The organism is Flavobacterium seoulense, from assembly GCF_000695795.1.
GTDB lineage: Bacteria > Bacteroidota > Bacteroidia > Flavobacteriales > Flavobacteriaceae > Flavobacterium > Flavobacterium seoulense.
In genome coordinates, this window is record NZ_JNCA01000022.1 from 1 (window position 1) to 108,431 (window position 108,431).

Here is a 108,431-nt window from a genome sequence, read left to right on the forward strand (position 1 = left end):
TTTATACATTAGTTAAAGAATGTCTATTTATCCAGATATATGTATTAATTATTTTTTTATTTGTCATTCAAATATATTCATTTTTTCTTACAAAATTTTCCAGCTGATTTCAAATCTGATAATTAATATTAATTTTTACTTTCAATATATTGAACTCCTTGAAATTCAATAAATAAAAAAGCTTGCTGAACTTGTAAAAAATTTATAATTTTGCCAGCCAATTTTATTATGTAAATTAAAGAACAAGATGGATATTAAAAGAGTAGCAATAGACGCTGTAAACGAGACAATTGTAATGACAGTTGTTCACATGGATTACAAAGGTCAGGTAGCAAAAAGAATCAACGAAAAAATGCCTTTGGCACAAGTAAAAGGATTTAGAAAAGGGGCTGTGCCTAAAGATCTTGTTGAAAAACAATATGGAAGAGCAATTAAGCAAGAAGAGATTAAGAAAGTAGTTGACTTAGCTTTAGAGCGTTACATTCAGTCTGAAAGATTAAATTTACTTGGAACTCCGCTTCCTAAAGTAAATGAAGATTTAGATTGGTCTGCTGAAGAATTAGTATTCGAATTTGAAATTGGTTTAGTGCCAAGTTTTGAATTAGATTTAGATGCTAAAAACGAAATCGTAAAATATGTAGTTACTGCTGATGATAAATTAATCGAAGGACAGGTAGCTCGTATCCAAAAACAATTTGGTAACGCAATTCCTCAGGAAGTTGTTGAAGCTACTTCTGATATTAAAGGAGTTTTTACAAACGAAGCGGAAGGAATTGGAAATACTACAACAATTTCTTTGGATGTTTTCAAAGACAAAGCTACTGCTGATAAATTCATTGGTAAAAAAGTAGGAGATGTTGTGACTGTAAACACTAAAGGTTTATTTGAAGATGATCACCAATTAATGGATTACTTAAAAGTAGGGCATGATAATGTTCATGATTTAGCAATTGATGTAGATTTCGTTATTGAAGAAATCACTGTTTCTGAGCCAGCTGAATTGAATCAGGAATTATTCGATAAATTATTCGGAGAAGGAAAAGTAGCTTCTTTAGAAGAATTGAAAGGAAAAATTAAAGAAGATGCTGAATCTCAATTTGCTCAACAAGCGGACCAAAAATTATTAGGAGATGTTACTGAGTTTTTAATCGAAAACACAAAATTCGATTTACCAGCTGAATTCCTTAAAAAATGGTTACAAACTGTAGGAGAGAAAAAATTAACTCCGGAAGAAGCTGAAGTAGAATATGCTCGTTCTGAGAAAGGATTACGTTTCCAGTTAATCGAAGGAAAAGCATTATCTCAAAACGATATCAAAATTACTTTTGAAGATTTAAAAGAATTTACAGCTAGAAACATCAGAGTTCAAATGGCTCAATTTGGTCAAACAAACCCAACTGACGAAGAAGTTCAGGGAATTGTTGCCAGAGTTTTATCTAACCAGGATGAAGTAAAAAGACTTTCTGATCAGGTAGTTGCTGAAAAATTATTGGAATTGTTTAAAGAAAAAGCAAATCCAACAACTAAAGAGGTGACTTACGAAGAATTTATCGCTGCTTCTTACGGCGAATAAATAATTTCGTGAATAAGCTGAGGCATTAGCCAAAAGTTAAAAAAATAGTTATATTTGAGCGTCAGAAGTTTTTTTTGACGCTCTTTTGTTTTTGAATAAAATAAGACAGAATGGCATTGTTTACAAAGAGGTATAACCTTTGTGTAAGTAATAAAGAACAAGATATAACGTAAAACTTAGAACCAATAAATATGAACTACGGTAAAGAATTTAAAAAGTTTGCTACAAAGCACCAAGGGGTAAATGCTATGTATTATGATAAAATCGTAGCGGCAATGAATCCTACTAATATGACGCCTTACATCATTGAAGAACGCCAATTAAATATTTCACAATTAGACGTTTTTTCAAGATTAATGATGGACAGAATCATTTTCTTAGGAACAGGAATTGATGACCAAATTGCAAACATCGTTCAGGCACAATTGCTTTTCTTAGAAAGTGCAGATGCTTCTAAGGATATTCAAATTTACTTGAACTCTCCGGGAGGAAGTGTTTATGCAGGATTAGGAATTTATGACACTATGCAATACATCAAGCCAGATGTAGCAACAATTTGTACAGGAATGGCAGCTTCTATGGGAGCAGTATTGTTATGTGCAGGAGCAGCAGGAAAACGTTCGGCTTTACCGCATTCAAGAGTTATGATTCACCAACCATCAGGAGGAGCACAAGGAGTTGCAACTGATATGGAAATCAACTTACGCGAAATGTTGAAACTAAAAGATGAATTGTATCATATTATTTCTCAACATTCAGGACAATCTTTTGAAAGAGTACATAAAGACAGTGAGCGTGATTACTGGATGAAAGCTGATGAGGCTAAGGAATACGGAATGATTGATGAGGTTTTAATAAGAGGATAAAAAAAAAGTTAGAGGTTAGAAGTTAGAGGTACGAATAGAAACTTCTAACTTCTAACCTCTGACTTCTAACTTAAAAAGATGGCAAAAGAAGTATTAGAGTGTTCGTTTTGTGGAAGGAAAAAACCGGAAACCAATTTATTGATTGCTGGTATTAATGCGCACATTTGCGACAGATGTATCGAACAGGCTCACGGAATTGTTCTTGAAGAATTGAAATCAAGCGGAAGTTCAAATTTAATTGGTGATTTGATTTTGCAAAAACCAAAAGAAATCAGAGCTTTCCTTGATCAATATGTTATTGGGCAGGACCAGACTAAAAAAGTAATGTCGGTAGCGGTTTACAATCACTACAAACGTTTGATGCAACAGCAACTGGACGATGAGGTAGAGATTGAAAAAAGTAACATCATTATGGTGGGACAAACGGGAACGGGAAAAACATTGGTAGCAAAAACGATTGCTAAAATGTTAGACGTTCCTTTAGCTATTGTAGATGCTACGGTTTTAACTGAAGCGGGTTATGTAGGAGAAGATGTGGAAACTATTTTGACTCGTCTTTTGCAAGCTGCGGATTATGATGTGGCTAAAGCCGAACGTGGCATTGTATTTATTGACGAAATAGATAAAATTGCCCGTAAAAGCGATAATCCATCGATAACTCGTGATGTTTCTGGTGAAGGTGTTCAGCAAGCTTTATTGAAACTATTAGAAGGAACTGTGGTTAACGTACCGCCAAAAGGAGGACGTAAACATCCGGATCAAAAATTTGTTGAGGTAAATACCCAAAACATTTTGTTTATTGCAGGTGGTGCTTTTGATGGTGTAGAAAGAATTATTTCTAAACGATTGAATCGACAGGCTGTGGGGTATTCGACTTCAAAAAATGAAGATAATATCGATAAGGAGAATCTTTTACAATACATTATTCCAAAAGACATTAAGGATTTTGGATTAATTCCTGAAATTATTGGTCGTTTGCCGGTATTGACACATATGGATCCTTTGGATAGAGAAACATTGCGTTCTATTTTAACCCAGCCTAAAAATGCTTTAATTAAACAATACCAAAAATTGTTTTTAATGGATGATGTGGAATTTTCTATCACCAATGAAGCTTTGGATTTTATTGTAGATAAAGCATTAGAATACAAATTAGGAGCCCGTGGATTGCGCTCTCTTTGTGAAGCTATCTTAACCGATGCAATGTATGAATTGCCAAGTTCTGATGATAAAATATTAGAAATTGATGTTGATTATGCAAAGGAAACCTTAAATAAAAATTTATTAAAGCGTCTAGAAATTGCATCTTAAAAAGAGTCTATTTTTATTACAATACTTAAAGCCTGTTCATTAGTTTGAGCAGGTTTTTTTTATATGTATGATTTGTTTAAAATTATCTCTTTGTAAAAAATGTTAAAACTGCTTTTTTATAAGCAATAGATTGTCGATTTTTGTCGCTTCTAAAATCAATATAGATTAAAAATGGCAATTGAGGATAAAGAGATTATTTTATTAAAAGTTTCTGGTCAGGATAAACCAGGAGTAACTGCTGGTTTAACATCAGTGTTGGCAACCTATAATGCCATTGTTTTAGACATTGGTCAGGCCGATATTCACGACACACTTTCGTTAGGAATTTTGTTCGAAATTGAAGCAGGTTCTTCTTCAGCGCCCGTTTTAAAAGACTTGTTGTTTAAAGCTTATGAATTAGGAATTAAAGTAAAATTTACTCCAATTACCATTGAAGATTATGAAAAATGGGTAAAAGCACAGTCAAAGCAACGTTATATTATTAATATTTTAGGCGAAACATTAGCAGCATCACAACTTGCTGCGGTAGCTCAAATAATGTCAGATCAAAATCTAAATATTGATTCGATAAAAAGATTAACAGGAAGAACTTCTATTGTAGAAACCGAAGTTTATCCTCGTTCTTGCGTGCAATTGTCAGTTTCCGGAGAAATTGTAGATAAAACAGTCATGACAGCAAGTTTTATGCTTATTTCCAGAACTTTAGATGTGGATATTTCATTTCAGGAAGATACTATCTACAGAAGAAATCGTCGTTTAGTATGTTTCGATATGGATTCTACCTTGATTCAAACTGAAGTAATTGATGAGTTGGCGGAGTTAGCTGGAGTTGGTGAGCAGGTAAAAGCAATTACTGAATCGGCAATGAACGGTGAGATTGATTTTAGCGAAAGCTTTAAAAAACGAATGGCTTTGTTAGAAGGCTTAAGCGAAGATGTGTTGCACAATGTAGCAATCAATTTACCTATAACAAAAGGAGCCCACCGATTGATGAAAGCCCTGAAATATTATGGTTATAAAACAGCTATTTTGTCAGGGGGATTTACCTATTTTGGAAAATATTTGCAAAAAGAATTAGGTATTGATTATGTTCATGCCAATGAATTAGAAATTAAAGACGGTAAGTTAACAGGAAACTATATTGGAGATATTGTTGATGGTCAAAAGAAAGCCGAATTTTTACAAGCAATTGCTGAAAAAGAAGGAATTCATATCAATCAAACAATTGCTGTAGGTGATGGTGCTAATGATTTACCAATGATTAATCTGGCAGGATTAGGAATTGCTTTTCATGCCAAGCCTACTGTTAAAGAAAGTGCTGCTACTTCTATTTCGAGCTTAGGATTAGATGGGGTATTGTACTTATTAGGTTATCATGACCGACACATCGATATGATGGAATAGTCAAAAGAAAATAATAACATTTAAGAAACCTTAGCTCTCTTTTGAGTTAAGGTTTTTTATTGTGAGTTAATTTTAAATTGTATTTTTATAGTATAAATGTTTTAAATCAGGACTTTGCGTTTTTTTTAAGAACAGCAAATGACCATAAATAGATACAATATGAAAACATTAAAATTTACAATAGAAATTAATGCTCCTAAAGAAAAAGTCTGGACTGTTTTATGGGCGGATGCAACTTATAGAAAATGGGCAACTGCTTTTTGCGAAGGCACTTATGCAGTAAGCAATTGGGAAGAAGGAAGTACAATACAGTTTCTTACGCCCGAAGGCGAAGGAATGCATAGTCTTATTGATGAGAAAGTAGAAAATGAATATATTGCTTTCAAGCATTTGAACATGATCAAAGATTCTAAAATTGTTCCCGTTGACGCTGCAACTGAAGAATGGGCAGGCGCGATGGAAACGTATCGATTGAAAGAAAGTAACGGAAAAACTACTCTAGAAGCTACAACTGATACAGTAGAGGAATATGCTGATTACCTTAATGCAGCATTTTTAAAAGCTTTACACACAATAAAAAAACTTTCAGAAGAATAACCAACTTATATATAACTTAAATCAAAAATTATGATTACAATCAATCCGTATTTAATTTTTAATGGTACTTGCGAAGCTGCTTTTACGTTTTATAAATCCGTATTTGGAGGAGAATTTCCATACCTTGGAAAATTTAAAGACATGCCTAAAGAGGAAAATACACCTGAATTATCCGAAGAAGATGGTAATAGAGTGATGCATGTTTGCTTGCCTATTGGCAAAATGGTTTTAATGGGCAGCGATAGTAATTCGGTTAGCGGAGATGTCGCTTTTGGAAGCAATGTTTCCATTTCGATTAATGTCGAAAGTAAGGAAGAAGCTGATAGAATTTTTAACGGATTGTCAGCTGGAGGAAATATTCACATGCCAATGAGTGACATGTTTTGGGGAGCTTATTATGGGATGTTTGTAGATAAATTTGGAATCAACTGGATGGTAAATTTTGATCAAAACGAAAAACAATAAATTATGAAAATTGTAAAAAGAATAATCATCGGATTTTTGGCTTTTATAGCCTTACTTTTAGTGGTGGCTTTGTTTATACCTAATGATTATACCGTTTCAGTTTCGACAACTATAAACCAGCCAAAAACTGTCGTTTTCGACTATGTGAAATTGATAAAAAATCAGGAAAAATATAGTGTTTGGGTAATGCAGGATCCTAATATTGTCATGAATTACACAGGAGTTGATGGAACAGTAGGTTTTAAAGCTGCATGGAATAGTAAAGATGATAATGTGGGCGAAGGTTCGCAACAAATTATAGCTATATCTGATGACAGAATTGATCTTGATTTACACTTTGAACGCCCTATGAAAGGCGATGATAAAGCGGCAACAATTGTAGAAAGTATTTCAGCCAATCAAACCAAAGTTACTAATGAGTTTTATGGTCATTCTAGTTATCCTCTGAATCTCATGTCTGTTATTGGGAAGAAATTTATAACTGATGCTCAGACTCAAAACTTAGCGAATTTGAAAAAGATATTGGAGGAATAAAAAAACTAAGAAACCTTAACTCGCTGAGTTGAGGTTTTTTTTATAAAATTACTTTTTCCTGCATATTCTTCAACTGTTCCAGATAATCTCTTTCATTAGATAATCTTGGAATTTTATGTTGTCCACCAAGTTTATTGTTGTCTTTTAACCAATCATAAAATAAATTTTCTCTTGCAACATTAATTACCAAAGGGTTTAAGGTCATGTTGTTGTAGCGTTTTGCTTCGTAATCGGAATTTAAGGATTGTAAACTTTCGTCAAGCGCTTTTTGAAAAACAGTTGTGTCAGTTGGTTTTTTCTTGAATTCAATCATCCATTCGTGCGCTCCTTTTTCTTTTCCTTCCATAAAAATGGGTGCAACAGTATAATCGACTATTTCGGCTTGAGTAAGTTGGCATGCTTTGGCAAGAGCCTGATCGGTGTTTTCAACCATTAATTCTTCGCCAAAAACATTAATATGATGTTTTGTTCTTCCACTAACTCTAATTCGATATGGATTTAAAGAAGTAAAACGAACAGTATCTCCCACCAGATAACGGAATAATCCCGAATTAGTAGTAATTACAACAGCATAGTTTTTATTTAATTCTACATCAGCTAAGCGAATTGTTTTTTGGTTCAGAGTGCCAAAAGTATCCATTGGAATAAATTCATAGAAAATACCATAATCCAACATCAGTAATAAATCGCTGGAATTGTTTAAATCCTGAATGGCAAAAAAACCTTCGGAAGCATTGTAGATTTCATAATATTTAAACTCTTTTTTAGGTAGTAAATTTTGGTATTGATCACGATACGGATTGAAACTCACACCGCCGTGGAAATAGACTTCGAGATTAGGCCAAATTTCGAATAAATTACCTTTGCCGGTTTCTTCCAGCATTCGATTCATTAAAACCAACATCCAGGAAGGAACTCCGGCAAAACTGGTTACATTTTCTTTTTTGGTTTCTTGGATAATAGCAGCCATTTTAGATTCCCATTCACTCATTAATGAGGTTTTATTGGAAGGCGTACTGCTAAATTCAGCCCAAATAGGCATGTTTTCGATTAATATAGCCGACAAATCACCAAAGAAACTGTTGTTGTCTTCATAAATCTGGGAACTTCCTCCCAAGCGTAAACTCTTGCCTGTAAAAAGTTCGGAGTTTTCATTGTTGTTCAAATACAAACACAGTAAATCTTTACTGCCTTTGTAATGACAATCTTCAAGTGCTTCATTGCTTACAGGGATAAATTTGCTCTTAGCATTAGTTGTTCCGCTTGATTTTGCAAACCACTTAATTGGTGTTTCCCAAAATACATTTTGTTCCCCTTGACGTGTTCTTTCGATTAAAGGTTGTAATTCTTCGTAAGTAGAAATAGGAATTCTTTCGGCAAAAGTAGCGTAAGAATGAATCGAAGCATAATCGTATTGTTTGCCTAATGCTGTGTTTTTTGCAGCAGCAATTAAATTCATAAGTAATTCTTCCTGAACCTCGTTTGGGTATTTTAAGAAAAGTTCAATCTGATGGATTCGTTGTTTTAAAACCCATGACGCAAATGAATTGATAAGCTGTATTGGCATTTTTTAAAAAATAGGGTTATGAAATTTACCTTAGGAATAATAACTTTACCAAAAATAACAAAATTTACGAAATAGCAAACTTTTAAAATCCAAACTTAATGCAATACGAAGGAGTACTTACTAAAATGGAAACCGAATACGGAACACCAATTCAATATTATTTGGTTTTTGAAAGTGATTTTTTAAATGTAAATCAGTTAATTGGGAAAGATATTGCTATTGATTTTGTAGGTTACCAATGTTTGAATTGTGGTAAAAAGAAAAAAATATTCCGTCAGGGATTTTGTTACGATTGTTTTTATTCCAGTGCAGCTGTGGGCGATTGGATTATGAAACCTGAATTGAGTACAGCGCATTTAGGAATTGCCGATCGGGATTTAGCTTATGAAGAAAAAGTACAGTTGCAGCCTCATATTGTCTATTTGGCTTTGTCAAGCGAAGTAAAAGTAGGCGTAACCAGAAAAACACAGGTTCCAACCCGATGGATTGATCAGGGAGCAAATCAGGCTATTGCCATTGTAGAGGTGCCAAATCGTTATTTGGCTGGAATTACTGAGGTGGCTTTGAAAAATCATTATGCTGATAAAACTAATTGGCGTAAAATGTTGACCAATGATATTGAAGCCATAGATTTAATGGCAGAGAAACTAAAAATACAGGATTTGATTCCTGCTGAAGTTCAGCAATATTTTCATTTAGAGAAAAACGATTTGTATCAAATGGAATATCCGGTTTTACAATTTCCTGCCAAAGTGAAAAGTTTGAGTTTAGATAAAACGCCTAGTTTTCAAGGAAAATTAATTGGTGTAAAAGGACAGTATCTTTTGTTTGAAGACAGAACTGTTTTTAATGTTCGCGGTTCAGAAGGTTATGTGGTACGAATTGAGGTTTAAAGATTTAAAATTACATTACAATCATGTTAAACGATAAACCAAATTATATTTACAAATTTGTTCCTTTTAATCTTAATACTTTAAAAAGTTTGATTAAAAATGAGTTATGGTTTGGTAAGCCAATAAATCTAAATGATCCTTTTGAATGTGATTTCAAATTAAAATTTAGCGGAGTGCTTCCAAATGATAATTTTTTGAAAAAATATTATATTGAGAAATTAGAAATTCGTGATGCTATAATTGAAAGAATTGCTAGAAACAAAGTTAATATTGATTTTTTTCTTGAAGATATTAGATCTGCAATATTGAAAAGTGCTATTGATAATGTTGGAATTTGTTCTTTTTCTAAAAATTATAATGATATAAAAATGTGGGCACATTATGCAGATTCTCACAAAGGAATATGCATGGTTTTTGACAAAGATTTACTAATTGGTAGTCTTCAAAATGTAAAGTTGGAAGAAGTTAAATATTTAAATAATTTGATTGAGATTGAGATTGTAGGATTCGAAAATGATATACAATTGTCAGTGCCAAAAATTGATGATATTGTAAATCTTAAAAATTCGTGTTGGGAAATTGAAGATGAACTTCGATTATTTATAAATTTTTTTAATAAGAATTCAAGAAGACTTTTTCCATATAACCCAAAATCATTGAAAGGAATTATTATTGGTCAAAAGATGGAATCTGATGATGTTGCAACTTTATATCATTTGTTAAAAGATAATAAAGACATGTTTTGGGCAAAATCAGTTAAAAAGTTGAATTCGTTTAATTTAGATTTTGTTTATACTTATCCTTCAATTCACTCTACCTACAATTATGTTACATATTGAAATTTGCACTTTTGTAAAACCAAAAATAAAACAAAAAAAGGACGATTTTTAATTGAAAATCGTCCTTTTTTTCGTTTGTATAGCCAATGCTAATTCGTTTTTGTAGTATCAGCTGGTTTTTTCTTTTTGTTGAATAAACCATTTAATAAATCAGTCGCTTTTGCTTTGACCTGTTCTTTTGCTTTTTGCTCTGCTTCGGCTTTAGTGGCAGGAATTGCCGTTTTAGTAGTGTCGCCTGCTTTTTTATTTTTATTGATGATGTCTGTTAAGGCAGAAGTTCCTTTACTTACTAATTTTTCCTTTTGCTGTTTAACCAATTGGTTTGTTAAATTAGTCGCTGCTGCTTTTAAATCGGTTGTGATTTTAGGTTTCGAAAAACTACCAGTCAAAATAGCATTAATAGGAATGCTTTCTAGTTGTTGTACATCAGATGCTGATAATTTCGAAATTAAATTATTAATATCTGTTCCTAAATACTTTGCAGGAACATCAAACTTAATATTATAATTCATGCTTTGGTCAAAACCATGTGTTCCGCCAATGTTAGCCTGAATATCTTTATATTTAATATTGAAAGGTTTTACATTTACTTTTCCGTCTTTAAAAGTAATTGCTGCTTTTATATCATTCAAATTAATTTTATTAAGGGCTAAGAATTTAATATTTGAAGTTAAAGCAGTCAATAAAGTTGAATTACTCGAATTAATTGTTGTAGATAAAAATTGACCTAATAAATCGCCCGAAATTGTTTTTAAATCAGGAGTTAGTTCATTAGAATCTAAATTACCATTCAACTTGATGGTAGAATTTAGTTTTCCGTTTACAATTCCGGCAATAGGAGCTAATTTTTTCAGCATATCCAGTTGAGTAAAAGATTGTGCAATATCTACCTGACTCAATCCTAAGTCCATGTCAAAAGTAGGTGTTTTTCCTTTTGTAGAAACACTGCCGCTCAATCCGATGGCGCCGCCAAAAATGTCTGTTTTGACATTTTCCATAGTCAATTTTTCGTCTTTGATGGTGAGTTTTCCCGTCACATTTTTCAATGTCAGATTATCATACAAAACAGTATTTGCTTTGGCAGTAAGCGTACAATCTAAGAAAGCCGGGATTTTCATCGCTTCTGTTTTCTTAGTAGCTGCTTTTTGAGTTGTTGTACTTTCTGTTTGCACTTTAGGAGTTTCTTTTTCGGTAGTAACAAAATCATCAACTGAAATTTGATTAGAGCTCAAATTGAAATTTCCTTGTAAATTTTGATTTTTAAAGATAAAACCATAAAAGTTTTCTAAAACTCCGGTTACACTCAAATCGCTTTTTCCTGTCGAAGCATTAAATTGTTTTAAGCTTACTCTTGAAGGATTAAATGCAATTTCGGCTTTACTAATATTCAATGCTTTTCCGTTTTCATCGGTATATTTAAAGCCAGACAAACTCATTGTTCCGGTATTATTGATATTTTGATATTGACTTTTTTCTACAGATTGCATATCAAATTTAGTTTCTACATCGGCTTTTAGAATTCCGCTTAGAGGTTTGTCTAATTTAATTGGATACGCTTTTGATAAGTTTCCTAAGTTGATAGTTCCTTTTAGCATAGCATCAACCAAAGCATTTTGCGTAACGTTTTTAATATTAGCTTTTGCATTAAAAACATCCTGATCAATACGGAACGAAAGTTTGTCTAAGTTGATGTAAGTATCATTTAGAATTCCGGTTTGATTGATGATTTTAGTGTCGATAACAATATTTTGTACTGATTTTGGTAAATCAGGATATTGGAATGAAGCGTTATTGGATGCAATTTCGACATTAAATTTAGGAACAGTTGTGTCCGAATACAATCCTTTAGCAAAACCTACTATAGAGAAATCACCTGTAGTTTTTACGTTATCTAAACTGGCAGCATAAGCAGCAGGAATCACGCCCAAGAAGTTTTTGAATGAAGAAGTTGGAGTTTTAAATTTTAAATCATATTCCTGACCAGCATCGACTAATTGTATAAAACCATCAAATTCTAATGGTAATTGATTGATTAAAGCCTTGTTTTCTTTAAAAGTATATTTACTGTTTTCTAAATCAATTCCTAAAACGGCATCAAGTGTTAAAGCCACTTTGTTCATGTAGTTGACTTTGTCCATGTCCAGACTAATTTTGGCAGTTGATTTGGTGTCTAAATCTAATTTAGATGCTGCAAAATCTCCGGTTCCTTCATGATTCAGGCTGTCAATAAGCATTTTGATTTTTGATCTTTCGTCAAAATAGCGAAACTGGAAATTTTCGATTTTATAGTTTTGAACCGTAAGTGACAGTGGTTTACTTTTTGAATCATTAGTTGATGGTTTGTCGTCTTTTATCGCAATGTCATAATTCCCAATTCCGTCTTTATTGAAAATAATATTAATTAAACCATCTTTAGAGCTAATTCCATCAATATTTATGGGTTCGTTATCGCCTTTAAAAAGTTCTTTTACAGACATTTTTAAATTCAGTTCGCCAAGTGAAACCAATGTGTCGCCCTCAAAAGGAGCTTTGTTAATGATGGCTAATTTTTCGATAGTAACATTAGCATTTGGAAAGTTTTTAAACAAACTTAAATCAGCATCTGCAAAACTAACTTTGGCATCTACTTTTTGATTAATTGCATTAACAATCTTAGCTTTTATCTGGTCCTTGAAAAAAATAGGAATGGCAAATAATGAAGCTATTAAGAGGAGGATTATAATTCCTGCAATTTTTAATGTTTTCTTTAACATGGCAGTGGAATTTTTCGTGATTATAAATAGTGTCTATTACAAAAATAATGGAATAAGCTGTAAGAGCTTTATAATATTTTCAAAATATATTATAATTTCTCAGGCTTGGTAAAATTAAAAGTCCGTTCAAGAATTTCTTAAACGGACTTTTAAAATGTTTATTTTGCGAATTTTAATAAATCGAAATTTCGAAAGGCATTATCGCCTGAATGCCTTTACGAGACTGGAATTTTTTTATTTGTTGTAATAACTCATAATTTTCGATACCAATTTCTTCTTTAATGATGTCTTGTTTTGTACTTGCAAAAGGTAATTTTGAAATTACATCATTAAAATCCTTTTCGTATTCAGGATAGTTTTTTGTGGTGTAATTTTGCGTTTTCGATAAACGTGCAGCTTCTCTAATGGCAGCATGCAATCCGCCAATTTTGTCTACAAGACCAATTTTTACAGCTTCTGAACCTGACCAAACTCTTCCTTGTGCGATAGAATCGACAGCAGCAAAATTCATTTTTCGGCCTTGAGCAACATGACTCACAAATGTTTTGTAAACGTGTTCAATGCTTTCAAGTGTTACAGCTTTAAAAGTATCATCTAATGGAACAAACGGACTGTATTCAGCCGCATTTTGATGTGTGCTTACTTGTTCAACATTAATTCCAACTTTCTTTGTCAATTGACTAAAATTTGGTAGAATTCCAAAAACACCAATCGAACCTGTAATAGTATTTTTTTGAGCAAAAATAGTATTGGCATTACAAGCAATATAATAACCTCCGGAAGCAGCATAATTTCCCATAGAAACCACTACTGGTTTCACTTTTTTAGTTAATTCAACTTCTCTCCAGATTAAATCAGAAGTCAGAGCATTTCCTCCCGGACTGTCAATTCGCAATACAATAGCCTTTACTTTTTTATCTTTTCTGGCTTCCTGTAATGAGCGACGCATCGAACCTTCGCCAATGGTATTGACATCGCCTTCGCCACTTTGAATTTCGCCCTGAGCATAAATAATTGCTATTTTATCATCACTTTCAGAAACAATAGCCGTTGTAGTCATTTTATTAGTATAATCACTAATCGATATTTTATTATAGTCTTTGTCAGGGCTTACTTTTAGTGCTTTTTTAATATCGTTATGATAAACATCTTCATAAGCAATTTGGTCAATCAATTTTTGTTGTTTTGCCATTTCAGGAGTTCGGGCAAGCAAACCATTAGCTATTTCGTTTAGTTTTGAAGTCGAAATTTTTCTGCTCTTTGCAATGTCAGTGCATACTGAATTCCAAACCGATTGTAATAATGCTGTGGTTTGTTCTCTATTAGCATCACTCATTTTATCTTCCAGAAAAGGTTCGACAGCACTTTTATACTTTCCGTGTCGAATGACTTCCATTTTTACACCTGTTTTTTCTTGTAAATCTTTGAAAAACATAATTTCAGAAGACAATCCTTTAAAATCCAATTCGCCTACAGGATTCAGATAAATGCTATTGGCTACTGAATTCAAATAATATTCTTTTTGCGAATAACTATTGGCGTAAGCCATCACAAATTTTCCTGATTTTTTAAAGTTCTCTAAGGCATTTCGTAAATCTTTACTTTGTGCCATTCCTAAACGGGAATTGTTGTTTAAAATAGAAATTCCTTTAATATTATCGTCTATAGAAGCGACTTCGATAGCATCAATTACATCACTTAAACCAATGTTTTTTTCTTCCGAAAAAAAACTCATCCATGGATCTTTGTACTTTCCGGCATAATCATAATTTACATCTTTTAGGTTCAATTCGATTACAGAATTGCTTTTAAGAGAAGCTGTTTCTGATTCGCCACCAAAAAGCGCTGCCATAAAAATAATTCCGAAAAAAAATAACATGATAAAAACAAACAGACCTACAACCGTAGCGATTACATTGCTTAAAAATTTCATAGTACTATACTTTGATTTTGAGGATAAAAACAGCCGAATTCTTTGATTTTATTGGATTCAAGTACGGCTACTTTATGCAAATATATTGTTATTTCTAAAATTCTTTAGTTAATTTGTGCTTAATATGAAAGCACAACATCAGGTTATTTTATCCATTGGCAGTAATCAAGGTAATCGTCTTGAAATAATAAAAGAATGCATTACACTAATCCATCAGGAAATAGGAACGGTAATTCAGGTTTCCAGGGTTTATGAAACTGCTGCCTGGGGATTTAGCAGTGATGCTTTTTATAATTGTGCATTGGTTTTGCATACTCATTTTTCACCAGAAGAAGTGCTTTCGAAAGCTTTAGCAATCGAAAAAAAGTTAGGTCGTATTCGAAAAGAAGAAGGCGGTTATCAATCCCGAATTATCGATATTGATATGATTGCTTTTGACGAAGCGACTATTGAAACTGAAACACTCACTGTTCCACATCCATTAATGCAGGATCGAAAGTTTGTCCTGCTGCCTTTTCAGGATTTAAAAATCAATTGGAGGCATCCCATTTTAAATAAAACCATTTCAGAATTAGTCGAAAATTGTTCCGATACAGGAGAATGTGTTGCGGTTGCCGATACAGAAAATCCTTTGCCAGAACTTTTTTCTAATAAAGGATTTTATATTGCTTTTGAAGGGAATATTGGGGCAGGAAAAACCACTTTGGCTACAAAAATCGCATCAGATTTTAATACCAAAACACTCTTTGAACGCTTTGCTGAAAATTCGTTTTTGGCTAAATTTTACAAAAATCAGGAGCGTTATGCTTTTCCGTTAGAGCTATCTTTTTTAGTTGATCGTTACCAGCAGCTTTCAGCAACTTTAGCTGAGTATGATTTGCAAAATGATGTTTTAGTTTCTGATTATCATGTTTTTAAGTCGCTTATTTTTGCAAAAGCGACTTTGGATAACGAAGAATATGAATTGTATAAAAATCTTTATGAGATTGTTTACAAAGAAATTCCCAAGCCAGATTTGTATGTTTACTTATTGCAAAATCCGGAAGAATTATTAAAAAATATTCAAAAAAGAGGACGTGATTACGAACAGGAAATTACGGTTGAATATTTAGAAAAAATCAATAAGGCCTATTTGGATTATTTGAATTCCCAAACAGATTTGAATATTCTGATACTTGATGTTGCTAATCGGGATTTTGTAAATAATCAATCAGATTATCTTTTTATTCTGGATGAAATTCAAAGGAGAATCAATCATTGATTTTACCGCAAATTCGCAAATTTTTTAGTTATACTTTTTTGGAATAATTTGCGAATTTATGGTTTTTAGTGCTGCCAATTTATTTTCTGGAATAAATCCCAAACAACAATTCCGGCACTAACTGAAATATTCAACGAATGTTTAGTTCCTAATTGCGGAATTTCGATGCAGCCGTCACATAAAGCTACTGCTTCCTGCGCCACGCCGTGTACTTCGTTTCCAAAAACCAAAGCGTATTTTTGATTTTTTTCAACTTTAAAATCCTGTAAAAAAACAGCACTTTCCACTTGTTCGATGGCTAGTGTAATAATGCCTTCTTGTTTTAAGTTGGTAATAGTATCAAGTACATTTTCATTATGTTCCCAGGTTACAGTTTCGGTTGCGCCTAAAGCTGTTTTATGAATTTCTTTGTTAGGTGGCGTTGCAGTGATGCCACATAAATATATTTTTTCAATCAGGAAAGCATCGGCAGTTCTAAAAACCGATCCAATATTGTGTAAGCTGCGTACGTCGTCTAAAACTAAAATTAAAGGTGTCTTCTCCGATTTTTTAAAATCTTCAATAGATTTTCGTTCGAGTTCGTTATTTTCTAGTTTTCTCATTTTTAAGGATGAAATTTATTCTAATAAAAAAGCTTCCGATTTTTAGGAAAAGGAAGCTTTTAATATGATATGTAATTTAAAAATTAGCTCTTTTTGTCTTCTGCAAGAACTGTTCCTTTGATAGTCAAAGTTTTTGTAGGCTGACCAGCTGCGTTAGATGTTACAGTTACTGTTTTTGTAAAAGCACCTACTCTGTCAGTTGCATATTTTACACCAATTACTCCTTTAGCTCCCGGAGCGATAGGCTCTTTTGGTGTAGAAGGAACTGTACATCCGCAAGATCCTACAGCATTTGTAATGATTAATGGTTTGTTTCCGTTATTTGTAAAAACAAATTCACGTTTTCCGTCTGCATTTTGTTGAATTGTACCGTAATCGATAGTTTCATTTTCAAAAACTAATCCGGCTCCGTTAACTTTCACAGCTTTAGAAACTGTAGCTTTTGCTTTTTTAGATGTTTCCTGTGCCTGAGAAGTAGTCACTCCAAAAACAACTAGTGCTGCAAGTAAAATTATCTTTTTCATCTTAAAATTAAATTTAGTATTTAGTAGAACAAAACTAAAGAAAAAATCATGCCATTGACTTAATTTTTCCTTAAAAATACTTTTAATTTTTGAAGTGATAGTTATTCGTTATAAAATTTTTAAATTCGCCTCTCATTTTCTAATAAATTAAACACAAAATAAATTGGCATCTAAAGAGAAAGTAGTTAAGGAAACACCATTAATGAAGCAGTATAATGAGATAAAAAGAAAGTATCCTGATGCTTGTTTATTGTTTAGAGTGGGTGATTTTTATGAAACATTTGGTGAAGATGCCATTCGTTCGGCAAAAATATTAGGAATTACATTAACAAAAAGGGGTGCGGGCTCAGAAACCGAAACGGCTTTAGCGGGATTTCCACATCATTCTATTAATACTTATTTGCCAAAATTAGTCAAGGCCGGTCTTCGCGTTGCTATTTGCGATCAGCTTGAAGATCCTAAAATGACTAAAACTATTGTGAAACGTGGTGTGACCGAATTAGTAACTCCGGGAGTTTCTATGAATGATGAGGTTTTACATTCTAAAACAAATAACTTTTTAGCATCCGTTTATTTTTCGAATAAAGCGATAGGGATTTCTTTTCTCGATGTTTCTACAGGTGAGTTTTTGACAGCTCAGGGAAATGCTGAATACATTGACAAATTATTGCAGAATTTCAATCCATCAGAAGTTTTGATCCAAAAAAATAATAAGAATGATTTCAAAACTAACTTTGGTGAAGATTATCATTGTTTTTATTTAGAAGACTGGGTTTATAAAGAAGATTATGCTTTTGAAACTTTGACAAAACATTTTCAAACCATTTCTTTAAAAGGTTTTGGAGTCGAAGATTTGAAAGAAGGAATTATAGCTTCGGGTGCTGTTTTGTATTATTTGTCCGAAACACAACACAACAAAGTACAACATATTACAGCAATTCAGCGTATTGCCGAAGATGCTTATGTGTGGATGGACCGATTTACGATTCGAAATCTAGAATTGTATCATAGTTATAATCCAAATGCAGTTACGCTTTTGGATGTAATTGATAAAACGCTTTCGCCAATGGGTGGGCGTTTGCTTAAACGTTGGTTGGCTTTACCGTTAAAAGATGCTAATAAAGTGCAAAGCCGTCATCAGGTAGTGGCGTATTTGAAAGAAAATCAGGAAGTGTTGCAAAAAATGCAATACCAAATCAAGCAAGTTTCCGATTTAGAACGATTGATTTCTAAAATTGCAGCAGGCAAAGTATCGCCTCGGGAAGTAGTTTATTTAAAAGAATCATTAGATGCTATTATTCCAATAAAAAGCCTGGCTTTAGAAAGTAAACAGGAAGCAGTAAAGGTAATTGGTGATAGTTTACATAGCTGTGATTTATTACGCGAAAAAATAAAAACCACTTTAAATCAGGATGCGCCGGTGGCTATTGCCAAAGGAAATGCAATTGCTAAAGGAGTAAATGAGGAATTAGACGAATTGCGTGCGATTTCGACTTCGGGAAAAGAGTTCTTGGAAGGAATTGAAGCAAGAGAATCAGAACGTACTGGAATTTCTTCATTGAAGATTTCGTTTAATAATGTTTTTGGTTATTATATTGAAGTTAGAAATACACATAAAGATAAAGTTCCGTCAGAATGGATAAGAAAACAAACGCTTGTAAATGCGGAACGTTATATTACCGAAGAATTAAAAGAATACGAAGCAAAAATTCTGGGTGCCGAAGAAAAAATTCACAAAATTGAATCGGAATTATTCGAGCAATTAGTAGCTTGGATTTCGACATATATCAAACCTGTTCAGTTGAATGCTAATTTGGTGGCGCAACTGGATTGTTTGTGTTCGTTTACACAATTGGCTATCGAGAATAATTATGTTTGTCCAGAATTGGATGAAACTTTTGATCTGGATATCAAAAACGGAAGACATCCGGTTATTGAAAAACAATTGCCGGTAGGTGTGCCGTATATTGCTAATGATGTTTTCTTAGATAGAGAAACCCAGCAGTTAATTATGATTACCGGTCCTAACATGTCGGGTAAGTCGGCTATTTTGCGTCAAACAGCTTTGATTGTGCTTTTGGCTCAAATGGGAAGTTTTGTTCCTGCTGATAGCGTTAAAATGGGACTTGTCGATAAAATATTCACCAGAGTAGGAGCGAGTGATAATATTTCGATGGGAGAATCTACTTTCATGGTCGAAATGAATGAAACGGCTTCGATTTTGAATAATATCTCCGATAGAAGTTTGGTTTTATTGGACGAAATTGGAAGAGGAACCAGTACCTATGACGGAATTTCGATTGCCTGGGCGATTGCCGAATATTTGCACGAACATCCTTCGAAACCAAAAACATTATTTGCTACGCATTATCATGAGTTAAATGAGATGAGCGAATCTTTGTCCCGAATTCAGAATTATAATGTCTCGGTAAAAGAATTAAAAGATAATGTGCTTTTTATTCGAAAGTTAGTCAAAGGCGGAAGTGCGCATAGTTTTGGTATTCATGTGGCAAAAATGGCAGGAATGCCTCAAATTGTGATTTCGAAAGCGCAGAAGATTTTGAAAAAACTAGAGAAAGATCATTCTGGTGATGCTTTGAACGGAATCAAATCGGAGAAAGAAGAAATGCAGATGAGTTTCTTTAATCTTGATGATCCATTATTAGAAGAAATTAAAGAAGAGATTTTAAATATCGATATTAATACGGTTACTCCTGTTGAGGCTTTGATGAAGTTAAACGAAATTAAAAGAATGCTTACCAGAAAATAATTTTTTTACTTTTTTAAAGTGAAGTAAATCAAAAGCTTAAAAAAAAGATTGATTATTTTTTGAAAAAACGCTTGTGTAATCGAAAAAAGCTCTTAAATTTGCATCCGCAATACAGAACAAGTATCGCGGTTCTTTTTTAGAATTGATAAGTGCGAAAATAGCTCAGTTGGTAGAGCGCGACCTTGCCAAGGTCGAGGTCGCGGGTTCGAGCCCCGTTTTTCGCTCGATTAACATCACGCTCGGATGGTGAAATTGGTAGACACGCTGGACTTAAAATCCAGTGAACAGCAATGTTCGTGCGGGTTCAAGTCCCGCTCTGAGTACAAAGAAAGCTTCAAACAAATGTTTGGAGCTTTTTTTATTTGTATTAAATTCGTTTGTAATTTGTTTTTTGAATCCTGGATAATTGGAATTTAGAATAAAAAAATATGGGAACTTTTGTTATTAGTAAAAGATTTAGCGGTGATTATAAGTTTGAATTTACTTCTAGAAAAGGAAAGACTATTTTTACAAGTAATGCTTATGAGTTGCGAATGGATTGTGAGGCTGATGCTGAGTATTTACGAACTGTTTTTGAAAGCTGTTCTTTTGTTAAGTTTAAAACGTCTAAAGGGAAGTTTTTCTTTAGGGTGGTAATTGAGGGTAGAGTTGTGGCTGTGAGTCGAAAATACAGTACAGAATTGATGGTTCAGAAAGGAATTGATGAGATTGTTAAGTATGGGGCAAAAGCTGAGATATTAGATTTTGCTAATAATGATTTTGAATTTATCGATTAGCTAAATTTTAATTGCTTTTTTTAAATCTCGTTTTTGGGTATAAAAAAAGCCGTCACAATGTGAACGGCTTATTTTTTACTGTAATTTAAAATTACTTAGCAGCTTCTTCTGTAGCTGGAGCAGCAACAGTATCAGTAGTTGTAGAAGTTGAGTCAACAACAACAGCAGTAGTATCAACAACAACAGCAGTAGTATCAACAGCTACTTCTTCAGCAGGAGCCTCAGCTTTTTTACAAGATACAACAGTTAAAACAGCAACAACAGCTAAACTTAAAAATACTTTTTTCATCTTACTTTATTATAAAAGGTTAATTATTAATTCGAGGCAAAGATATAAAATTTTTGATATGTAAAATATTTTTTCATTTTTTTTTTAAAATATTATTCGATTATATTTTCTTGCCAAAAAGTTCGCTTTAACAATCAAAATAGTATTTATTTAAAATAGTTTATCAAAACATTTGTTTTTTTTGAATTCGTATTTTAAATCATTTGATTTTTAAAGGTTTATCTTGAAAGACAAAATCAGAAAATTTTTTTTAAAACTGTAGATTTTATTTTTGTTTGATGTTTTCTAAAATCATCTTCGTCGCTCCTTTGTTTGTGTTTACAAATTCACTTGCTGTTTGACCTTTTTCCTGACGGATATTTTGGTTTGTAATTAATGTGTCAAAAGCATTTGAAAGTTCTTTTTCATCAGTTATGCTCATGCAGGCTTTTAGATTCACTAAATCGATAGCTTCGGCAAAATGAGAAAAGTTAGGTCCAATAACAATTGGAACGCCAAAAGTAGCGGGTTCTAAAAGATTATGTACGCCGGGATTTCCGAAACCACCACCCACATAAGCAATATCAGCATAACTGTATATTTTTGTCAAAATGCCGATAGTATCAATGATAAACACATTAAAATCGGCAAGGTTTTTATGTTCTTTTTCCGAAAAAAGAACTGTTTTTTTAGTAATACTGTTTTGTAATTGCTGTATTTGTTCCGCTTTGATATTGTGAGGGGCAATGATAAATTTTACATTTAGGGAAGTTGAATTGATGTAGTCAACTAATAGATTTTCGTCTTTTGGCCAGGAACTTCCAATAACAATAGTTAGCGTGTTATTTTTAAATTCTGAAATAAAATCCAGTGAATTGTCTTTTTCTAAAATGGCGGCAACGCGATCAAAGCGGGTGTCGCCTGAAATGATAACATTCGTTTTGCCTAATTGTAGTAATAATTGTTTTGAAGCTTCATTTTGTACAAAAAAACGAGTAAAAGTGTTTAATGCATTTCTATAAAACTGACCATACCATTTAAAAAAGAGCTGATTTTCTCTGAAAATTCCCGAAATTAGATAAGTTGGTGTGTTGTATTTTTTTAATTCGTTTAGATAATTAGGCCAATATTCGTATTTGATAAAAAACGCTATTTCCGGATGAACCAATTTTATGAATTTTTGAGCATTGCTTTTGATGTCCAAAGGTAGATAAATGGTAACATCTGCAACGTTATTGTTTTTTCGAACTTCATAACCAGACGGAGAAAAGAAAGTTACAACAATTTTATGTGAAGGATATTTTTCTTTGATTTTTTCGATAACAGGAAGTCCTTGTTCATATTCGCCAAGTGAAGCCGCATGAAACCAAATGGTTTTGTCCTGAGGATTTATTTTTTGCGAAAGTATTTCAAAAACTGTTTTTCTTCCGTCAACAAAAAGTTTCATTTTTGGGTTAAACAATGCGATAATTTTCAATAAAAAATCGGCTAATGTTATGATGATATTGTATAGAAAAAGCATTCGGATAATTTTTGGCGCTAAAATACATTTTCTTTGGCTTAAAATCATTGGTTTGAAATCAATAATACCTATTTTTGTTTCCGTTTTATGAAAGTTTTGTCGTTGCCGAAGAAGTGTAAAAACAACAGCTTTCTAACTATTAATAAAGTTGAAATGAAGAAAATTCAAATGGTTGACTTAAAAAGTCAATACGATAAAATTGCTGCTACAGTAAATACTTCTATTCAGGAAGTTTTGGATACCAATACTTATATCAATGGACCTCAGGTGCATCAATTTCAAAAAGCTCTCGAAGATTATTTGGGCGTAAAACACGTAATTCCATGTGCGAATGGAACTGATGCTTTGCAAATTGCGATGATGGGATTAGATTTAAAACCAGGTGATGAGGTTATTACTGCCGATTTTACTTTTGCAGCTACTGTTGAAGTTATTGCTTTGTTACAACTGACTCCGGTGTTAGTCGATGTTGATTTGGATAATATGAATATCTCATTAGAAAGAATCAAAGCGGCGATTACTCCAAAAACTAAGGCGATAGTTCCGGTACATTTGTTTGGTCGTGCGGCTAATATGGACGAAATTATGGCTTTGGCCAATGAACATAATTTGTATGTTATCGAAGATAATGCACAGGCTATTGGTGCTGATTTTATTTCAGCTTCAGGAACAAAAACTAAGGTAGGAACGATTGGTCATGTAGGAGCAACTTCGTTTTTTCCTTCTAAAAATCTAGGTTGTTATGGTGATGGTGGAGCTATTTTTACCAATGATGATGCCTTGGCGCACATCATTCGCGGAATTGTAAATCACGGAATGTACGAGCGTTACCATCATGATGTAGTAGGGGTAAATTCACGTTTAGATAGTATTCAGGCAGCTGTTTTAAATGCAAAATTGCCGTTCTTGAATGATTATAATACCGCTCGTCGTAATGCTGCTGCAAAATACAATGCTGCTTTATCTGCTCATGCAAATATTATAACGCCTTCATTTGATGCAAATGAAAACGACCATGTTTTTCATCAATATACATTGCGAATCATTAATGCTGACAGAAACGGATTGATGCAACATTTGTTAGACAAAGGAATTCCTTGTGCTATTTATTATCCAATTCCATTGCATTCGCAAAAAGCATATTTGGATGCAAGGTATAAAGAAGAAGATTTTCCAGTAACTAATCAATTGGTCAAAGAAGTGATTTCGTTACCAATGCACACCGAATTAGATGATGAGCAAATACAATTTATTACTGATAGTGTTTTAGAATTTTTAAATAAATAAAATATGAAAAAGTATTTTTTATGTTTAACCTTAGTTTTGATTTCATTTTCAAACTGGGCACAAACTAAATCAGAAAATGCTGTTGCAAACAGTGTTGAAGCTTTTCGAAAAGCATTAATTGATCCAACAGAAAGTAATTTGAAGGCTTTGACTTCAAAAGATTTAAGTTACGGACATTCAAGTGGCGTACTTGAAGATCAAAAAATTTTTATTAAAAAATTACTTAGTGGAGAATCTGATTTTGTGACCATCGAATTTCAAAATCAAAGTATTCAGCTTGTTGAAGATGTTGCAATTGTAAGACATAATTTGGCAGCACATACTAAAGATAGTGGTGTTGAAAAAGATATTAAAATTGGAAACGTACTTGTTTGGCAAAAACAAGAAAACAAATGGTTGTTAATAGCAAGACAAGCTTTTAAGTTACCTCAATAAGAAAAACTACAAATAGTAAAAATCCCAAATTGTCAAAATTGATGGTTTGGGATTTTTTGTTTTAAAGTATTAGTTGTAAATTCGTTAGAAGAAAAAGAAAGGTCATGAATGCAAAAGGGAAAAAATCTAAAATAGATAAAGTAGAAGAAGCTGCAGCTGCTTACGAGTTCTCTAAACAGAAGCAACAAGGAATTGATCACGCGACATTTGACTTTGATGCTGAATTCGAAAAAGGATTGACAGTAGAAGAAGCCAAAGCTGAATCTATTAGAAGAATTAGAGAATGGTGGGGAAAATAAAAATTATTTTTACTCCACAGGTAATCGATTTTCTAGATAATTTAGTCCAGATTTTGTATAAAGAAGAATATTTTGGATTTATTGAATCAGCTGAAGATTATGTAATAAAGATTTATTATGTAATTCCAGATATTATAAAATTAGGGATTCATAAGAAAACCCTACAATCATTAAAATATCTAGGTTCAAACTACATTTTTTATAAATCCAATAAAAGAACCATCTGGTATATTTTCTTCGAAAAAAAGAATCATAATTATTTGATTACTTCTATTTTAAATAATCATTGTGAAGAAGCAAAAGATTTATAAAAAAATCCCAAAGTGTCGAAATGATAGTTTGGGATTTTTTATTGAATTACTTTTTAGCAGCTTCTTTTAATTCGTTAGCCGCTTTATCTAACTTTTTTGCTCCTTTTTCAAGTAACTGACCTGTTTTAGACTGAGTCGAATCAATTGCTTTTTCTACTTTTTGAGATACAGTGTCTAATTTTTGATCTACTTCGGCGCCAACAGCTTCTTTAGCATCTTCAAGTTTGTCTTTAGTTTTATCTTGGCAGGAAACCATTGCAACAGCCATAAAAACTATTGCTAAAATTGTTTTTTTCATTTGTACTGTTTTATAATTAATGTTTGAATCTTGTTTTAAATATAAAAAAAAATCTTCCTGGATTTTAATTTACGAGAACTTAATTTATAAAACTAATTCAGAATATAATTTTTCGAAAGTCTTATCTAAATCGCTGCTGAATCCTGAATGCGGTCTTGAAGTTTGAATACTCGAACTTTTAATTGCAGTTAGCCATCTAAAACGCTCGTCTTTTTCAAATTGAGCAATAGGTCCTGCATTTTTTTTGCCTTCGCAAATGGCTACAAAAGATTCTAAATTGATTTTGAGTTGGGCGAGATCAAATTCGCTGCAAAAACAACTAATTTTAGCCTCAGGAATCTGATATTGAATTCGTAAATATTTTTGACGTTTGCAATAGAGCATCAAACCTACATTTATAAATTCTTCGCGTTCTACTCTTGGCACAACACGAATTACGGCGTAATCATATAAGTGTTGTTCTTGCATCTTGAGCTTGTTTTAAAAATAATTCTGCATTTTTCAGGCGTAAGCTTAAAAACTGGAAATAGACGTTTTTAATTTCTAACGGAGTTATGGTTTGATCTTCCCATTGCAACCAGTCTTCGGGGATTTGGTTTACAATTTCTTTTAAGATATTATCATTTAAGATTGCAATACATTCCTGATTTGCCTGTTCAAGTTTTGATGCTTTTGGTAATAAAACATGATCTTTAATGAATGCAAATGGCGTAAGAGCAGTTTTCTCCCAGTTAGTCCAGGAATGATGAAAATAAAACGATGCACCGTGATCGATTAACCAAAGTTCTTTTTTCCAGATTAAAAGATTGGTGTTTTTAAATGTTCGGTCAACATTAGTAATAAATGCATCAAGCCAAACAATTTTTGACGCTAATAAAGCTTCACAATCATTGGCAGCGGCATCATAGGTAATAGATCCTGATAAGTAATGTAATCCTAGATTTAGGCCTTGACTAAATTTTAATAAATCCTGAATTTCTTCATCGGCTTCTGTTCTTCCAAAGGCTTCATCTAAGTTTGCAAAAACTAATTCGGGAACGGGTAAACCCAATTGTTTGGCTATTTGACCGCCTAAAAATTCAGCAATTAAGGCTTTTACTCCGTGACCAGCTCCTCTAAATTTTAATACATATTTAAAATCATCATCAGCTTCAGCCAGAGCAGGTAAGGAGCCACCTTCCCGAAGCGGCGTAATATATCGGGTAACGTTTACTGTTCGTAAATCTAAATTCATAAATCTTGGAATTCTTTTAACAAAGATAGCCAATACCAATTGTATATTCAATATAGTTCAATTGCATTGTACTATTTTCATATTACATCGGCATTATACCAGAATCAATTGGTTTAATATATAAATTTGTTTGGGATAAATTACAGGATGACATTTGTTGTGCTAAATTCACTTTTTCTAAAAATAAAAAATCCTCAAAAACCTAAGTTGATGAGGATTCATAATTTATTGACTGATGACTAAAGACTGATCACTTGATCACTGAATACTATTTAAGCATTTGCAGTAGCAGCTTCTTTATTGATTTTTCCAATTAATCCGGTTAATACTTTTCCAGGACCAACTTCGGTAAACAAAGTCGCACCGTCAGCAATCATTTGTTGAACAGATTGCGTCCATTTTACAGGAGCAGTTAATTGAATAATTAAGTTTTTCTTGATTTCGTCAGCATCCGAAACTGCGCTTGCCGTTACGTTTTGGTAAACAGGGCAAATAGGAGTAGAGAAAGTAGTTGCTTCAATAGCAGCTGCCAGTTCTTCTCTTGCCGGTTCCATCATTGGTGAGTGGAAAGCGCCACCAACAGGTAATAATAAAGCACGTTTAGCACCTGCTTCTTTCATTTTTTCGCAGGCTAATTCTACAGCTTTAAATTCTCCAGAAATTACTAATTGTCCAGGGCAGTTGTAGTTTGCAGCAACGACAACTCCGTCGATAGCAGCACAAACTTCTTCTACAACATTATCTGCTAATCCTAAAACGGCAGCCATTGTTGAAGGAGTGATTTCGCAGGCTTTTTGCATAGCTAAAGCTCTTTGAGAAACTAATTTTAATCCGTCTTCAAAAGACAAAGCACCATTAGCCACTAAAGCTGAAAATTCTCCAAGTGAATGTCCTGCTACCATTTCCGGTTTGAAATCTTCTAAGGTTTTTGCTAAAATTACCGAGTGTAAAAATACAGCAGGCTGCGTAACTTTAGTTTCTTTTAATTCTTCGGCAGTTCCTTCAAACATAATATCTGTAATACGGAAACCTAATATTTCGTTTGCTTTTTCGAATAATTCTTTGGCTAATGGAGAGTTTTCATATAAATCTTTACCCATTCCTGTAAATTGTGCTCCCTGACCCGGAAATACGTATGCTTTCATCTGTAGTAGTTTTATTGTTTTTTATTTGTCAGATGTAATGCCTTAAGGCATTTCATATTTTTAATTTAATGATTAGCCCTTCGATTGCGTTCAGGGTGACGTTTGTTTGAACGATTGAAAGTTTACTCAATCGGGATGCAAAAATAGTATTTTTTTAGGATTTATCAGGAAAGATAAAAGCGGCTAAATTTCTTCATGAAATTTAGCCGCTTTTATGAGTATGAAAATCAGTTGTTGAAATTCTTTATGCTTGTATTAATTGTAATTCAATATTCAATTTTACCTCTTCACCTACTAAAACGCCACCTGTTTCAAGTGCCGAATTCCAGTTTAATCCCCAGTCTTTACGGTTAATTTTTCCTGAAATGTTCAGTCCGGCTTTAGTATTTCCCCAAGGATCTTTCATTAATCCGCTAAATTCAGTATCCAGCTTTACTGATTTTGTTACTCCTCTCAAGCTTAAATCACCTACCAATTCGAAATCATCGCCTCTTTTAGTAAAAGAAGTAGCTTTGAAAGTTAATTTAGGATGATTTTCTGCGTCAAAAAAGTCACCGCTTTTTAAATGATCGTCTCTGTCTGCGTTATTGGTATTGATTGAATTGATGTCGGCAGAAAATTCAATACTTGCATTTTCAAAATTATCGTCTTCGGTAGTAATTGTTGCTTCGTAAGAATCAAATTTTCCGGAAACATTAGTAAACATCATGTGTTTTACTTTAAAACCAATTTCTGAATGTGTCGAGTCAATAGTCCATTTTGTAGTTGCCATAATAGTATTTTTTAAATTGTTATTTCATTTTGATAAGACAAATTTACTGCAACAGTAAAAATGTATCGCTTAACCTAGATTAAGAAATTAAAACCTCAATAATAAACTTTTTATTGTCTGATTTTGAATAAGTTTTGCCTTTGAATAAAATAATCAATTTTTCAATATTGTATTATTGCTTTTTTTCGAAAGTAATATTCACGACAGTTCCTTTTCCTGTTTCTGACTGAATTTGGAGTTCACCATTGTGCATTCTGATGATTTTCATAGCTAATGGCAAGCCCAAACCATAGCCATTATATTTAGAAGCAATTTTTCCTCTAAAGAAAGGTTCGTATAAAAAAGGAATATCTTCAGGTGGAATTCCGATTCCGATATCCGTAATATCAACTTTAATTTTCGATTGATCTACTGATAGAGTTACAAAAACTTCGTCGTTATTAGAATATTTTACAGCATTCGAAATAATATTATTCAACGCTAATTCTAACAACGGACGATTGCATGGAATAGTCAACAACGATTCGTCTTCAGGAATAGATTTGAATTTAATATTAACGCGGTTGTCAGGAAATAAGGTGTCAATTGTAGCTTTTGCTTCTAATAACATTTCGTCCATTCGGGCAAAATCTAATACTTGCTTTCTGCCATCGTAGCCGGTTTGTGTCAGTTTTAAAAGACTTTCGGTAAGATTTCCCAGTTTGGAAGCCTGATTATTTATGTTCTCTAATGAATGAATATATTCTGATTTTTCCCTATCCTTGAGAAGCATAATTTCGGTTTCTGCAATGATAGTTGTAATGGGAGTTTTGAGCTCGTGCGAAGCATTATTAGTAAAATTTGCCTGAATTTCAAACGAAGTTTCTAATCGATCCAGCATGTCGTTAAAAGTCTTGGTAAGATCTGAAATCTCGTCTTTACCATCAGTGTCAGCCAGACGATTGTGTAAGTTGGAAGCGCTAATTCTATGTACTTCTTTTGTAATTAATGCAATTGGGTCTATGATTCTTCGGGCTAGAAACTGACCAAAAAAGTAAGCTACAATAATAAAACCAATACCTCCAAAGATTAAAATTTGCAAAATATAAATCATACTGGTGCTGCCCCGAAGATCTTTGGCTGTAACAATTACAATATATTTTTCTCCTGTTTCGTTAAAAATTTGACCATAATGATAACGGTAATCTTCTTCTATCCAGCCCGATCCTTTTTTTAATACATTAGAATAAAATGTTGGAGGAAGTTGTAATTCTTTATTTTGTTCAAAAGTATTTTGGTCATTTACTTTTAGAATAAAATCTTTTTCTTCAAATAATTCTTCTAGTCCGCCCTGTTTTAATTTTTTATAATAATCTTTTTTCTCGTTGTTTTTATGAGAATAGGCAGAAGAAGCCACTTTAGCTCTGTCCTGAAGTCTTTTTATAAAGTAATATTCGTTGTTTTGTTTAAACAAAGAAAAAATAACAATACATAAAAGCGAAGTACTAAAGCAGGAAAGCGCAATATAAGTAATGGTTATTTTTTTTCTAATTTGCATAGATTATGATTTTATAATATAGCCCAAACCTTTGATAGTGTGGATTAATTTATTTTGATAAGGTTTGTCTATTTTATTTCTTAGATAGTTAATGTAAACATCGACAACATTAGTATTCATGTCAAAATTGATGTCCCAGACGTTTTCTAATATTTTTTCTCTCGACAAAATAGTTTCGGCATTGTTGGCCAAATAATATAATAATTTGAATTCCTTAGCAGTTAACTGAATGGTTTCGCCGTTTCTTTTCACTGATTTTGCTCTGGTGTCAATTTCTAAATCGTCAATTTGAATGAGATTATTCGGTTTGTGTTCCTGACTTGATCTTCGGGCTAAAGCCGAAATTCGGGCTTCCAGTTCTGAGAATTTGAATGGTTTTACTAAATAATCATCGGCACCCGAATTTAATCCGGTAACAATGTTTTCGGTAGTTCCTAAAGCAGTTAAAAGTAAAATGGGAACAAAATTTTTAGCGGCTCTCAGTCGTCTGCAAATTTCGATTCCGTTAATATCCGGAAGCATGATGTCTAAAATGACAACATCAAAGTTGTAATTTGTAAGCATTTCGAGCGCTGTTGTTCCATCAAGAGCAACGCTTACTTCATTGTTTTTTTCCGAAAGTCCTTTTCGGATAATCGATAAAAGATTAGGTTCGTCTTCAACAATGAGTAAGTTCATAAAGCAGATTTTATATTTTACCAAAAATATATATTGTCTTCTTAAAATTATACAAAAAAAATGTTTAATATTTTTATTTTCTCGAATGCTGCGTTTTTATGATATTTATTGGTTTTTTTCGAATAAAAAAAGCGTTACAATTGTAACGCTTTTAGATGATTTTATAGAGAATTAAAGTTCTATTGATTGTATGATTTCGAGTAATTCGTCTTTCTTTTCTTTATTCGTAATTCCTTCGTTGCTGTTAAAATTGTCATTGAAATTAGGTAAAGAGAAACTTCCTTTTACATCAGCTCCCTGAAAAGGAAAGCGGTTTTTTGCAATTTCCAGAACAGTACTTCCGCCTCTTGGTCCTGGTGAAGTTGCTAAAATCAGGGTTTGTTTTTGCTGGAAAAACTTAGGATTAATACGCGAAGTCCAGTCAAAAATATTTTTGAAAGCCGTAGAATACGCACCATTGTGTTCAGCAAGTGAAACCACAACTAAATCAGCAGTTCCCAGTTTTTCAAAAAAATGATTTGCTAACTCAGGAATACCATTTTTAGCTTCTTTATCAAGAGAAAAAATAGGCATTTCGTAATCGTTTAAATCCAAAACTTCAACATCAGTATTTTTAAATTGTGAGGCAGCGTATTGAGCCAGTTGTTTGTTAATCGAATTTGTGCTCGATGAAGCACCAAAAGCAATAATTTTTTTTGCCATTTTTTATTAGTTTAAATGTAAGTTAATGTATTTATGAGATGAACAATTCTTTTGTTGTCGTTTTTTTTAAATGATAATTACAATTGTGTTTTCATTACTATTTTTCCTTTCAATATTTTTGAAACAGGACATTTATTAGCAATCAATAATAATCGTTCTTTTTGTTCTACGGTAATTTCATTAGAAAAAGTAATGTGTCTTGAAAAAATAGTTTCTAGTTCACCATCTGATTCCTGCTCGGCATTTACAGCAACATTGATTTCAGGAATGTCCCAGCCTTTACGGTCAATATACATTCGCAATGTGGCTAATGTACATCCCGCTAAAGAGGCCAATAGTGCCGAATAAGGATCTGGTCCAAGATCTTTTCCTCCGTTGATTTCAGGTTCGTCCATAATCAACTGGCCATTACGCCAGGAAATAGTGCATAAATATTTTTGAGAACCAATTGTTCCTACAATGTCTTTTTCTAATAATTTTTCCATATTATTTTTATAATTTTCAATTGCTTAGATCAATAACTTTTTCACCACTAATTCACGAATAATTAAATTTTTTATTACACAAATGATCAATTTTTTTTGATTGTAATTGGTGAGATTCAAGACATTGAATTTAAAAAATAATTCGTGAATTCGTGGTGAAAAAATTACAATACGTCGCTAAATTCAGGAGTTTTGTCAAAAACTTTTTTGGCAAATGGACATAGAGGAAGAATTTTGATTTCTTTTTCTCTCGCAAATGAAACGGCTTTTTCTACCATTTTTTGTCCAAAGCCTTTACCATTATGTCCCGGATTTACTTCAGTATGATCAATAATTATTTTATGTGGTCCAGCGAAAACAAAGGTCATTTTTGCTTCGGTTTTGCCGTCTATTTCTACGTAAAAATAACCTTTTCTTTCGTTGAATTCTAAACCTATAACTTCATTCATAATGTTATGTTTTTAGTAAGTCATTGGAACTTCCATTAATAAAAATTTAGCATCGCTTGTTGCTTTGATATCCAAAGTTTTAAAATCAGTAATTCCTAAACCATCGCGAGTTGCTAATTCTTGTCCGTCAACGGTAATTGTTCCTGAAATTACAAAAATATAGATTCCGTTACCTTCTTTTTTGATTTCGTAGCTTTTTGAAAAATCTTTGTCAAAATCAGCCAAATGAAACCAGGCATCCTGATGAATCCAAACTCCGGCATCATCTGGATTAGGAGATAAAACCTGAGCAAAATTATTTTTTTGTTCAGTTGTATCTAAAGTAATTTGTTGGTAACGAGGTGTTACATTTCTTGTTTTAGGAAACAACCAAATTTGGAATAACTTAGTACGTTGATCTGCATTTGGGTTAAATTCACTATGTTGAATTCCGGTTCCGGCACTCATAACCTGTACATCACCGGTTTTGATAGTTGCCGCATTTCCCATGCTGTCTTTGTGCGCTAAATCACCTTCAAGCGGAATAGTGATGATTTCCATATTATCGTGCGGATGTGTACCAAAACCCATTCCGGCTGCAATAGTATCATCGTTTAAAACGCGAAGTGAACCAAATTGTACTCTATCAGGATTGTACCAGCTTGCAAAACTAAAGCTGTGGTAAGCGTTTAACCATCCGTGATCTGCGTGTCCTCTTGTATCTGCTTTGTGAAAAATTGTAGTTGCCATGATATATTTTTTTATTTGTTAATTATTACATTACAAAGGTAGAACCATCGCAAGCGTTTTGCACTTAACCTAGATTAAGAAGTTATTTTTAAGTAAAAAGTGATAGTAATTGGTGATTATAAATCGCAAAGTCAAAGACTTTTTCGCCTAATTACTTTTTACTAATTACTAGTCACTAAGTACGTTTCAGCATTTTAGCCTTCATCTTACTAAAAAATTCAGGTGTTACCCCCAGATAAGAAGCGATTTGTTTTTGAGGAACCTTATGAATTAGGTCTTTGTGTTTTTTACAAAACTTCTCAAAACGTTCTTCGGCTGATAAGCTCAAACCATCCATCAGTCTTTCCTGATTAGCTACTAATGAGTTTTCGGTAAGGATTCTGAAGAAACGTTCCAGCTTTGGAATTTCGAGATACAATTCTTCCTGATTTTTTTTCGAAAGCAAAACAATTTCGGCATCTTCTAACACCTGAATAAATAAATTGCCCGGCTTTTGCGAAAGCAAACTGTACATATCTCCAATCCACCAGCCTTCGCAGGCAAAGTTCAAAACGTGTTCTACAATATTGTCATTAATGTTGAAACTTCTTAAAATACCTGAGTTTACAAAATAAGAATATTTACAAATTTCGCCTGAACTCAGCAAAATGCTTTTGGCTTTATAATGATGAATTTCGGTTTTACTTAAAAAAAGTTCTTTTTCTTCGGCAGTAAGCTGAACGTGCTTTTCAATATTTTGTATTATTAGAGACATTGTTCTTTTTTAAAATTTGCTTTGCAATATAGCCATTTTGCCTGGTTTGTTCTTTTTCTAATTTGAATTATTATTTTGGTTTTAGTTTCAAATAAAAATTTTAGACTAGTCTTTGAATTTGGTGTTTTTTATACATTTAATTTAGTTATTATTGTAATCCAAATTACTACTTTAGTGTGGAGCAACTTTTAAAACAAGAATTTCGAAAGTAAACACAGAAAATTATAATAGATTAATAATCCACATCTTTTAGAAGCGATTCATAATGTCTGAAACAAAAGCAATAAATAATAAAGTATTGGTTACAGCACTTATGGAAGGCAATGAGAAAGCCTTCGGTATGCTTTTTACTATGTACTGTAATGATGTGTATGCCTACAGTTTAAGTATGCTTAAAAATCAAATTCTTGCCGAAGAAATTGTTCAGGATGTATTTTTAAATATCTGGCTGCATAGAGAAAGGCTTAATGTTGATTTATCTTTCAAATCGTATGTGTTTACTATTACGCGTAATTTAACATTCAATCTTATTAGTAAAGTTGCCAATAGTCATAAGCTAAAAGACGAAGTTTTTTATGTAAGCCAAAAGTCATACAGTCCTATTGAAGATATTCTCGCTGATGCCGATTATGATGCTATCAAGCAAAAAGCTATTGAACAATTGCCTCCTAAACGCCGGATTATTTTCGAAATGTCGCGTAATAAAGAAATGAGTTACGAAGAAATAAGCAAAGAATTGAATATTTCGGTAAGTACTGTAAAAGGTCAAATGAGTAAAGCTTTGGCTGAAATCAGGACTTTTTTAGAGACTCATGGCGATGTTACACTTCTTATAATACTGTTATCTTCTCGTTGGTTAGAATAATTATTAGTTACTAATTATTGTTTTTTCTTCTCTTTTTTATTTTTTAATTCCTTTTGTTTGTTTCTGTTTTATTGTTATTTTTCTATTTTTCGAAAAAAATAATAATATAGAGTAGTACTTTTTATTTTCTCATCTGTATTATATATAAGAAAGTATATTATGCAACACGATACTCATATTCAAAATTTATTAAAAAAGTTCATCCTGAATCAATGTTCTAAGGAAGAAGTCGATCAGGTGGTACAGTATATTCAGGAATTAACAGACTCTAGCGGAATTCCATCTGTAGAAGAAGTCTTGGTAATTCTGGATAAAAAACCGGTGCTGAATGAACTTGATGTTATTCGTATTCAAAACAAAATATTAGCAACCTCTCAAGAATCAAAATCAACATTCAGAATCAAATCTTATTTTATAAAATATGCCGCCGCCGCAGTTCTTGTGGGAGCTTTAACCACAGCTTATTTCTTAAAAGATGTAAATTCTGATAAGCCAATTCCAACTGCTCCTGTAGTTGTTAAGGAAAATGTTCTTGAGCCAGGTTCTAACAAAGCGACACTTACGCTGGCAAATGGTTCGCAAGTAGCTTTAGTAAACGGTGCTTCGTTGCAAACGCAAAATGCAAAAAGCAATGGTGAAGAAATTGTTTATAATGCTAAAGAAGCAAATCCAGCTGAAATAACATACAACTACTTGACAATTCCAAGAGGAGGGAAATTTGTTATTAAATTATCTGATGGAACTCAGGTTTGGTTGAATTCAGAAACTAAATTAAAATTCCCGGTCGCTTTTATTGAAGGACAAACCAGAAAAGTAGAATTAGTATATGGAGAAGCTTATTTTGAGGTTTCGCCTAGTACCAAACATAAGGGAGCCCATTTTAAAGTACTTACTAATAAACAAGAAGTTGATGTTATAGGTACTGAATTTAATATCAAAGCTTACAAAGATGAAACTACTATTTACACCACCTTAGTCGAAGGAAAAGTAGATGTCAACATTGGAAAAGTAAAACAAAGATTAGTGCCAAATCAACAACTAAGTTTAAATAGTCTTACAAACAATTCGGTTTTGAAAAATGTAGATGTTTATAATGAAATATCTTGGAAAGAAGGTGTTTTTAGTTTCGAAAAAATTACACTTAAAGACATGACAAAAGTACTTTCCCGCTGGTATGATTTTGATTTTGTATTTAAAAATAAAGCAATTGAAAACGAAGTTTTTGATGGTGTTTTAAGAAAAAACCAAACCCTGGATGAAATTTTAAAGAGTATTAAATATTTTAAAATTATAAAAAACTATGAAATAAAAGACAAGCAAGTAATTCTGGAGTAAAAAGGAAAAAGTCTAGCATTGTTATGGAAAGCTAACTTTTTTATCTATTGTGTAACCAAACCAAACCAACCAAAAATTATGGAAATTAAAGCGCCTAATGTCTCTGTTTCTGCTAGAGAGAGACTATTTAAAACTTTTATGCGAGTATTTATCTTTTTATGGTGTACCAATGTTTTTTGCCTCACCATAGACAAAACATTTGCACAAGTAAACGTAGTTATTGAAAAAGATCAATCGGCAACAGTGTATGAGGTATTTAAAATTATAAAAGAACAAACCGATTATAATTTTGTTTATCCCCGAAAAGTTTTCAAAGACATTCCCGAAGTAAAATTAAAAAAAGGAACTATCGCTGTAACTAAATTATTAGGACAATGTTTGTCCAGTAATAATCTCAGTTTTGAGTTAACAGCTGATAATACCATTTTTATTAAAGAAAAAAGTGTAATTGTTAACGAGAAAACACAACAGAAAACAGTAACCGGAAAAATTACTGATGATTTCGGACAGCCTATTCCTGGAGTAAATGTTGTAGAAAAAGGAACTACAAACGGGGTTCAGACTGATTTTGATGGTAAATTTTCATTAAAAGTAAATAATGAAAGAGGAACTTTAGTGGTTTCTTACATTGGTTTTAAAACCAAAGAAATTGCATTAAACGGACAGGATAATCTTTCGATAAAACTAGAAGAAGACTCTGCTAAACTAGAGGAAGTAGTGGTAGTAGGGTATGGAGCTGTTAAGAAAAAAGATTTAACAGGATCTATCGTTTCTATAGGTTCAGAAAAAATAGAAGGCAGGTCAAATTCTAACGTACTTCAGTCGCTGGCAGGACAAGCAACAGGTGTTCAAATTACACAATCTCAGGGAGCTCCGGGTCTTGCGCCTACAATTAAAGTGCGTGGAGCATCTTCGATTAATGCAGGAACAACACCTTTGTATGTTATTGATGGTATTCCGTTAGAAGATAGTTCTACAAATTCAACAGATACTGGAATTACCACAGGAAGTAATTTAAGTTTTAATCGAAATCCATTGAATTTCATTAATCCTAATGATATTGAATCGATTGATATTTTAAAAGATGCTTCATCAGCAGCAATCTATGGTTCGAGAGGAGCAAATGGAGTTGTAATTATTACCACTAAGCAAGGAAAAGCAGGAAAAACGAAAATTGATGCCACTATCGAAACTGGTTTTTCTCATGTAAACCGTAAAACGGATGTGATGAATGCTTCCGAATTTATTGCATACAACACTGCTGCCAGAAATAATTCATGGGCAACTATTGTAGCTGCAAATCCATCGGCTACAAGAGGAATTAATGTAACTGTTCCTGTGGAATATTCTGATCCAGCTTGGTTAGCACGTATAGGAAATGGAACGGACTGGCAGGATGTAGCTTTTAGAACAGCACAAAACAGAAACTTTCAATTATCAGCTTCTGGTGGTAACGAAAAAACACAATTCATGGTATCATTAGGTTATCTGGATTCTGAAGGTGTTGTTGACAGAAATACTTATGACCGAATTAACATAAGATCCAATATTAAGCACAAATTTAATGACAATGTTCGTATGGCTATGAACATAGGACTTAGCCGTGCACAGGAAGCTCCTTATGGAACGGGTGGAAAAAGTGATGTAGTAAGTTTGGCTTTGCAAAGTGCGCCTATTTTTCCGTTGTATGTTGAAACCGGAAGTTTAGGTTTTAAAGATCCGGCATCTATCTGGAATACATTTGCTAAATATGGTTTGCAATTCTGGCATCCTTACTCATTAACAAGAGAAGCTTCGACTAAGAAAATAATGAATGTATCTACTATTACTTCTTATTTAGAGTGGGATATTATAAAAGATTTGACATTTAAAACATCAGCGAGTTCTAATATTGATAATACTTCTCATAATTTCTATTGGAATGCAGGACAAAACTGGGGTTACTCAGGTTGGGTTCCGGCACAGGCTGATTTTAAAACATTACAATCGAATAACTGGATTTTAGAAAATACGCTTACTTACAATAAAACATTTAATGAAGCGCATACATTAAATTTATTGGGAGGTTATTCAGCTCAGGGACAACGTACAGATACAAGTACTATGACGGCAGGTAATTTTCCGAATGATTTAGTACATACTTTGAATGCAGGTGTTGTGAATTCAGGAAATACTTTTGCAGAAGAATGGTCGTTAGTTTCTTATTTGGCCAGAGCCAATTATTCTTATAAAGGAAAGTATTTGGCAACAGCTGCAATTCGTGCCGACGGTTCTTCTCGTTTTGGAGCGAATAATAAATGGGGTTATTTCCCATCGGGATCACTTGCATGGCGTATTTCTGAGGAATCTTTCTTAAAAGATGTTTCTTGGGTTAGTAATTTAAAATTGAGATTGAGTTATGGAGCAACGGGTAATAATCAAATTCCAAATTACGGTTCCATCGGAGTATTAGGTTACAGCCCTTATGTTAGTTCAGGAACTGTACAACAAGGAATCAATACATCAAATTTTGCTGATAAGAATTTGAAATGGGAAAAAACAGGTCAGACTAACTTTGGTGTTGATTTTGGCATGTTTAACGGTCGTGTGAAATTTACAGGTGATATCTATTATTCAAGAACTAAAGATTTATTGTTGAATGTGCCTATTCCAATTCTTTCCGGTTTTTCTTCTACTTTGACAAATATTGGAGAACTTGAAAACAGAGGAGCAGAACTTAATATTAACACACAAAATTTCGATGGTAAATTTAAGTGGAGTACTGATTTGAATGTTTTTGCCAACAGAAATAAAGTCTTGAAACTGGGTACTAATGATGCTCCAATTGATATTAATGTCAGCAGTATGACCTCTCGTACAGCCGTAGGAAAACCAATAGGAATGTACTATGGTTATGTTATTGACGGTGTGATTATGTCACAAGCGGAATTAAATAGTAATGCTTATCCGGTATGGCCAGGCAGTGAAGCGGGTGATCCAAGAGTAAGAGACGTGAATAATGACGGTAAAATCGATTCTAATGACCGTACTTATTTGGGGAATAATCAAGCCGATTTTCAATGGGGTATGACCAATAATTTTTCTTATGGAGGATTTGATCTTTCTATTTTAATACGTGGTTCACAAGGTGGAGAAATTTTAAATCACAATGCGAGATACCTAAAATCAGGAGTAGGTGGAGGAAACAGAAATATGTATTCTGTTGTAAATAACTATTGGCAATCAGACGCTAATCCTGGAAACGGACAGATTCCTAAACCACGTATGTTGCCAACAACTGTTCATGATTTTGGATCTAGTTACTGGGTTGAAGACGCATCATTTGTTCGTATTCAAAATATCCGTTTAGGTTATAATTTACCAAAGTCAGTAGTTGAAAAATTCAAACTTAGTAATGTGAAGTTTTACGTGAATATGGAAAACGTACATGTATTCTCTGATTATCTAGGTTATGATCCGGAAGGTAGTACCTATCAATCAGGTGTATTGGTTGGCTTTGATTATGGTGCTTATCCAAATCCATTTACTGCAACTGCTGGAGTAAATATTAGTTTCTAACATTGGGATCAATCTTTTAAAATTTAAGAAAATGAAAAAATTAACATATATCCTCCTTTTTTGCAACTTATTCCTGTTAGGATGTAGTTCAGATTTTTTAGATAAAGCGCCTATTTCAAATGCTAACGAAGAGAATTTTTATAATTCTCAAAAAGACATTGAAACAGCAATGTGGTCTGCTTATAATTCACTTTATACCTTGTACGGACCAGAAAGTTTGCCATCACTTTACGGTGAATTAATGTCTGATAATGCTTATAGTGATAATGCTGCCGGAAGAGTGCAAGACTATGAAAGTTTTGAATTGCATACCATGGCTATTGATAATGAATTGGTACTTAATTTTTGGAACAATTATTATAAAGCCATCTATGTTGTAAATAATATTATTGCCAGTGCCGAAAAATTGGAGTTTTCTAATCGAGATGTTTTAATTGGGGAAGCGAAGTTTTTACGTGCTCTGTATTATTTTGATATGGTTCGTGCCTGGGGCGATGTGCCATTGGTAACTACTCCGTTAAGTATTGCCGATGCTTATGCACAAGGACGTACACCAAAAGATCAGGTTTATGCTCAAATTGTTACTGATCTTGATTTTGCAGCTGCTAAATTACCTGTAAAAACAAGTCAGCGTTTTGTAGGTGCTGCCACTCAGGAAGCCGCTAATACATTGCTTGGAAAAGTATATTTAACTATGGGAAATAAACCTAAAGCAGCCGAAACCTTATTGAAAGTATATGGAAAATTAAGCTTAGTGCCGTATGCTGATTTATGGGATTTAACTAAGAAAAATGGTGCGTCTTCTATTTTTGAAATCCAGTACAAAGGAGGTTTGTCAAGTCCGTATAGTTTGTATTGGGCTATGTTTTCGCCAGTTGATAACCGTGTGGTTACTGCCTGGGGAGGAGGATTTAACCAAATTAGTACTGACTTATGGAACGCTTACGAAACAGGCGATCCAAGAAAAGCAATCTCTATTCAGGATGGATATCAAACTGCCAATGGTTCACGTGTTGAGGTGAAATTCCCAATTAAATGGAGAGATACGAAAGCTCCTGTTGTTGGTCTAAGAGAAGCTGCGGATAATAACTTTATGATTCTTCGTTATGCCGATGTGCTTTTAATGCTTACCGAAGCCACTTCTGATCCAAAATACCTAAACGAAGTTCGTGCCCGTGTTGGTTTACCACTTTATGGATCTGCGGGTTATCCGGCTAAATACAATACTGTTGAGTTAGCTTTAGAACACGAAGCCCAAGTAGAATTTGCATCTGAATTTCACCGCTGGTTTGATTTAATAAGAACAGGAAGAGCCATTACAGTAATTAAGAACAGTAGCAAAAACGTTACTATTACTCAGGATGACTTATTGTTGCCAATTCCGTTTTTAGTAATTAACCAAAATCCGGGTGTAATTACTCAAAATGAAGCTTACAAATAATAAATAATATAGAGTTAGAGTTAGTTTTGGTTAGTGGAGAAAGGCTGTTTTCTTGTCGAATAGATGAGGAAGCGGTCTTTCTGTTTTTATACTGTTTTTTATTTCAAAATAGACCAATAAAAATTGGTCCAAATGAAATATACAACGGCATTATACCACATCGATTGGACTGTATTGTATTTATGTTTGGTATTACTAACTGGAATAATTCTTAAACATATAAATCCATAATAATCGTGATAAACGAATATTTAAAGGAGACAAAGCGACTATTACCGCCATAATAATAGGAATAATTCTTAAGTCGAATGTTTCTTTAAAAAAGAAGCTGGCAATAACATAAGTTGTAATTCCCTGAGCAACCGTAAGTCCGTAATTAACATACATAGCACCAAAAAAATAGCCCGGTTCTTTTTTAAATTTGTAATGACAATGCGTACAATATTCATTCATTTTTGGAAAATTAAATTTAAAGAAAATGCTTTTTTCATTAAAAATTTTCCCTTGATGACAATGAGGACAATCGTTATTCAGGATGTGAAGCAGTGTATTTGACATGATTTCTATTTTTTTTCAAAGGTATTTATTATCCATCTGCCCACTATTTTCTATATTCGCTAATAATAGGACAAAAAAGACATTCTTTAGATGAAAAAATACCCCATTTATAGTATTGAACAATTCAATTGCAATTCGGTAAACAGTGATTTATATATCAATACGTTCAAAAATCATTTACTTAATCATAGTTTTGTAGAAAAACCACATCGCCATAATTTCTATTTGTTGGTTTTTTTTACCAATGGTTCGGGAATTCATGAGGTCGATTTTGATCGTTTTGATATTCGTCCCGGAAGTGTTTTTGTTTTGCAGCCGGGACAAATGCATCATTGGATTTTATCGGAAGATATCGAAGGGTTTATTGTTTTTTATGCTGCCGAAATGTACAATTTGTACTTTGGTAAAAAAACGATCGACGAATATCCGTTTTATTTTTCGGTGCAAAATAGTCCTGAAATTGTATTGGAAAAAGAAGAAACAAAATCCATTTTGCCCTATTTCGAAAATTTGATTGCCGAAATGCAAACCAATAAAGTATTGAAACGCGACAAAATAATGAACCTATTGGATATTATTCACATTGAATTGGCCCGAAAGTATAACGAAATCAATATTCATGGAACGCATTCGTATAATATTAAAGTCAAAAACTTCGAAACGCTTTTAGAAAAAAAATACAAAGAACAAAAATCGGCGGCTTTTTATGCTTCCGAATTGAATATTACTTTGAAGCATCTGAATCGCATTTGTAATGAAATCCTAAAAAAAACAACCACCGAAGTGATTGTAGATCGGGTGATGCTCGAAGCAAAACGTATGTTGTTAGACAAAAACTGGACAGTGAACGAAATCGCCATCGAGTTAGGTTACGAAGATTACTCTTATTTTACCCGATTGTTTAAAAAACACACCACAATGACGCCTACAAATTTTCGATTATTGAAAAAAGATTAAACCTCAGTCAATAATCAAAAACAATTTCAACCAACAGGTTAAGAATTTACAGTCACTAAATCCGCCGCTTTTACAGCACGTTCTACCACTTCTTCTACAGGAGTTTCTAAAGAATCGTTTGTCAAAGCTACGCCCATTCTTCGATAAGGTCTTGAGGATGGTTTACCAAAGATTCTGAAATCGGTTTTAGCTAAGGCAGCAATTTTTTCAATTCCGGTATATGTTGGATTTGCACTGTTTTCCGAAGCCAGGATCACAGCACTTGCTCCCGTTTTTTCTAAGGTAATTTCGGCAATCGGTAAACTCAAAATCGCTCTGAGGTGCAATTCAAATTCATTGAAATTTTGCGTTCCTGCCAACGTAACCATTCCGGTATCGTGTGGTCGTGGGGACAATTCAGAGAAATAAACGCCATCATCGGCTAAGAAAAATTCAACACCAAAAAGTCCAGCGCCACCTAAGGCTTCGGTAACTTTTTCAGCCATGTCCTGGGCTTCGTATAAATCCTTATCAGAAATTCGGGCAGGTTGCCAGCTTTCATGATAATCGCCACGTTCTTGTCGGTGACCAATTGGCGCACAGAATAAAGTACGATTATTGTTTTGTGTTACAGTCAATAAAGTAATCTCCGAATTGAATTTTACAAAAGCTTCCACAATTACTTCTACCACATCACCACGCGAACCTGCAACGGCATACTCCCAGGCTTTTTCAATGTCAGCTTCGGTTTTGATTGTAGATTGTCCTTTTCCTGACGAAGACATTAATGGTTTTACCACACAAGGAATCCCAACTTCGAGAACGCCTTTTCGTAACTCTTGGGCTGTTGTGGCATAACGGTATTCGGCCGTTTTTAATCCTAATTCTTTAGCAGCTAAGTCACGAATGGCTTTACGATTCATTGTAAAGTTGGCCGCCTTAGCCGATGGAACAACTGTAATACCTTGTTTTTCGTAATCGTAAAAACGTTCGGTACGGATAGCTTCTATTTCGGGAACAATGAAATCAGGATTATGTTTGGCAACCACTTTGTCTAAAGCATCGCTGTCAAGCATATTAATCACTTCAAAAGCATGAGCGACTTGCATAGCAGGTGCATTTTCATAACTGTCAACTGCAATTACGGTTTGTCCGATGCGTTGTGCAGCGATTACAAATTCTTTACCAAGTTCGCCTGAGCCGAGAAGAAGGATTTTTGCCATTTTTATTTTTTTAAACCATTAAGGAATTAAGAAATTGAAGTTTATTGTATTCTTATAAAACTTAACTTTCTGAATGGTTTCATTTTTTCAATAAGGTTAAGTCCAAAATTTTGAAAAACAAAAATAGTTTAAAATTTGGAGTGTTGCTACTTCAAATTTTAAACTATTTTCACAGAGCAGAACAACTCTAAGTATAAGCGAATCGCGTTGCAAACGCTCGGTTTTGTGTTTTGTCTGTACGTAGGTACTCGTTGTAAACGAGCACCAGTATGGATAAAATGAGATTATTGGTCTTGAAACTGAGCGGTAATATTGAATCCAACTTATTGCTAAAATTTTTTTAAGAAGTTTATTTATTTCTAAAGATTAAATATTTCAAGGCATTGGTTGACCAAAGTGCCCATAAAATCAATACGGGCTGAAATAGCAATCGTATAAAACGTTTTTGATCAGTGTCTAAACCAAAAGCACTAATTCCATTATTGTATTGGGAGATATTTCCTGGAAACACAAGCACATAGAATAGCGCTAATACAATCCCGATTTGAATACGATATTTAGCTATAAAAATCATTCCCAGTCCCAAAGCAATTTCTACAATTCCCGACGACACTACTACAAAATCTACAAAAGCGGGATCTCTAGGCAACCATAGTGGCACTTGAGCGACAAATTCCTGACGCTGAAAAGTGAGATGACCTACTCCTGCAAGTATCATAAAGGCGCCAAGGATAATTTTGAAAATATCTTGAAATAATGAGGTTTTCATATCATTTTTTAAAAGTAGTGTATTAAAAAATAAAGTTTAGTAAATATAAAATGACCTCAGCAAACCTGAGGTCATTTGTAGTATGCTGTCATTTGTAGTATGCTTAAGTTTTAATTATTTAGTTTTAACTTCATTAAAACTGCTTTAATTGAGCCTAGTTGTTTTCTGATAAGTTCAATTTGGTTTGGAGAAAGTTCTTCTTGTTTTAAAGCCATTTCATATTTTTCAATAGCCGCTTCTTCTCCAGTAGTGCAGGCATTAATAATAGATTCCGTATCATTACTTGTAAAAGTAGCTTTTATGTCAATCCAGGCACGGTGTAAGGCTCCTAATGGTCCGCCTCCGGCAGTATCAGTTGATTTTCCTAGTCTGTTGATTTCATCCTGAAGTTCAGTAATAAATGATGCACGCTCGCGGGCATAATTGGTGAAATTCGATTTAATCATTGCATCTTCTACATGTTCTGCAGCATTAGTGTATCCTAGTTTTCCGTCTTCCAAAATAGCAATTAATCCCTCTAATGTGCTTACAATTTCTTTTCTAGTATCTTCTGTATTTGTCATAATGTTGATTTTTAATTATTGTTATATCACAAAGATGACAATAGTGGCTGTCTTCATTTTACACTATTTTCAATTGTTTTTATAGAATTTCGGAATCTAAAAAAGCCTCAGTATGAATTACTGAGGCTTTTTTAATCGGAAATATTTATTTAGGAGTTACAACATTTGGCTGGGCTTGTGGCTCCATATCTGTTCCCAAATAAAAACTCGGATGCGGTGGCTGATTGTAAGCCGAGTTTTGCCAGGCAATAGCAAGCCTATATTGAGTGTCGTGCATCAAAGTGTATAATTTATGATCGGTAGGAATGTTAGTAGTATAAATTCGAATAGCAGAATTATCGTCTTTTCGGAAAATTACTTCTTCGCGCCAGTCGCCAAAAAGATCAGCACTTAAACAAGGTGTTGATTTTGTACCATTATTTGATCTAAAACCAGTAGCGGTCAGCAAATTAACGCTTTTAGAATTGGTATAATCCCATTTGTCAATTCGGTTTGAGTTTAATAACTCTCTGCTTAAATCGCCATCCCACCAAATCGCAAAATTCATCGATGGTTTATTGGTGGCAATTTGATTTCCTTTACAATCGTATAAATTTCCCACAGCTCCCCAGCATTCATAACCTTTGTGTCGGGGATCAATATCGGCAGCCAAACCTCGGCCTACATCAATATTTTCTCCATTCACGCCCCATAAAGGTTCTCCTGTTTTAGCATCTCTAAATTCGAGTCCGTAACCTTTATAACTGCGTGGTGACTCGTGGCACTGCCATACTTCCTGCCCGGGACGATCAGGGTCCATATCGGTCATGTGTAAAGAATCGCCGTGACCTAATCCGTTCGCGTATAATTTTGTTCCATCGTCATCAATAGCGCTACTACCGTTGCATATTTCATCTTTTCCATCACCATCTACATCGCCCACAGTCATTTGGTGATTGCCTTGTCCACGGGCATCTCTGTTTTCAGCATCGTTACTGTCAAAAATCCATCGTTTAGAAAGTTTGTTATCTCTCCAGTCCCAGGCAACACGTACGAGTCTGGTGTAATAACCGCGTCCCATTACTAAACTAGGTTTTTCTCCATCAAGGTAAGCAACGGCAGCAATAAAACGATCAACACGATTCCCGCGATTGTCTCCCCACTCTGAACCATCTCCGCCGCGTGCAGGAAGATAGTCGGTAGTTGCCATCGCTTTTCCGGTTAATCCATTGAAAACGGTTAAAAATTCTGGTCCGGATAAAATAAAACCATTCGTATTTCTATAATCGGCGGTTGCTGATCCTATAACTGTTCCTGTACCATCGATAGTCCCGTCGGCAGTTTTACAGGCTATTTCGGCTTTACCATCCGAATCTAAATCATATACCATAAATTGGGTGTAATGAGCTCCGGCACGAATGTTTTTGCCTAAGTCAATTCGCCAAAGCAAAGTTCCATCTAAGCGGTAACAATCAATAAATACATTCCCTGTATATCCGCTATGCGAATTGTCATGAGCATTCGATGGATCCCATTTTACAAAAATTTCATATTGTCCGTCGCCATCTACATCGCCTACACTGGAATCGCCTACGCTATAGGTGTACGAACGACCGTCAGGAGTGGTTCCGCCAGCGGGAATTTGCATAGGAATATCTAAATATTGATTTTCCCAAACGGAAACAGTTTCTGAAGCGGCTTCTTCGACACCATTAATAATAGCACGAATGTAATACTTGCCATCAGTAGTGATTTCGTGAGTGAAATTTGTAGTAGAAGTAAATGGACTTCCAGTTACTTTTTTGTCATTGCAATACAAATTGTAGCTTACGTCAGTCGGTTCAGTTCCCAGCATACGCCAGTTCACATACACCTGATTCGGATTTAAGCGCATGGCAACGAGACCACGATTGAGTTTTTCTACTATTCGCTGTGCCTGCATTTGCGAACTAATTCCGAAAACTAATAAGAGTAGAAATGATAATTTTCTAAGAAAATTGGAAGTAATTTTTTTATTCATAATTGGTTATAGGGTTGGTTGATTTCGGCGCATTTATCACAAAATTAATGCCAAAAAAAGCCTCAAGTTTCCTTGAGGCTTTATATAAATGAAAACATTTTGACTATCCTGCCAAAGCATCTTTAATTCTTTTTAATGCTTCTTTCAACAATTCGTCGCTAGTTGCATAAGAAAAACGAATACAGTTAGGGTTACCAAAAGCATCACCAGTTACTGTAGCAACATTGGCTTCAGCCAAAAGATACATCGATACGTCGTTTGCATCTTTAATTTCAGTTCCTTTTAATGTTTTTCCGAAGAAAGAAGAAACGTCTGGGAATACATAGAAAGCTCCTTCCGGAACGTTGATTTTGATTCCTGGGATTTCTTTTAATAATCCAACAACTAAATCTCTACGGCTGTGGAAAGCCTTAACCATGTGGTTTAATACAGATGGATCAGCATCTACAGCAGTAATAGTAGCACGTTGAGCGATAGAGTTAGCTCCTGAAGTTACCTGTCCTTGAATTTTAGTACAAGCCTTAGCAATAAATTCCGGTGCTCCAATGTATCCAATTCTGTATCCTGTCATAGCAAAAGCTTTAGCAACTCCGTTTACAGTGATTGTTCTGTCGAATAATCCCGGGATAGAAGCGATACTGCAAAAAGTTCCTGAGAAATTGATATGCTCATAGATTTCGTCAGCAACGATGTATATGTTTGGATATTTTTCTAAAACTTTACCAAGTGCAGTTAATTCTTCACGGCTGTAAACAGATCCTGAAGGATTACAAGGAGAAGAAAACCACATCATTTTAGTTTTAGGTGTGATAGCAGCTTCTAATTGTTCTGGTGTGATTTTGAAATCAGTTTCTACAGAAGTTGGGACTTCTACAGGAACTCCGCCTGATAATTTTACGATTTCGAAGTAAGAAACCCAGTAAGGTGCTGGTAAGATTACTTCGTCACCATCGTTTAACATTACCTGTGCAATGTTGTATAAAGATTGTTTAGCTCCTGTAGAAACTACAATTTGAGATGGTTTGTAATCTAAACCGTTATCTCTTTTGAATTTTCTGCAGATAGCATCTTTCAATTCAGCATATCCGTCAACCGGAGAATATGTGCTGTAGTTTTCGTCAATCGCTTTTTTAGCGGCTTCTTTGATGAAATCCGGCGTGTTAAAGTCAGGTTCTCCTAAACTTAAACTGATAATGTCTTTACCTTGCGCTTTTAATTCTCTAGCCAAAGCTGCCATTGCTAATGTTTGTGATGTAGCAAGATTGTTAATTCTGTCTGAAAGTGGATTACTCATTAATAAAGTGTTGATTGCCCTAAAATCCTTTTTTTGAACCAAGGGAGGTTAATTATTTGTTTTAATTAATTATTATTGAAAACACAAAAAGTGTCTGTTTATTTTATTTTTAAGCCATTTCTGGTTTCGTTCCTAATTCTTTTAAATGTCTGAAATGCGCAATCACAGCACTTCTCATGGTTTTGTATTCGTAATACGGCAGGTTACATTCCTGTGCCGTTTCACGAACAATTTTTGCAATTTTTCCATAATGGATATGACTGATATTCGGGAAAATATGATGTTCAATCTGATGATTTAAACCTCCGGTGTACCAGTTTACGATTTTGTTTTTTGGAGCAAAATTAGTAGTGGTAAACAATTGGTGAATCGCCCAGGTGTTTTCCATTTCGCCTAATTCATTTGGAGTAGGATTTTCTACTTCATCAACCACATGAGCTAATTGGAATACAATACTCAAAATTAGTCCTGCTGTATAATGCATGACAAAGAATCCCACTAAAACTTTCCACCACACAATTCCAATTAAAATTGGCATTACAATCCAGATAGCAACGTAAATTATCTTAGTAATAATTAAAGTAGTCCATAAAATTTTAGGACTTTTAGGTTCACCATACGATAATTTTCTTTTGATATAGTTTTTCATTTGCTTAAAATCAGTTGTAATTGCCCAATTAAAAGTTAATAAACCGTATAGAAAAACAGAATAATAATGTTGAAAACGATGAAAACGATACCAAGGTGCACTTTTAGTAAAACGGATAATTCTACCGGCTTCTAAATCTTCGTCATGTCCCGGAATGTTAGTGTAAGTATGGTGTAAAACATTATGTTGCACCTGCCAGTTATATACATTTCCGGCAAGAACATAAATAGTCCCACCCATTATTTTGTTGACCCAGGTTTTATTCGAATAAGAACCGTGATTACCATCGTGCATTACATTCATTCCTAATCCCGCCATGCCTATTCCCATAACAATGGTTAAAAGCAGGTGTGCCCAAAAAGGCATATCAAGCGTAAGAATTAAAAAATAAGGAACTAAGAAAACGGTGAAAAGAATAACCGCTTTTAAATGGAGTTTCCAGTTACCTGCTTTTGAAATATTATTTTCTTTGAAATAGTTGTTTACCCGCGAGTTAAGCGTTCTAAAGAACTTTAGTTTGTCTTGCTTAGCAAATGTAGGTGCGGTCGTATTCATAATTATTCAAAATAGCGTTCAAAGATAATTATTTATAAATTTTAACTTGGCAAAATTGAGTTAAATATTTCAAACTTAAAAATAGTACTTTTGTTAAAAATTTAAAACGATGGACGAGATTCTAAGCTATTTCCCAGATTTAACCGATACTCAAAAAGAACAATTCCAAAAACTGGATTCTTTATACCACGACTGGAACGAAAAAATAAATGTCATTTCCCGAAAAGATATTGATTCATTATATACAAAACATGTACTGCATTCTTTAGGAATTGCTAAAATCATGAAGTTTGAACCCGGAACTTATGTGCTTGATGTAGGAACTGGAGGTGGATTTCCAGGAATTCCGTTAGCGATTTTATTTCCGGAAACCCGTTTTTATCTGATTGATGTAATTGCTAAAAAAATAAAAGTGGTACAGGGAGTTGCTGATGCTTTAGGTTTGAAAAATGTAAAAGCAGAGCAAATCAGAGCCGAAAATGTAAAAGGTGATTTCGATTTTATTGTAAGCCGTGCGGTAACAAATATGCCTGATTTTGTTTCCTGGATAAAAACCAAAATCAAAAAACAACACAAACACGAACTGAAAAACGGAATTCTGTATTTAAAAGGTGGTGATTTAACCGAAGAGTTAAAAGACTTTCCAAAAGCAACACAATATGATCTAGCCGAACATTTTAAAGATGAATTTTTTGAAACTAAGAAAGTGGTGCATTTGCCATTAAAATTCACAGTATAATAGATTTTTAAAGATAGGTTTTGAAAGCTCCATTTTAATAAAAGTGGGGCTTTTTTATTAGACTAATTTTAGTAGTAACGTTAAATTAATATTATAGACAGTACAAATTTTTATCTTTGGAGATAGAATAATAAATAATAATGGATAGAAGAAAATTTTTCAGAAGTGGCTCTTTGTTTACACTAGGTGCGGCAGTTATTAATCCTTTTCAGAGTTCGGCTGCTATTTTAGATATAGATTCTGTAAATAAAAATAAGAAAGCCAAAAATATTATATTTCTGGTAAGTGACGGAATGAGTACCGGAACGCTTAATATGACCGATTTGTATTTAAACAGAAAAACAGCTAAAGGTTCTAATTGGTTACAATTATATAAAGACAATAAAGTTTCCAGAGCTTTGATGGATACAGCTTCGGCAAGTTCTATTGTGACCGATTCTTCTGCAGGAAGTTCTTCATGGGGCGGAGGTTTTAGAGTAAATAATGGAGCTTTGAATGTGAGTCCGAGTGGTGAATCTCATTTACCAATTTGGCAAAAATTCAAAAAAGCAGGAAAAATGGCGGGCTGTGTAACAACAGTTCCCATAACGCATGCAACTCCGGCGGGTTTTTGTGTTAATAGTAAAAGTAGAAATGCACAGGACGATATTGCTGAACAATATTTAGAACTAGGTTTTGATATTATGATGGGAGGCGGAGCTAATTATTTCAGCCCGGAATTAAGAAAGGACAAGAAAGATATGTATGCTGCTTATACGGCAAAAGGTTATCAGGTTGTAAAAACAAAAGCAGAGATGGAATTGGCATCGAATTCAAAACCTGTTTTTGGTGTTTTTTCAGATGATGCGCTTCCTTATTATGTGGATAGAAATAGTGATGATAATTTAAAAAAGACGATTCCGAGTCTTGCTGAAATGTCTCAAAAAGCAATCGACAGAATGAAAGATCATAAAAATGGTTTTGTGTTGCAGATTGAAAGTGGAAAAGTGGATTGGGCTGCTCATGGTAATGATATTGCAGGATTGATTAACGATCAGATTGAATTTGATGAAGCGGTAAAAGTGGCGATAGATTTTGCCGAAAAAGATAAAGAAACATTAGTAATTATTACTACAGATCATGGAAATGCAAATCCCGGAATTATTTATGGCAAAAATGCCAATGATAATTTTGACAGCATTCAGAAATATACGCAAACGAATGAGTGGATTTTGAATCAGATAAAACCAGATTCCTCAATTTCACAGGTCAAAGAAATTATTGAAAAAGCAAATGGGCATTCCGTTTCTGATGAAGATGCTAAATATGTATTGAGTTACTACGACGGATTACATAAAGAAGATGGATTATATAATTACAAAAAATTGCCTTATAAAGCTTTCGCAGAAATGCAGGGAAAAATAAATTCGGTAGGCTGGATTAGTATGGATCATTCTGCGGATTATGTTGAAATGGCGATGTTTGGTCCCGGAAGTGAACTTTTAAAGCCTTTTGTGAAAAATACCGATTTGCATTATTTAATGCTGCAGGCAGCTGAAGTGGAAAATAAATTCTAATCAGCTTTCATATTAAATAGGTAAAAAAATGCCGAAACTTAATTAAAAAAATCGGCATTTTTTATACTCTAAAAATCTGACTTCTCAATTCTGAAATCTGATTCTATTCTCTTAAAAAAGGGTATCTGTAATTTTCCGGAGAAACAAATACTTCTTTAATTGTTCTTGGCGAAACCCAACGCAATAAATTCATTGCCGAACCCGCTTTGTCATTCGTTCCCGAAGCTCTGGCACCACCAAAAGGCTGTTGTCCTACAACGGCTCCGGTACATTTATCATTGATGTATAGGTTTCCTGAAGCATTTTGGAGTTTCATTGTTGCTTCTTCAATGGCATAACGATTCTGACTGAAAATGGCTCCTGTAAGTGCATATTCTGAAGTTTGGTCTATCAATTCCAAAGTTTCTAACCAATTTGCATCTTCGTAAACGTAAATGGTTAAAATAGGTCCGAATAATTCGGTTTCCATAGTAACATATTTTGGATTTGTCGTAAGGATTACTGTAGGTTCAACAAAATAACCAACCGATTTGTCGTAATTTCCTCCAATGATAATTTCGGCATCGGCATCTTTTTTAGCACGCTCAATATAAGAAGCTAATTTGTCGAAAGAAGCTTCGTGGATCACAGCAGTAATGAAATTGCTGAAATCCTCAGGTGAACCCATTTTCATCGATTGAATGTCGGTTGTCAATTGTTCTTTCACATCAGGCCATAAACTTTTTGGAATATAAACTCTCGAAGCTGCCGAACATTTTTGGCCCTGAAATTCGAATGCACCACGTACAATTCCGGTTACAGCTTGCTTTACATTGGCAGATGGATGTACTATAACGAAATCTTTTCCGCCAGTTTCGCCTACAATTCTTGGATAGGTTTTATAATGATGAATGTTTGTCCCAATTTTTGCCCAAAGATCTTTGAATACAAAGGTCGATCCTGTGTAATGTAATCCGGCAAAATCACGACTTGCCAAAATAGTATTGGTAATCATAGCTGCATCTCCAAAAACTACATTGATGACGCCATCCGGAAGTCCGGCTTCTTTGAAAATTTCGATAATAATTTTTGCCGAAAAAACTTGGCTGTCACTTGGCTTCCAAACTACTACATTTCCCATCATAGCAGCACTCGCAGGAAGATTAGCAGCAATGGCGGTAAAATTAAAAGGAGTGATGGCGTAAACAAAACCTTCCAACGGACGGTATTCTACCCGATTCCATATAGTAGATTCAGATGTAGGTTGATCGGCATAAATTTGGGTCATGAATTCTACGTTGAAACGCAAAAAATCAATTAACTCACAGGAAGCGTCAATCTCGGCCTGATGGATATTTTTAGATTGCCCAATCATAGTTGCTGCATTGATTCTCGCTCTGTAAGGTCCGGCAATTAACTCGGCTGCTTTTAGAAAAATAGCTGCACGCTGTTCCCAAGCCATATTTACCCATGCTTTTCTTGATTCCAGTGCATTTGCAATAGCCTCTTCGACATGATTTTTTTCAGCCAGATGATAACTTCCTACTATATGTTTATGATCGTGAGGAGGAGTAATGTTTCTGGTATTTCCGGTCCTGATTTCTTTGTTTCCAATGTATAGCGGAACATCAACTGATTCATTCCACATTTTTTTGTATGCAGCTAAAACGGCTTCTTTTTCCGGAGAATTAGGAGCGTAATTTTTTACGGGTTCGTTTATAGCTTTAGGTACTTTAAAAAATCCTTTTAGCATATTGAGGTATTTTAAATTATTGAAATAGTAATGTACTCAAATGTACAAAGGTTGTTTTTGATTCTATCACAACACAATATTAAATATTGTAATTTAATAAATTAATCGTGCGAAATTGTAAAATAATTAAAGTAGGGAAGAAGTAAATTTGGTAGAAATGAGGGCAATTTGTTTGCTGTAAAAGTATTGTTTATGAAAATTCCGCTTTTAGCTTTTAACGACAAAGGAATTTACTGCCAGCAGGCCGATGTGTATCTTGATCCCTGGCGTCCTGTAAAAAATGCCATCATCACACACGGTCATGCCGATCATTCTCGCTGGGGACATCAAAACTATATTACGCATCATACTAATATTCCGATTATTCGTCATCGATTGGGCGAAATAAATGTGACCGGAAAAGAGTGGGGAGAAACTTTTGTCATTAATAATGTAAAATTTTCTCTGCATCCTGCCGGACATATTATTGGAAGTTCACAAATAAGAGTTGAACATAAAGGCGAAGTCTGGGTTTTTACAGGAGATTATAAAACGGAAAATGACTGGATTTCTACGCCGTATGAAACCGTAAAATGCCACACTTTCATTACCGAATGTACTTTTGGATTACCGGCTTTTAACTGGGCACCACAGGCAGAAGTAATCACAGATATCAATAATTGGTGGGCGGAGAATAAGGCAGAAGGAAAAACCTCTATTCTTTTTGGATATTCTCTAGGGAAAGCACAACGGCTTTTAAAATATTTAGATACCGATATTGGAAAAATTTACACACATGGTGCGATTGAAAATATGACTAATGTTTTACGACCGATGGTTGATTTTCCATCAACAACTTTAATAACCCGCGAAACCAAAAAAGAAGAGCTTTTAGGTAATATCGTCCTTGCTCCCCCAAGTGCACATGGAAGTATCTGGATCAGGAAAATGACGCCATTTGTAACCGGAGCCGCAAGTGGTTGGATGGCTTTTCGCGGAGCCAGACGAAGACGTGCCATTGACAGAGGTTTTGTCTTGAGCGATCATTGTGATTGGTATTCACTTTTGGACAGTATCAAAGCGACCGGAGCAGAAAAAGTAATCTGTACACATGGTTATACGGATATTTTTTCCAAATACTTAAGGGAATTGGGCTACGACGCCAGAACCGAAAAAACACAATACGAAGGCGAAGCGGCAGAAATGGAAAAAGATGAAAAAGAAGTTGTATTCGAAAAAAATGAAACTCCGGATGTTTCTAAAAATAAGGAACTGTAGATGAAAAATTTTGCCCAACTCATAAAGACACTCGACAGTTCAAATAAAACAAACGTAAAAGTTGATGCACTGACGACGTATTTTAAAAATGCATCGCCGGAAGATAAAGTATGGACAATTGCGATTTTGTCACATCGTCGTCCACCGAGACCTGTTAATACGACTTTATTGCGAATTTGGGCAAATGAATTGGCGAATATTCCACTTTGGCTTTTTGAGGAAAGTTATCACATTGTGGGTGATCTAGCCGAAACTATCGCTTTGATTATTCCAACAACCAAAGAACATTCGGATAAAAGTTTAACTGAATACCTTCAGGAAATTATTGCCTTAAAAAAGAAATCAGATGCTGAGAAAAAAGAATATTTACACGAGAATTGGCTAGCGCTGAATTATTATGAACGCTTTGTTTTTACCAAATTAATTACCGGAAGTTTACGAATCGGCGTAAGCCAAAAATTAATGACCCGAGCATTGTCGAAAGCAGAAGATGTTGATGAAGATGCTTTGGCTTATAAATTAATGGGAAATTGGGATCCGAATACAATCACTTTTCAGGAATTGATTCTGGATGAAAAAAGTTCAGATTATTTATCCAAACCTTATCCATTTTATCTGGCGTATCCAATTGAAGGGGAAGTCGATAGTCTGGGAAATCCGGAAGACTGGTCAATTGAACATAAATGGGATGGTATTCGCTCACAGACCATTATTCGTGAAAACGAAATTTACGTCTGGTCAAGAGGCGAGGAGCTGGTTACCGATAAATATCCCGAGTTTCAATCTTTCATCGGAATTATTCCGGACGGAACTGTAATTGATGCTGAAATTTTAGCTTTTCCAGAAAATGAAATAGGAACTTTTAATGATTTACAAGCCAGAATTGGACGTAAAACTATTTCGGCATCTTTACTTGAAAAAGTGCCTGTGATTTTGAAAGCCTACGATATTTTAGAATGGGAAGGTCAGGATATTCGACGTTTACCCTATTCAGAAAGAAGATTATTACTGGAACAATTGTATGATTCGATTAAAGATAGGACTCCTCATTTTCAGTTGTCAGAAAGAGTTTTACTCCATTCCTGGGAAGATGTTACGGCTGAGAGAATGCGTGCCCGCGAAATGAAAAGCGAAGGTTTGATGATAAAACGCAACGATTCAACTTATCAGGTGGGAAGAAAAAAAGGTGACTGGTGGAAATGGAAAATTGAACCTTTGGTAATTGATGCTGTTTTAACCTATGCGATGAGAGGTCATGGTAGAAGATCTAATCTTTTCACTGATTATACTTTTGCGCTTTGGCAGACCAATGATAATGGCGAAAGAGAATTAGTAACCTTTGCAAAAGCCTATTCCGGTTTAACCGATGCAGAATTTAGAAAGGTAGATGACTTTATAAAGAAAAATACCTTGGAACGTTTCGGTCCCGTGCGTAGTGTAACCCCGGAATTGGTTTTCGAAATAGGCTTTGAAGGAATTGCATTATCGAAAAGGCACAAAAGTGGAGTGGCAACAAGATTTCCAAGAATTTTGAGATGGCGACACGATAAAAAAATTGAAGATGCTAATTCAATTGAAGATTTAAAAAATATGATTTCATAATTGATGAACAGAGACGAACTATATGCAATTGCCGAAAACTGGTTTCATGATCAGGGTTGGAAAGCTTTTCCGTTCCAAACCCAGACCTGGACTGCTTTTTTGCAGGGGAAAAACGGTTTATTAAACGCACCAACAGGAAGCGGAAAAACCTATGCCTTATGGTTTCCGATAGTTCTTGATTACATGAAAAAAAATCCGGATTATAAAACCAAACACAAGCCCGGATTGAAAGCCATCTGGATTACGCCTTTACGGGCACTTTCTGTTGAAATAAAGCAAGCTGCGGACAGAATTATTGAAGATTTAGATTTGCCAATGACGGTTGGAATCCGCTCAGGAGATACTTCGCAAAGTGAAAGAGGAAAGCAAAGCAAAAAAATGCCTGATTTACTCGTTACAACGCCTGAAAGCCTGCAATTACTTTTGGCATCCAAAGAATTTGCTAAGACTTTTGCCAGTTGTTCTGCGATTGTAGTTGATGAATGGCACGAATTATTAGGAACAAAACGTGGTGTTCAGATGGAACTGGCTTTGTCCCGATTAAAAACAGTTGCTCCCAAAATGCGAATTTGGGGTATATCGGCAACAATAGGAAATCTGGAATTGGCGCAACAGGTATTGTTAGGTGTAAATTCGGAAGTTTACAATAATTCGGTTTTGATTAAAGCCCACATCAATAAAAAAATAAAAGTGCTTTCGATACTACCTGAAAAAATGGACAGTTATCCCTGGCGTGGTCATATGGGATTACATCTGATTGATGAGGTTGCTAAAATAATAAGGAAAAGCAAAACGACTTTAATTTTTACCAATGTTCGTTCTGCCTGCGAAATGTGGTTTCAGGCGATATTAGAAAAATATCCGGAATTTGCCGGAGAAATGGCGATGCATCACGGAAGCATTAGCAGGGAAACTCGTTTATGGGTTGAAAATGCCATCAGAAATGAAGAATTAAAAGTCGTAGTTTGTACGTCAAGTCTGGATTTAGGAGTCGATTTTGCTCCTGTTGAAACCATTATTCAGGTTGGCGGACCAAAAGGTGTTGCACGATTTTTACAACGAGCAGGACGAAGCGGTCACCAACCGGGAAAAGAAAGTGTGATTTACTTTTTGGCAACTCACGCCATAGAATTGATTGAAGCTTCTGCACTTAAAAAAGCGGTTGCCAAAACTATTGTTGAAGACAGAATTCCGTATTTAAACAGTTGGGATGTTTTGGTACAATATCTGAATACATTGGCTGTTTCTGATGGATTTTTTCCTGATCAAATTTTTAAAGAGGTTCGGCAAACGTTCTGTTATCAAAACATTACAAAAGAAAACTGGAACTGGATTCTGAATTTTATTACTAACGGAAGTCAGAGCCTTCAGGCGTATGATGAATTCAAAAAAGTAGAAATAGAAGAAGATGGTCGTTATAAAATCAACAGCCGACTAATTGCGATGCATCACCGAATGCAGATAGGAACTATTGTAGGCGATGCTTCATTAAACGTGAAGTTTTTAAGCGGAGGTTATATCGGAAATATTGAAGAATGGTTTGCTTCAAAATTACAACCGGGAGATGTTTTTACCTTTGCCGGAAAAAGATTGGAATTGTTTCGTGTAAAAAACATGCAGGTATTAGTTCGAAAAGCAGATCCCAAAAAAGAATCCAGAACAGTAAGCTGGATGGGTGGAAGGATGGCACTTTCAGTGCAAATGAGCGAATTGCTTCGGGAAGAATTGTATGCTGCAAACAGCGATAATCTAACTCCGGAATTAAAAGCTTTGCAGCCTATTTTTGAAAGACAGCGAAAAGAAAGTATTGTTCCGGATGCTGATGAATTTCTCATAGAAACTTTTAAAACCAGAGAAGGCTATCATGCTGTTTTTTATCTTTTTGAAGGTCGGTTTGTGCATGAAGCTTTAGCGAGTATTTTGTCGTATCGAATTAGTTTATTGTCTCCGATTACTTTTTCGCTGGCTTATAACGATTATGGTTTTGAGTTGCTCTCTGATCAGGAAATTGACATGCAGTCGGTTTTTGATAATAATTTGTTTTCTACCGAATATGTACACCATGATTTGCAGAAGAGTCTCAATTTAACCGAAATGGCGAGAAGAAAATTCAGGGATATCACCGTAATCGCCGGATTGGTTTTTACTGGAATGCCCGGAAGACCAGTTAAAACCAAACATTTGCAAAGTGGATCCCAATTGCTTTTTGAAGTGTTTAGGGATTATGAACCTGATAATTTATTGCTCCAGCAGGCTTACATAGAAACATTTGAACATCAGCTGGAAGAAGGACGTTTGATTCAGGCTTTGGAAAGAGTGAATCAGCAAACGATAGTCTGGAAACAATGTAAAAAACCAACGCCGTTTAGTTTTCCGATTATTACAGACCGATTAAGAGAAAAATTATCCAGCGAGACATTGGCAGAAAGAATCAAAAAAATGACAGCCAGTTACATGAAATAATCAGATATGAGAATTATAATTAATAATCAAAATTTTGTTTTACATCCTTGTGGTGCTGCTTTTTGGGAAGAAAAGAAAATACTCCTAATTTCTGATCTGCATCTGGGGAAAATTGCGCATTTCAGAAAATACGGGATGGCGATTCCGGAGCGGGCGATTCCGGAAAATTTTAACCGGCTAAACAATATTTTGGAATTATTTGATGCTGAAACTATTATTTTTCTTGGCGATTTATTTCATAGTAAAATCAATAATGAATGGAATTTATTTTCAGACTGGACCAGAACAATTACCCAACAACTTATTTTGGTAGAAGGGAATCACGACATTATTTCGAAAAAATATTATACCGATTTGAATATCGAAATTCGTTCAGAAATTATAATCGATGATTTTCTGCTGACGCATCATCCAACAGAAAAGGAAAATTTATTTAATTTTTGCGGACACATTCATCCCGGAATTAAACTAAAAGGTTTGGGAAAACAATTTTTAAGTTTGTCTTGTTTTTTTAAAAAACCGAATCAGTTAATTTTTCCCGCTTTTGGAGAATTTACAGGCAATTTTCATCTAATTCCTGAAGAAAATGACAAGGTATATGCTCTTATAAAAGATGAGGTAATCGAAATAAAAAACTAAATTAATTCAATGCAAAAGGAGCACACAGTCTAAAATTAGGAATGATTACTTTGAAAGTTTTTGTATTGGTAAAGTTAATCATGTTGAAATGTCCTTTCATGGCGCCATAAGGAGATGAAAGTAAACAGCCTGAACTATAAGTATGATTTTCTCCAGGTTTTAGAACTGGTTTTTTACCAATGATTCCTTCACCATCGACAATTTCGATATTGTTTAAAGAATCGAAAATCTCCCAATGGCGGGAAGTTAGCTGTACTGAATCTTTACTGTGGTTTTCGATTGTGATATGGTAACTAAAGGCAAAGTGGATTTTGTAGTTTTTGAAGTAAGTGCCTTCAAAACTAGTCAAAACCGTAATTTTTATGCCTCTTGTTATTTGAGAAACCATGAATAAAGTATTAAATCAGTGTTTAATAGGGTCAAAATTACAAAATTTTCATTTGCTTTCGTTTATTTTTAAATCTTTTTTTAATTTATGATATTTAACGAGTTAGCTGTTCCTTTTCCAATTACTCTATCATAACGTCCTGTGTTTTCCCGATAGTAAACTAAAACAGTATATTCGTTTTCAGTTTGATAGAAATTGCCGTCAATCGCATTTTCATTATCAATGTTTCCTTTGCTATCAGCAACAACATATTTGAAATTAGTAAAACCTTGTTTAATCAAAATGGCTTTTTCATAAATTCCTTTTTTCTCGTTGTAATCCATTTTATATTCTGGTGACAGACTGAAATTATTAAACATTCCGTTAATGTAAATGTTATTATTTAATCGATAAGTGGGTGTCGAAAGACTAAAATAAATCCAGGCATAATCAGCTTCAATATCATTGTTAGTGGCATTTGTGTTTTTTACAACAAAATTTCCATTGATATCTTCAAACAAAGTATAAGGCGAATTGGCTCTGGAATTATTAGTATGTAGCAAGCAATTATAAATGTCAGTGCTGGAATCTACACGGGCGATATTATTTGCTGCTATTCGGATGTCTTTGTTTTCGAAATAAAGATATTCGTTACCAGCCCAAAATTGCGTTTCAGTATCGTATTTATAGATTAGGTCGTTGCCAATGGTGTATTGGGGTTTGATGTTTTTTATTTCGGTATTAAAATCACCATTTTGAATCAGGCTCACTTTTACATTTTTCAAAGGATTTTGAAAATTAATACTGGCTGATTTTACCGAAAAGTCTAAGTTTTGTTTGTATTCGATAATACTAACATTTCTAGCTCTTTTTATTTGTAGAGGCACAGTTGCAACACTTTCAAAAAGGATAAATTTTCTTGAAAAAACGATATCTCTGTCTTCATTAAGGATTTTAAGAATGTAGTTTCCGCTTAGTTTTAATTGTTGTGTAAACTGGTTTGGGAAACTTAAATTGTAATGCGAATAAATTTGTAAGGTATTGAATGAATTCAGGTAGTTTTGAATTCTCTGATTGTCAAATCCCTGTAAATATTCGTTTTTTGGAATATTCGACGGAACCCAGTTATAATCACAATGAACAATTTCGTAATAATAATTAGCTTCGTTACCAAAAAGATCATCAAACTGAAATTGAAAATTACTTCCTAATTCGAAAATAGGGACAACATTTTGACTGTTTTGTACAAAAGAAACTGTTTTTATATGGTATGGAGGAATTATTTCGGTTTGTACCTGAGCTGTTAGCTGAGTAAAAACAAATAAAAAGAGAATCTTACAAATGAAAAATTTAGGCATAATAATACGATTGCTATAGTGTAAATATAACAAATTAAGTAAGGAATTAGTATGCCTTTTAAGATGATCTTTAGTTTATTTAAAACAAACTGGGATAATTTCTCCTGGTGCCAGACAATATTTGGTTACCAATTCGGGAGCAATTGTATTCGTGTAATCTTCTTCGATTACTTTAAAACCAATGCTTCTTAATTTGTCAAAATAATCACGGCCATAAATACGTACGTGGTCGTATTGTCCAAAAATTTTTGCACGTTCTTTTTGATCAGTAATAGAATCATCTGCAAATGTAACATCGAGATTCAAATCCTGCGGAATTTGTAAAATAGCCATTCCGCCCGGTTTTAAAACACGATACAATTCCTGCATAGCTTTAGTATCATCTGGAATGTGTTCTAAAACGTGATTGCAAAGTATTACATCGTATTGATTGTCTTCAAACGGAAGGTTACAAATATCTGCTTTTACATCTGCCAAAGGCGAAAATAAATCAGTAGTGGTATAATTAAGATTTTTTTGCTTTCGAAACAATTTATAGAAAGCTTGTTCCGGAGCAAAATGTAAAACTTTCTTTGGAGCTGTAAAAAAATCAGTTTTCTCATTAAGATATAACCAAAGTAAACGGTGTCTTTCTAATGAAAGTGTACTTGGCGAAAGCACATTGTTTCTTTGCTTTTCATATCCGTAAGGCAACATCGATTTGAAGCTTTTTCCATCAATAGGATCAGTGAAATTAGTACCTCTTAATGAAAAAGCAATAACGGGACGCGCCACATAACTCAAACGAATTAATAATGGACGAGGAATAGTATTTAAAACTAATTTGAAGAGTTTTTTCATGGTTATTACACGGAGACTCGCAAAGCTATCACAGAGATTCGCAGAGTTTTTTAAATATTTGTGTTCGAATTAATAAAACGTTTTATACTATTTCTTAAAATTTTTGAATTGTAATTGATTAATAGTCCGTATGGATAATTCCCTAATTTTAGATAGGTAAGTATTTGAGCAAAATGCACAGATGTGTAATTCTCGACTATTTTTAATTCAATTACTAATTTATCTTCAACTAGTAAATCAATTTTGTAACCTTGGTTGAGTTCAATTTCTTTATATGTAATAGGTAATGATAACTCCTTTTCAACTTTTAGTCCTGCTTTTTGCAGTTCATAAAATAAACATGCTTGGTAAGCTGATTCTAAAAGTCCTGGTCCTAATTCTCGATGAACTTCAATTGCTAATCCAATAACTTTATAAGAAAGTGCATTTAATTCTTCGCTTAACTCTAAATTGGTATTTTCTTCCATTTATCCGAATCTTTTATTAAATCTTTGCGAATCTCTGTGCTTCCTCTGATGGTCTCTGCGAAATAGCTTATGTGAAATCTGTATCTGATGTATTTAGATCACTAATGGAATTTTTCTAAACTCATCTTCTTCATTGCTTTCAATTCCTAAAGCTTTATAAATGTAAGCATAAGTAGAAAGTAATTCTGGTTTTCCGTCAACAAGCGCAACATCATGTTCAAAGTGAGCCGATGGTTTTCCATCAGCAGTAAGGATTGTCCAGCCGTCTTTTAATTGTTTGATATTGCGTGTTCCCTGATTAATCATCGGTTCTAAGGCAATTACCATTCCTTCAACAAAAAGTTTTCCGCGACCTTTTTTACCATAATTAGGCATTTCAGGATCTTCGTGCATTTTTTGTCCAAGACCATGACCTACAAGCTCACGAACTACTCCGTAACCATGACCTTCTGTATATTTTTGAATAGCATTACCAACATCTTCTACACGATTTCCAGCTTTGAATTCGCGCATTCCTACGTATAAAGATTCTTTAGTAACCTGTAATAATTTTTTAGTTTCCGGAGCTACTTCGCCTACTTCAAAAGTATAGGCGTGGTCACCGTGAAAACCATTTTTGTAAGCACCACAATCAATAGAGATAATGTCTCCGCTTACAAGAGGAGTATTGTTTGGGATTCCGTGTACTACCTGAGCATTTGGACTCATACAAAGAGAATTTGGAAAACCATATAAGCCAAGAAAACTTGGTTCAGCTCCATGATCTCTGATAAAAGTTTCGGCTAATTTGTCAAGGTGTAAAGTAGTAACTCCTTCTTTAACTTCAGAAGCCAACATTCCTAATGTTTTTGATACGATTAATGCACTTTCGCGCATTAATTCTATTTCTTCACGTGATTTTACTATAATCATATTTTGTATTTTCAGTTGGCAAAAGTACAATTTTATAAATTATTTAATCCGGATTAGCCATTATTTTAAAAAGCTCTGAATTTGAAATGAAAAAACGGTTCTCTAAAGCTATTCTTGAAAGCTGTGCACTGACTAAATTATTCTCGCGGGTATTGATTAAAAACAGTGAACTTTCGCCAAAAGAAAACAACTTTTCTTCTGATTTTAACATTACCGAATTATCTTCTACCAGACTCTTAATTAATTTGCTTTGTTCCAATAAAGACTCAATTTCCATTTTTTGAGCATTGATTTTATTGGTCAATTGCACTTTTTCCAAATCCATTGTGTATTGTGTTTCCTGCACTTTGAATTTGGCTAATTTCAAACTTCCGCGTTCTTTTCTTAAAAATAAAGGGAAATAAAAATTTAAACCAATTTTGTAATCTTCAAACTGATAATTGTCAATATAACTTGGTTCCGATAAATAAGAATAAGCTAAATCTACTTTTGGTAAAAGCATATTGGCTTTTAATTTTTGGTCCACATTAAGCATGTCAATTTTACTTTGCAATGCATTAATTTTAGGATGATCTGTAATCGAAAATTCAGAATTCAGTAAATCATTGGTTTTTAATGTTTCCTGAATTGTAAATTCTAATTGTGCTTCGGGAACTAATCCGTCAGCTAATTCCAGCGGAATATTATTTTCTAACCAAAGGAAATTTGAAAGCTCTAATTTGGCTTTAGCCAATTTAAGCTGAGAATCAATTAGATTCAATGAACGGTTTTTTACAATCATTCCGGCTTCGATACTGTCAATTGCCGGTTTATCACCTTGCTCAATAAGCGATTTAATTCCTTTGAATCTAATTTCGGCATTCTTATTATATTCGCTATATAATGCAACTTCGTTAAAAGTTTTTTTCCAATTAAAATAAGCCACAGAAGCATCATACAGAACAACAATTGCCTGTAATTTTTTTTCAGCCTGACTTAATTCAATCTGAATTTTTGCTTTTCGAAGATCGGCCATTCTTTGATTAATGAACAAACCCTGTCCAAGAGGAACACTAATTCCAAGCGAAGTCAATCCTTGATTAGGAACGGTGTTTTGCGGGTTTAGATAAATACCTTCATTGTTATCAAATCCGGCTTTAATTTCGATTCCGTACCAGGTAGGAATTTTAAAACTACTGTTTAGAATAGAATAATATTCCTTGTCTTTGAATTGCTTTTTGCTGAAATCGACCTCAATTTTTGGATCAAATCCGCCTCTCGCCATCATTAAATTAGCTTGCGATCTACTGATTTCTAAGTTGGCATTTTTAACTAATGGATGATACTTTTTTACAAAGCCCAAAAATTCATTGTAACTAAGTTCTTTAGATACAGTTTGTTGAGCGGTTACAGAAACACCAAAAAATAAAAATGCTAAAAATACATGTTTCATTATTTTTTTTCTTTTGTTGTTTTAGTTGTCGGTTTGTAATAATTAGGAGGGAATCCATTTAAAACTCGCCATAATTCAAACCAAATTGGCACATTTTCTAATAAAGCAATAGTTTGTGCTCCAGCACCTATGCTTAATTGTTCCGGCCATTTGTCTTCTTTTTTGTCCGGTGCAATTAGAACACGGTATTTTCCATTGTCGCTAATAAAATTTTCGATGGCAACAATTTCACCACCAAAAGTTCCATAAGACATATTAGGCCATCCCGAAAATACAATTGTAGGCCATCCGTCAAACCAAACTCTTACTTTTTCTCCTTTGTTAATTAACGGAAGATCAATAGGGTTTACAAAAGTTTCTACAGCAATATCATATTCAGAAGGCATTATCGTAGCAATAGGAGTTCCTTCTTTGATAGTTTCTCCAATACCTGATTGCAAAGCTCTGTTGATATAACCGCTTTGTGATGCTTTGATATAATACATGCCATTACGAATACTGTAATTCGTATATTGATTTTGAAGCTTGTTAACCTGTGCATCTGTATCAAACTGACTGCTTAAAGCGGTAAATTTATCACTATTTGCTTTTGAAACTTTCTCAGCATATTCAGCGCTAATTCGGTTAATTTCAACTTTAGCATTAATTAATTCATTCTGACTGGCTAAATATTTATTTTCCTGCGTAATGATTTTAGCTTCAACTTCCTGTAATTTTAATCTTTTCTCCTCAATATCAGTCAAAGGTTTTAATCCTTCTTTGTTTAATTGAACCGAACGATTGTATTGCGTATTAGCGATGCGCAGCTGTGTTTTTACAGCGGCTAAATCCATACTGTCACTTTCTATTTTTAAAACAGCTTGTCTTATTTTATTTTGAGCTTGTTGCAGTTTTAGCACTTTTTCTCTTTCAATCGCTGCAATTTGATTAGAAAGTACATCAACTTTTGAATCATAAGATTGTAATGATTGTTGTTTAGCAATCATTTGGTTTTTAGTGTTTTGAACTAAATTAGGATCCATGTAGTCTTCTTTTGTTTCAGAGATGAACAATATAGTGTCACCTTTTTTAACAAAATCACCTTCCTGAACGTACCATTTTTCAATTCGGCCGGCAATAACACTCTGAATAGATTGTGGTCGCTGGTTTGGTTTAAGTGTGGTTACACTTCCTGATCCGGAAATAGTTTGTGTCCAAGGCAAAAGCAATGCTAATAAGCCTATTATTGAAACTCCTGCTATAATTCTGTTTAAAATTTTATAGTGAGGTCTTTTAGCTAAGTCTTTTACTGTCTGAAATCTTTCTAATGAAGGCAGTTTTGTTTTGTTGTCAGATATATTTAACATGGCTAATTATTTTTTAAATCAAGTTGAACGGAACCGTTTTGCATAATAATTCTTCTGCTGCATTTGGTTTTCCAATAATGGTTTCTTGAAGAAACAATAATGGTCCATTTATTTTCTTCAGAAGTAATGAAATCAATAACTTCATTTGCTGCTTTCTCATCCATTTTGTCTGTTGGATCTTCGTAAAACAGAATTCTTGGTTTATGAATGATACTTCTTGCTAATAATAATTTTTGGGAATTAGAAGAAGATAATTGTCTTCCTTCAGGGAAAATACGTGTATCTAAACCTTTTGGTAATGATTTTATAAATGCTGAAAGCTGTACGCCATCCAATGCCCATTTTAAATCTTCGGTCGTTATGCTTGGATCATTAAAGGTTATGTTTTCGAATAATGTTCCTTCAAATGGTGTTTCGTTATAAGTAATGCGTCCTATTTGAGAACGATATTGTTTTAAGTCTATTTTTTTAAAGGTATCATCATTTATGTAAAAAGATCCTGAGGTTTTTGGCAATGAACCTGATAAAACCCGAAGAAGTGTTGTTTTTCCAGAGCCATTTTCACCTTCTACTAATATTTTTTCTCCTTGTTCAATTTTTAGAGAAATGCCATTTAATATATTAGTGTCCTGATCAGGAAACTTAAAAGAAAGATTTTCTGTTTCTATCGAAATATTAGAATAGCAAGTGTCGCTTTGAAGTTCGCCTTCTTCTTCTAATTCTAAATCAGTTACCTGTCCTATTTTTTCAATAGAAGTAAGAACATCATAAAAGGTTTCTAATCCAAAAATTATTTTTTCTGACGAATTAATTACTAATAAAATGATGATTTCTGCAGCAACAAATTGTCCGATATTCATTTCCTGAGATAGTACTAAGAAACCTCCAATTAATAAAAGACAAGCCGTAATTACAACTTTGAAAACAATAAGCTGAGAAAACTGATTCTTGATTACATTAAAGTGTTTTTCGCGGTAATTTAGGTAATCAGTAACTAAATTATTGTTTTTTTGTAAACCGTAATTGTAGTTCAAATCATTCTTGAAACTAGAATTGTTACGGGCAATTTCCTGCAACCAGTTAGCTACTTTATATTTGAATTTAGATTCTTTTAAACTCGTTTCCAATCCGTCAGCATAAGAAAATTTGAAAATAAAATACAAAAAGATGAATAACAGAATTCCGAAAATAATAAAATATGGATGGTATAAAGACAATAAAACCAATCCAAAGATAATTTGTAAAATAGCTGCCGAAAAATCAATCAATAATTTTGAAGTTCCTTTTTGGATCGTTAATGTATCAAAAAAACGATTAGCTAATTCTGGCGGATAGCTGTTGTATATTTGATTCATTTTGATTTTTGGTAAACGCGCTCCAAAATCAAACGAAGCTCTAACGAAGATTTTTTGTTGTAAATTCTCTGTAATACGCAATTGCATTAAAGATAAAATACCAACAAGGATTACTCCAAAAACAACAAAGATAATTAATGCTACCCAAGAAGCACTTACTCTTCCTGATTGTATAAGGTTTGTAATGGCTTGGATTCCTAATGGTAACGTCAAACTGATTAATCCTGCAAAAATTGCATAGAAAAATATTTGAGAAACATCTCTTTTGTCTAGTTTAAGTAAGTTGTAAAAACGTTTTAAGGGAGTCATAATGGCTGTTTTGTTTTTTTAATTTTACATTTATCTGAGAACATTCTCAGTAAGGTTCAGGTAAAATTGGGTTGTGCTAATAGGTTCACCACAATCTGTAATTGTTTTTAAATGCTCTTTAAGAAAATGCTGGTGCAAGTTTCCTTCAACAATGGTTGAAACCAGTGATTTGGCATAAGGATATTCGGGATTTACTTCATTTACAATGGTTACAATACGGTTAATTATTCTTTCGTAGATTAAAAAAAAGCCTTCTTTGTTTTCCTGATCTACTTCTTTTGTTTGCAATGTTTTAGTGAATTCGGCAATGATAATTTTGTTTAAAATACTCTCATTGATATATTCAGTATTAGTATCTATGGTAACTTTTTCGGTTACAACTGTTATTACTTTTTTTAATTTTTCTTTGGCGTCTGTAATATTGGTTGTAGCTAAAATGAGTTTGTATTCTATCCAGCTCCAATACCAATAAGAAAGATATAATAATAGTTTGTGTTTGTTTTCAAAATAGCGATAAATCGAACTTTCGTTAGAATTGATTTTTTCGCCTAACTTTTTGAATGTAAAATTTTCGAATCCAATCTCGTCAATTAATAAAATGCTTTCCTGAAGAATCTTTTTTCCTAAAACGGATGTTTCGGGATCTTTCAGGTACAATTTTTCGTTGACTTTTATTTTTAAATTTTCGAACAAATCCATTATTTGCTTTTTTATCCGAACAAATTTAATAGTAATGCTTTTAGGATTGTGATTTTAACATTTAATTATACGAAAAAAAGAGTAATTCTAATGTTATTTTAATGTTGGTTTAATGTTGGCGCTTTTTATCATCTAAATTCGTATTAAATAATGAAAAAGGATTTTCGTTAGGATAAGAAAATCAAACATTTCGTTTGGGTTTAAAGCAAAAAAAAGCGGCTATTCGAAAGAACAGCCGCTTGGGAAATATATCGTAATTATTATTTTACTAATAAAGAATGTCTAGACATTACTATAGGTTGTGCTACTCCCATTAAGTCCAGAATTGTTGGAGCAATATCGCCTAAAACGCCGTCCTGAATGCCTATTTGATCATTGTCAACTAATATAAATGGAACAGGATTAGTCGTGTGTGCCGTATTAGGGCTTCCGTCAGGATTAATCATTGTTTCACAGTTACCGTGGTCAGCAATTACAATAGTAGAATAACCATTTGCTAATGCTGCACTAATAACTCTTTGAACGCAAATATCTACTGCTTCACAGGCTTTTATTGCTGCTTCCATAATTCCTGTGTGTCCTACCATGTCTCCATTGGCAAAATTCAGACAAACAAAATCCACTTCGCCTTTTTCAATTTCCGGTACTAAGGCATCGGTTAATTCATAAGCACTCATTTCTGGTTGTAAGTCGTAAGTAGCTACTTTTGGTGAGTTTCTTAAAATACGTGATTCTCCTTCAAAAGGAACTTCTCTACCACCGGAAAAGAAGAAAGTTACGTGCGGATATTTTTCAGTTTCGGCAATACGAATTTGTGTTTTGCCCGCTTTTTCTAAAACTTCTCCTAATGTTTCAGTGATGTTATCTTTGTTGTAAACTACTTTTACGTTTTGGTAAGTTTCGTCATAATTTGTTAATGTAACATAGTACAAATTCAATTTATGCATATTTTGTTCGTGGAAATCACGTTGCGAAAGCGCTTCTGTTAATTCACGACCTCTGTCAGTTCTGAAATTAAAGAAAATTACAACATCATCATCCTGAATTGTAGCTAATGGTTTTTGACTGCTATCAACAGCAACTAATGGTAAGATGAATTCATCTGTAATATCGTTTCCGTAGCTTGTTGCTATAGAAGTAACAATATCATGTGTTGGTGTTCCTATTCCGTTAACAACTAAATCGTAAGCAAGTTTTACTCTTTCCCAACGTTTGTCACGATCCATTGCGTAATAACGTCCAACTACCGAAGCAATTTTTACCGAAGTAGTTGCGATATAGTTTTCTAAATCCTGAATGTATTTTTTTCCTGATTTTGGATCAACATCTCTACCATCAGTAAAAGCGTGAACAAAAACTTCGTCTAAACCATAAGCCTGGCTAGCATCAATTAATCCACGTAAATGAGAAGTGTGAGAGTGAACTCCACCGTCAGAAACTAATCCTAAGAAATGAACTTTTTTATTGTTGTCTTTTGCATATTGAAAAGCGTCTTTTAAAACTTGCTCTTCGGCTAAAGTATTATTGGCTACAGCCAAATTAATCTTAGCTAAATCCTGGTAAACAATTCTTCCGGCACCAAGGTTCATGTGTCCTACTTCGCTGTTTCCCATCTGACCTTCTGGCAAACCTACATTTAGGCCATCGGTTCTAAGTTGTGCGCTAGGATATGTTTTGTAAAGACTGTTTATAAAAGGAACATTTGCATTATCAATTGCAGATACTTTAGGTTCAGGAGATTTTCCCCAACCATCCAAAATCATTAGGATTACTTTTTTGTTCATTGTTTTTAAATTTTCAGCAAAGATAAATTATTTCTAAAATCTTCGTAAGGAATAAAATGACTATTATGTGTGGAAAAATGAAGGAATAGGAAAAAATAACAATTTTATTATGTAAAGACATTTTTCTAAAATTTGTTTTTTACAGAGTTGTAATCAATAAAATACCGCAAACTAACCGAAAAAATATTGGTCATATTAGCATTAAATATACTGCCAATGTTTCTGTTCAGGCTTTGTTCAACTTTATTTGTTTCTTCCTGAGCATAATTTCTATACAATATTGATAATTGACTTCCGGGGGCAAACCACCAGGAATAGGATAAATCAAGATTCCAGGAATTGAAATTTCGATCTTTATTCATTTTAAAAGTATCATTTGGGTCAACATAACCGATACTATTTAAAGTATAGAATTCTTTATTAGACGAATAAGACCAATAGTAACGTGCGGTCAGGTTAATAGTCATCTTATCTGTTAAAGAGTATTTTCCGGTAAAATTATTTTGAAACGTTTCGGTATTTCGCTTCGCAAAAATTATATCAGCATTATCAAAAGCGACCCATCCTAAATCATTTCTTTTGTAAGTGTAGTCAATGTAATAAGCCAATGAAAGTTTATTGTTAAAACGGTATTTTGGCCCGGTATTTATGTTGAATGTAGTTCGGTTTTTTTCGTTGTATTTAATGCCTGAAAGATAAAGGTCAAAAGTAAGATTGTTGTTTTTATTAGTTTCCAATCCTATGTAACTTTCAAATCGGCTAGGGATATACACATATCTGCCCGAAGTTCGTGCTTCATAAAAATCGAAATTTTCATAAGGACTTGTGATAATTCCAAATTCTAAATAATGATTTTTTAAAGTAGTTGCTTTTAATATAGTTTTGTACCATGATTCCTGAAGTTTTCCAGTATTGTTTTGAATTTCGATATTGATTTCCTGTTCAAAATTAAAAGTATTGAAAACCTTGGTTGGATTCAAAATTCGGTAACTTCCATTGGCGTAAAAATTATGGTAATTAGTATAAAAAATGATACCTAAATCATTTACGTCATAATTTTCTGAAATGTATTTTCCGGAAACGTTATATCTGTATTTTCCGCTTGTTTTGGCAAAATCAAGATAGGTTTTAAATCCATCGTAATTATTAGCTTCGTTGATGCTACTGTATTTAAAATCTCCTTTTAGGCTGTATGTGTTTGCTTTTGTGTTTAAATCGAATACTACTCCGGCAACGTTAGCATCTCTAAAACCGCCATTACGAGTCGTGTTTGTGTTAATAAAAGACACTGACGAATTTTGTCTGAAACGCTGATCAAGAACCAGGATGTTGTAATTTGTTAATGGTTCAATTACTTCTTTTCGATCAATATTAGAATCGTTATTTTTAATTGTTGCAAAAGTTTGTTCAGTTATGGCATTTAGAAAACCTATTCCCAAACCTTTTTTAGTTCTGCCTGAAATTTTAACAGCATTGATTAAATCGACATTGCTTGGAGAATTAGTGATTTCTTCATTTTCGGCAACATTTGGTGTTTGAGTCGGAATTCCGCCAATTCGTCTCGAATAGAAAAGATTTCCAATATTAAAAAGATTTGTTCCTTCGGTAAAGAAAGGTCGGTTCTCATTAAGTTCCTGTTCAAAAGGTTCCAGATTTAATATGGCATTGTCAAATTTAGTCTGACCAAAATCAGGAACTAAGATAGCGTCTAAGGTAAAGGCGTCATTAATTCCGTATTTAATATCTAATCCGGCTTTAAATGTTTTATCAGTATTAAATGAGTCTTTTTGATAATAAGCTGAGGCATAAGGGATAAAGAATAATCTGGTAGGAGGGTTGATGTTTTCTATTCCTTCTAGTTTTCCTGATTGTGTTAATACGGCTCCAATTTTAGCATTGACATAATTCCAGGTGTATTTTTGGTTTTTTCGTTGAATTTCCCGCATGAAATTAATTCCCCATTTTTGATTTTTGTTTTTAGGAAATCGAAGTGCGGCATACGGAATTCTCATTTCGACTGTCCAGCCTGTAGCAGTTATTTTTACACTACTTTGCCAGATGGCATCCCATGAAAAATCTTCGGTTTCTTCGGTAGCTAAACAATCCATTTGTGTGCCGGCAGCACTTACAAAAAAACGATAATCCTGTTGGCCGTCATCAAAACCGTTAATATAAACTGCAAAATGATCAGCAACGCCAAAAATGTCTCGTTGGGTTAATTCTTTTTGTATTTTACTTGGTTCATTGTCATTTAAGATTGCCAAGATGTATATAGCATCATTATCATACAGTATTTTTACATCTGTCTTTTTATCCTCACTGATAACCTTACCATTATCAGGAGAAAACATAATGAAATCAGAAGCGATTTCAGCATTTTTATGCCATTCTTCTTCCTCTGCTTTTCCATCAATCGTGATATTGCCGCCTCTAGGTTTTGCTAAAAGAATTTTCTTTTGAGCAAAAGCACTTAAGTTCAATAGCGCAAATAGCCAGTAAATGGATAGTCGAAACAGCACAACGGGGGGATTAGTTTGTCGAGCAAAAATAGTAAAATAAGTACGATTAACAATTTTTTAACAGCGCATTTTGTAGTTTAAAAACTACTAACGAGTTAAAAACATCTTATAATGGCATTCTGATTTTTTTAAACTGTGCTTTTTGGCTATTTTTGCAGCCAATTATTTTTGTTTAATTAAATAGTAATCAATGATTTATAGAAGGTGTGTGTTCTTTATGGTATTGGCTTTTTTATTAATGTCTTCAAATGTATTTTTGTCTAAAGCCAATTCAGGTGCTGTTACGGTTTTAAAAAGTAATACGTTGAAAATCAATAAAGAGTTAGGTGTTGAGGGAGTTTATAATAATTTGAGTTCAAAAAATTCTAATTTACCAAAATTAGAAAGTTTTAAAGAAGCCTTAGAAGGCTTTAATAAACTAAAAGCAAAAGGTGTTGTTAGTAAAAACATTTTGACGCTAATTGATTTTAGTTTGTCAGCAAATAAAAAGCGACTTTGGGTAATTGATTTGGATTCTGAAACAGTTTTGTTTCATTCTCTTGTAGCTCACGGTCGAAATACGGGACAGGAATTTGCTAATAGTTTTTCAAATGCTGCGGAGTCTTATAAAAGCAGTTTAGGTTTTTATGTTACAGGTGAGCTGTATAATGGAAAACACGGGAGATCATTAAAATTAGATGGTCAAGAACCAGGCATTAATGATAATGCACGTAAAAGAGCAGTTGTTGTTCATGGTGCTGATTATGTTTCAGATTCTTTTATAAGAAATAATAAGCGATTAGGAAGAAGTTTAGGTTGTCCTGCAATTCCTGTTGAAATTACCGATGCTTTAATTAGTGTGATAAAAGATAAGTCATGTTTGTTTATTTACTTTCCTTCGGAATCGTATAAACAATCTTCGAAGTTGATTTAATAGTAAGAAAAGAATAGGTAAAGTAGGCTTTTGTCAATTTTATTTGAAAAAAAATGAAAGTCTAACAATTTAGTTTTAAAAAAGTTAGAATTTAATTCTAATTTTAAATGAAAATTCTACTTAAAAAATTTGTTTTAAACTTAACTTATTCTTTATATTTGCATCCGCAATGCGAAAGTAGCTCAGTTGGTAGAGCTCCAGCCTTCCAAGCTGGTTGTCGCGAGTTCGAGCCTCGTCTTTCGCTCTAAAAAAGAGTCAAAATAGTAATTTTGATTTTTTGAAATAAAACTTGTAGGGAAGCAAATAATTTGTATATTTGCAACCGTAATGCGAAAGTAGCTCAGTTGGTAGAGCTCCAGCCTTCCAAGCTGGTTGTCGCGAGTTCGAGCCTCGTCTTTCGCTCTTAAGAAACCGAAACTTATTAAGTTTCGGTTTTTTTATTGGATAAAACTCAACTCTGAGTTTGCTGTAATTTCAACGGCATCGTAATTTTTTCGAAACAATTTAGCTGTTAAGTTTCCTTTCAGGATTATTTTATTGTTTTTAATTTCGAGCCAGCTGCCTTCTTTTAATCCCAGAACGGGAAAATTATTAAATTGTAAAAATTCATTGATTCTGGTTTCACGGGTTTCTCCCATGTGTGTAGATGATAAATCAGTGTCTATAAAATGAACATTTAAATTAAACGGAATTAGTCCTAAAGTTTGAAAACTTGGAGGATAAACAATAGGCATGTCGTTTGTGGTTTGCATGCTTAATCCTGCAATGTTGCTTCCTGCGCTGGTGCCTAAATAAGGAATGCCTTTTTCGAGCGTTTCTTTTAGAGTAATCATGATTTTGTGATAGTACAATTGGCTTACCAGTAAAAAAGTATTGCCGCCACCTGTGAAAATTCCTTCTGCATTTTGAATTGCCTGTACCGGATTTTCAAATTCGTGAATTCCTTTTATATTGATATTTATTTTGGCGAAAGTCAAAGCTGTTTTTTGAGTGTATTCTTCATGAGAAATTCCGCTGGGTCTTGCGTAGGGAATAAATAATACGGTTTCGCAGTTTTTGAAAAGTGATTGTAATTCGGGTAATAAATAATCTAAATAATCGCTTCCGTGTAGGGTTGAGGTACTTGCCAGGATTAGGTTTTTCATTTTCTCTGTTTTTGTGGACTTAAAGATATAAAATCAGTTGGCGAATTGTTTTGTTTTATTAACAAATTTTTATCAGCTTCTTAGTAGCAAATTGGGATAGACTTAGTTTATTTTTACCCTTTGGAATCATGTAAAATGAGTAAAATTTTAATTTCTTTTTTTATTTTTTTCTCTGTTATTGCTTTTGGCCAGTCAACTAATTCGCTGGAGCTAAAAGGAAAGGTTGCTTCTTATATTTCTAATTTGGAAGGAATATATGTAATCAACTTACAGTCGGAACAATCTGTTTCTACAAATGAAAATGGTGATTTTGTTATAAAAGCAAATGCAGGAGATACATTGTTGTTTTCAGGAGTTCTGTTTAAGCAAAAGAAAATATTATTGTGTGAAGAAGATTTTACAAATGAAAATTTCAAAGTACATTTGGTTGCTACAGTTACTCAGCTGAATGAAGTTGTAGTTCGAAATTACAGTAATATTAATGCGGTTTCGGTAGGAATAATTTCGGCAAACAAAAAAGCATATACACCTGCAGAAAGAAAATATGCTACTGCAAGTTCGGCACGTTTAAATCCAATGGGATTAGATCCTGTTTTGAATCTTATTTCGGGTCGCAGTGCTGTGTTAAAGAAAGAAATCGCTATTGAGAAAAAAGAAGGTTATATGATTCTGCTGGAAAAAATGTTCGGTAAAGAGCATTTTATTACTAAATTGCAACTGCCTTTGGACTATATAAAAGGTTTTGAATATTATGTGGTGGATAATCAAAAATTCACAAAAATATTAGAAATGAAAAATAAGACAACCATTGAGTTTTTATTGGCAGAATTAGCTCAAAAATACAAAGCGATAATTGCCCGTGAAAATCAATAATACTTATTTATTCTTACTGCTCTTACTGTGTCAGTTTGTTTTTTGTCAAAATAATGACAGAAAAGAATTTTGCGGTTTTGTTCGTGCCGATTCCTTATCGGTAGAAGGGGTTAATATTGTTAATGAAACTTCCCAAAAGTATGCTGTAACCGATAAAAACGGCTTTTTTTTACTTTTTCTAAAAGAAGGCGATGTTCTGGTGTTTTCGGCAGTGAATCTTGTAACTTTACGTAAAAAGCTGCAAAAATCGGATTTAGATAATCCGATTTTACAAATTCAAATGCAAATAGAAAGTATTCCTCTTAAGGAAGTAATCATCAAGGAAGATTCTAAAATTTCAGCCGAAAATTTGGGAATTCTTTCGAAACCGGCAAAAAAATATACCGTTGCCGAAAGAAGGTTGTATACCGCCAGATCAGGATTGTTAGACCGTCCGCTGAACTGGATGTCAGGAAGAACTAAACAATTAAGAAAAGAATTGGCAGTTTCGGAAAAAGAGCAATTAATGGCAAAAATGGAATATCTTTTCGAAGAAAATTTCTATATTGAAACTTTAAAAATTAATAAAGATTATATCAGGGATTTTCAATTGTATTGTATTGATAATGCCGATTTTGCAAATTCATTAAAAACCAAAAACAAAACGTTGTCAAAGTTTTATATTATAACTTTGGCTAAAAATTATAATAAAATTACAGTGTATGAAAACTAAAGTAGGTGTTTTATTTTTTCTCTTTTTAGCTCAAATTTCCTTTGGTCAAATTGAAACACGAAAAAAATTGCAAGGACAGGTTCGAAATGATTTGGTTCCTGTTGAAAATGTTATTGTGTTTAATGTGAATGATAATGATGGGGTTGTAGTAAATCAATTTGGTTCGTTTGAGATATTAGCAAAAGTAAATGATACTTTGGTTTTTTCTAGTTTGTCCTTTAAGTCCAAAAAAATAGTGTTAAGTGAAGCTGATTTTATTGCTCCCAGATTGATTGTTCCTTTAGAAGTGTTTACTAATGAACTGGCAGAAGTTTTGGTTAGAGCCAAAAAAGAATTGAATCCTATTGAAGGAAATTCGCAAAGATATGTTGATTTGAAATTCTTTGATGATGCCAAATCGTCTCCTAAAAATAGAACAATGCCACCTATAGGCGGAGTAGAAAATGGAACTGATTTTGTAAGGCTTTATAAGGATGTAGTAGGCGTTTTGAGAAAAAAGAATCCTAAAAAAACCGATTTTTATAAAGAAACAACTTTTTCTGAATTTGCATTGCATAAGATTAATTATGCTTTCTTTTCAAATACGCTGCATTTAAAAGATGACGAGATTAAATTATTTTTGATTTATTGCGAAAATGACTCTAAATCCAGAGAGCTAATGCAGCCTAATGAAGAATTTAGATTGATTGATTTTTTGATTAATAAAAACAAGGAGTATCAAAAAATTACAAAGCACTAATTTGTTTTTTTTGAGAGGTAGACTGTTTTTTATTTATGAAAAAATTAAAAGTACACTTTTTTAATTTTGGTATATTTGCATTTAAAAAATATAGAATATGTTTGGTATTGGAGGAGGAGAATTAATCTTTATAATGTTTGTGGTATTGTTGCTGTTTGGTTCGGATAAAATACCAGAAATAGCAAGAACAATGGGGAAAGCTATGGCGCAATTAAAAAATGCGACAAATGACATTAAGCATGAAATTCAAAAAGGAGCTGAGGATAATGGTCTTGATGTAAAATCATTATCAGAAATGACAGGCGGTGTTAATTCTCAAATTAATAAGGTTAAAGAAGATCTTTTAGGAGATAGTCTTACGCAGGCTACTAAAATAAAAGAAGATATTGAAGATATTGCAGGTCCAGTAAAACGTAGCCGATAATGTTAGAAAAACTGGTTTCATTAGACGTACAGCTTTTTGTTTTTTTAAACGGACTAGGTTCTGAGTCATTTGACAGCTTGTGGCTTTTTATAACTAAACAAACTCATTGGACTCCACTGTTTCTATTGTTGCTTTATGTTATTTATAGCAAAATTGGTATAAAACAAACTTTGTATGTCATTTTAGCAATAGCAGTTCTTATACTTATTACTGATCAAAGTACTAATTTGGTCAAATACACGGTTCAAAGATTACGTCCTTGTAATAATCCAGATATTCAATCGGTAATGAGGATTGTGAAAAGTTCAAAATCGTTTAGCTTTTTCTCCGGGCATGCTGCTAATAGTATGGCAGCAGCAATGTTTATCTATCATTTGCTAAAACCATATTTTAAATATACTTTTCTATTGTTTTTATGGCCGTTAATTTTTGCATACAGCCGTATTTATCTAGGTTTGCATTATCCATTGGATATTCTTTGTGGTTATCTTTTTGGGATGCTAACAGGATTGTTTGTCTTTAGAGTATATCAGTTTACACAAATAAAATACTTTCCGCTTTAAGGATTTATAAAACAGAAAAACGCCTATTATAAAATTTTATAATAGGCGTTTTTCTTTAGAATACTAAATTAAAGAACTCGGCTTACTGTTAACCCATCGCGAATAGGTAGTAAAACCGTTTCTACTCTAGGATCGTCTTTTAATAGTTGATTGTATTCGAGTAATATTTTAGTGCTTGCGTCTTTTGGATTTAAAGGCTCTAAAACTTTACCGCTCCATAATACATTGTCTGAAAGAATAATTCCGCCTTTATTCATTTTTGGGACAATTAATTCAAAATAGTTGATGTAGTTTTCTTTATCAGCGTCGATAAAAACCAAATCAAATTTGATATCGAGTGTTGGGATAATATCGATTGCTTCTCCTAAATGCTGAACAATTTGGTTTCCCCAAGGTGATTTGTCAAAATGTTTTCTTTGAAAATCAACTAACTCTTCTTTGATGTCTATGGTGTGCAATTGTCCATTTTCCTGCATTCCTTCGCATAAACATAAAGCAGAATATCCTGTGTAAGTACCTATTTCGAGAATGTTTACAGGACGAATTAGTTTAGCTAGCATGCTTAAAACGCGTCCTTGAAAATGTCCGCTCAACATTCGGGGTAAAAGAATTTTTTGATAGGTTTCTTTGTTTAATGCAGCTAATAATTGAGGTTCTTTTTCAGAATGCTGTTCGATGTAATCTTCTAATTCTTGGGAAATGAAATGCATTATTCTAAACTTTTTATGGGATTGTGCAGTGAATTGAAAATTTTAATTATTCTAATTTCGTTGTTTTCGAATTGATATAAAATTTTATAATTACCTTCAATAATTCTTCTGCAATCTTTTCGGTATTCATCAATTTGAAATTGTTCAGGGTAAACAATTTGTTTTGGAGCTGCAACAATGTTTTTTAACTTAGCTTTTGAAACATTATTTTTAATTTTATTTAAATCTGATTTTGATTCTAATGACCAAATTATTTTGAGTTTATTCATTATACCAGCTATCTATTTCGTTTTCTAAATCTTCTTGCGAAATAAATCTTCCATTTTTAAAATCTTCAATTCCTTTGTCAATTTCTTGGTTGTATTGATTCAAAGTTAAAGGTTTTCCAGTTGAATCGTAAGCTACAATAGGTTCAGATACAATGTTATTTTGATTGTCTGTAAAGGCTGTATCTTCTAAATAATTATCAAAAACAGATGAAACGATACGTAATAAACGTTCGTCAGCATTTTCAATTTGCATTTGAATTTTATGTTTTAATTCCGCAACTCCCATAACTGATTGTTTTACAAAACAAAGTTACAAAATATAAGTTTGTTGCTTAGAAAAATTAAGTATAATTCAAAATTGTAATTAACTTTGCATCATGATTGAGAAAAAAGACATACGAGCCTTATCTAAAGAAGAGTTACGCGATTTTTTTGTGACTAACAGGGATAAAGCATTTCGTGGAAATCAGGTTTATGAATGGTTGTGGAGCAAAGGTGCGCACAGTTTTGAGGATATGACTAATATTTCTAAAGGAACTCGTGGTATGCTGGAAGCTAACTTTGTAATCAATCATATCAAGGTAGATACCATGCAGCGTTCAGAAGATGGAACGGTGAAAAATGCCGTGCGTTTACATGATGGTTTGGTGGTCGAATCAGTATTAATTCCTACTGAAACACGTACTACTGCCTGTGTTTCCAGTCAGGTAGGTTGTAGTTTAGATTGTAATTTTTGTGCTACAGCAAGATTGAAAAGAATGCGAAATCTGGAGCCTGGAGAAATTTATGATCAGGTTTTGGCAATCGATCGCGAAAGCCGTTTGTATTACAACCATCCGTTGTCAAATATCGTTTTTATGGGAATGGGAGAGCCATTGATGAATTATAATAATGTTATTAAGGCAATCTCTATGATTACTTCGGAAGAAGGTTTAGGGATGTCTCCAAAGCGAATTATGGTTTCTACTTCGGGAATTCCAAAAATGATTAAGAAAATGGCCGATGATGAGGTGAAATTCAAATTGGCAGTTTCGTTGCATTCGGCAATTGATGAAATCAGAGCCAGAATCATGCCTTTTAGTAAAAACTTTCCATTAGCTGATTTGCGTGAAGCTTTAGAATATTGGTATCGAAAAACTAAAAGCAAAATTTCCTATGAATATGTGGTTTGGAAAGGAATTAATGATAATAAAGCTTCGGTAGATGCTTTGGTTAAATTCTGTAAATATGTTCCTTGCAAAGTAAATTTGATTGAGTACAATCCTATTGATGATGGTGAATTCCAGCAGGCTTCGGAAGAGTCAATCAATGCTTATATCAAAGCACTTGAAGCAATTGGAGTTGTAGTGAAAGTGAGAAGAAGCCGAGGAAAAGATATTGATGCCGCTTGTGGACAATTAGCCAATAAAGAAGCATAAAAAGAGGTTTAGTTTATGAAAAAAGTTGCTGTTTTTGTTTTGAAAGCAGTATATTTGGTCTCGAATGAATATTACTTCACAAATAAAACAGCCCATTTTTAATGAAATGGAACTTTTCGAAAAAAAGTTCTACGAATCGATGACTTCAAAAGTGGCTTTGTTGAACAGAATCACTTATTACATTGTAAACCGAAAAGGAAAACAGATGCGGCCGATGTTTGTTTTTCTAACTGCAAAAATGATTTCTGGCGGAGTTGTAAACGAAAGAACCTACCGTGGAGCTTCGGTTATTGAGTTGATTCATACGGCGACTTTGGTTCATGATGACGTGGTGGATGATAGTAATCGTCGCCGTGGATTTTTTTCGATAAATGCACTTTGGAAGAATAAAATTGCTGTTCTTGTAGGCGATTATTTATTGTCAAAAGGATTACTGCTTTCTATAGATAATGGCGATTTTGATTTACTTCAAATTATTTCTGTTGCTGTTCGCGAAATGAGCGAAGGCGAATTACTCCAAATCGAAAAAGCCCGAAGATTAGATATTACCGAAAGCGTTTATTACGAAATTATCCGAAAAAAGACCGCTACACTTATTGCTGCTTGTTGTGCTCTTGGTGCCAAATCAGTTTCTGAAGATTTAGTTCAGGTGGAAAATATGCGAAAGTTTGGGGAGTTGATTGGAATGGCATTTCAAATAAAAGATGATTTGTTTGATTATACTGATGATGCCATTGGTAAACCAACCGGAATTGATATTAAAGAACAAAAAATGACTTTGCCTTTAATTCATGTTTTGAATACTTGCACTTCTAAAGAAAAATCATGGTTGATTAATTCGATTAAAAACCACAACAAAGACAAAAAAAGAGTAAAAGAAGTTATTGCTTTTGTCAAAAATAATAACGGCTTGACCTATGCCGAAAATAAAATGGTCGAATTCCAGCAGGAAGCACTTCAGTTACTAGAGAATTACCCTAATTCTGACTTTAAAGATGCTTTAATTTTGATGGTAAATTACGTGATTGAAAGAAAAAAATAAAATCATTTCAATGTCAATTTCAAAAATCAATGACAATATCAAATTTTAAATTGATGTTGAAAATTGCTATTGCCATTGCCTTTGATATTGTATCTTTGAATTTCCAAAATTATAGTCTTTAAAAAATGATTTCAAAAGCGACCATAGATACTGTTTTCGAAACTGCCCGTGTTGAGGAGGTAATTGGTGATTTTGTGCAATTGAAACGTGCAGGAAGTAATTTTAAAGGATTAAGTCCGTTTTCTGATGAGCGTTCGCCATCGTTTATGGTTTCGCCGGCTAAAGGAATTTGGAAAGATTTTAGTACAGGAAAGGGGGGGAATTCAGTTAAATTTCTGATGGAACACTCTCAGTTTACCTATCCGGAAGCCATTCGCTACTTGGCTAATAAATATAATATCGAGATTGAAGAAACCGAACAAACTGATGCTGAAAAAGCTATAACAGATGTTCGTGAAAGTATGTATTTGGTTTCGGAATTTGCCAAAGATTATTTCCATAAAACACTTTTAAATACTGAAGAAGGACAAGCCATCGGACTTTCGTACTTTAAAGAAAGAGGATTTACTTCTGAAACAATAAAGAAATTTTCGTTAGGTTACTCGCCTGAATCTTGGGATGCTTTAACTAAAGAAGCTTTGGGTAAAGGATATAAACTGGAATTTTTAGAAGGAACCGGTTTGACCATTCCTAGAGAAGACCGACCGTTTGACCGATTCAAAGGTCGTGTTATGTTTCCTATTCAGAGTATGTCAGGGAGGGTTTTGGGCTTTGGAGGTAGGATTTTAACCAATGATAAAAAAGCGGCAAAATACCTGAATTCTCCGGAAAGTGAAATTTATCATAAGAGTAAGGTTTTGTATGGTATTTTTCAGGCCAAACAATCTATTGCTAAACTTAATAATTGTTTTTTGGTCGAAGGTTATACTGATGTGATTCAGTTTAACCAATCGGGGATTGAGAATGTAGTGGCTTCTTCCGGAACTGCTTTAACGCCCGATCAAATTCGATTAATCAACCGATTGACCCGAAATATTACTGTTCTTTTTGATGGTGATGCCGCTGGACTTCGTGCTTCTGTTCGAGGGATTGATTTGATTCTGGAAGAAGGCATGAACGTAAAAGTGTGTACTTTTCCTGATGGTGATGATCCTGATAGTTTTGCTAAAAAAACTTCCTATGATGATTTAGTTGCTTATTTAGAAAACAATGCGAAAGATTTTATCCAGTTTAAAGCTTCGTTATTGATGGATGAAGCTAAGAATGATCCTATCAAGAAAGCCGATTTAATTAGAGATATGGTACAAAGTATTTCTAAAATTCCAGATCGTATTCAGCGTGAGGTTTATATTCAGGAATGTTCGCGTATTATGGATATTTCTGAGCAGGTGCTTGTTAGTACTTTGGCGCAGTTAATTCAAAAAGATGTTGCTGAGGTTGCCAAAAAACAAAAACAGGAACAAAAACCTTTTGAAGTTCATAGAAATCAGGCTCCTAAAAATGCGGGATATTCAGGTGGTGATCCGGAAGATCCTAGATTTGGACCACCAGAAGATTATCCGGGAGAACCGGGATATGCAAATGAGGCTACAGAAAAAGTAGATGTTTTGTATCGTTTAGAGCGAAAAATAATCGAAATTTTGCTTTTATATGGTAATAAAACTGAAGAGTTCGAAGATGTTTTAATGAAGACTAATGATGATGGAGAAATCGTGAATGTAACTGAAATGAAAACGTATAAAGTTTTTCAGCGCATTTATTTAAGTCTGCAGGAAGATGAGGTTGAATTAGCAAATCCTTTGTTTCGTGGAATTTTTAATGACTTGATTAATTATTATTTGCAAAACGAAAAATTCAGTTTAGAGCAGTATTTGATGCATTTATCACCAGATTACGCTCAGGAAGTAACCGATATTTTGATGGAAGATGAACGACTGGTAATGCACAATTGGGAAGGTCAAAATATTTTTCCAAAAACAAAACAGGATACGATCAGTCAAAATGTTTCAGAAACGATACTAACTATGCGTTGGTATTTAGTAGGGCGAATTATAGAAGAATTAAAAAACTCCATATCACCTGAAGCAGATAATATGGAGTCTTTAATGATGATTAGAGATTATAACGAACTTACCCGTGCTTTTTCAAAAAAACTAGGTAGAGTTATGTCTCGTTTTTAATTAAACGATCTCTAAACTTTTAGCTTTGTTTACTAAGTCAACTAAGTTAGTAACATTTAGTTTAGTTAATAAACGTAATTTGTACGTACTAATGGTTTTTTCGTTCAAACCTAAGATTTCTGCAATCTCGTGGTTTTTCTTTCCACCGCTTAAATAACGTAAAACTTCTACTTCACGGTTAGAAAGTTTACGGTATAAACGTTCGCTTTTACTTTGTTTAGCAATTAGAGCCAGGTTTTTCTTAACTGTTTCATTCATGATAATTTTACCTTGATGAACTTTAACAATAGATTGTCCTAATGTCTCTAACTTTTCTTTTTTGTGAACATATCCAGAAACTCCGGCTTTAATAGCATTTGGAGCATAAATTTGTTCAGAAAGTCCACTAAAAATGATAATTTTAGTTTTAGGGAAATTCTTTAAAAGCGATTTTACTTCAAAAATACTCGAAAGTCCTTCTAATTCTAAGTCTAAGACTAAAACGTCTATTTCCTTAGTTAAAAGTATATCTCGAATCATCAAAAAGCTACCTACATTAGCAGCGATTGATATGTCTGAATGGTCTTTGAAGTACGATTTTACTCCAAAATGCACTACCGGAAAATTATCGGCAAGACAAACTTTAATCATAATTTTTCTTTTTTTAGGGTTGTATTTGTGTGAATTATATATATAAAATTAGGTAAAAAAAAGGAACTGTACTATTTATTATGGATAAAATCGTATTAAATCCGATTAATTACACAAACTGGTATAGGATTCATCTTGTGCTGGTTAATTGTATTGAGTCTTTTGTAGATTTTAAAGACTTCTTTTTCTCTTTTAGTGTAATTGTCTGATGGGGCGTTATTTGCATCTTCCAGCATTGCCCATTCCAATTCATCATAACTTGCGCCTAATTGTTGTTCGTCTGTTTTTTCGTCTCCAAACAAACCATCAGAAGGCTGTGCAGTCAAAATAGAATCAGGAACTTTTAAATATTTAGCCAAAGCAAAAACATCTGATTTCATCAAATCGGCAATCGGACTTAAATCAACACCGCCATCGCCGTATTTTGTGTAGAATCCTACGCCAAAATCTTCTACTTTATTACCTGTTCCTGCAACTAAAAGTCCGTGAACTCCAGCGTAATAATATAAAGTAGTCATTCTTAATCGGGCGCGGGTATTAGCTAATGTTAGATTTAATTTGCTATCTTCAAAATCAGTAGGAACTTCGCTTTTAAAAGTTTCGAAAACCGATGTTAAGTCAGTATGAACACTGTTTACGTTTGGAAAACGTTTTTTTAGTTGTTCGATATGCTCTTTGGCACGACTAACATGACTTGCATGCTGATGTATTGGCATTTCTACACATAAAACCTTAAATCCGGTTTGAGCACATAAAGAGGAAGTTACAGCCGAATCAACTCCTCCGGAAATTCCTACTACAAAACCATTAACTTTTGTATTTTCGGCATAGGTTTTTAACCAATTGACAATTTGAGTGTTTACTTGATCAACGTTGATCGTGCTTATTTTAGTCATAAATAGTTCAAATTTTAGCTGTCAGGAATGTATCTTTGCACGAAATCTGAAGTAACATACTGATTATCCTAATTTAATGTTGCAAATTTAATTAAAATAAAATGAAAAGCGGTGTAATTTTCTTAGTTCTATTTTCCTTTTTTTTGTCTTGTAATACTAAAAATAATACAGAAAAAGAGATTGAAGCTATTCCGGTGGAACTTAAAGTGGTTCGATTTGATAAAATATTTTTCGAAACACCGCCTCAGGATTTACCTAAGATTCAAAAAGAGTTTCCGTTTTTCTTTCCTGCGGGAAATGATAATGCAGTTTGGTTAGAAAAAATGCAAAATCCGCTTTGGCGTGAATTGTATGCTGAAGTTCAAAAGAAATTCTCTGATTTTGATCCTTATAAAAAAGAATTGGAAACTACTTTTCAGCGAATTAAATACTATTTTCCAAGAACTAAAATGCCTAAAGTATATACGGTTATTTCCGAAATGGATTATAATAATAAAGTAATTTATGCTGATAGTTTATTGATTGTTTCTCTTGAAATGTATTTAGGTAAAGAACATAAATTTTATCAGTTTCCGGAATATTTAAAGCAAAATTTCGAACCAAAGCAATTGTTGCCTGATGCGGTTGAGAGTTTTTCTAAAAGACAAATGGCACCAGATACAGAAAAAAACTTCTTGGCAGCAATGATTTATTCAGGAAAGCAATTGTATTTAAAAGATATGCTTTTGTCAGATGATTATACTGATGAAGATAAAATAGGATATACGCCGGCACAGCTGCTTTGGTGTCAGGAAAATGAAAGTTATATGTGGCGTTATTTTATTGAAGATCAATTGTTGTATAATGATGATCCTAAATTGATTCCAAGATTTATAAGTCCTGCGCCTTTTTCTAAATTTTATTTAGAGATCGATAATGAATCACCGGGAAAGGTAGGAGCGTGGATAGGTTGGCAAATTGTTCGTTCGTATATGAAAAATAATGAAGTATCTTTGCAGCAGTTAATGCACACAAGTGCAAAAGAAATTTTTGAAAAATCGAAATATAAACCCAAGAAATAAAGTAATGTCAGATAAAAATAAATCAGAAATAAACTTTCTAGTAGAGTTAGACGAAAACCGTATTCCGGAAAAATTGTTTTGGACTGCAAAAGACGGCGGAATAGAATTAGAAGAATCAAAAGCAATTATGTTGTCTATTTGGGACAGCAAAGCAAAAGAAAGTATGCGTATTGATTTGTGGACGAAAGATATGCCTGTTGATGAAATGAAAATTTTCTTTCACCAAACTTTAGTGGCTATGTCGGATACTTTTCAGCGTGCTACAAGTGACGAAAAGATGACGGCAACAATGAGAGATTTTTGTGAATATTTTGCAGAAAAATTAGAGTTGACAAAATAGTTAAACTCCAATAAAGAAAATCCCAAATTCCAAGTTTTATAAATGGAATTTGGGATTTTTTTATTGATTATTGTTTGGGTTTTGGAATTTTTAAATTGGAATTTAGAATCCGTTGTTGTTAAAAATTTCCTGATTTACTTCGTCAATGTAGCTTAGTACTTCTTCTTTTCCGGTTCCTTCGGTTGAGGAAGTTACAAAATAAGGAGGCATTTCGGCCCAGTGGTTAGCATACATTTGTTTTTTGTAAGCAGCTACATGAGAGTCGATTTTTACCTTACTGATTTTATCAGCTTTAGTGAAAATGATGCAGAAAGGAATTTCGCTTTCGCCCATATAACTCATGAATTCAATATCGATAGCTTGTGCTTCATGTCGAATATCAATCAGTACAAAAGCACAGGCTAATTGTTCTCTTTTTTCAAAATAATCAGTAATAAACTGTTGGAAAACAGATTTAGTTTTTTTAGAAACTTTGGCGTAGCCATATCCGGGTAAATCCACTAAAAACCAGTTTTTGTTAATTAAAAAATGGTTGATTAACTGTGTTTTTCCTGGTTTTCCAGAAGTTTTTGCTAAACTTTTATGGTTAGTCAACATGTTGATTAATGATGACTTTCCTACATTAGACCTGCCTATAAAAGCATATTCCGGCAAAAAATCCTTTGGACATTTGCTTACATCTGAGTTGCTAATTACGAATTCGGCGGTATTGATTTTCATGTTTTCTTATTTAAAAAAAGCTATTTTATACCGAAGCAGCTTTTAAATTGGTTTTTGTCAGCCAGTCTTCCAGTAAATTGTTGAACTCATCCGGATGTTCCATCATTGCAGCATGTCCGCACTTATCAATCCAGTATAAGGTTGAATTTGGTAATAAATTATTGAATTCTGTTGCTACATCCGGAGGTGTTACTTTGTCATTTTTTCCCCAAATGATACAGGTTTGAACGTGCATTTTTGGTAAATCTTTAGCCATATTGTGACGAATTGCACTCTTAGCAATGGTTAAAGTTTTGATTAATTTGATGCGGTCATTTACTGTAGCGTATACTTCATCAATAATTTCCGGAGTAGCGATTTTTGGGTCATAAAATACATCTTCCGCTTTTTTCTTGATGTATTCATAATCACCTCTTTTTGGGTAACTATCGCCCATGGCGCTTTCGTAAAGTCCTGAACTTCCTGTTATTACAAGTCCTGCTACTTTTTCAGGATATACTTTTGTGTGGTATAATGCGATGTGTCCTCCTAGAGAATTTCCTAAAAGAATTACTCTGTCAAAACCTTTAAAAGTGATGAAGTCTTTTACGTATTTAGCAAAAGCTTTTACGTTAGTTTTTAGTAGGCTTTGAGTGTATATAGGTAATTCGGGAATAACAATTTTGTATCCTCTGTCAGAGAAATAATTAGCTACTCCGTCAAAGTTACTCAAACCTCCCATTAAGCCATGTAAAATGACAATAGGTATTCCTTCTCCTGCCTCGTAATAGCTGTATTTGCCTTCTTTTTTATAGTTTTTGTCCATGTGTTTGGATGCGAATTTCAATTTCGACAAATATAGTATATATTCAGTTAAAAAGAATTTTTGACAAGTTTTTTTGAGGTTAATATTCTGGATTTTGTTTGGGTTTATTAACAATCAGGTTTGTTGTTTCTGTCGATTACTGCATTTTTTTTATAAAATTAACTTAGTCTTTATGGGTTGTAAAAAGAGTGTACTAATGGTAACTTTTGCTAAATAAATAGCAGGTCTTGTAAGAAAAGAGAATTGAGCTAATCTTCTGATAGTCTAAAAATTACCGGTTTTAGGTTTGAAGTGGGTAAACTTATCAACAAAGTGGTAAAAAGTGGTAAAAGGTGGTAAAATTTTTTATATTTTTGCTGTATATCATTTAAAGCGATTCTTTTGAATACAATTGTAGGGACATACGAGTGTAAAGTTGATGCTAAAGGGAGGATTTTGTTGCCTGCTCCTTTAAAAAAGCAATTGGCTTCCTCTCTTCAGGACGGTTTTGTCTTGAAGCGTTCCTTGTTTCAACCGTGTTTGGAGTTGTATCCAATGGAAGAATGGAATTTAATGATGCAAAAAATCAACAAGCTTAACCGTTTTGTTAAAAAGAACAACGACTTTATTCGCAAGTTTACAGCTGGCGTTAAGGTAGTTGAGATTGATGCTTTGGGACGTTTATTGGTTCCAAAAGATTTGGTAACATTTGCCAGTATTGCTAAAGATGTTGTTTTTTCATCGGCGGTAAATATTGTAGAGATTTGGGATAAAGATTTGTATGAGCAGTCAATAGATGATGGAGTTGATTTTGCAGATTTGGCTGAAGAGGTAATGGGTAATATAAATGATGACAACAATGGAATATCATAATCCAGTTTTGCTTAAAGAAACGGTAGATGGCTTAAATATTAAGCCTGATGGAGTATATGTAGACGTGACTTTTGGCGGTGGTGGTCATTCGAAAGAGATTTTGAGTAGGTTAGGTCCTAATGGGAAATTATTTGCTTTTGATCAGGACGAAGATGCGCTTGCTAATGCGTTGCCTGATGAACGATTTGTTTTGATAAATGAAAATTTCAGACATATAAAACGCTTCTTGCGGTTTTACGGAGCAAGAACGGTGGATGGGATTTTAGGAGATTTAGGAGTTTCTTCTCATCAGTTTGATGTGCCTGAAAGAGGTTTTTCTACCCGATTTGATGCGGAATTAGATATGAGAATGAGTCAGAAAAATGATCTTAATGCTTATAAGGTAGTTAATGAATATGATGATGCTAATTTAAGAAGAGTTTTTCTTGATTACGGCGAATTGAAAAATGCACCTGCTCTGTCAAGAACAATTATTGAAGCAAGAGAACGTCGACCTATAAAAACTACTGATGAATTGAAGGAAGTTTTAGCGAAATATTTACCTGAAAAAGTTCGAAATAAAGTTTTGGCTCAAATTTATCAGGCCATTCGAATTGAAGTAAATCAGGAAATGGATGTTTTAAAAGAATTTTTAGAACAATCATTAGAAATTTTGAATCCACAAGGAAGATTAAGTGTGATTTCGTATCATTCTCTGGAAGACCGTCTGGTAAAAAGATTCATGAAAAACGGTATGTTTGAAGGAGAGCCTGAGCGTGATTTTTTTGGAAATTTTTCAGTTCCGTTTAAGCTTGTTGGGAAATTAATTGTTCCGAATAACGAAGAGATTAAAATTAATAATAGAGCAAGAAGTGCCAAATTAAGAATTGCCGAAAAGATTTAGATAAACCATGAAAACGAGTATTTATAATCTATTAAAAGCAAGATTTTTAATCGATGAAGATGCGATAAAGAATTGGCGTTTTATTGTTTTTTTGATTGCTCTGGCAATTATAATGATTGCAAACACACAGCGTTACGAACAAAAAGTGTTTAAAATAGCCGAATTAACTTCGGAAGTAAAGGAAATGCGTTCTGAATTTGTAGACAGACGCTCAGAATTAATGAAATTGAGAATGGAATCGACTGTTTCTGAAAAAATGTTAGAGAAAGAAATTTACCCGTCAACAGTACCGCCTGTTAAGATAAAAGTAAAAGATGTAGAAGAAAAAAGTTTCCTGGAAAAATTATGGCAGTAGATGATAAATACATATCGTACCGAATTTATCTGGTTGCTTTTGCTATTTTTTTGATGGCATTAGCAATTGCTGTTAAACTGACCAATATTCAATGGGTTGAAGGAGATTATTACAGAGAATTAGCTAAGGAAAGAACCGTTAAAAATTTTGTTATTCCTGCTAATAAAGGAAATATCTATTCTGCTGACGGAAGTTTGCTGGCGACTTCAATTCCTAAATATATCATTCGTTTTGATGCTTTGGCGCCAAGCAAAATTGCTTTTGATGAAAATGTAAATGCATTATCTGATTCATTGGCAACTGTTTTAGGAAAATCAGCAGGTTTTTATCAAAATGAATTAAGAAAAGCCAGAGCAAATAAAAACCGTTATTTTTTAGTTGCCAGAGATTTAAGCTATACTGATTATATGAAAATAAAGGGTTTTCCTTTATTTGAACTTGGACCTTACAAAGGCGGAATTATAGTCGATCAAAAAACTGTGCGTGAGCATCCTATTGGTAAAATTGCAGAAAGAACCATTGGTTATGAAAGGCAATATCAACAAGGACATTCAGATGGAAAAGGAATCGAATGGGCATACAAAGATTACCTGAATGGTAAAGATGGGCGAATTTTAAAACAAAAAATCGCTAAAGGACAATGGAAGCCTATTCGTGATGTTAATGAGGTAGATCCTCAGGATGGATACGATGTGATTTCAACCATTGACGTTTATATTCAGGATATTGCGCATCATGCTTTATTGAAACAATTACAGGATTATCAGGCAGATCACGGTTGTGTTGTGGTGATGGAATCACATACAGGACAAGTAAAAGCAATTTCTAATTTAGGAAGAGCTAATGACGGAACGTATTATGAAACGACTAATTATGCTGTAGCCGAATCGCACGAGCCAGGTTCAACTTTTAAATTGGTTGATTTAATGACGATTCTGGAAGATAAAGTTGCCGATACAAGTACAGTTTATGATACTAAGGGAGGAATTATAAAATATTCGGGTAAGTCAGTAAGAGATTCACATGAAGGAGGATATGGTAAAATTTCTTTGGCACGTGGTTTCGAATTATCGTCAAATACTGTTTTAGTACAGGCGGTGTATGATAATTACAAAAACAATCCGTCTAAGTTTGTAAATCGTGTCAATTCTTATGGTTTGAATAAGCGATTGAACATGGATTTTAAAGGAGAAGGACGTCCATTTATTCCGCAGCCCACAGATAAAAACTGGTCTAATATTTCATTGCCTTGGATGGCTTTTGGATATGGGGTTTCGGTTACGCCAATGCAAACTTTAGCCTATTATAATGCTGTTGCTAATAATGGAGTGATGGTAAAACCACAATTTGTTTCTGAAATTAAGGAATGGAACAGAACCATTAAAAAGATGGAACCTGAGGTTATTAATCCTAGAATTTGCTCGCAGGAAACTCTTTTGAAACTGAAAGAAGTTTTGAAAAACGTGGTTAAAAAAGGAACAGGTTCTAAGTTGTATTCTAAAGATTTTTCTATGGCAGGAAAAACGGGTACAGCTCAGGTAAATTATGGTAAAAGAGACGGAACAGGTTTGTATTATGCGTCGTCATTTGTGGGGTATTTTCCAGCCGATCATCCTAAATATTCGTGTATCGTAGTGGTTCATAAACCTAATACAGCAAAAAATAATTATTACGGTGCCGATGTTGCCGGTCCGGTTTTTAAACGAATAGCACAAAAGATATTTACCGAAGTTCCTTCGACAAATGAAATCAAGAGACTGGATAAAAAGATTCCAAAGCAGGAAGCAAATTACAACGAGTATTACGCAAAGCTTCAAAAATCGCAACAAAGAATTCCTGATGTAAAGGGAATGCCGGGAATGGATGCGATTGCCTTGTTAGAAAACTTAGGAATGAAAGTAAGAACCAACGGTATAGGAAAAGTTAAAAAACAATCGCTTCAGGCGGGTCAAAATATTATAAAAAACACAACTATAACTTTAGAATTATTGTGATAAAATTAAAAGACATATTATATAGAGTAGCAATTGAAGCGGTTCATGGATCGACAGATATTGCCATCGGGAAATTGGATTTTGATTCTAGAAAAATCGAAGCTAATGATGTGTTTATTGCTATTCGGGGGGCAATTTCTGATGGACATGATTATATTCAGAAAGCTATCGATTTAGGAGCAAAAGCAATTATATGTGATACTTTTCCGGAGACATTTGTTAGCGAAGTTAGCTATGTTCAGGTTAATGATACTAATAAAGCATTGGCTTTTATGGCAGCTAATTATTTTGGAAATCCATCTGAAAAATTAAAATTAGTTGGTATTACAGGTACTAATGGTAAAACAACAATTGCTTCTTTATTGTATCAATTATTTAAAAAAGCAGGATTTAAAGTTGGTTTACTTTCTACAGTAAAAATATTGGTTGATGATGTAGAGTATAAAGCAACCCATACAACACCAGATTCAATTACAATTAATCATTTTTTAAACGAAATGCTTAATGCAGGTGTAGAATATTGTTTTATGGAAGTGAGTTCGCACGGAATTCATCAAAAACGTACCGAAGCTTTGCATTTTAAAGGTGGAGTTTTTACTAATCTATCACACGATCATTTAGATTATCACGCCACTTTTGCTGAATATAGAGATGTTAAAAAATCTTTTTTTGATCATTTGCCAAAAACTGCTTTTGCCATTTCTAATATAGATGACAAGAATGGAGCGGTAATGTTGCAAAATACCGTAGCTCAAAAAAGAACGTATGCACTAAAATCTTACGCTGATTATAAAGCACAAATTCTTGAAAATTTATTGTCGGGATCTTTACTGAAAATTGAAGGTAATGAAGTTTGGGTAAAGCTGATAGGTGTTTTTAATGCTTACAATCTTTTGGCAATTTATGCTACAGCTATCGAATTAGGAATGGATAAAATAGAAACGCTTCGTTTGCTATCGGAATTAGAAAGTGTTTCAGGAAGATTTCAATACATTGTTTCTGATTCGAATATTACTGCAATAGTTGATTATGCGCATACACCAGATGCTTTAGATAATGTATTAAAAACCATTAATGAAGTACGTACTAATAACGAACAGCTAATTACGATTGTAGGTTGTGGTGGGAACAGAGATAAGACAAAACGACCTGTAATGGCGCAAATTGCTTCTGAATTGAGTAATCAAACCATCTTAACTTCTGATAATCCAAGAGATGAAGATCCGGATGTAATTATTAGCGAAATGGAGCAAGGTGTCGCTCCGCAAAATCATAAAAAAGTATTTGCTGTAACCGATAGAAAACAGGCAATAAAAATTGCTTGTCAATTGGCTAAGCCCAATGATATTATTTTAATAGCAGGAAAAGGACACGAAACATATCAGGAAATTAAAGGAGTTCGTGCTCATTTTGATGATATGGAAACGGTTAAGGAAATTTTAGAAGAACTTCATAAATAGTAAAAAGATGCTGTATTACTTATTTGATTATTTGAACAAAACATTGAATATTTCCGGAACAGGAGTTTTTCAATACATCACATTTAGATCGTCATTAGCCTTTATTCTTTCGTTATTGTTATCTACAATTTACGGAAAAAGAGTGATTAGCTTTTTACAGAGGCAGCAGGTAGGTGAAACGATTAGAGAACTTGGTTTAAAAGGACAAAATGAGAAAGCAGGAACTCCTACTATGGGGGGATTGATTATCATATTTGCGACTTTAATTCCTGTTTTTCTGTTTGCTAAATTGCATAATATCTATGTGGTTTTATTGATTGTTACCACTTTATGGATGGGGACAATTGGTTTTGTAGATGATTATATCAAGATTTTCAAAAAAGATAAAGAAGGACTAAAAGGAATTTTTAAAGTTTTTGGACAGGTTGGACTAGGGTTAATTGTAGGTTGTGTTTTGTATTTCAATCCACAAGTGACTGTTCGAACTGATACTGGGAAAATAGACGTTTTTAGACAAACAACAGAAACGGTTGTTGTTCCTGCAGGTATTGAAGAAAAATCGACAGCTACTACAATTCCGTTTTTCAAAAATAATGAATTTGATTATGCCGAAGTTTTAGCCTGGACAGGTGATGGATATGAAAAATGGGCTTGGTTAATCTATATTCCGGTAGTAATTTTTATCATTACAGCAGTTTCAAATGGAGCTAATTTAACTGATGGTATTGACGGACTCGCAGCAGGAACTTCGGCGATTTCGGTCTTGGCGCTCGCGATTTTTACATTCGTTTCAGGGAATATTATTTTTTCTAATTATCTCAACATTATGTATATCCCAAATTCGGGAGAAATGACCGTCTTTATAGCCGCATTTGTTGGAGCACTGATAGGATTTCTTTGGTACAATTCTTATCCGGCTTCGGTTTTTATGGGAGATACAGGAAGTTTAACCATTGGAGGAATCATTGCAGTATTAGCCATTGCGGTTCGAAAAGAATTATTGATTCCATTATTATGCGGAATCTTTTTGGTCGAAAATTTCTCAGTCGTGTTACAAGTGAGTTATTTTAAATATACTAAGAAGCGTTTTGGCGAAGGCCGAAGAATTTTCCTGATGTCGCCATTACATCACCATTATCAAAAGAAAGGTTATCATGAAAGTAAGATTGTTACCCGATTTTGGATTGTAGCTATTTTATTAGCCATTCTTTCAATTGTGACCCTAAAATTAAGATAGTATGAGATTAGTAGTTTTAGGCGGAGGCGAAAGCGGAGTTGGAACAGCAATTCTGGCAAAAGAAAAAGGATACGATGTTTTCGTATCTGATTTTGGAAAAATAAAAGATAATTACAAAGAAGTTCTTGTAAATAATGGTATCGAATGGGAAGATGAAAAACATACTGAATCCCTGATTTTAAATGCCGATGTGGTGATGAAAAGTCCGGGAATTCCTGAGAAAGCGCCCATTGTAAAAAAGCTGATTGAAAAAGGAATTCCGGTGATTTCTGAAATCGAATTTGCTGCTCCTTTTACTAAGGCAATTACGATAGGAATAACAGGAAGTAACGGAAAAACCACTACGACAATGTTAACTTATCATTTGCTAAAATCGGCAGGATTGAATGTAGGACTTGGAGGTAATATTGGGAAAAGTTTTGCTGAACAGGTTGCCGAGGATAAATACGATAGTTATGTGTTGGAATTGAGTAGTTTTCAACTGGACGGAATTATCAATTATAAGCCGCATATCGCCATTATAACTAATATAAGTCCGGATCATTTGGATCGATACGATTATAAATATGAGAATTATATTGATTCGAAATTTAGAATCACAATGAATCAGACTGAAGAAGATTATCTCATTTATGATGCAGATGACGAAGCAATTTCAGGATGGTTACAAAAGAATAAAACAAGAGCAAAATTAATTCCTTTCTCATTGACAAAAACATTCGAAGAAGGAGCCTTTATAAAAAATAACACAATGGAAGCAATAATCAATCAAGAGGAATTTAAAATGGAAACAGAATCAATTGCCTTGGAAGGAAAACATAATTTTAAAAATGCAATGGCAGCAACTTCTGTAGCTAAATTGATGCAAATTAGAAAAGCAACAATTCGCGAAAGTCTATCTAATTTTCAAGGTGTTGAGCACCGTCTTGAAAAAGTATTGAAAATCCAAAATGTAGAATATATCAATGATTCTAAAGCGACTAATGTAAATGCTACTTTCTTTGCTCTTGATAGTATGACTACGCCAACAGTTTGGATTGTAGGTGGTGTTGATAAAGGGAATGATTATAACGAACTGATGGCTTTAGTACGTGAGAAAGTAAAAGCGGTGATTTGTCTGGGTGTAGATAATAGAAAGATTATTGATGCTTTTGGTAATGTGGTTGATATTATGCTGGAAGTAAATAATATGGTTGATGCCGTAAGAATGGCGCAGCGTATCACTGAAAAAGGAGATACGGTTTTGTTGTCACCAGCTTGTGCAAGTTTTGATTTGTTTGAAAACTATGAAGACAGAGGACGTCAATTTAAAGAGGCAGTACATAATTTGTAAAAAAAGTTAGAAGTCAGGTGTTGGAAGTTAGAAGTGAATTTTTTGTTCACATAAAATAACTCACAACTCATAACTCATAACACATAAAAGAAATGAAACAACTAATTAGCAGATTAAAAGGAGATAAAGGTATTTGGTCATTTGTGGCCTTATTGGCCTTGTTTTCCTTTATGCCTGTTTTTAGTGCTAGTAGTAATTTGGCTTATTTGGGTCATGGAACAGGAAATACTTTAGGGTATTTGTTGAAACATTTGGCGCATATTGGCTGTGGTTTTGCTATTATTTATTACGTTCATAAAGTTCCTTACCATTATTTTAGATCTATTTCTAAATGGTTATTGCCTGTAGTTTGGGTAGTTCTGGCCATTACAATGATCAAAGGAACAGTAATCGGCGGAGCTAACGCAAGTAGATGGATCCAAATTCCGTTTGTGGGTATTTCGTTCCAGCCTTCGGCATTTGCAGCATTAGTGTTGTTTGTGTTTGTAGCACGTTATTTATCGAAAACCAGAACAGAACCAATCGTGTTTTTAGATTCGTTGCGAGAACTTTGGTTGCCTGTTTTTATCACTTTGATATTTATTCTGCCTTCAAATTTTTCTACTACGGCATTAATTTTTTCAATGATATTAATGTTGGTTTATATTGGGAAATATCCAATAAAATATATTGGAGTTATTGTAGGTACTGGAATTGTATTTCTTAGTTTTTTCTGGGTATTGTCTAAGGCGTTTCCAGATGCTAAATTCTTTAGCAGGGTTAGAACTTGGGAAAGCCGAATTGAAAACTTTAGCACCGATAAACCGGATGAAGATGATTACCAAATTGAAAAAGCTAAAATTGCGATTGCTTCAGGTAAAATTTACGGATTAGGACCTGGAAAAAGTGTTCAGAAAAACTTTTTGCCACAATCTTCTTCTGATTTTATTTATGCCATTATCGTTGAAGAATATGGATTAATAGGCGGTTTAGGAGTATTGTTTTTGTATCTGTTATTGCTTTTCCGTTTTGTAGTGGCTTCGCATAAAGCCAATACGCTTTTTGGGAAATTAGTCGTTATAGGGCTTGGTTTTCCAATGATTTTTCAGGCGATGATTAATATGGCTGTTGCAGTTGAATTATTGCCGGTAACAGGACAAACGCTGCCGTTAATAAGTAGTGGAGGAACTTCTATCTGGATGACTTGTATTGCATTGGGAATCATCATTGGTGTAACCAAAAAAGAAGAAGAAATCGAACAAGAGAAAAAAGAAGCGGCTAAAAGAGAAGAAGCATTGCAACGATTGATAGATGCAGAATTAGCAGCGGAAGAAGAAAAGCAACATGAGACTTATTCGATAGAAGATAAAATGTCTAATCCGATGAATGCTGTTTTGAACAAATAAATTTGATAGTAATGAAACAATATAAATTCATATTAAGTGGCGGAGGAACTGGAGGACATATCTATCCTGCAATTGCGATTGCTAATGAATTAAAATCCAGATTTCCTGATGCAGAATTCCTTTTTGTAGGAGCTCAGGATAAAATGGAAATGCAAAAAGTACCTCAGGCCGGCTATGCTATAAAAGGTTTGTGGATTGCCGGATTGCAAAGAAAATTGACATTACAAAATATGTTGTTTCCAGTTAAATTACTTGATAGTTTATGGAAATCAAGAAAAATAATAAAACAATTTAAGCCAGATGTAGTTATAGGGACGGGCGGTTTTGCAAGTGGTCCTTTGTTGCAGACAGCAAATTCGCTTGGAATTCCAACAGTAATTCAGGAGCAGAATTCTTTTCCTGGAATTACCAATAAACTGTTGAGTAAGAAAGCAAATACGATTTGTGTCGCTTACGAAAATTTAGAACGCTTTTTTCCAAAAGAGAAAATGATTCTGACAGGAAATCCGGTGCGTCAGGATTTGATTGCTATCGAAAGTAAAAGAGCCGAAGCAATTGCACATTTTAAATTAGACGCCAATAAAAAAACACTTTTGGTTCTTGGCGGAAGTTTAGGTGCCAGAAGAATCAATCAGTTAATTGAAAAAGAACTGGGAAATATTTTGGCTCAGGATGTTCAGATTATCTGGCAATGCGGAAAATTATATTTCGAAGATTATAAAAAATATAATGGAGATAACGTTCAGGTAGTAGCTTTTATCGAAAAGATGGATTTTGTGTACGCTGCAGCTGATGTGATTATTTCACGTGCAGGAGCTTCATCGGTATCGGAATTATGCATTGTTGGGAAACCTGTAATTTTTATTCCATCGCCTAATGTTGCCGAAGATCATCAAACAAAAAATGCAAAAGCTATTGTAGATAAAAAAGGTGCTTTACTTATAAAAGAATCAGATTTGAATACAGAATTCAGTTTGGTTTTTGAAGCTTTGTTAAAAGATGAAGGTAAACAAAAACAGTTAAGTGAAAATATAAAACAGCTCGCTTTGCCAGAAGCAACAAAGCAAATTGCAGATGAAATTGTGAAATTGATCAAATAGCAATAACAATGCTAATAGCAATTGGCAATGACAATAGAAAAGTAGAAATAAAATAATAACACAATGGTAATTTCAATTTTGATTTTTTGACAATTGCCATTGAAATTGAAATTAAAAATGAACTTAAACCAAATACAAAACGTTTATTTTATCGGTATCGGAGGTATTGGTATGAGTGCCTTGGCGCGCTATTTTAAGTATATTGGAAAACAAGTTTCTGGTTATGACAAAACACCAACGATTTTAACTAATGAGTTAATCGAAAGTGGAATTGATATTCATTTTGATGATGATATTAATATGATTCCAAAGGATTATTTTGTCGAAAATACCTTAGTTATCATTACACCGGCAGTTCCTAAAAGTCATGCTGAATGGAATTATTTTTTAGAGCGTGATTATCAGGTTAAAAAAAGAGCCGAAGTTTTAGGAATTATTACCAAAGATACTTTTTGTTTTGCAGTAGCGGGAACGCACGGTAAAACAACTACATCTAGTATTTTAGGCCATATTTTACATGAAAGCGGAGCCGATGTTACGGCTTTTATTGGAGGAATTGTTGAGAATTATAATTCGAATTTAATAGGAAGCGGAAAAACGGTAACGGTGGTTGAAGCAGATGAATTTGATCGTTCCTTTCTGCATTTGCATCCCAATATTGCCTGTGTGACATCAATGGATGCCGATCATTTGGATATTTACGGAACAGATGAGGCAATTAAGGAGTCTTTTACGGAATTTGCTAATAAGGTAGAAGATAAGTCAAAAATATTTGTTGCGAATGATTTGCCGCTTTCAGGAATTAGAGTTGGAGTAAATGAAGAAGCAGTTTATGATGCTTTTAATGTCAGAATCGAAGACGGAAGTTATGTTTTTGATGTAAAAACGCCTGATGGAATTTTAAAAGATTTCCGTTTTGGATTACCAGGACGACACAATTTAATGAATGCTTTAATGGCTCTTGCAATGGCAATAAATTACGGAACCCCAACCGATGCAATTGCAAAAGCCTTAGCTTCATTTAAAGGAATTAGAAGAAGATTTTCATACCAAATCAGGACTGAAAATTTAGTTTATATCGATGATTATGCACATCATCCTACTGAGATAAATGCGGTTCATCAGGCGGTAAGAGAATTGTATCCAAGCAAAAAAGTTTTGGCCGTTTTCCAACCACATCTTTTTAGCAGAACAAAGGATTTTGCTGATGATTTCGCAAAGAGTTTATCGCAGTTTGATGAAGTTTTGTTAATGGATATTTACCCTGCTCGTGAGTTGCCTATGGAAGGAGTAACTTCTGAATGGTTAATGTCCAAAATGAAAAATGAAGGAAAAAAATTGGTTTCAAAAGAAGATTTGATAGCAACGATGTTAGAAAGCGATGCTCCGGTTGTTGTAACTATTGGAGCGGGTGATATTGGTGAAATGGTGAGTGCAATTAAAACAGCTTTAAATGAAAAAAATAGTTAACTGGACAAACCTCAGATTAATCCTTATGTTGGGATTGGTTATTTTTCTTTTTTCGTTTACTTCTAAGCGAAATGAACAACGAAAAATAGCTAAAATCGCTGTTGTTTTTGTAGGAGAAAACAATATTTTTTTAAAAGAAGAAGCGGTTAATAAATTGTTAATAGAAAATTTGGGCAACCCCTTAGCTATTGGAAAAGATAAATTAGATTTGAATAAGCTGGAAAGAAAGCTGGACTCAAATGCGATGATTGACGAATCAGATGTTTTTGTAAGTGTCGATGGCGTTCTTAAAGCGGTTGTAAAGCAAAAGACTCCTGTGGCTAGAGTAATTAATGGTTCTGGATCTTTTTATGTTGATTATAAAGGTGGTAAGATGCCGCTATCCGATAATTTTACAGCTAGGGTTCCGCTGGTTTCAGGGGATATAAACACTAAGGATAAGGAGAAATTCACACAGCTGTTTCGTGTGATTTATGAAGATGAATTTTTGAAAAAAAACATCATTGCCATTCAAATTATGCCCAATGCTAGCTTAAAAATGTTCAATAGAAATTTTGATTACCAGATTGATTTTGGAAGTATGATGAATTTTGAGACAAAATTTAAGAATTATAAAGCTTTTTTTCAAAAGGCAGTTTTAGATAGTACATTGTATAAATATAAAAAGATTGATCTCAGGTTTACAAAACAAGTAGTTTGCACTAAATAATAGAAAATGGAAAAAGAGAATATTGCAGTAGGTCTAGATATAGGGACAACCAAAATCGTTGCCATGATAGGCAAGAAAAATGAGTATGGTAAGTTAGAAATTTTGGGTGTTGGAAAATCCAAAAGTCTAGGTGTGGCTAGAGGAGTGGTTAATAATATTACACAAACCATTCAGTCTATTCAGCAAGCAATTAATGAAGCAGAAAGTAATTCAGGTTATAAAATTAAAGATGTTGTTGTAGGTATCGCTGGTCAGCACATTCGCAGTATTCAGCATACTGATTATATCAGCAGAAGTAATCCTGAAGAAGTAATTGGAGGAAACGATATTCAATTACTAATTGATCAGGTTAATAAATTGGCAATGTTGCCTGGGGAAGAAATCATTCATGTTTTACCTCAGGAATTTAAAATAGATGGGCAATCTGAAATCAAAGAACCTATCGGAATGTATGGTGGACGTTTAGAATCCAGTTTTCACGTTGTAGTGGGACAGGCATCTTCTATTCGAAATGTAGGACGTTGTATTCAAAGTTCGGGTATTGAATTATCTGGATTAACATTAGAACCATTAGCTTCGTCAGATGCGGTTTTAAGTCAGGAAGAAAAAGAAGCCGGAGTTGCCTTAATCGATATTGGTGGAGGAACAACTGATTTGGCTATTTTCAAAGACGGAATTATTCGTCATACAGCAGTAATTCCTTTTGGAGGAAACGTAATTACTGATGATATCAAAGAAGGTTGTTCTATTATAGAAAAACAGGCTGAATTATTGAAAGTGAAATTCGGTTCAGCTTGGCCAGGAGAAAATAAAGACAACGAGATTGTCTCTATTCCAGGTTTAAGAGGAAGAGAGCCTAAAGAGATTTCTTTGAAAAATTTGTCTAAAATTATTCATGCCCGTGTGGTAGAAATAATTGAACAAGTTTTTAATGAAGTAAAAGCGTATGGTCATGAAGATCCAAGAAAAAAACTAATTGCAGGAATTGTATTGACTGGTGGTGGAGCTCAATTGAAGCACATTAAACAATTAGTAGAATATATTACTGGAATGGATACCAGAATTGGATATCCAAATGAGCATTTAGCAGGTAATTCAGATGAAGAATTTTCTAGTCCGTTGTATGCAACTGCTGTTGGATTAGTAATGAATAGTATTTGTAATAATACACAAAGTGCGATAAGAAAAGAAGAAGTTGTTGCACAAAAAGCGGTTTACTATCGTGAACCTGTTGTTGAAGTTGTAGAGCAATATCAGCAGGAAGTTCAGGAAGTACAAACGCAAGTGCCTGTTTTTTCTAAAAAAGAAGAGTCAACAGGAGAAAAGATTAAGCGATCTTTCTTTGATCGTTATGTTGATAAAATCAAAGATTTTTTAGATAACGCAGAGTAGTAGAAAAAGAAGAATAAAGCATAAAATATATTAATATCAAAAACCAAATAATATGACGAGCAACTCAGAATTTGGAAGTATTTCATTTGATTTACCAAAAAATCAATCAAATGTAATCAAAGTAATAGGTGTAGGTGGAGGCGGAAGTAACGCAATTAATCACATGTTCAAGCAAGGAATCAAAGGAGTTGATTTTATTGTTTGTAATACGGATTCACAAGCGTTACAAAATAGTGGCGTTCCGAATAAAATTCAGTTAGGTGTAAATCTGACAGAAGGTCTTGGAGCTGGTGCTAATCCGGATGTAGGTCAGCAATCGGCTATAGAAAGTATTGCTGATATCGAAAAGATGTTAGACCGCGGAACTAAGATGGTTTTTATTACAGCCGGAATGGGTGGTGGTACCGGAACTGGTGCAGCGCCTGTAATTGCTCAACTGGCTAAAGAAAGAGAAATTCTTACCGTAGGTATTGTGACTTTGCCTTTTGGTTTCGAAGGAAAGGTACGTCAGGAACAAGCGCTTATCGGGATAGAAAAATTACGTAAACAAGTAGATTCTTTAATTGTTATCAATAATAACAAATTAAGAGAAGTATATGGAAATCTTGGTTTCAAAGCAGGATTCTCAAAAGCAGATGAAGTTTTGGCAACAGCCTCAAGAGGAATTGCTGAAGTAATTACACATCACTATACGCAAAATATCGATTTACGTGATGCTAAAACGGTATTGGCTAATAGCGGAACAGCTATTATGGGTTCATCGGTTGCTTCAGGTGAAAACAGAGCTAAAGAGGCTATTGTTGCTGCTTTAGATTCTCCTTTGTTGAATGATAACAAAATTACAGGTGCCAAAAACGTATTGTTGCTCATCGTTTCTGGATCTAACGAAATTACCTTAGATGAAATTGGAGAAATTAATGACCATATTCAAAGTGAAGCTGGTTATAATGCTAATATCATTATGGGGGTTGGTGAAGATGAGTCATTAGGTGATGCAGTTGCTGTAACAATTATTGCTACAGGATTTGATATTGAACAACAAAACGGAATTGTAAATACAGAGCCTAAAAAAATCATTCATACCTTAGAAGATGAGCAAAAAATTGTTCATAATCTAATTAATAATACTGTTGCAGGTTTTGATTTAGATATTGATAAACCGGTAAGTAATATTACTGAAGATCGCGTTGTTTTTGATTTAATTGATGACGAAGAAGAAGTAGTTGCTGTTGCTCCGGTTGTTACTGAGACAGCTCCTGTAGTTCCTGTTGAGGGAAACGAAGAGTTGATGGCAATGTCTGAATTTATTAAAAATATAGATGTTACTTTCGAAATAGTTTCTCCAATTAAAGAAGAAGAGTTTACTTTTTCTACACCAAAAGCTGAAGAAGTAAAGCAGGTGATTTTTGAGCAGCCAAAGGCAGTTGTTGAAGAGCCAAAAGCAATCGAAAAACAAGAACAAACTTCTATTTCATTTGATATGCCTTTGTTTAAAGCAGAGCCAGTTCAGGAAAAAGAAGAAAAAGTTTTGTTTGAATTGACAAATGAGACTAAAGAAATAAAAGTGAATCAAGCGGTTCAATTTGTTCCTGTTACTGAATTGTCAGACAAAGGAGTCATTAGGTATTCTCTTGAAGAATATATGGATGCTGAGAATGAATTATTATCTTCTAAACCAGTTGCAAAAGTAGTGGAAGAAGTAATTCCTGAAGAGTTAAATATTACGATGAAAAAAGTTGAATTAGCTCCGGAAGATTTCTCAAACGCTGAAGATATTTCTCCTATTGAAATGACAATTGAGGAAACTTTACGAATGAGAGCTGATGAAAGAAGAAAAAAATTAAAAGAATTTAATTATAAGTTTCATAATAATGTTTCTAAAATTGATGAGTATGAAAAAGAGCCTGCTTACAAAAGATTAGGTATCGATATTTCTAACAATCAAACTAACAATGCTAACTCAAGAATTTCAGTTGGTACAGATAGTAACAATGATTTGCAATTGCGTTCTAATAATTCTTATTTACACGATAATGTAGATTAATGAATTTTGTTTCATAAACAATAACCCGAAAATTGCATTTAATTTTCGGGTTATTTTTTTTACCTTCGCACGGAGTCTGACTTTAGGTAATAATTGTTAAGAATTCTGAAGTCACTTAAACAAATAAAAGAAAATCTAAGCATTGATGCTTACTTAATAAAAACAAGAATGAGTTTATCAGTAAAAATAATGGACGAAATCAAAACGGCCATGAAAGCTAAAGATACAGTAGCTTTAGAAGCATTAAGAGCAGTGAAATCAGAATTGCTTTTGACTCAAACAGCATCTGGTTCTAAAGAAGAAATTTCAGAAGAGGAAGAAATAAAATTGTTGCAGCGCTTGGTGAAAACAAGAAAAGAAAGTGCAAGAATTTTTACTGAACAAAACCGTCCTGATTTAGCTGAACCGGAATTAGCTCAGGTAGCAGTAATCGAGAAATTTTTACCGGCTCAATTAAGTGAAGAAGAAATTGAAGCTGTAATTGCTAAAATCATTGCCGAAACTGGAGCATCAGGAATCGCTTCAATGGGGAAAGTAATGGGATTAGCTACAGCACAATTAGGAGGAACTGCTGAAGGAAAAACAGTTTCAACAATTGTAAAGAAATTATTAGTTTAAATTCCAAAATAAAAATTCCAAATTCCAATTTGGCATATTAACAACATTGGAATTTGGAATTTAAAAATTGTAATTTTATATTTTGACTGCGTAGTTCAACTGGATAGAATATCAGATTTCGGCTCTGAGGGTTGGGGGTTCGAACCCCTCCGCGGTCACTTAAAATAAGCCTCAAAAATAATCAAGCTGATTGGTTGTTTTTGAGGTTTATTATTTTAAATTGTGTTGAATTAAAAAGTGATTTTAGGTTCCTATTATGGTATTTCAGTTTTTCTTTCTTTTTCTTGTTGTAATACTTGCTCTTGTCTTAATTGTATTTAGGATAATAGAACCTATTTATATTCTAATTTTTAAAAAGCCATTGTTTTTGTATGCTTATCCTTTTTCGAAAAAAATAAGCAATGAGCAAAAAGTGATTTTAAAGGATAATTTTCCGTTCTACAATCGTCTTAGTTTAAAAAAGAAAAAGTATTTCGAACACAGAATAGAAAAATTTATTGATAAATATGACTTTGAAGGCAAGGATATAGAGATTACTCAATTTATGAAAATTCTCATTGCCGGAAATTACGTGATGTTAACTTTTGGTTTTAGAAAGTATTTGATTGAATTGTTTTCAAGAATTATTATTTATCCGTCCAGTTATTATTCGTCTTCAAACGAAGTATATCACAAAGGAGAATTTAATCCACGAATGAAAGCGATTGTTTTTTCTTGGGAAGATTATCTTCTAGGGCATCAAGTTTCAAATGATAATCTCAATTTGGGTTTACATGAATTTACACATGCTTTGCATTTTCATTGTTTGAAGAGTAATGATCCCAGTGCAATTATTTTTTTTGATGAGTTTAATAAAATAATGCAGTATAACAATGATGAAGATTTAAATGCTCAATTACGTTCTAAAGCTTATTTCCGATTGTATGCTTATCAAAATCAATTCGAATTTTTGGCAGTACTTTTAGAACATTTTTTTGAAACACCAGAGGTATTTAAAGAGCATCATCCTGAATTGTTTAAAATTATTGTAAGAATGATTAATTTTAAAGAATAGTTTAAAAAAAAGAAAAGTCCCAATTAAGGGACTTTTTTGAGTTTTATAATGAAGTGATTTTTTTCAAATCAGCTACTGTTGCAATTGGGTCAGCAGCGCCAAAAACATAACTTCCTGCTACCAATACATCAGCTCCGGCTTCTACTAGTTGTGCAGCATTTTTATTAGTAACTCCACCGTCAATTTCGATAATGGTTGAAGCTCCTTTTTTATTGATTAAAGCTTTTAATTTTCTGATTTTATCATAGGTATTTTCGATAAAAGATTGTCCGCCAAAACCAGGATTCACACTCATGATGCAAACTAAATCAATATCGTTGATTACATCTTCTAATAAATCAACATTAGTATGAGGATTCAAAGCAACTCCGGCTTTCATTCCTTCGGCTTTGATTGCTTGTAAAGTTCTGTGCAAATGGGTTGTTGCTTCAAGGTGAACTGTAAGTACATCGGCACCTAGTTTTTTGAAAGTCGAGATATATCTGTCTGGATCAACAATCATCAAATGTACATCGATAGTTTTTGTAGCGTGTTTTTTGATGGCTTCCAGAACTGGCATTCCAAAAGAAATATTAGGAACAAAAACACCGTCCATGATGTCAATATGAAACCAGTCGGCCTCACTAGTATTAATCATTTTGATGTCGCGTTCTAAATTAGCAAAATCAGCAGCTAATACTGATGGAGCAATAAGGGTATTCTTTTTCATTATATTATTTTCTGTTTATAAAACGAAATTCCAAATAAAAAATTCCAAATCCCAAGTTGTAGTTGGAATTTGGAATTTAAAATTTGTATTTTAAAAATTAACCAAGGTATGTTTTTAATATTTTACTTCTAGAAGTATGTTTCAATCTACGGATAGCTTTTTCTTTAATCTGACGTACACGCTCACGAGTTAAGTCGAAAGTTTCTCCAATTTCTTCTAAAGTCATTGGGTGTTGGTCACCAAGACCAAAATACAAACGAACTACATCAGCTTCACGAGGAGTTAATGTTTCTAATGAACGCTCGATTTCAGTACGCAATGATTCGTGAATCAACTCTCTGTCTGGATTTGGAGATTCACCAGAACGCAATACGTCATAAAGGTTAGAATCTTCTCCTTCAACAAGAGGAGCATCCATTGATAAGTGACGTCCAGAGTTTTTCATAGACTCTTTTACATCATTTACAGTCATGTCAAGTTCTTTTGCAATTTCTTCAGCAGAAGGCGGACGCTCATTAGATTGCTCTAATAGTGCATACATTTTGTTGATTTTATTGATAGAACCAATTTTGTTTAAAGGTAAACGTACGATACGAGATTGTTCTGCTAATGCCTGAAGAATCGATTGACGAATCCACCAAACAGCATACGAAATGAATTTAAAACCACGCGTTTCATCAAAACGTTGCGCTGCTTTAATTAAACCTAAGTTTCCTTCGTTGATCAAATCAGGAAGAGTTAATCCTTGGTTTTGGTATTGTTTTGCTACCGAAACAACGAAACGTAAATTGGCTTTTGTCAATTTCTCAAGAGCTCTTTGGTCTCCGGCTTTGATGCGTTGTGCTAATTCTACTTCTTCGTCAGCAGTAATAAGGTCAACTTTTCCAATTTCTTGTAAATATTTGTCTAATGAAGCAGTTTCACGATTGGTAACCTGCTTGGTGATTTTAAGTTGTCTCATGATTTTGTTGTCCCAATTTTTAAAGTGTACAAATAGTTATACGTATGAAATAGAAAAAAGTTACAATAGTTTTCAAAAAAATATTTCGATTTAATAATTGTAAGTTGTTGATATATCTGTTTCAGATTTATAACGCTCTAAAATGTATTTTGTTACGTGTTAAAATATTTTTTAGAATTTGTGTTTTGTATTTTAAAGTTGATTATATTTAAGTCACTAATCTTAAAATTATTATGTTATGAAAAATGTAATTTTATTTTGCTTTCTTTTAGTTTGTAATAGTCATTTTCATGCTCAGGAAACGGCTAATAAAGTTGTAAAAGTGAAAAAAGAAAAAGTGATTGTCGAAAAGAAAAAAATCGATAAAGATGCTAAAGAAAAAGCGGCAACGGCAGCTGATAAGAAAAAGAAATTAGCGGAAGAAGCTAAGGCTAATAAGCAAGCAGCAGCAAAGAAAAAAACGGATGTGGCTGCTGATGCAAAAAAAGATGTAAAAGCTAAGAAGGAAACAGTGACTAATGTGACAACTAAGAAAACGGTTACTGCCAAAGAAAAAGTTACTGTAACTAAAGATAAAGTTACCGGAACTCATAACGGTCACAAAGTATATACAGGACCAAAAGGAGGTAAGTATTACATCAATAAAAATGGAAATAAAACCTATTTAGATCAGAAATAGTTATTCTTAATATAGTAGGTAAGAATCTAAATGTAATTTGTAGATTAAAAAAAGCGTCTTGT

102 protein-coding genes and 5 tRNA genes are annotated in these 108,431 nt (G+C 33.6%); 59 read left to right on the forward strand and 48 right to left on the reverse strand.

The window, feature by feature from the left end; genetic code table 11:
• The first annotated feature begins 247 nt into the window (after positions 1-247).
• The 7 genes from FEM21_RS11700 to FEM21_RS11730 all read left to right on the forward strand — a co-directional run bounded on the left by FEM21_RS11700 (position 248) and on the right by FEM21_RS11730 (position 6,750).
• Positions 248-1,573: a trigger factor gene (locus tag FEM21_RS11700; protein WP_035660589.1), complete on the forward strand. Its 1,326-nt coding sequence runs from the start codon at positions 248-250 to the stop codon at positions 1,571-1,573.
• A 191-nt stretch (positions 1,574-1,764) separates the two neighbouring features.
• Positions 1,765-2,439 (forward strand): ATP-dependent Clp endopeptidase proteolytic subunit ClpP, encoded by a 675-nt coding sequence (clpP, locus tag FEM21_RS11705; protein WP_035660590.1) that lies wholly within the window; start codon positions 1,765-1,767, stop codon positions 2,437-2,439.
• A gap of 78 nt (positions 2,440-2,517) precedes the next feature.
• Positions 2,518-3,750 (forward strand): ATP-dependent Clp protease ATP-binding subunit ClpX, encoded by a 1,233-nt coding sequence (clpX, locus tag FEM21_RS11710; protein ID WP_035660591.1) that lies wholly within the window; start codon positions 2,518-2,520, stop codon positions 3,748-3,750.
• Positions 3,751-3,921: 171 nt separating this feature from the next.
• On the forward strand, positions 3,922-5,154 hold the full coding sequence (gene serB / locus FEM21_RS11715) for a phosphoserine phosphatase SerB (protein WP_035660592.1): 1,233 nt from the start codon (positions 3,922-3,924) through the stop codon (positions 5,152-5,154).
• Between the two features lie 159 nt (positions 5,155-5,313).
• Positions 5,314-5,751, forward strand: a complete 438-nt coding sequence (locus FEM21_RS11720) for an SRPBCC domain-containing protein (protein WP_035660593.1) — start codon at positions 5,314-5,316, stop codon at positions 5,749-5,751.
• Positions 5,752-5,781: 30 nt separating this feature from the next.
• Positions 5,782-6,216 carry a VOC family protein gene (locus FEM21_RS11725; protein WP_035660595.1) on the forward strand — a complete coding sequence of 145 codons (435 nt, stop codon included), beginning with the start codon at positions 5,782-5,784 and terminating at the stop codon, positions 6,214-6,216.
• Between the two features lie 3 nt (positions 6,217-6,219).
• Positions 6,220-6,750, forward strand: coding sequence for an SRPBCC family protein (locus FEM21_RS11730; RefSeq protein WP_035660596.1), 531 nt, complete (start codon positions 6,220-6,222; stop codon positions 6,748-6,750).
• A gap of 40 nt (positions 6,751-6,790) precedes the next feature.
• Here the strand turns inward: FEM21_RS11730 and FEM21_RS11735 are convergent, their stop codons facing one another.
• Positions 6,791-8,317 carry a GH3 auxin-responsive promoter family protein gene (locus tag FEM21_RS11735; RefSeq protein ID WP_035660597.1) on the reverse strand — a complete coding sequence of 509 codons (1,527 nt, stop codon included), beginning with the start codon at positions 8,315-8,317 and terminating at the stop codon, positions 6,791-6,793.
• A 98-nt stretch (positions 8,318-8,415) separates the two neighbouring features.
• Between FEM21_RS11735 and FEM21_RS11740 the strand changes: the two genes are divergently transcribed.
• Complete coding sequence (locus tag FEM21_RS11740; RefSeq protein ID WP_035660598.1) at positions 8,416-9,210, forward strand: DUF2797 domain-containing protein; 795 nt, start codon at positions 8,416-8,418, stop codon at positions 9,208-9,210.
• A 23-nt stretch (positions 9,211-9,233) separates the two neighbouring features.
• Positions 9,234-10,049, forward strand: coding sequence for a DUF2971 domain-containing protein (locus FEM21_RS11745; RefSeq protein WP_035660599.1), 816 nt, complete (start codon positions 9,234-9,236; stop codon positions 10,047-10,049).
• 89 nt (positions 10,050-10,138) lie between these two features.
• Here the strand turns inward: FEM21_RS11745 and FEM21_RS11750 are convergent, their stop codons facing one another.
• A complete protein-coding gene (locus FEM21_RS11750; RefSeq protein ID WP_035660600.1) occupies positions 10,139-12,802 on the reverse strand; it encodes an AsmA-like C-terminal region-containing protein in 2,664 nt (887 codons plus the stop codon).
• A gap of 172 nt (positions 12,803-12,974) precedes the next feature.
• Positions 12,975-14,735 carry a signal peptide peptidase SppA gene (gene sppA, locus FEM21_RS11755; protein WP_035660601.1) on the reverse strand — a complete coding sequence of 587 codons (1,761 nt, stop codon included), beginning with the start codon at positions 14,733-14,735 and terminating at the stop codon, positions 12,975-12,977.
• A gap of 124 nt (positions 14,736-14,859) precedes the next feature.
• On the opposite strand from sppA, the gene folK reads away from it, so the two are divergent.
• The gene (gene folK / locus FEM21_RS11760; protein WP_035660602.1) at positions 14,860-15,996 is read left to right on the forward strand and encodes a 2-amino-4-hydroxy-6-hydroxymethyldihydropteridine diphosphokinase; all 1,137 of its coding nucleotides are present in this window, start codon (positions 14,860-14,862) and stop codon (positions 15,994-15,996) included.
• A 65-nt stretch (positions 15,997-16,061) separates the two neighbouring features.
• Here the strand turns inward: folK and FEM21_RS11765 are convergent, their stop codons facing one another.
• Both FEM21_RS11765 and FEM21_RS11770 read right to left on the reverse strand, forming a co-directional pair.
• Positions 16,062-16,598 (reverse strand): RNA methyltransferase, encoded by a 537-nt coding sequence (locus FEM21_RS11765; protein ID WP_035660604.1) that lies wholly within the window; start codon positions 16,596-16,598, stop codon positions 16,062-16,064.
• A gap of 83 nt (positions 16,599-16,681) precedes the next feature.
• Positions 16,682-17,122: a DUF1573 domain-containing protein gene (locus tag FEM21_RS11770; protein ID WP_035660605.1), complete on the reverse strand. Its 441-nt coding sequence runs from the start codon at positions 17,120-17,122 to the stop codon at positions 16,682-16,684.
• A gap of 163 nt (positions 17,123-17,285) precedes the next feature.
• Here FEM21_RS11770 and mutS point away from each other — a divergent pair, with 163 nt between their 5' ends.
• The 4 genes from mutS to FEM21_RS11790 all read left to right on the forward strand — a co-directional run bounded on the left by mutS (position 17,286) and on the right by FEM21_RS11790 (position 20,668).
• Positions 17,286-19,892 (forward strand): DNA mismatch repair protein MutS, encoded by a 2,607-nt coding sequence (gene mutS / locus FEM21_RS11775; RefSeq protein WP_035660606.1) that lies wholly within the window; start codon positions 17,286-17,288, stop codon positions 19,890-19,892.
• 151 nt (positions 19,893-20,043) lie between these two features.
• Positions 20,044-20,116, forward strand: a tRNA-Gly gene (locus FEM21_RS11780).
• A gap of 13 nt (positions 20,117-20,129) precedes the next feature.
• Positions 20,130-20,215: transfer RNA gene (locus tag FEM21_RS11785), tRNA-Leu, on the forward strand.
• A gap of 105 nt (positions 20,216-20,320) precedes the next feature.
• The gene (locus tag FEM21_RS11790) at positions 20,321-20,668 is read left to right on the forward strand and encodes a DUF1508 domain-containing protein (RefSeq protein ID WP_035660607.1); all 348 of its coding nucleotides are present in this window, start codon (positions 20,321-20,323) and stop codon (positions 20,666-20,668) included.
• 91 nt (positions 20,669-20,759) lie between these two features.
• Here the strand turns inward: FEM21_RS11790 and FEM21_RS11795 are convergent, their stop codons facing one another.
• The gene (locus FEM21_RS11795) at positions 20,760-20,957 is read right to left on the reverse strand and encodes a hypothetical protein (RefSeq protein WP_035660608.1); all 198 of its coding nucleotides are present in this window, start codon (positions 20,955-20,957) and stop codon (positions 20,760-20,762) included.
• Positions 20,958-21,222: 265 nt separating this feature from the next.
• A complete protein-coding gene (locus FEM21_RS11800; protein ID WP_035660686.1) occupies positions 21,223-22,458 on the reverse strand; it encodes a 3-deoxy-D-manno-octulosonic acid transferase in 1,236 nt (411 codons plus the stop codon).
• A 153-nt stretch (positions 22,459-22,611) separates the two neighbouring features.
• On the opposite strand from FEM21_RS11800, the gene FEM21_RS11805 reads away from it, so the two are divergent.
• From FEM21_RS11805 to FEM21_RS11820, 4 genes are all read left to right on the forward strand, one after another.
• Positions 22,612-23,745, forward strand: a complete 1,134-nt coding sequence (locus FEM21_RS11805) for a DegT/DnrJ/EryC1/StrS family aminotransferase (RefSeq protein WP_035660688.1) — start codon at positions 22,612-22,614, stop codon at positions 23,743-23,745.
• Positions 23,746-23,748: 3 nt separating this feature from the next.
• Complete coding sequence (locus FEM21_RS11810) at positions 23,749-24,180, forward strand: nuclear transport factor 2 family protein (protein WP_035660609.1); 432 nt, start codon at positions 23,749-23,751, stop codon at positions 24,178-24,180.
• A 104-nt stretch (positions 24,181-24,284) separates the two neighbouring features.
• Positions 24,285-24,479, forward strand: coding sequence for a hypothetical protein (locus FEM21_RS11815; RefSeq protein WP_035660610.1), 195 nt, complete (start codon positions 24,285-24,287; stop codon positions 24,477-24,479).
• Positions 24,464-24,790, forward strand: coding sequence for a hypothetical protein (locus FEM21_RS11820; RefSeq protein WP_035660611.1), 327 nt, complete (start codon positions 24,464-24,466; stop codon positions 24,788-24,790). The genes FEM21_RS11815 and FEM21_RS11820 overlap by 16 nt, the downstream gene beginning before the upstream one ends.
• A 46-nt stretch (positions 24,791-24,836) precedes the next feature.
• Here the strand turns inward: FEM21_RS11820 and FEM21_RS11825 are convergent, their stop codons facing one another.
• From FEM21_RS11825 to FEM21_RS11885, 12 genes are all read right to left on the reverse strand, one after another.
• On the reverse strand, positions 24,837-25,088 hold the full coding sequence (locus tag FEM21_RS11825) for a hypothetical protein (protein ID WP_035660612.1): 252 nt from the start codon (positions 25,086-25,088) through the stop codon (positions 24,837-24,839).
• A gap of 84 nt (positions 25,089-25,172) precedes the next feature.
• Positions 25,173-25,556 carry a DUF3037 domain-containing protein gene (locus tag FEM21_RS11830; RefSeq protein WP_035660613.1) on the reverse strand — a complete coding sequence of 128 codons (384 nt, stop codon included), beginning with the start codon at positions 25,554-25,556 and terminating at the stop codon, positions 25,173-25,175.
• On the reverse strand, positions 25,534-26,322 hold the full coding sequence (locus FEM21_RS11835) for a HipA family kinase (protein ID WP_035660614.1): 789 nt from the start codon (positions 26,320-26,322) through the stop codon (positions 25,534-25,536). The genes FEM21_RS11830 and FEM21_RS11835 overlap by 23 nt, the downstream gene beginning before the upstream one ends.
• Before the next feature lie 272 nt (positions 26,323-26,594).
• Entirely contained in the window at positions 26,595-27,467 is an 873-nt protein-coding gene (fabD, locus tag FEM21_RS11840) for an ACP S-malonyltransferase (RefSeq protein ID WP_035660615.1), read from the reverse strand.
• A 244-nt stretch (positions 27,468-27,711) separates the two neighbouring features.
• The gene (locus FEM21_RS11845) at positions 27,712-28,239 is read right to left on the reverse strand and encodes a YceI family protein (protein ID WP_035660616.1); all 528 of its coding nucleotides are present in this window, start codon (positions 28,237-28,239) and stop codon (positions 27,712-27,714) included.
• Between the two features lie 172 nt (positions 28,240-28,411).
• Positions 28,412-29,776: a sensor histidine kinase gene (locus tag FEM21_RS11850; protein WP_035660617.1), complete on the reverse strand. Its 1,365-nt coding sequence runs from the start codon at positions 29,774-29,776 to the stop codon at positions 28,412-28,414.
• A 3-nt stretch (positions 29,777-29,779) separates the two neighbouring features.
• The gene (locus tag FEM21_RS11855; RefSeq protein WP_035660618.1) at positions 29,780-30,454 is read right to left on the reverse strand and encodes a response regulator transcription factor; all 675 of its coding nucleotides are present in this window, start codon (positions 30,452-30,454) and stop codon (positions 29,780-29,782) included.
• 171 nt (positions 30,455-30,625) lie between these two features.
• Positions 30,626-31,156 (reverse strand): NADPH-dependent FMN reductase, encoded by a 531-nt coding sequence (locus FEM21_RS11865; RefSeq protein ID WP_035660620.1) that lies wholly within the window; start codon positions 31,154-31,156, stop codon positions 30,626-30,628.
• 77 nt (positions 31,157-31,233) lie between these two features.
• On the reverse strand, positions 31,234-31,641 hold the full coding sequence (locus FEM21_RS11870; RefSeq protein WP_035660623.1) for an OsmC family protein: 408 nt from the start codon (positions 31,639-31,641) through the stop codon (positions 31,234-31,236).
• A gap of 164 nt (positions 31,642-31,805) precedes the next feature.
• Positions 31,806-32,090 carry a GNAT family N-acetyltransferase gene (locus FEM21_RS11875; RefSeq protein WP_035660624.1) on the reverse strand — a complete coding sequence of 95 codons (285 nt, stop codon included), beginning with the start codon at positions 32,088-32,090 and terminating at the stop codon, positions 31,806-31,808.
• A gap of 12 nt (positions 32,091-32,102) precedes the next feature.
• Positions 32,103-32,819, reverse strand: coding sequence for a pirin family protein (locus FEM21_RS11880; RefSeq protein WP_035660625.1), 717 nt, complete (start codon positions 32,817-32,819; stop codon positions 32,103-32,105).
• Positions 32,820-32,994: 175 nt separating this feature from the next.
• Positions 32,995-33,573: a Crp/Fnr family transcriptional regulator gene (locus tag FEM21_RS11885; protein ID WP_035660626.1), complete on the reverse strand. Its 579-nt coding sequence runs from the start codon at positions 33,571-33,573 to the stop codon at positions 32,995-32,997.
• 265 nt (positions 33,574-33,838) lie between these two features.
• On the opposite strand from FEM21_RS11885, the gene FEM21_RS11890 reads away from it, so the two are divergent.
• The 4 genes from FEM21_RS11890 to FEM21_RS11905 all read left to right on the forward strand — a co-directional run bounded on the left by FEM21_RS11890 (position 33,839) and on the right by FEM21_RS11905 (position 40,772).
• Positions 33,839-34,438: an RNA polymerase sigma factor gene (locus FEM21_RS11890; RefSeq protein ID WP_035660627.1), complete on the forward strand. Its 600-nt coding sequence runs from the start codon at positions 33,839-33,841 to the stop codon at positions 34,436-34,438.
• A gap of 159 nt (positions 34,439-34,597) precedes the next feature.
• Positions 34,598-35,773 (forward strand): FecR family protein, encoded by a 1,176-nt coding sequence (locus FEM21_RS11895; protein WP_051627583.1) that lies wholly within the window; start codon positions 34,598-34,600, stop codon positions 35,771-35,773.
• 138 nt (positions 35,774-35,911) lie between these two features.
• Positions 35,912-39,331, forward strand: a complete 3,420-nt coding sequence (locus FEM21_RS11900) for a SusC/RagA family TonB-linked outer membrane protein (protein WP_160171316.1) — start codon at positions 35,912-35,914, stop codon at positions 39,329-39,331.
• Between the two features lie 31 nt (positions 39,332-39,362).
• Positions 39,363-40,772 carry a RagB/SusD family nutrient uptake outer membrane protein gene (locus FEM21_RS11905; RefSeq protein WP_035660628.1) on the forward strand — a complete coding sequence of 470 codons (1,410 nt, stop codon included), beginning with the start codon at positions 39,363-39,365 and terminating at the stop codon, positions 40,770-40,772.
• A 195-nt stretch (positions 40,773-40,967) separates the two neighbouring features.
• On the opposite strand, the gene FEM21_RS11910 is transcribed toward FEM21_RS11905, so the two are convergent.
• Positions 40,968-41,330 (reverse strand): hypothetical protein, encoded by a 363-nt coding sequence (locus FEM21_RS11910; RefSeq protein ID WP_035660629.1) that lies wholly within the window; start codon positions 41,328-41,330, stop codon positions 40,968-40,970.
• 90 nt (positions 41,331-41,420) lie between these two features.
• Here FEM21_RS11910 and FEM21_RS11915 point away from each other — a divergent pair, with 90 nt between their 5' ends.
• The gene (locus FEM21_RS11915; RefSeq protein WP_051627585.1) at positions 41,421-42,287 is read left to right on the forward strand and encodes an AraC family transcriptional regulator; all 867 of its coding nucleotides are present in this window, start codon (positions 41,421-41,423) and stop codon (positions 42,285-42,287) included.
• A 38-nt stretch (positions 42,288-42,325) separates the two neighbouring features.
• On the opposite strand, the gene purT is transcribed toward FEM21_RS11915, so the two are convergent.
• The 6 genes from purT to FEM21_RS11945 all read right to left on the reverse strand — a co-directional run bounded on the left by purT (position 42,326) and on the right by FEM21_RS11945 (position 49,318).
• Positions 42,326-43,489 carry a formate-dependent phosphoribosylglycinamide formyltransferase gene (purT, locus tag FEM21_RS11920; RefSeq protein WP_035660630.1) on the reverse strand — a complete coding sequence of 388 codons (1,164 nt, stop codon included), beginning with the start codon at positions 43,487-43,489 and terminating at the stop codon, positions 42,326-42,328.
• A gap of 349 nt (positions 43,490-43,838) precedes the next feature.
• On the reverse strand, positions 43,839-44,258 hold the full coding sequence (locus tag FEM21_RS11925) for a DoxX family protein (protein ID WP_035660631.1): 420 nt from the start codon (positions 44,256-44,258) through the stop codon (positions 43,839-43,841).
• A gap of 110 nt (positions 44,259-44,368) precedes the next feature.
• Positions 44,369-44,821: a ferritin-like domain-containing protein gene (locus tag FEM21_RS11930; RefSeq protein WP_035660632.1), complete on the reverse strand. Its 453-nt coding sequence runs from the start codon at positions 44,819-44,821 to the stop codon at positions 44,369-44,371.
• Between the two features lie 145 nt (positions 44,822-44,966).
• Positions 44,967-46,820 carry a rhamnogalacturonan lyase gene (locus tag FEM21_RS11935; protein ID WP_081824695.1) on the reverse strand — a complete coding sequence of 618 codons (1,854 nt, stop codon included), beginning with the start codon at positions 46,818-46,820 and terminating at the stop codon, positions 44,967-44,969.
• Positions 46,821-46,923: 103 nt separating this feature from the next.
• Positions 46,924-48,114 carry a pyridoxal phosphate-dependent aminotransferase gene (locus FEM21_RS11940; protein ID WP_035660695.1) on the reverse strand — a complete coding sequence of 397 codons (1,191 nt, stop codon included), beginning with the start codon at positions 48,112-48,114 and terminating at the stop codon, positions 46,924-46,926.
• Positions 48,115-48,223: 109 nt separating this feature from the next.
• Positions 48,224-49,318 carry a fatty acid desaturase family protein gene (locus FEM21_RS11945; RefSeq protein ID WP_035660633.1) on the reverse strand — a complete coding sequence of 365 codons (1,095 nt, stop codon included), beginning with the start codon at positions 49,316-49,318 and terminating at the stop codon, positions 48,224-48,226.
• A gap of 109 nt (positions 49,319-49,427) precedes the next feature.
• Here FEM21_RS11945 and rsmG point away from each other — a divergent pair, with 109 nt between their 5' ends.
• Both rsmG and FEM21_RS11955 read left to right on the forward strand, forming a co-directional pair.
• A complete protein-coding gene (rsmG, locus tag FEM21_RS11950; protein ID WP_035660634.1) occupies positions 49,428-50,057 on the forward strand; it encodes a 16S rRNA (guanine(527)-N(7))-methyltransferase RsmG in 630 nt (209 codons plus the stop codon).
• A 140-nt stretch (positions 50,058-50,197) separates the two neighbouring features.
• Positions 50,198-51,613, forward strand: coding sequence for an alkaline phosphatase (locus tag FEM21_RS11955; protein WP_035660635.1), 1,416 nt, complete (start codon positions 50,198-50,200; stop codon positions 51,611-51,613).
• A 103-nt stretch (positions 51,614-51,716) separates the two neighbouring features.
• On the opposite strand, the gene pruA is transcribed toward FEM21_RS11955, so the two are convergent.
• Positions 51,717-53,345 carry an L-glutamate gamma-semialdehyde dehydrogenase gene (gene pruA / locus FEM21_RS11960; RefSeq protein WP_035660636.1) on the reverse strand — a complete coding sequence of 543 codons (1,629 nt, stop codon included), beginning with the start codon at positions 53,343-53,345 and terminating at the stop codon, positions 51,717-51,719.
• 192 nt (positions 53,346-53,537) lie between these two features.
• On the opposite strand from pruA, the gene FEM21_RS11965 reads away from it, so the two are divergent.
• The 4 genes from FEM21_RS11965 to pdeM are packed head-to-tail and all read left to right on the forward strand — an operon-like array spanning position 53,538 to position 59,306.
• On the forward strand, positions 53,538-54,602 hold the full coding sequence (locus FEM21_RS11965) for a ligase-associated DNA damage response exonuclease (RefSeq protein ID WP_035660637.1): 1,065 nt from the start codon (positions 53,538-53,540) through the stop codon (positions 54,600-54,602).
• Positions 54,603-56,204 carry an ATP-dependent DNA ligase gene (locus FEM21_RS11970; protein WP_035660638.1) on the forward strand — a complete coding sequence of 534 codons (1,602 nt, stop codon included), beginning with the start codon at positions 54,603-54,605 and terminating at the stop codon, positions 56,202-56,204. It begins immediately after the preceding gene.
• A 3-nt stretch (positions 56,205-56,207) separates the two neighbouring features.
• Positions 56,208-58,667: a ligase-associated DNA damage response DEXH box helicase gene (locus tag FEM21_RS11975; RefSeq protein WP_035660639.1), complete on the forward strand. Its 2,460-nt coding sequence runs from the start codon at positions 56,208-56,210 to the stop codon at positions 58,665-58,667.
• 6 nt (positions 58,668-58,673) lie between these two features.
• On the forward strand, positions 58,674-59,306 hold the full coding sequence (pdeM, locus tag FEM21_RS11980; protein WP_035660640.1) for a ligase-associated DNA damage response endonuclease PdeM: 633 nt from the start codon (positions 58,674-58,676) through the stop codon (positions 59,304-59,306).
• Position 59,307: 1 nt separating this feature from the next.
• Here pdeM and apaG read toward each other — a convergent pair whose 3' ends face one another.
• From apaG to FEM21_RS12035, 11 genes are all read right to left on the reverse strand, one after another.
• Complete coding sequence (gene apaG / locus FEM21_RS11985; RefSeq protein WP_035660641.1) at positions 59,308-59,694, reverse strand: Co2+/Mg2+ efflux protein ApaG; 387 nt, start codon at positions 59,692-59,694, stop codon at positions 59,308-59,310.
• Between the two features lie 80 nt (positions 59,695-59,774).
• Positions 59,775-61,031: a type IX secretion system plug protein gene (locus FEM21_RS11990; protein WP_035660642.1), complete on the reverse strand. Its 1,257-nt coding sequence runs from the start codon at positions 61,029-61,031 to the stop codon at positions 59,775-59,777.
• Between the two features lie 75 nt (positions 61,032-61,106).
• Positions 61,107-61,871 (reverse strand): class I SAM-dependent methyltransferase, encoded by a 765-nt coding sequence (locus FEM21_RS11995; RefSeq protein WP_035660643.1) that lies wholly within the window; start codon positions 61,869-61,871, stop codon positions 61,107-61,109.
• Positions 61,872-61,921: 50 nt separating this feature from the next.
• Positions 61,922-62,338: a GxxExxY protein gene (locus FEM21_RS12000; RefSeq protein ID WP_035660644.1), complete on the reverse strand. Its 417-nt coding sequence runs from the start codon at positions 62,336-62,338 to the stop codon at positions 61,922-61,924.
• 93 nt (positions 62,339-62,431) lie between these two features.
• Positions 62,432-63,250: a type I methionyl aminopeptidase gene (gene map, locus FEM21_RS12005; protein ID WP_035660645.1), complete on the reverse strand. Its 819-nt coding sequence runs from the start codon at positions 63,248-63,250 to the stop codon at positions 62,432-62,434.
• 43 nt (positions 63,251-63,293) lie between these two features.
• The gene (locus tag FEM21_RS12010; protein ID WP_035660646.1) at positions 63,294-64,682 is read right to left on the reverse strand and encodes a TolC family protein; all 1,389 of its coding nucleotides are present in this window, start codon (positions 64,680-64,682) and stop codon (positions 63,294-63,296) included.
• Positions 64,682-66,028 (reverse strand): HlyD family secretion protein, encoded by a 1,347-nt coding sequence (locus FEM21_RS12015; protein ID WP_035660647.1) that lies wholly within the window; start codon positions 66,026-66,028, stop codon positions 64,682-64,684. Before FEM21_RS12015 ends, FEM21_RS12010 begins: the two co-directional genes overlap by 1 nt.
• A gap of 2 nt (positions 66,029-66,030) precedes the next feature.
• The gene (locus FEM21_RS12020) at positions 66,031-67,692 is read right to left on the reverse strand and encodes a peptidase domain-containing ABC transporter (protein WP_035660648.1); all 1,662 of its coding nucleotides are present in this window, start codon (positions 67,690-67,692) and stop codon (positions 66,031-66,033) included.
• 30 nt (positions 67,693-67,722) lie between these two features.
• Positions 67,723-68,394, reverse strand: coding sequence for a TetR/AcrR family transcriptional regulator (locus FEM21_RS12025; RefSeq protein ID WP_394332871.1), 672 nt, complete (start codon positions 68,392-68,394; stop codon positions 67,723-67,725).
• Between the two features lie 257 nt (positions 68,395-68,651).
• Complete coding sequence (gene gpmI / locus FEM21_RS12030) at positions 68,652-70,175, reverse strand: 2,3-bisphosphoglycerate-independent phosphoglycerate mutase (RefSeq protein WP_035660650.1); 1,524 nt, start codon at positions 70,173-70,175, stop codon at positions 68,652-68,654.
• Between the two features lie 125 nt (positions 70,176-70,300).
• The gene (locus tag FEM21_RS12035) at positions 70,301-72,655 is read right to left on the reverse strand and encodes a DUF5916 domain-containing protein (protein WP_236353629.1); all 2,355 of its coding nucleotides are present in this window, start codon (positions 72,653-72,655) and stop codon (positions 70,301-70,303) included.
• 229 nt (positions 72,656-72,884) lie between these two features.
• Here FEM21_RS12035 and FEM21_RS12040 point away from each other — a divergent pair, with 229 nt between their 5' ends.
• The 3 genes from FEM21_RS12040 (at position 72,885) to FEM21_RS12050 (ending at position 74,009) form a co-directional block, all read left to right on the forward strand.
• Positions 72,885-73,607, forward strand: a complete 723-nt coding sequence (locus FEM21_RS12040) for a murein L,D-transpeptidase catalytic domain family protein (protein WP_035660651.1) — start codon at positions 72,885-72,887, stop codon at positions 73,605-73,607.
• Positions 73,608-73,778: 171 nt separating this feature from the next.
• Positions 73,779-73,851 (forward strand) — tRNA-Gly (locus FEM21_RS12045).
• 85 nt (positions 73,852-73,936) lie between these two features.
• A tRNA-Gly gene (locus tag FEM21_RS12050) sits at positions 73,937-74,009 on the forward strand.
• 35 nt (positions 74,010-74,044) lie between these two features.
• Here the strand turns inward: FEM21_RS12050 and pepE are convergent.
• Positions 74,045-74,752 carry a dipeptidase PepE gene (gene pepE, locus FEM21_RS12055; RefSeq protein WP_051627586.1) on the reverse strand — a complete coding sequence of 236 codons (708 nt, stop codon included), beginning with the start codon at positions 74,750-74,752 and terminating at the stop codon, positions 74,045-74,047.
• A gap of 135 nt (positions 74,753-74,887) precedes the next feature.
• Here pepE and FEM21_RS12060 point away from each other — a divergent pair, with 135 nt between their 5' ends.
• The 5 genes from FEM21_RS12060 to FEM21_RS12080 all read left to right on the forward strand — a co-directional run bounded on the left by FEM21_RS12060 (position 74,888) and on the right by FEM21_RS12080 (position 78,063).
• Positions 74,888-75,625, forward strand: a complete 738-nt coding sequence (locus FEM21_RS12060; protein WP_035660653.1) for a hypothetical protein — start codon at positions 74,888-74,890, stop codon at positions 75,623-75,625.
• Positions 75,612-76,337: a peptidase associated/transthyretin-like domain-containing protein gene (locus FEM21_RS12065; protein ID WP_081824696.1), complete on the forward strand. Its 726-nt coding sequence runs from the start codon at positions 75,612-75,614 to the stop codon at positions 76,335-76,337. The genes FEM21_RS12060 and FEM21_RS12065 overlap by 14 nt, the downstream gene beginning before the upstream one ends.
• On the forward strand, positions 76,327-77,076 hold the full coding sequence (locus tag FEM21_RS12070) for a hypothetical protein (RefSeq protein ID WP_035660655.1): 750 nt from the start codon (positions 76,327-76,329) through the stop codon (positions 77,074-77,076). The genes FEM21_RS12065 and FEM21_RS12070 overlap by 11 nt, the downstream gene beginning before the upstream one ends.
• Positions 77,077-77,173: 97 nt before the next feature.
• Positions 77,174-77,500, forward strand: a complete 327-nt coding sequence (locus FEM21_RS12075; RefSeq protein WP_035660656.1) for a Sec-independent protein translocase subunit TatA/TatB — start codon at positions 77,174-77,176, stop codon at positions 77,498-77,500.
• The gene (locus FEM21_RS12080) at positions 77,500-78,063 is read left to right on the forward strand and encodes a phosphatase PAP2 family protein (protein ID WP_035660657.1); all 564 of its coding nucleotides are present in this window, start codon (positions 77,500-77,502) and stop codon (positions 78,061-78,063) included. The genes FEM21_RS12075 and FEM21_RS12080 overlap by 1 nt, the downstream gene beginning before the upstream one ends.
• 68 nt (positions 78,064-78,131) lie before the next feature.
• Here FEM21_RS12080 and FEM21_RS12085 read toward each other — a convergent pair whose 3' ends face one another.
• From FEM21_RS12085 to FEM21_RS12095, 3 genes are read right to left on the reverse strand one after another with little or no spacing between them, the layout of a single operon-like run.
• On the reverse strand, positions 78,132-78,773 hold the full coding sequence (locus FEM21_RS12085) for an O-methyltransferase (RefSeq protein WP_035660658.1): 642 nt from the start codon (positions 78,771-78,773) through the stop codon (positions 78,132-78,134).
• Positions 78,773-79,042 carry a type II toxin-antitoxin system RelE/ParE family toxin gene (locus tag FEM21_RS12090; protein WP_035660659.1) on the reverse strand — a complete coding sequence of 90 codons (270 nt, stop codon included), beginning with the start codon at positions 79,040-79,042 and terminating at the stop codon, positions 78,773-78,775. Before FEM21_RS12090 ends, FEM21_RS12085 begins: the two co-directional genes overlap by 1 nt.
• A complete protein-coding gene (locus FEM21_RS12095) occupies positions 79,035-79,328 on the reverse strand; it encodes a hypothetical protein (RefSeq protein ID WP_035660660.1) in 294 nt (97 codons plus the stop codon). The genes FEM21_RS12090 and FEM21_RS12095 overlap by 8 nt, the downstream gene beginning before the upstream one ends.
• 88 nt (positions 79,329-79,416) lie before the next feature.
• Between FEM21_RS12095 and rlmN the strand changes: the two genes are divergently transcribed.
• From rlmN to dnaG, 3 genes are all read left to right on the forward strand, one after another.
• Entirely contained in the window at positions 79,417-80,460 is a 1,044-nt protein-coding gene (gene rlmN, locus FEM21_RS12100; protein WP_035660661.1) for a 23S rRNA (adenine(2503)-C(2))-methyltransferase RlmN, read from the forward strand.
• Between the two features lie 64 nt (positions 80,461-80,524).
• Positions 80,525-81,502 carry a polyprenyl synthetase family protein gene (locus FEM21_RS12105; RefSeq protein ID WP_035660662.1) on the forward strand — a complete coding sequence of 326 codons (978 nt, stop codon included), beginning with the start codon at positions 80,525-80,527 and terminating at the stop codon, positions 81,500-81,502.
• A 125-nt stretch (positions 81,503-81,627) separates the two neighbouring features.
• On the forward strand, positions 81,628-83,682 hold the full coding sequence (gene dnaG, locus FEM21_RS12110; protein ID WP_035660663.1) for a DNA primase: 2,055 nt from the start codon (positions 81,628-81,630) through the stop codon (positions 83,680-83,682).
• On the opposite strand, the gene FEM21_RS12115 is transcribed toward dnaG, so the two are convergent.
• Both FEM21_RS12115 and nadE read right to left on the reverse strand, forming a co-directional pair.
• Positions 83,683-84,312 (reverse strand): response regulator transcription factor, encoded by a 630-nt coding sequence (locus FEM21_RS12115; protein WP_035660664.1) that lies wholly within the window; start codon positions 84,310-84,312, stop codon positions 83,683-83,685.
• Between the two features lie 95 nt (positions 84,313-84,407).
• Positions 84,408-85,208 carry an NAD(+) synthase gene (nadE, locus tag FEM21_RS12120; RefSeq protein WP_035660665.1) on the reverse strand — a complete coding sequence of 267 codons (801 nt, stop codon included), beginning with the start codon at positions 85,206-85,208 and terminating at the stop codon, positions 84,408-84,410.
• A 101-nt stretch (positions 85,209-85,309) separates the two neighbouring features.
• On the opposite strand from nadE, the gene gldB reads away from it, so the two are divergent.
• Together gldB and gldC are read left to right on the forward strand one after the other, a co-directional pair.
• Positions 85,310-86,269: a gliding motility lipoprotein GldB gene (gldB, locus tag FEM21_RS12125; RefSeq protein WP_035660666.1), complete on the forward strand. Its 960-nt coding sequence runs from the start codon at positions 85,310-85,312 to the stop codon at positions 86,267-86,269.
• Between the two features lie 4 nt (positions 86,270-86,273).
• Positions 86,274-86,609 (forward strand): gliding motility protein GldC, encoded by a 336-nt coding sequence (gene gldC / locus FEM21_RS12130; protein ID WP_035660698.1) that lies wholly within the window; start codon positions 86,274-86,276, stop codon positions 86,607-86,609.
• 102 nt (positions 86,610-86,711) lie between these two features.
• Here gldC and yihA read toward each other — a convergent pair whose 3' ends face one another.
• Both yihA and FEM21_RS12140 read right to left on the reverse strand, forming a co-directional pair.
• Entirely contained in the window at positions 86,712-87,329 is a 618-nt protein-coding gene (gene yihA / locus FEM21_RS12135; protein WP_035660667.1) for a ribosome biogenesis GTP-binding protein YihA/YsxC, read from the reverse strand.
• A 25-nt stretch (positions 87,330-87,354) separates the two neighbouring features.
• Entirely contained in the window at positions 87,355-88,134 is a 780-nt protein-coding gene (locus FEM21_RS12140) for an alpha/beta fold hydrolase (protein ID WP_035660668.1), read from the reverse strand.
• A 381-nt stretch (positions 88,135-88,515) separates the two neighbouring features.
• On the opposite strand from FEM21_RS12140, the gene mraZ reads away from it, so the two are divergent.
• The 16 genes from mraZ to FEM21_RS12220 all read left to right on the forward strand — a co-directional run bounded on the left by mraZ (position 88,516) and on the right by FEM21_RS12220 (position 106,020).
• Positions 88,516-88,986: a division/cell wall cluster transcriptional repressor MraZ gene (mraZ, locus tag FEM21_RS12145; RefSeq protein WP_035660669.1), complete on the forward strand. Its 471-nt coding sequence runs from the start codon at positions 88,516-88,518 to the stop codon at positions 88,984-88,986.
• The gene (gene rsmH, locus FEM21_RS12150; RefSeq protein ID WP_035660670.1) at positions 88,961-89,869 is read left to right on the forward strand and encodes a 16S rRNA (cytosine(1402)-N(4))-methyltransferase RsmH; all 909 of its coding nucleotides are present in this window, start codon (positions 88,961-88,963) and stop codon (positions 89,867-89,869) included. The genes mraZ and rsmH overlap by 26 nt, the downstream gene beginning before the upstream one ends.
• A 7-nt stretch (positions 89,870-89,876) precedes the next feature.
• Positions 89,877-90,224, forward strand: coding sequence for an FtsL-like putative cell division protein (locus tag FEM21_RS12155; RefSeq protein WP_035660671.1), 348 nt, complete (start codon positions 89,877-89,879; stop codon positions 90,222-90,224).
• Positions 90,215-92,218: a penicillin-binding protein gene (locus FEM21_RS12160; RefSeq protein ID WP_035660672.1), complete on the forward strand. Its 2,004-nt coding sequence runs from the start codon at positions 90,215-90,217 to the stop codon at positions 92,216-92,218. Before FEM21_RS12155 ends, FEM21_RS12160 begins: the two co-directional genes overlap by 10 nt.
• Entirely contained in the window at positions 92,218-93,678 is a 1,461-nt protein-coding gene (locus FEM21_RS12165) for a UDP-N-acetylmuramoyl-L-alanyl-D-glutamate--2,6-diaminopimelate ligase (RefSeq protein WP_035660700.1), read from the forward strand. Before FEM21_RS12160 ends, FEM21_RS12165 begins: the two co-directional genes overlap by 1 nt.
• A gap of 7 nt (positions 93,679-93,685) precedes the next feature.
• On the forward strand, positions 93,686-94,915 hold the full coding sequence (mraY, locus tag FEM21_RS12170) for a phospho-N-acetylmuramoyl-pentapeptide-transferase (protein ID WP_035660673.1): 1,230 nt from the start codon (positions 93,686-93,688) through the stop codon (positions 94,913-94,915).
• Position 94,916: 1 nt separating this feature from the next.
• Positions 94,917-96,248 carry a UDP-N-acetylmuramoyl-L-alanine--D-glutamate ligase gene (gene murD, locus FEM21_RS12175; protein ID WP_035660674.1) on the forward strand — a complete coding sequence of 444 codons (1,332 nt, stop codon included), beginning with the start codon at positions 94,917-94,919 and terminating at the stop codon, positions 96,246-96,248.
• Between the two features lie 92 nt (positions 96,249-96,340).
• Positions 96,341-97,633 carry an FtsW/RodA/SpoVE family cell cycle protein gene (locus FEM21_RS12180; protein ID WP_035660675.1) on the forward strand — a complete coding sequence of 431 codons (1,293 nt, stop codon included), beginning with the start codon at positions 96,341-96,343 and terminating at the stop codon, positions 97,631-97,633.
• 11 nt (positions 97,634-97,644) lie between these two features.
• Entirely contained in the window at positions 97,645-98,733 is a 1,089-nt protein-coding gene (murG, locus tag FEM21_RS12185) for an undecaprenyldiphospho-muramoylpentapeptide beta-N-acetylglucosaminyltransferase (protein WP_035660677.1), read from the forward strand.
• 117 nt (positions 98,734-98,850) lie between these two features.
• A complete protein-coding gene (murC, locus tag FEM21_RS12190) occupies positions 98,851-100,203 on the forward strand; it encodes a UDP-N-acetylmuramate--L-alanine ligase (RefSeq protein ID WP_035660701.1) in 1,353 nt (450 codons plus the stop codon).
• A complete protein-coding gene (locus tag FEM21_RS12195) occupies positions 100,187-100,912 on the forward strand; it encodes a cell division protein FtsQ/DivIB (protein WP_035660678.1) in 726 nt (241 codons plus the stop codon). Before murC ends, FEM21_RS12195 begins: the two co-directional genes overlap by 17 nt.
• A 6-nt stretch (positions 100,913-100,918) precedes the next feature.
• Positions 100,919-102,304: a cell division protein FtsA gene (ftsA, locus tag FEM21_RS12200; RefSeq protein ID WP_035660679.1), complete on the forward strand. Its 1,386-nt coding sequence runs from the start codon at positions 100,919-100,921 to the stop codon at positions 102,302-102,304.
• A 52-nt stretch (positions 102,305-102,356) separates the two neighbouring features.
• The gene (gene ftsZ, locus FEM21_RS12205) at positions 102,357-104,348 is read left to right on the forward strand and encodes a cell division protein FtsZ (protein ID WP_035660681.1); all 1,992 of its coding nucleotides are present in this window, start codon (positions 102,357-102,359) and stop codon (positions 104,346-104,348) included.
• Positions 104,349-104,516: 168 nt separating this feature from the next.
• Positions 104,517-104,966 carry a GatB/YqeY domain-containing protein gene (locus tag FEM21_RS12210; RefSeq protein ID WP_035660703.1) on the forward strand — a complete coding sequence of 150 codons (450 nt, stop codon included), beginning with the start codon at positions 104,517-104,519 and terminating at the stop codon, positions 104,964-104,966.
• Between the two features lie 84 nt (positions 104,967-105,050).
• A tRNA-Arg gene (locus FEM21_RS12215) sits at positions 105,051-105,124 on the forward strand.
• A 209-nt stretch (positions 105,125-105,333) separates the two neighbouring features.
• A complete protein-coding gene (locus FEM21_RS12220; RefSeq protein WP_160171317.1) occupies positions 105,334-106,020 on the forward strand; it encodes a zinc-dependent peptidase in 687 nt (228 codons plus the stop codon).
• Between the two features lie 43 nt (positions 106,021-106,063).
• Here the strand turns inward: FEM21_RS12220 and rpe are convergent, their stop codons facing one another.
• Together rpe and FEM21_RS12230 are read right to left on the reverse strand one after the other, a co-directional pair.
• Positions 106,064-106,729 (reverse strand): ribulose-phosphate 3-epimerase, encoded by a 666-nt coding sequence (rpe, locus tag FEM21_RS12225; protein ID WP_035660684.1) that lies wholly within the window; start codon positions 106,727-106,729, stop codon positions 106,064-106,066.
• Positions 106,730-106,826: 97 nt separating this feature from the next.
• Complete coding sequence (locus FEM21_RS12230; RefSeq protein WP_007804760.1) at positions 106,827-107,690, reverse strand: sigma-70 family RNA polymerase sigma factor; 864 nt, start codon at positions 107,688-107,690, stop codon at positions 106,827-106,829.
• 238 nt (positions 107,691-107,928) lie between these two features.
• Here FEM21_RS12230 and FEM21_RS12235 point away from each other — a divergent pair, with 238 nt between their 5' ends.
• A complete protein-coding gene (locus tag FEM21_RS12235; RefSeq protein ID WP_035660685.1) occupies positions 107,929-108,369 on the forward strand; it encodes a hypothetical protein in 441 nt (146 codons plus the stop codon).
• The last annotated feature ends 62 nt before the right edge of the window (positions 108,370-108,431 follow it).

Excerpts from the sequence above, each read along its gene's own strand:
- gldB (WP_035660666.1), top strand. The coding sequence starts at position 85,310 with ATGAAAAGCGGTGTAATTTTCTTAGTTCTATTTTCCTTTTTTTTGTCT.
- FEM21_RS11700 (WP_035660589.1), top strand. The coding sequence starts at position 248 with ATGGATATTAAAAGAGTAGCAATAGACGCTGTAAACGAGACAATTGTA.
- FEM21_RS12010 (WP_035660646.1), bottom strand. The coding sequence starts at position 64,682 with ATGAAACATGTATTTTTAGCATTTTTATTTTTTGGTGTTTCTGTAACC.
- FEM21_RS12020 (WP_035660648.1), bottom strand. The coding sequence starts at position 67,692 with ATGACTCCCTTAAAACGTTTTTACAACTTACTTAAACTAGACAAAAGA.
- FEM21_RS12075 (WP_035660656.1), top strand. The coding sequence starts at position 77,174 with ATGTTTGGTATTGGAGGAGGAGAATTAATCTTTATAATGTTTGTGGTA.
- fabD (WP_035660615.1), bottom strand. The coding sequence starts at position 27,467 with ATGAAAGCATACGTATTTCCGGGTCAGGGAGCACAATTTACAGGAATG.
- purT (WP_035660630.1), bottom strand. The coding sequence starts at position 43,489 with ATGGCAAAAATCCTTCTTCTCGGCTCAGGCGAACTTGGTAAAGAATTT.
- FEM21_RS11955 (WP_035660635.1), top strand. The coding sequence starts at position 50,198 with ATGGATAGAAGAAAATTTTTCAGAAGTGGCTCTTTGTTTACACTAGGT.
- FEM21_RS12085 (WP_035660658.1), bottom strand. The coding sequence starts at position 78,773 with ATGCATTTCATTTCCCAAGAATTAGAAGATTACATCGAACAGCATTCT.
- FEM21_RS11720 (WP_035660593.1), top strand. The coding sequence starts at position 5,314 with ATGAAAACATTAAAATTTACAATAGAAATTAATGCTCCTAAAGAAAAA.
- FEM21_RS11965 (WP_035660637.1), top strand. The coding sequence starts at position 53,538 with ATGAAAATTCCGCTTTTAGCTTTTAACGACAAAGGAATTTACTGCCAG.
- FEM21_RS11815 (WP_035660610.1), top strand. The coding sequence starts at position 24,285 with ATGAATGCAAAAGGGAAAAAATCTAAAATAGATAAAGTAGAAGAAGCT.
- FEM21_RS11940 (WP_035660695.1), bottom strand. The coding sequence starts at position 48,114 with ATGAGTAATCCACTTTCAGACAGAATTAACAATCTTGCTACATCACAA.
- pruA (WP_035660636.1), bottom strand. The coding sequence starts at position 53,345 with ATGCTAAAAGGATTTTTTAAAGTACCTAAAGCTATAAACGAACCCGTA.
- pepE (WP_051627586.1), bottom strand. The coding sequence starts at position 74,752 with ATGAAAAACCTAATCCTGGCAAGTACCTCAACCCTACACGGAAGCGAT.
- nadE (WP_035660665.1), bottom strand. The coding sequence starts at position 85,208 with ATGACTAAAATAAGCACGATCAACGTTGATCAAGTAAACACTCAAATT.
- FEM21_RS12070 (WP_035660655.1), top strand. The coding sequence starts at position 76,327 with ATGAAAACTAAAGTAGGTGTTTTATTTTTTCTCTTTTTAGCTCAAATT.
- sppA (WP_035660601.1), bottom strand. The coding sequence starts at position 14,735 with ATGAAATTTTTAAGCAATGTAATCGCTACGGTTGTAGGTCTGTTTGTT.
- FEM21_RS12180 (WP_035660675.1), top strand. The coding sequence starts at position 96,341 with ATGAAACAACTAATTAGCAGATTAAAAGGAGATAAAGGTATTTGGTCA.
- murC (WP_035660701.1), top strand. The coding sequence starts at position 98,851 with ATGAACTTAAACCAAATACAAAACGTTTATTTTATCGGTATCGGAGGT.
- FEM21_RS11850 (WP_035660617.1), bottom strand. The coding sequence starts at position 29,776 with ATGCAAATTAGAAAAAAAATAACCATTACTTATATTGCGCTTTCCTGC.
- yihA (WP_035660667.1), bottom strand. The coding sequence starts at position 87,329 with ATGAAAATCAATACCGCCGAATTCGTAATTAGCAACTCAGATGTAAGC.
- FEM21_RS11855 (WP_035660618.1), bottom strand. The coding sequence starts at position 30,454 with ATGAACTTACTCATTGTTGAAGACGAACCTAATCTTTTATCGATTATC.
- clpP (WP_035660590.1), top strand. The coding sequence starts at position 1,765 with ATGAACTACGGTAAAGAATTTAAAAAGTTTGCTACAAAGCACCAAGGG.
- FEM21_RS11735 (WP_035660597.1), bottom strand. The coding sequence starts at position 8,317 with ATGCCAATACAGCTTATCAATTCATTTGCGTCATGGGTTTTAAAACAA.
- FEM21_RS11890 (WP_035660627.1), top strand. The coding sequence starts at position 33,839 with ATGTCTGAAACAAAAGCAATAAATAATAAAGTATTGGTTACAGCACTT.
- FEM21_RS11830 (WP_035660613.1), bottom strand. The coding sequence starts at position 25,556 with ATGCAAGAACAACACTTATATGATTACGCCGTAATTCGTGTTGTGCCA.
- FEM21_RS12000 (WP_035660644.1), bottom strand. The coding sequence starts at position 62,338 with ATGGAAGAAAATACCAATTTAGAGTTAAGCGAAGAATTAAATGCACTT.
- FEM21_RS11770 (WP_035660605.1), bottom strand. The coding sequence starts at position 17,122 with ATGAAAAAGATAATTTTACTTGCAGCACTAGTTGTTTTTGGAGTGACT.
- FEM21_RS11870 (WP_035660623.1), bottom strand. The coding sequence starts at position 31,641 with ATGGAAAAATTATTAGAAAAAGACATTGTAGGAACAATTGGTTCTCAA.
- FEM21_RS12060 (WP_035660653.1), top strand. The coding sequence starts at position 74,888 with ATGAGTAAAATTTTAATTTCTTTTTTTATTTTTTTCTCTGTTATTGCT.
- FEM21_RS12195 (WP_035660678.1), top strand. The coding sequence starts at position 100,187 with ATGAAAAAAATAGTTAACTGGACAAACCTCAGATTAATCCTTATGTTG.
- FEM21_RS11990 (WP_035660642.1), bottom strand. The coding sequence starts at position 61,031 with ATGCCTAAATTTTTCATTTGTAAGATTCTCTTTTTATTTGTTTTTACT.
- FEM21_RS11740 (WP_035660598.1), top strand. The coding sequence starts at position 8,416 with ATGCAATACGAAGGAGTACTTACTAAAATGGAAACCGAATACGGAACA.
- FEM21_RS11945 (WP_035660633.1), bottom strand. The coding sequence starts at position 49,318 with ATGAATACGACCGCACCTACATTTGCTAAGCAAGACAAACTAAAGTTC.
- FEM21_RS11845 (WP_035660616.1), bottom strand. The coding sequence starts at position 28,239 with ATGGCAACTACAAAATGGACTATTGACTCGACACATTCAGAAATTGGT.
- FEM21_RS11895 (WP_051627583.1), top strand. The coding sequence starts at position 34,598 with ATGCAACACGATACTCATATTCAAAATTTATTAAAAAAGTTCATCCTG.
- FEM21_RS11910 (WP_035660629.1), bottom strand. The coding sequence starts at position 41,330 with ATGTCAAATACACTGCTTCACATCCTGAATAACGATTGTCCTCATTGT.
- folK (WP_035660602.1), top strand. The coding sequence starts at position 14,860 with ATGAAAGCACAACATCAGGTTATTTTATCCATTGGCAGTAATCAAGGT.
- FEM21_RS11745 (WP_035660599.1), top strand. The coding sequence starts at position 9,234 with ATGTTAAACGATAAACCAAATTATATTTACAAATTTGTTCCTTTTAAT.
- FEM21_RS12115 (WP_035660664.1), bottom strand. The coding sequence starts at position 84,312 with ATGATTAAAGTTTGTCTTGCCGATAATTTTCCGGTAGTGCATTTTGGA.
- FEM21_RS11995 (WP_035660643.1), bottom strand. The coding sequence starts at position 61,871 with ATGAAAAAACTCTTCAAATTAGTTTTAAATACTATTCCTCGTCCATTA.
- FEM21_RS12095 (WP_035660660.1), bottom strand. The coding sequence starts at position 79,328 with ATGGGAGTTGCGGAATTAAAACATAAAATTCAAATGCAAATTGAAAAT.
- FEM21_RS12140 (WP_035660668.1), bottom strand. The coding sequence starts at position 88,134 with ATGGACAAAAACTATAAAAAAGAAGGCAAATACAGCTATTACGAGGCA.
- FEM21_RS12105 (WP_035660662.1), top strand. The coding sequence starts at position 80,525 with ATGAATATTACTTCACAAATAAAACAGCCCATTTTTAATGAAATGGAA.
- ftsA (WP_035660679.1), top strand. The coding sequence starts at position 100,919 with ATGGAAAAAGAGAATATTGCAGTAGGTCTAGATATAGGGACAACCAAA.
- ftsZ (WP_035660681.1), top strand. The coding sequence starts at position 102,357 with ATGACGAGCAACTCAGAATTTGGAAGTATTTCATTTGATTTACCAAAA.
- dnaG (WP_035660663.1), top strand. The coding sequence starts at position 81,628 with ATGATTTCAAAAGCGACCATAGATACTGTTTTCGAAACTGCCCGTGTT.
- mraY (WP_035660673.1), top strand. The coding sequence starts at position 93,686 with ATGCTGTATTACTTATTTGATTATTTGAACAAAACATTGAATATTTCC.
- FEM21_RS11875 (WP_035660624.1), bottom strand. The coding sequence starts at position 32,090 with ATGAATGAAGTTATAGGTTTAGAATTCAACGAAAGAAAAGGTTATTTT.
- FEM21_RS11725 (WP_035660595.1), top strand. The coding sequence starts at position 5,782 with ATGATTACAATCAATCCGTATTTAATTTTTAATGGTACTTGCGAAGCT.
- apaG (WP_035660641.1), bottom strand. The coding sequence starts at position 59,694 with ATGGTTTCTCAAATAACAAGAGGCATAAAAATTACGGTTTTGACTAGT.
- FEM21_RS11880 (WP_035660625.1), bottom strand. The coding sequence starts at position 32,819 with ATGGCAACTACAATTTTTCACAAAGCAGATACAAGAGGACACGCAGAT.
- FEM21_RS11915 (WP_051627585.1), top strand. The coding sequence starts at position 41,421 with ATGAAAAAATACCCCATTTATAGTATTGAACAATTCAATTGCAATTCG.
- FEM21_RS12230 (WP_007804760.1), bottom strand. The coding sequence starts at position 107,690 with ATGAGACAACTTAAAATCACCAAGCAGGTTACCAATCGTGAAACTGCT.
- gldC (WP_035660698.1), top strand. The coding sequence starts at position 86,274 with ATGTCAGATAAAAATAAATCAGAAATAAACTTTCTAGTAGAGTTAGAC.
- FEM21_RS11900 (WP_160171316.1), top strand. The coding sequence starts at position 35,912 with ATGCGAGTATTTATCTTTTTATGGTGTACCAATGTTTTTTGCCTCACC.
- gpmI (WP_035660650.1), bottom strand. The coding sequence starts at position 70,175 with ATGAACAAAAAAGTAATCCTAATGATTTTGGATGGTTGGGGAAAATCT.
- pdeM (WP_035660640.1), top strand. The coding sequence starts at position 58,674 with ATGAGAATTATAATTAATAATCAAAATTTTGTTTTACATCCTTGTGGT.
- clpX (WP_035660591.1), top strand. The coding sequence starts at position 2,518 with ATGGCAAAAGAAGTATTAGAGTGTTCGTTTTGTGGAAGGAAAAAACCG.
- FEM21_RS12040 (WP_035660651.1), top strand. The coding sequence starts at position 72,885 with ATGATTTATAGAAGGTGTGTGTTCTTTATGGTATTGGCTTTTTTATTA.
- FEM21_RS11970 (WP_035660638.1), top strand. The coding sequence starts at position 54,603 with ATGAAAAATTTTGCCCAACTCATAAAGACACTCGACAGTTCAAATAAA.
- FEM21_RS11975 (WP_035660639.1), top strand. The coding sequence starts at position 56,208 with ATGAACAGAGACGAACTATATGCAATTGCCGAAAACTGGTTTCATGAT.
- map (WP_035660645.1), bottom strand. The coding sequence starts at position 63,250 with ATGATTATAGTAAAATCACGTGAAGAAATAGAATTAATGCGCGAAAGT.
- FEM21_RS11730 (WP_035660596.1), top strand. The coding sequence starts at position 6,220 with ATGAAAATTGTAAAAAGAATAATCATCGGATTTTTGGCTTTTATAGCC.
- FEM21_RS12235 (WP_035660685.1), top strand. The coding sequence starts at position 107,929 with ATGAAAAATGTAATTTTATTTTGCTTTCTTTTAGTTTGTAATAGTCAT.
- FEM21_RS11885 (WP_035660626.1), bottom strand. The coding sequence starts at position 33,573 with ATGTCTCTAATAATACAAAATATTGAAAAGCACGTTCAGCTTACTGCC.
- FEM21_RS11935 (WP_081824695.1), bottom strand. The coding sequence starts at position 46,820 with ATGAATAAAAAAATTACTTCCAATTTTCTTAGAAAATTATCATTTCTA.
- rsmG (WP_035660634.1), top strand. The coding sequence starts at position 49,428 with ATGGACGAGATTCTAAGCTATTTCCCAGATTTAACCGATACTCAAAAA.
- FEM21_RS12080 (WP_035660657.1), top strand. The coding sequence starts at position 77,500 with ATGTTAGAAAAACTGGTTTCATTAGACGTACAGCTTTTTGTTTTTTTA.
- FEM21_RS11750 (WP_035660600.1), bottom strand. The coding sequence starts at position 12,802 with ATGTTAAAGAAAACATTAAAAATTGCAGGAATTATAATCCTCCTCTTA.
- FEM21_RS11925 (WP_035660631.1), bottom strand. The coding sequence starts at position 44,258 with ATGAAAACCTCATTATTTCAAGATATTTTCAAAATTATCCTTGGCGCC.
- FEM21_RS11865 (WP_035660620.1), bottom strand. The coding sequence starts at position 31,156 with ATGGCAAAAAAAATTATTGCTTTTGGTGCTTCATCGAGCACAAATTCG.
- serB (WP_035660592.1), top strand. The coding sequence starts at position 3,922 with ATGGCAATTGAGGATAAAGAGATTATTTTATTAAAAGTTTCTGGTCAG.
- FEM21_RS12015 (WP_035660647.1), bottom strand. The coding sequence starts at position 66,028 with ATGTTAAATATATCTGACAACAAAACAAAACTGCCTTCATTAGAAAGA.
- FEM21_RS11765 (WP_035660604.1), bottom strand. The coding sequence starts at position 16,598 with ATGAGAAAACTAGAAAATAACGAACTCGAACGAAAATCTATTGAAGAT.
- murG (WP_035660677.1), top strand. The coding sequence starts at position 97,645 with ATGAAACAATATAAATTCATATTAAGTGGCGGAGGAACTGGAGGACAT.
- FEM21_RS11795 (WP_035660608.1), bottom strand. The coding sequence starts at position 20,957 with ATGAAAAAAGTATTTTTAAGTTTAGCTGTTGTTGCTGTTTTAACTGTT.
- FEM21_RS11905 (WP_035660628.1), top strand. The coding sequence starts at position 39,363 with ATGAAAAAATTAACATATATCCTCCTTTTTTGCAACTTATTCCTGTTA.
- FEM21_RS11790 (WP_035660607.1), top strand. The coding sequence starts at position 20,321 with ATGGGAACTTTTGTTATTAGTAAAAGATTTAGCGGTGATTATAAGTTT.
- FEM21_RS11810 (WP_035660609.1), top strand. The coding sequence starts at position 23,749 with ATGAAAAAGTATTTTTTATGTTTAACCTTAGTTTTGATTTCATTTTCA.
- FEM21_RS12155 (WP_035660671.1), top strand. The coding sequence starts at position 89,877 with ATGAAAACGAGTATTTATAATCTATTAAAAGCAAGATTTTTAATCGAT.
- FEM21_RS12210 (WP_035660703.1), top strand. The coding sequence starts at position 104,517 with ATGAGTTTATCAGTAAAAATAATGGACGAAATCAAAACGGCCATGAAA.
- rsmH (WP_035660670.1), top strand. The coding sequence starts at position 88,961 with ATGATGACAACAATGGAATATCATAATCCAGTTTTGCTTAAAGAAACG.
- FEM21_RS11825 (WP_035660612.1), bottom strand. The coding sequence starts at position 25,088 with ATGAAAAAAACAATTTTAGCAATAGTTTTTATGGCTGTTGCAATGGTT.
- FEM21_RS11930 (WP_035660632.1), bottom strand. The coding sequence starts at position 44,821 with ATGACAAATACAGAAGATACTAGAAAAGAAATTGTAAGCACATTAGAG.
- FEM21_RS11800 (WP_035660686.1), bottom strand. The coding sequence starts at position 22,458 with ATGCTTTTTCTATACAATATCATCATAACATTAGCCGATTTTTTATTG.
- murD (WP_035660674.1), top strand. The coding sequence starts at position 94,917 with ATGAGATTAGTAGTTTTAGGCGGAGGCGAAAGCGGAGTTGGAACAGCA.
- FEM21_RS12160 (WP_035660672.1), top strand. The coding sequence starts at position 90,215 with ATGGCAGTAGATGATAAATACATATCGTACCGAATTTATCTGGTTGCT.
- FEM21_RS11805 (WP_035660688.1), top strand. The coding sequence starts at position 22,612 with ATGAAGAAAATTCAAATGGTTGACTTAAAAAGTCAATACGATAAAATT.
- rpe (WP_035660684.1), bottom strand. The coding sequence starts at position 106,729 with ATGAAAAAGAATACCCTTATTGCTCCATCAGTATTAGCTGCTGATTTT.
- FEM21_RS11835 (WP_035660614.1), bottom strand. The coding sequence starts at position 26,322 with ATGAATTTAGATTTACGAACAGTAAACGTTACCCGATATATTACGCCG.
- FEM21_RS12090 (WP_035660659.1), bottom strand. The coding sequence starts at position 79,042 with ATGAATAAACTCAAAATAATTTGGTCATTAGAATCAAAATCAGATTTA.
- FEM21_RS11820 (WP_035660611.1), top strand. The coding sequence starts at position 24,464 with ATGGTGGGGAAAATAAAAATTATTTTTACTCCACAGGTAATCGATTTT.